This window comes from Haloarcula sp. Atlit-7R, assembly GCF_003666065.1.
Taxonomy (GTDB): Archaea; Halobacteriota; Halobacteria; order Halobacteriales; family Haloarculaceae; genus Haloarcula; species Haloarcula taiwanensis.
Genome location: NZ_QXIK01000005.1, coordinates 163,587 through 278,553, shown reverse-complemented (window position 1 = coordinate 278,553; position 114,967 = coordinate 163,587). Strand labels below are relative to the sequence as shown.

Below are 114,967 nucleotides of genomic sequence, written 5' to 3'. Positions count from 1 at the left end.
CGAGACGAGTGTCAAAGTTCGGCTCCGGGCCGCCCGAGAGAACATCAGAACCAGCGAGACTGAATCGACCGCTGAGTCGTACTCGGTGTACGTCGCGGTCGACGAGGACCGGAACCCGGTTCCCGTACCCGACGTGGCGACCGAAACTGACCGTGGTGAACAACTGCGACAGCGCGCCCTCGACGGGGAAGCGAACCGCTGATACTGTCTGCTGCAATTACCACACTGTCACCTCGGAGCGACGACTACCGTACCGTCACGACGGGACAGCCAACAGTATGAGCTTTATTCGGCTCCGCCACGTACCACGACTATGACACTCGATGTTGAGACGCCGGAGCGGCCGGCGCTGTCTACCGGCGTCGCTGCCGATGAGTACGACGATGCGGACGTACAGGGCGACGAATACCGGCGCGAGGAACTCGCCGAGGCCCTTGACGACGGCGCGTGGGCCGACGCGTTCGAAGAATGGGCCGCGGACGCGTCGCTCGATGCCGACCAGTGGCAAATCGTCACTGACCTGGGACTCATCGAAGAGTTCGATTTCTTCTGGGACTCCTTCGCAGGTCGCGTCGGCTACCACGCACCGGGCTTGCCCGAGGACTGGCGCGAGCGGGAGATCCATCCGGGCATTGACTCCTGGGGGACGGTCTCGGGTATCAACGCCGGCCTGACCGAGTTCGGACAGGTCGTCTGTGAGGTACTGGCCGACGAGTACATTGACTGGGAAGCGGAAGAAGTCAGCGCGGACGACCTCCCGGACTTTTGAGCGCGGTAGCGGTTGCTGTCGTCAGTGCCGGTGTGGCACTCCAACGCTGTCGGCTCTGACTCGTCCCGAAGACCGGTCAGGGACCGGCAGCCTGATAACGACCCACGCGCTTGGACCAGATATGGCTGAAATCGTCACCCCACGCAAACGCGAGTGTGAGCGGTGTGGGCGGGTCGACGAGTGGGATCCGGACCAACACAGCTGGCGTATCGTCACTGACGACGGCACCAAGCAATCTGGCGACCCACACTGTCTCCACGAGTGGGATATCAACGGCACGTTCAATCCGCTGGCCGAGTGAGTTCGCCGCCCGCTGCTCCCGACTTTTCGACCGGCAGGCCTGTCACTGTTAGAACGGAGTCAGCCGACAGAATCCAACAAAAAGTCTCGGGTAGGCCGCACAGGCTCCGCCAGTGACCAACCGCCGGGACGCAGCTATGCCCCCGCTTCAGCCACGCCTTCGGTCACTGGTGCGCGTGATTCACCGCTGGTCTCGTTGCCCTGCTGAATCGTTACCGGTTCCAGCTCGACGGTCGCGGCGGAGTCGTCCTCACCGATAACCTGTCCCTCGGTGACCTCGGTCGTGCCAGTAAAGCCGGTCCTGTTACCGTTGTTAGTACCGACTGCGCTGAACTGGTACTGGGTCTCGGCACGGACACTCACGTTCGTGTAGCCCTCGTCAGTTCCCCAGTCGTCGTAGCCGGTCGTCGAGTAGGGCACGGTCATCTCGAAGTTCCCGTTCTGATCTGTCTGGGTCCGCTGGCGGTAGATGAACGTCTTGTTCGTGGCTGGGTTGCGCATCTGGACGGCGGTCTGGACTGTCGTGTTGGCCGGTCCGGTCCCTTCAATCGTCGCACCGGGGACGCGCTCGAATATTTTCGTCCAGGCGGAGTGCTGGTATTGCGGACTGTTCGGGAACGCCTCAGTCTCACTGGAACCGACCAGACGGTAGTGCTCCATCGCCGGTACACGCTCGCCAGGTGCGTCGCCGTAGCCGCCGAGTTGCGAGGTCGCATCCTGTTCGACGTACTGACGGGCCAGTTCAAGTGACTGGAACTGGCGGATGACCTGGCCCTGCTGTTGGCCCTCCGGCTCCTGTTCGTTCGTCGGTGCACCACGGTACTGCACGCCTTGGCTCGTCTGTTTGTTCTCCCAGTCGATGACAATCGGCTGAGGCTCGGCGGCACTTCCGTGGAAACGGTACAGCCGAGTGACCATCGTCTCGTAGTAGGCCTGGTGCTGGAACGTCACCTGGCGGACCCCACCGGCTTGGGACTGGATGTACAGCCGACTGTAGTAATCACTAGTCTGTACTCCGTCAACGAATGCCGGTGGTGCAAAGAACTTGCCACCGAGGTTTCCGTTGGTCTCAGCCATCTTCCAGTCGACGGCAACGTACCGCGTCTTCGCGTCGTCTTCGTCTGTGCTATTGAGGATACTGTTGGCCCGCGTCTCGTTCTGTGCGATCAGGAACGGTGCGGCCGTATCCGTTCCCTGCTGGAAGGGGTTCGCGTTCGGCACCCGTTCGCCTCGCGTCGTAATCCAGTGCCCGTAGTCCCACCACGACAGGACGCCGTACTGCCCCTGCTGGTAGTCGAAGTCGTCCTGTTTCTGATAGGTGCCGTAGTAATCGAGAGTCGCGTCACCACCGGTGCCGTACGCGCCCTCCGCGGGCGTGTTCCCTTCCATCCACTGTAGGCTCTCGTCCCAGCCCTGAATACTCGGCCCGGGACCGGTCGAACCGGCTTCGACCGGCGCTGTGCCGAACGCGAATAGTGGGACGACGATGACGAGAAGTACCGTGAGAATCGTCATGACCTGATAGTATTCGATCCCGTCGTCGGCGCTGAAATCGAACCAGTGGATGAATTGGCCGACGACCATTCCCGATAGCACTGCAATCGGCGCGGCCAGATAATACGCGAACCGCTGCTGTGTAAACGCGGCAAGTAGAATGAACAGTGCCCAGACGACGACGAGCAGTTCTTCAGCGGGCGCATCGTCGGAGAGGAACTGTTTTGTGAGCAGAAAGATTCCACCGATAGCCGCAACGATGACAGCAAACCCGTGTGCCTCGAACAGGACCCCAGCGCCCCGTAGCGGCGCGGCCTCGCCGACGGTTCCGGCCGTTTCACTGATCGTGAACCCGATGACTCTCGTTACGTTTCGCGTGAAGAAGTCCCACAGGCTGGGAGTCAGCAATGCCATCAGAACAGCCCCGGACGCGAGGATTCCAAACACGACCGCTGGATACACGTACCGGCCGTATTTGCGCTGCTCCATGAAGCGGGCTAGCCACGCCATGAACACACAACCGAAGCAAACGGCCAACGCCAGCCCCGGCTGGAGCAGCGACTGGGCGGTCGCTGTGATCTCTAGGACGTTGATTCTCGATGCACTCACCACGGCGGCAGTCGCCATCGTGATTGCGCCCGCGATAGCTGTGTGTTCTGGGCTGCTGTCGTGAACGTACTCCAGACACAGTCGGAGCAGGAAGAAGACACCGAGTATCCCGAGAAGGAGCACACCCGGGGGCCAGACCCAGAGATACATCGCAATTGCCACACCGGCCAGCATGGACCAGCTGATGGTGTCCCGGAGTGCGTCTATGTCTCGCTCGGTGAACTGCTCGTAAATCGGTTTGTCACGTGCGGCGACGCTGACCGCCACCATGACACCGAGGACACCGAGTACCTGAAAGAGCGCTTCGGCGACGTGGTGGTCAGAGAAACCGACGAGGCTCCGCTGCAAGAGCCACCCGGTCGAGAATGCCATCACAGTAACCGCAGTTACGCCGCCGAGGCGGCCGCCGAGTCGCCGTCCGATAAGATACGTCGGAATGGCAACTAGCGTCCCGAACACGGCCGGCGCGAACAGAACCGTCATCGCGACTGTCTGGTCACTGGGGGAACCCAGGCCGATAATCAGGGCCACTGTCGCGATGATCTGGTCGAAAAGCGTCCCGAACTGCCCGTTACTGGTCCCGTATGGGAACGCTGTCCACGGATCGAACGGCATCGTCGAGGGCCAGTTTTGTACGACGTACTGGGTCGAACGGTAGTGATACCAGGCATCGTTCCCGCTGAAGAGAACTTCGCCGTCAACAATGAAGTTCTCCCAGCTCCGGACGCGATTCCACAGCATGAACCCGAGCAGTACCAGGAGGACCGGAATGTGGTACCAGCGCTCGGCCCACTCTAGGGCGGACTCGAGTTCGGGGTTGTCGTCAAGATAGCCCCGTGATTGACTCATTGCACGGAAAAACTGCCAAGGCGCGCATAAGCCTTTTGACCTCTATGCGGGCGCAGGATGGAAACGCCTAACAGTACCGGTGGCACACCACCGACCATGCGAGTCTCGGTCGTGCTCTGTACGCACACGATGGAGCGATACGACGACTGTCGAGCGGCGGCCGAGAGCGTCTTAGCCCAGACCTACGACGACGTGGAACTCGTACTGGTTTCGGATGGGAACCGGGACGTGTACGAACAGTACGAATCCGACTTCGGCAACCGAGACGATGTCCTGATACACTGTAACGACGAGAACGTCGGACTGCTAGAGAGCCGGAACAATGGGGCCGAAGTCGCCACCGGGGACGTTGTCGCATTCATCGATGACGACGCCATCGCTGACGAGAAGTGGGTCATGGCGCTAGTCGATGCCTACCAACAGGAGAACGCGCTCGCGGTCGGCGGCCGAATGACGCCAGCGTGGGTCGCCGGCAAACCCAGCTTTCTGCCTGCGGAGTTCTACTGGCTTATCGGTGTGACCCACCGCGGATTTGGACCGAACGGCGACCCCGACGAATCCGGCGTCGTCCGCAATACCTTCGGCTCGAACATCTCCTTCAAACGGGACGTGTTCCTTGAACTGGGCGGCTTTGAGGACGACATCGGCGGCCGACAGGGCGAGAAGAACCTCCAGGGCGGCGAGACGGAACTCTGTGCGCGCCTGCGTAGCGAATACGACAAAGGGGTGTACTACACCCCCGACGCGCTGGTCGCACACAAGATATTCGACTACCGGACCGACCCGGGGTGGCTCGTGGACCGCGCGTTCTGGCAGGGCTACTCCAAGCGCGGGATGGAGGTGTTCGTCCCTGAATCGACCGGCGCGGAGTCGGACTTCCTGGGGGACCTCCTGTTCCGGTTCGCCCCGTCGCGTCTCCGCGATATCGTCACGTCCCCGTCGCTCGGGGCCGTCCTGCAGTTCCTCTTCCTCTTTCTGCTCACGGGGAGCGTCGGCGTCGGCTACCTCTATGGGATGTACGTCTGGCGGTAGCCTCAGCCGCGCCCCACTGACTCAGTTCAGCACCGAGTCCAGTACCTCGGTGGCCTCGTCGAACGTCAGGACGCCGGAGACGTGGCTACCGAGCGCGTAGACGCCGAGGCCCACGAGCGGGAGGATGCTCAGGTCGATGAACCACGGCCCGTATGGTTCCAGCGCGAGCAACAACAGCGTCGTGCCGAGGCCGAGAGCGAGCACCCGGACTGCCGGGAACCCGGTGAGTGGCTTGAGACCGACGTTACGCGCCGCTACCACGTGAGTCACCGCCATGAGCCCGTATGCGGTTGAGGTGCCGATAGCCGCGCCGACGATGCCGATTCGCGGTATCAGTGCTAGGTTCAGGACGACGTTCACCACCACCGACGCGCCGGTCGCGAGCAGCAACTGCCGCAGGTGTCCCCCAGCCTGTAGCACCGGCCAGATGACCCGCGCAATGGCGAAGCCGAGCACGCCCGGCAGGAGAACCTGGAGCGGTCGGACGCTCGCCTCATACGGTTCGCCGAAGTACACGGTGAGGAACTGCTCGCCCAGGACGAACACGCCGGCGACGAGCAACACCGTGAGGACGACGACGTACCGGAGGAGCCGCGACAGCAGCGACGTGAGGCGGTCTATCCGCCCGTCGGCCCAGAGGTCCGCCGTCGACTGAATCATCACCATCTCCATCGCCACCGAGACGACCCACATGAACTCAGAGACCTGCAGTGCCGCCCGGTAGTGACCGGTTGTCGTTGCGTCCCAGAAGTGACTGACAAGCAGGATGTCGACCTTGTACATGCTTGTCAGGAGGAGCGTGAGTACCATCGACTGGGCCCCGAACCGAACGAGCGGCCGCGCGTAGGTCCGGAGAGCCAGGCTACGTATCGACGGGGGTACGCCGGCCTCGCGGAACGCAAGTGCCGTCGAGAGCAGGCCGGTGAGCAGGAACCCGGTCGCGAACCCGGCGAAGACACCCGGCACGCCGTACCCGGCCCCGGCCAGCCCGAGCCCCACGACGGCAAGGATGACCGACCGGGCCGGGACGAGCGGTTCGGCGAGTTCCTCCCGCTTGTAGGCGTGGAGCACGCCGCGCCCAAAGTAGTACAGCTGCTCCCCGACGACCGCACCGAGCATCAGGTACAGCGCCGTCCGGAGCGTCCCGTCGGTAAGCCAGGTTATGAGCCCGACCAGCGCCGGAATCCCGACGAGGAGGCTCCCGACGTGGAGTGCGAAGGACGTGGTGACAACGCTTGCTCGCTCCTCGCCGCGCTCCCGCGAGGCGTAGGTCTTGGTCGCCTCGAACAGCCCGAGGTTCAGTATCTTCCGGCTCGGGAGGAAAATCGCCATCACGAGCGCGTAGGTCCCGAACCCGCCTTCGCCGACGGTACGGACCAGCAACGGGATGAAGACGGCGAAGGTCAGGAGTCGGCCGAGGTCGCCGGTAAACACCGAGAGGTAGCCTTTCAGGATGCTGTCGTCATCGGCCATCACTCGACGTAACCGAGGTCGCGCATCTGCTGTTTGAGGTCCTCGTCGACGTCCTCGCGCTCGACGTCGACCGTCTCGCCGTTCCGCACCATCGACACGTCGGCGTCGCGGCTCACGATTTTCGTCTCGAAGTCCTGCCACGCGACGGTCGTCGTGCCGTGCCACGGGGCGATGGTGAGCGTCTGGTCTCGGGGCGTCTCGCGGACGTCTTTCCCGTGCCACTCGGACGGGATCTCGCCGCCGACTTCGGCAAGCAGCGACGGGGCGATGTCGAGGACGCTGAGTGGCTCACACAGCGAGAGGTCGTTCGTCGCCACGGGCACGGTGGTCAGCGCGTCGACCACCCGCCGCCGCTGTGGCTGGTGGAAGTAGTGTCCGTCCTCGCCGAACTCGTCGCCATGGTCCGAACTGAACACCACGAGCGGCTCCGACGAATCCACCGAGTCGACGAGGCGCTCTATCTCGGCGTCCGCCCGAGAGAGGGTCTGGCGGTACTTCCGCGTAATCGTCTCCTTCTCGTCGGCAGTGAGCTTCTCAGGGGCGAACAGCGCCTTCCGGTCTATCTCCTTGGGCACGGCGTCGTCGCCGAGGCCGTACGGGCGGTGGGTGCCCATCATGTGGAGCCACATGAACCGCGGGCCCGACTCGTCGTTGAACGCCGCGATGGCGTTGTCGATGAGTTCGTCGTCCGGGAGCCGGTTCGATAGCTTCGCGTGGGGCGGCCGGAAGCGGTGGTAGACCTTCCGGATGAGGTCGAACTGTGAGGCGAACTGTCGGAGCGGGTTGCCGCGGTTGCCCGCCTCGCAGTAGTTCTCGTAGACGTCAAATCCCGCGTCGAACCCGAACCGCGGGTCAGTGTGGGGAGACGAGGAGAGGCCAATCGTCGTGTATCCGGCCTGGGAGAAGGCTTCGGCGACTGTCGGGGACATCGCGCGGGACTCGATAGCCCCCTGGTACGAGGCGGTCAGAATACTGGCGAGGCTCGGTCGCGTGTAGTGGGCCCCGGTCACGCCCCGGTGGTTCGAGAACGTAGAAACGAACTCCATCGCGTCTAGGAAATCGTGACGGACGGAGTCCGCAGTAACGAAGATGACATCCCTCATTGCTACCAGCACCGATTGAGAAACACTTGAGTCCTACGGTCAGTCCACGTAGCCGAGGTCTTTCAGCATCTCTTGCGTGTCGGCATCGATGTCCTGGTCGCTGACGTCGCTGCCGGCGCTGTCCCACGCCTGGAGCTTCTCGCGGAGGTCGTCGTACGGCGTCCCGTCCGTCGCGCCGGCGGCGACGAGGTCGTTCGTCTCCTCGGGGTCCGCCGAGAGGTCGTACAGTTCGTGCTCGGTCCCCTCGCGAATGAGCTTCCACCCCGGCGTGCGGAGGCCGATGGACTCCGCGAACTCCGGATAGGCGGTCAGGAACGCGTCTCGGTCTCCCGGCGGCGTCCCGTCGTCGTTCACGCGGAGGCTCCGCCCCTCGAACGCGTCCGGGACCTCGACGTCCAGCAGGTCGAGCACCGTCGGCGCGATGTCGATTGTCCGGACCTGGTCGGAGACGGTCTCCGCGTCGATGTCCGGGTGGTGGAACGCGAGCGGGACGTGCAGTTCCTCGTCGTAGAGCTGGCGGCCGTGGCCCGTGTAGCCGTGGTCGTCCAGCGCCTCCCCGTGGTCGGCCGTGAGAATCACGAGCGTCTCCTCGCGGAGGTCCCGCGCTTCGAGTTCGTCGAGTACCTGCTGGACGTACCCGTCGACGAGCTTCATCGCGGCCGTGTACTCGTCGTGCGTGTCGAGGTCGCCGCGGTCGTAGTTCCGCGGTTCGTGCATGTCGAAGTAGTGGACCCAGCCGAAGAAGGGGCCGTCGACGCGGTCTAGCTGCTCGACGGCGTCCTGTGTCACGCTCTTTGCCGTCCGACAGTGCAGTCTGATGAGTCCCGTCTGTCGCAGGAGCGACTTGAGGTTCCACTGCTCGGTCCCGACGTCTTTCACCGCACCGAACACCGTGTTGAACGTCTTCGTGTCGTATATCCGGCTCAGAATCGGGTACAGCGTATCGTAGGAGCCGCCGCCGTCACAGTACTCGTCGAAGCCCCGGCCCAGCCCCGAGTGCTCGTCGCTGAGGTGGTCGACGCTGACGACGCCGAACGTGTCGTGGCCCGCGTCCTGTACCGACTCCGCGAGGACGGGGATAGACTCGTCGAGCCCCCAGCCGTTCTCCTGGACGCCGTGGGTGTGGGGGTACGAGGCGGTCATGAACGACGTGAGGCTCGGGTCGGTGGTGTTTGCCACGGTGAACGCCCGGTCGAAGTACAACCCCTCGGTCGCCAGCCGTTCGAGCGTCGGGACGATGCCCTCCGAGATGCCCCGCTGGAGCCAGTCTTCCCGGAGACAGTCGATGCTAACGAGCAGTACGTTCTCGATAGCGTGTGAATCGAAATTTTGCATTGTCAATCTTCACCGATGATGGCGTTAACGCGATACGGTTGCTCGTCTCGATACTGTTGCTTCACGATCATCTCCGCGAGGAATCCGAACATCACAAGCTGAACCCCAAATATGACTAAGGCGACAGTCAGAATAAGGCGCGGGACGTGCGGTGCCAGCGACTGTCCGAAGGCGTACTTGAGAAACACCATGTGTGACCCGATGAGGCCGCCGGCCGTCATCAGGACGAGCCCGATACCGCCGAAGAAATGCGACGGCCGGGTGGAAAACCGGTTCCAGAAGACGTGAAACAGGAGGTCGACGAACCCCTTGACCAGCCGCTTCATCCCGTACTTCGTCTCCCCGGCGGTTCGCGGCCGGTGGTCGACGGGCAGTTCCGTTATTTTGTACCCTCGCTTGTGGAGCTTCGCCGGGATGTACCGGTGGCCCTCGCCGTAGAGGTCTATCTCCTTCAGCCCCGCAGCTCGGTAGGCGGTCAGCGTGCATCCGAAGTCGTGAATGTCCGGCCCTGTCAGCTTCGCCAACCGTGTCTGTATTGCCGACGGAATAGTTTTCGAGAGCGGGTCGTCGCGGTCGCGCCGCCAACCGCTGACGCAGTCGTACCCCTCTTCGAGTTTCGTGAGGAGCTTCGGGATGTCTGCCGGGTTGTTCTGCCGGTCGGCGTCCATCGTCACGATGTATTCCCCTATCGAGTAGTCGATTCCGGCAGCCAGGGCCGCACTTTGCCCGAAGTTACGTCGAAGTAAGACTCCTGTCACTTCGTCACGGTCCGTCGCGATCTGCTGTATCGTCTCGGCCGTCCCGTCCGTACTCCCATCGTCAACGACAACTATCTCGTATGGGCCGTACGTCGTATTCTCACGGAACGTAGACTGGATCTCGTCGACTAGCGGCTCCAGATTCTCGGACTCGTTATATGCAGGAAGCACAATAGACGTTTGGACGTCACTGTCGGTATCTGTCGCTGATACGGCCGACCCGTCCGGTAGACTCCCTGTTTTTGCCATTCTGAGGGTCTGTATGTGCTACAAGATGCGCATTTATTAACAGTTGCCATTTGCTACCTGCTCAAATTATGCCGATACCGCGAACATCCCGATCATTAGTCCTTTAGAGTGGTTTTCAGGCTGACACTCCCCTGATGAAGAGACGTATACAAAATCAACACGCATGCCTGTAATCGGGGTGCTGTCTCCCGGAACCGTACAGACTATTACAGTCAGTGGTCAATCACGAGGAAATGCCCTCTATCCTGTGGAACAGAATCAGCAAGTCGGTCCGGCGTGAGCCGTTTGTGCCGCTCATCGCGCTCGCTGCGTTCCTGCTGATGGTCTTCGGTACCTGGCGACTGCGGCCGCATCTGACGTTTCCGGACGAAACCGGCGCTATCGAACTCGCTCTCAGGATGGGATACGAGCAGAACCCCTTCATCGATAACTTCCGGAAAGGCGGGAACCTCCACCTCTACCTTCTGGCGCTCTCTTTCGTCCCGGTGACGCTGTACTGGCTCGTGACCGGACAGTTCGGCGACATCATGTCGGGCGCAGCCAGCGTCGGAAGCTCGCCGAGCTGGGGTGTGTCTCCCGACCTTCTCACAGCCTTCTACGACGTGCTGTTCGCCGGTCGGCTTGTATCTGTCTTGTTCGGTGTCGGGACTGTTGTCGTCCTCTATTACCTTGGTAGAGAACTACTGGACCGCCGTGCCGGAATCCTCGCGTCCGTTTTTCTCACGACTTCTGTCGGGTATGTCCTCACCGCCCACTACGCTACTGAGGACGTCCCGATGACGTTCTTCCTCATGCTCGGATTCCTGCTAACGGTTCGTGCGTTTCATTCGAGAGAGACCAGAACGTTGTTGGCTGCCGCACTGGTCGCTGGTTTAGCAGCGTCGACGAAGGCAACCGCCGGGCTCCTCGTCTTGCCTATTGCTATCGTCATCATCGAACGCCACTGGGACGAATCGGGGACCGTCGGTGAGTTCATCAAAGCGGTTTGGAGGTACCCGACGCTAACTATACTCGGTTACGTCGCCACGACCCCGTCAATCTTTTTCCATCCAGTGTCGTGGGCCGATGAGATTTCTCGGTACGTCGTCCGCAGTACGAGCGACTCCGTCTCGTACAACTGGTCTGACCCCGGGTGGCTCATTCAGCTTGCACACCTCGCCGAAGGACAGGGCATCGTACTGTTCCTGTTTTCGATACTGTCCGTACTACTCGTCATCGCTTTCCTCTTGCGAGGCACCCTTGACAGTGCGGTCTGGTTGTTGCTTCTCTATGCTATCCCGTACTTCGCAGTCATCACTCAGGGGAACATGACACAGTTCCCGCGTGTGATGCCGTTATTCCCGGTTCTCGCGGTCCTCGCCGGCGTCGCCGGGTCCGATCTGACCCGATCCGATCGCTCAATGCGCGTGGTCGGCATCGGATTTCTCACGCTCGTCGTCGTCTTTTCGGGCGTACACACTGTCGCCGGTGTCGCCGATGTCAGCCAGTCCCGGCAGGAGGCAACTGAGTGGACACACGCGAATCTGGATAGCGCTGATACTGTCGACGTGTATTCCCAGCGCGTGTACCTCCCGGAGTTCCCCGAAGAAGCGACCGTGAACCGGTACGTCATTCATTCGACGTTCCCTCGCGAGGAGTGGCAGCCGGGGCTTGAACGACTGGACTGTAACGCGCCCGAGTACGTCGTGCTCTCCAGTTACCACTACTTCCGCTTTTTCAAGGATCCGTCCGTGTACCCGGGTGTGACTGAACGCATGTCGGCGCTGTTTGCCGAGGAGGACTACGAAATCGTCCGGACGTTCGGTCCGCCGGTGGACACCGAACTCAGCGCGGAGCGAAAGTTCAGAGACAGCGCCGGACTTTCGTCGTTCCCCGAAGACGGAAACCCGACTATCGTCGTGCTAAAGCGGATAGACGATGAACCGGCTTGCTAATGACAACTATATGTCGAAATCACTCCCCGGGACCTGTTCTCTCCGCCCACAGACACTACAGAGTAGCCAGCGAATCACCCGTGACACCGAACGAAAGTGGATTCTATGACTGACGAATCACTCCCGAGTGTCTGCGTCGTGACCCATCCCCTCGCCGCTGCTGGCGAGAACGCCACACGAAGCCTGCTCGACATCCTGTCGGCTGTGACATCGGTCGCGCTCGTGACGGCTGATCTGCCGGCTGATTCCGAGATTCGCGACCGGCACGAACTCGTCGAGCTCACGCAGAAAGGCGCGGGCGACTCCGTCGTCACCGCCGCCGTCCGGTTCCTGTTGAACCAGCTCCGGATGTGCCGCGTCATCGCCGACCGTGACGAAGACGTAGTCCTGTTTTTCGGCGCAACGTCGTACCTGCTTCCCATTATCGCGGCTCGGTTGCTCGGTAAAACGGTTCTCGTCGAACCCCGCGGTGATGTGCCGCTGACGCTCCGGCTGAACTGGGAACAGCAGTTGCCGGACCCGGTGGCTGCCGGGCTCGCCAGTGCCGTCCGTGCATTTGAACGAGCCGGCTTCGCCGCGGCTCACGGGGTCATCACCTACACGCCCGAGATGGCCCGCCAACTGGACCTGCATCCGGAATCCCCGACCGTGTATCCGACGGGGGCGCGCTACGTCCGGACGGATGAATTTCGCGTCCAGCAGCCCTACGCCGACCGCGACCGCATCGTCGGGTTCCTCGGTCGGCTTGACGAAGAAAAGAACGTCCGCGAACTCGCTGCTGTCGCCACAGAGCTACCCGACGACGTGACCTTCCGGTTCATCGGCGACGGTGACCTCCGGGAGTGGCTGGAAACCGAACTCGCGTCTGAAATCGAGCGCGGCGCAGTCGAACTCACCGGCTGGGTGGATCACGACGATGTGCCCGACCAACTCAACGATCTCTCGCTGCTCGTGTTGCCGTCACAGCCGACGGAGGGACTACCGACGACAATACTGGAAGCGCTGGCCTGCGGAACGCCGGTACTGGCCTCACCGGTTTCGGGCGTTCCAGACGTTGTCCGCGAGGGCGAAACCGGCTTCCTGCTTGATTCACGGGAGCCGCCGGCGCTTCGACAGACTATACTCGATAGTCTGGACCGAGACGATCTTGACAACATCAGCGAGAACGGACGCAACCGAATCGAGACTGAGTACAGCTTTGAGGCGGCCTGTGAGCGGTACAGGTCGATACTCAAGCGGCTGTAGGTGTGCTATCTTGCTGATTGGCCAGCGTTCCGATAGTCGGCACGTCACCTATCGCTTCACAGGCTGATTAGGCGCGTTACCACGGTATACGCTGATTTACACACCCACTCACAGAGATATCAACAAGTTCTAATAACGTCTTGTCCATCTCCTGATGCATACGGATGCGAATCGGACAAACATCGTTCATCTCTTTCGTTTCGAAGGGGCTCTCTTCTGCGGCCGGCTTCATCGCCACGATCCTGTTCGCACGATTACTCGGTGCGGAAGTCCTCGGGAGATACTATCTCTTGCTCTCTATCGTTGCGTGGCTCTCGCTTCTGGGATCTATCGGAATCGGCAGCGCGATTACGAAACGGGTCAGCGAGGGGACGGACATAGGGGAGTACAAGCTTGCGGGGGGGCTCACAATTGCAGCCATCGGTGGCGTAATCATTGTCGGTCTGTTGCTGTTTCAGGACGTCGTCACCAGCAGCTTTGATGTCGACCATATCGGGTTCGTAATTATCCTTCTCGCGGTTGGACTACTCGGGTCGTACGTCGATGCGATGCTCAACGGGGCCCACATGGTCCACGTCGCGGCGGTGCTCAAGGTTGCACGACGAATCGCCAGGACGGTCCTGCAGGTCGGAGGTGTACTTCTCAGCTTCGGATTGACTGCGCTCGTCATGGGGTATGCGCTGGGTGGCCTCGTCCTCGTGGTCGCCGGGCTCTACGTTCTCGGTGGACCGTACAACCTTCCGGAGAAGAAACACTTCGAGCGTCTCGTCGACTACGCGAAGTACGCTTGGATGGGGCGGCTCGAAGGGAAAACGTTCCAGCAAGCCGACGTTATCATTCTCGGGCTGTTCGTGCCGAGTTCGCTCGTCGGCGTCTATGGGATCACCTGGAACATCGCGAACTTCCTCATTATCTTCAGTACGTCGATCAGTGGCGCGCTGTTTCCAGAACTGAGCAAGCTGTCGGTAGACGATCGAGACCAACAGGTCGCATCCCTCGTAGAGGATGCGCTCTCGTACACCGGGTTGGTGACGATACCCGGTCTCGTCGGCGGGCTGTTGTTGTCCAATCGCATCCTTCGAATCTACGGTGACGAGTTCGTACAGGGGGCACAGGTCCTCGGGCTGCTTATTCTCTCTGTGTTGTTCTACGGCTACCAGAAGCAGTTCACGAACGCGCTCGGGGGGATCGACCAACCGAAGGCGGCGTTCAAGGTAAACGGGATACTGATCGCCTCGAACGTGACACTGAACGCGGCGCTTGTCTATACCATCGGTATGACCGGGGCTGCGCTGGCGTCCGCGCTGTCTTCGCTCCTGAGCCTGATCGGTGGCTATCTCATCCTTGGCAGACATCTCGACTTCAGTGTTCCAGTCACCGAAATCTTGCGACAGATTGGTGCGACGGTAGCGATGGGGATACTCGTCACCGTTCTCAACGGTGTGCTAACGCGGGCGAACGAACCGTTCCCCAACGAGGTCGCGACGACCGCACTTATCATCCTTGGGGCGGCCACCTATTTCGCAGTGTTAGTGTCTATCTCGTCTCAGTTCCGGACTGTAGTCCTCGACAACATCCCGCAAGTCGCTTCACTGCGATAACCGGTGAAGCTGATTACCGGAGATAGCCCAGCTCTTCCAGCTGTTTTTCGACATCATCATCAAGCGCCTGTCCGTCCTTCTGATCCTTCCGAACGCCCTTAGTTTCGAAGCTGTCGTAAACGGCTCCCAGAGACGATTCCTCGTCGTCTCGCGGATAGGACACCTGAGCGTTCTCTATCAGTATCGTTCGCGCCGTCGATCCGTGGTCGGCGACCTTTCTGACGCGGTCGCCGTCCTGTCGATAGACCGCTCGCCACGGGCCGCCGTATTTCGACCGGTCCTGACACGCTGCCGGTAACACTCGTTCCGGCTGTTCGAGACGGTGGGTCATTGCAATCGCATGATCGTCGACGGTGAACGATCCACGCTCGCCGTCGATCTCGTTTCTGACTACGTCGGGGAACCGGGTGAGGCTCGCGATCCGGTTCTCGACGACGCCGTCTGACTCGCCCGGCCGGCTAACGACGAGCGGGACGTGCGTCTGTACCTCGCTGATCCCCCAGCTGTGGTCCGCGACCTGAACACTGGGGTCGATACGACTTCGCTCGCCGAATCCCTCGCCATGGTCGCTTGTGATGACCAGCAGTGTTTCGTCTAGATCGCCTCGGTCCCTGAGCGCCGCTGTGAGGGACTCCATCGCGGCATCGAGTTGCCTGATACACCCGTCGTAGAGACTCTCCACCGCCCGGAGCTTCCACCAGTCCCCGTCGGTGGCAATCTCTCGTGACGGTGGGGCCGGCAGGGAATCGTGGAGGGCCTGTAACTCGTCGCCACCCCACTGATCGTACTCCGCGCCCGGCTCGTACGGGTAGTGTGCGTCCATCAGGTTGAGACACGCCGCCCATGGCCCGTTCCGGGACCCTGACCAGTCCAGAAACGAATCGATGTATTCAGTGGCTGACTCGTCTTCCGCCTCGGTTCCGCCGTCGTAATACTGGAAGTACAGCCCGTTGATCACCGACCGCAGCGGCGCATCGCTGTTGAAACACCGAGTGAGGTACTCGCGGTTCGTCTGATGCCCTTCGACATCTGAGGGTGCGATTCCCTCCTCAAAGTAGCGGTGACCCGGGTCCTGTCGCGGCCCGTCGACAGTCTGGAACGGTTCGACGAGGTTCGAGGAGACGCTGACGACGACGTTTGGGGTGAAGACACCCGTCTCATAGCCGTAGTCGTCCGCGAGCTCGCGCCAGATCGTGCTCTCCGGGTCCAGTTCCGATTCGTGCTTGGTCACGCCGTGCTCAGGGACGTGATAACCGGTAAAAATGCTCGCGTGGCTCGCAACGCTGTGAATACTCGGCGCACGCGCCTGTTCGTACACCTCTGCCTCGTCGGCGAACCGTTCGAGAAACGGCGTCGTCCGGGCACCGTACCCGTAGAGACTCATGTTTTTCGCCCGGACGCTATCGAGAATGACGAGGAGAACGTTCGGCGGATCCATTGTGTTGAGTGACCGGAGTGGCAATAATATGTCTTTCGTGAACTGCGGCGCGTAAAATACCGAGCGTGATCAATGCCAAAACGCCAGATATAACGGTTAACTCCACCACTGCTCCACCACCACTCATGCCGCGGGTTCTCGTCGGGCCGACCAAGGCGGATATGTCCAACGACGAATACGGGAAGAGCTACAATCTCTTGAATAATCTCTACGACGACGACTTTACTGTCGACACGTACACGCGGACGGTCTCCGACCGGCTTGACCCCGAAAACGTCACTGTGTACCCGCTCGGTGGCGCTAACCGGATCGCGTACTACGTAAAGTTGTACCGGACGCTTCTGGGAGATTTACGCACTGGTCCTGTAGACATATACCACCATATGAACCTTAGCTATCGGTGGTTCAATCCGCTTCTGGTTTCGGGCCTTCAGGGAGACGTCCCGATCGTCATCGGACCATGTCAGGCGGGACACGCGATTATGGCTGAGGAGTTCAACCGCATGGTCTCCTCGTGGGTGGGGTCGGATCTGCCGCGTCCACTTACGGACCCGCTACACGCGGCTGTCGACGCAACGCGTGACGCGGTTCTGGACCCGCCCCGGATGGAACTATTCGAGCGAACGCTGGAAGCCGCTGACCGGGTCGTCGTCGTCCACGAGGAAGCTCGGGACGTGTACGCCGAGTTGGTCGACGAGTCAAAGCTCCGGACGATCCCGCTCGGCGTGGATCCGGATCTCTTCGAGTACAGCGAGCCTGCCGACTCCAAGGTGCTCGTGGCTATCGGGAGTCTCAGGGAACGGAAGGGCTACGATATCCTGTTCGATGCACTTGACATAATCCGACAGGAGCATCCAGATGTCCATCTCAACATCTTCGGTGATGGGCCGCTGGAAGACGAACTGCACGAGCAGGTTGAGCACCTCGATCTGGAGGAGAACGTCACGTTCCACGGGTACGTCGACCAGTCAATCGTCCGGGAACACCTGTCGCAGGCGCGTGCCTTCATCCACCCGTCCCGGTCGGAGAGCTTCTCCCTCGTCCGTCTGGAAGCGATGTCAACCGGCTGTCCGGTGGTCGTCACCGATATATCCGGGGCGCGCGAGATGGTCCGCGACGGGGAGGAGGGCTTTGTCGTTCCGACAGAGTCACCGGAACCAATCGCAGACGCCGTCACCACCTTGCTCTCCGATTACGAACTCACGAAACATATAGCCAGACAGGCACGAGACCGTGTTGAGGAGAAGTACGACTGGCAGAAAATCGCGGAGGAGTACCTCGACCTGTACCGTTCGCTGTCTGGCTAAGGTCGCACCGACGTCTATCGCGTGCATCGAAAGGTCTTAAGCCGTCGACTGAGACGTTCGAGGTAAATATGGTCCTCGTAGTGCTGGGTATCGATGCACTCGACCCGGAACTAGTAGACTCGACGGCACATCCGAATTTGACGCTCGCTGATCACCACGCTATCGAGACGATCAGGAGCGTCGAGGGCGGCCCCAGCACGCACGAACTCTGGCCGACGATCATTACCGGCCTCAGGCCACCGGAACACGGGATCACGCTCGACAACGGCGTCGCCTGGGAGAACCCTGCCCTCCGATTCGGGAGCGCTGCCGCGGATTACCTCCTCCCGTCGGGGCTGCAGACGCGTCTCGGGGCGTGGCTACTGAATAACACCGAACAGGACGCGTTTCGGATCCCGGCGACGTATTACGAGGAGAACGGCCTGTCGACAGTGTTCGACGGCCGAGAGGCGGCACCAATCGGCATCCCGAACTACGTGATCGACCCGGACACCGAGGACCGCGAGCACAGCCTTCGGCGAAACCTCGGCGACCTCTTCGAGCGCGACCTCGAAGCGAAAGGCGGGCACTCGTCGACGGACCCGGCGCTGTTCTACGAGCAGTGCCTCGAAATGTCGATGGTTCGCCTCGCTCGCGCACGACGGGCGCTCAGAGGCGGCCGACACGAACTGGTGTTTGCATACACGAGCGGGCTCGACCTCGTCGGCCACGTCGCGTACGAACAGCCATCGCTGCAGGACCGCGCCTACGAGGAACTCGACGAGTTCGTCGGCGAGGTCCGTGACGACCTCGGTGACAACGACGAGCTACTGCTCGTCAGCGACCACGGTCTGCAGGACGGGGTCCACACCGACGAGGCGATGATTGCGGGGACCGACGCGGCCATGGTCGACGCGATCGAGAGCGTCGTCGACGTCCGTGCGGCCATCGAAGCAGAACTCGACGGGACCGACCACACGTCGACGCCGCAGGTGACGGCGTCGCACGACGGCGACCGGTCAGGGGAGGAAGTCAAGGAGCATCTCGAAGACCTCGGGTATATGTAGCTATGTCGGACGATCCAAACGTCTTGCTGGTCATCCTCGACAGCGCCCGGGCACAGAACCTCAGCGCCTACGGCCACGTCAACGAGACGACGCCGTTTCTGGACTCCTTTGCCGCGGAGCGGGCGACACTGTACGAGCAGGCCCGGGCCCCCGGTGCGCGGAGCGTCACGAGCCACGCGAGCATCTTCTCCGGTCTACACGTCGAAGAACACGGCGTCGTCTCGGCGGGCCACCGGCTGGACCCCTCGGCGTCGGTATTCTCGCAGTTGCGCGAGGACGGCTACGAAACGGGCGTGTTCACCGAGAACGACTGGCTGACGGCCGTCGATGTCGGACTCCGGGACGGGTTCGACGAGGTCGTCGGTGCACGGAACGTCCCGTTCCCGGGCGCAGTCAATCCCCACGAGTTCGTCTCGAACGAGGGGCGGGGCCAGTACGCGGAGTTCGTCAAACTCGCGCTGACAGACGACGCGCCGCTCCGGTCGCTGGCAAACGGTGTGGCGACGAAACTCCAGTCCGATTACAAGCGGCTCCTCCCGGACAGCGTCAGAGCGTCAACGCCGGCGGACGTCTACGTGGATTCGCTGCTGGACTGGAGCGACCGGCAGGAGGGGCCGTGGGCGGCGTGTCTCAACCTGATGGACGCACACATTCCGTACGAACCGATGCCCGAATACGACCAGTGGGGCGGCTCGGAGGCGTCGTCGCTGCAGGCCTCCTTCGAGGACCAGAAGTGGGACTTCAACGGCGGCCACCGGCCGTGGTGGCAAAAGAAGGCGGTGGAGTCGTTGTACGATGGGGCGATTCGCCAGATGGACGCGGAGCTCGAACGGTTGGTTTCGGCACTGGAACAGCGTGGCGAACTCGAAAACACCCTCCTCGTCATCACGAGCGACCACGGTGAAGGATTCGGCGAACGGAGCGACGTGCGGCCGGGCGTCCGGGTCGCAGAGCACGGCGTCACGATTCACGACAGCGTGCTCCACGTCCCGCTCATCGTGCGCCATCCGGGCCAGACCGAACCCCGACGGGTCGACGGTCCCGCGTCGCTGGTCGAATTTCCGCGGGTCGTGAATCGGCTTCGAGACGGAGACCGGCAGCCGGCCGGCTTCTGTCCTGACGGGCCGGTCCTCGCCACTGCGGTCGGCCTCGACGAACCGCTGCAGGAGCGTGCCGGTGCGTACGTCGACGACCTGTCGCCGTGGACTGCCACGTCGCGAGCGGTGTTCGAAGACGATAGCGAGGGCGTTGTCAAGTACTGTACTAGCCGCGACCACGCCGCCACAGTTGTCAGCCGCGACGCCCAGACGTCCTACAAGGTTTCCGACGACGGTGCGGAACACGTCGACCGTGCGTTCGAGTCGATAAAGGAACGCGACGTCAAGACGGCGGGCGAGGACTTCGACGACCTCGACGACAGGACATACCAGCGACTGGAGGACCTTGGCTACGTCTGACGGGCCGTGTCGACGCTCTCATACTCCCAGATCAGATCGAAGTAGCGCTGCATCCCAGCGACGAACGAGCCGTTGTCCGTGAGTGCGGCCTGCCGCATGTGGTTGGGAACGTCCGGCTCCTCGACCAGTAGAATCGCCTCACCGCTGTCGTAGTCCATGCTCGGATCGACGAGCGTCCCGCGCCAGGGGAGTTTCTCCGTGCTGAATCGCAGGTCGACAGCAGGGTACTCCGAGGCCAGTTGGTCGACGATGTCGGCCTGAACAGCAGCCTTCTCCGCTGGTAGCTCGTCGGGATGCAAGAAGAGAACGCTGACCTCGACTCCACGGTCGAGTGTCTCCGCCAGTGCGCGTTCGACGCTATCGAGGTAGGCGAAGCTATTGGTGATGACACGAAGCGTCGCTTCGGCGTCATCATACAGCCGGCGGGTCTCGCGTTCGCTTGGTTCGCCCACGTCGACGACGTGGAACAGTTCTGCCGTCGGCGAGATGTCTTCGCTTGCCCGTTCAAACCGTGGTTCGTACTCGGCGAGGAAGGCTTCGCGGTAGGAGTCGATGTCTGTGGCAAACGATTCGTATGATTGCCTGCGGTTCTCGACGGCCCGGTCGAGGATTTCGCCAGGCGATTTCGGCTGGTACTCTTTGGGACGGCCGGGAATCACCTTGATGAATCCGCGGTCGGAGAGCGACTCCAGCACGCCGTAGACGCGGGCCTTGGGGATGCTGCTCGCTTCCGCGAGATTCGGGGCCGTCGTTCGGCCGAGCGAGAGCAGCTGTTCCAGCGCTGTCGCCTCGTATTCGGTCAGCCCGACTAGGTCGAACACGTCCGCAGGGTCGCTCATACACGCTCATGTGTGGCAGGGAATGTAAAACGCGTCGCCCGCCGCCCAAATCTATTAGTGGGTGGCGGCGAGTAGTTACTCGCAGAGTGAGTAACATGACTGCGACATCCCAGACAGAGGAAGACGATCACCTGGCAGACATCGAAGACGGCTGTGGCTGTGCGGAGGTCTGGGAGCACATGAGCGAGCAGCGCAACGACTGACACGGCTGTTGTCAGCGCTTCCTGGCAGTCACCGCTTTTTTATCGGCGACTGCGAGAATCTGACCGAAAACCCGCACGCGGGCAGACCCGCATTTATTTGTCTTCGCGTGGATGACGTTGAGTCAATGGCCGACCGAGACGACGTCTGTATACTGTTGCCGACGTTCAACGAGGCAGAGACCATCGAGTCGGTCGTGTCCGGGTTTCGTGAGCAGGGCTTTACCAACGTTCTCGTCATTGACGGCGGCTCGACCGACGGAACACAGGAGGCTGCCGAGTCAGCCGGCGCGCGAGTCGTCGAACAGTCCGGCTCGGGGAAGGGGCAGGCCGTCAGAGAGGCGGTGACGCGTCACATCGAGCAGCCGTACGTCCTGATGGCCGACGGCGACGCGACCTATCGGCCCGACGAGGCGGACAGGCTACTCGAACCGCTGTTGTCAGGCCAGGCCGCCCACGTCATCGGAAACCGGTTTGCGGATATGCGACCCGGCGCGATGACGAAACTGAATCAGATCGGCAACCGCATCATTAACAGTGCCTTCGAAACGATTCACGGACGGGACCTCACCGATATCCTCTCCGGGTATCGAGCCTTTACGCGCCAGTCCTTCCAGCGGAGCTCGCTGACGGCTTCTGGCTTCGGTATCGAGACGGAGATGGCCGTCGAGTGTGTCAAACACAATATCTCGACGACGGTGGTGCCGATCACCTACCAGCCCCGGCCCGACGAGTCCGACACGAACCTCCGTCCGTTCCGGGACGGCGCGACAATCATCCTGACGCTGTACCAGATGGCAAAGACCAACAATCCACTGTTTTATTTTGGGAGCGTTGGCCTCGGGAGCACTGTGGTCGGGTTCCTCCTCGGCGCGTACGTGGCCTATGACTGGGTCGTTAACAGCATCTCACACGAGGTGATCGCAGTTGTCGGCTCGTTCGCCATTCTGCTGGGGATTCAGCTCCTCATGTTCGGCGTCCTGTCTGATATGCTCGTGGCGGTAAACCGCGAACAGACACGCCGCCTAGAGGACATTGCTGTCCAGCTCACACACGAGACCCGCGATCAGCCGGCGGACGTGTTCGACGACCAGCCGGTCGGTGACGCGGAGGGCACCGGAGAGAGTGATACAGAGACAACGCCAGCGGTCTCTCCGCACCAGCCCGACGAGTAGTTTAGAACGGGACCAGCGCGCGGAGCTGGGAGAGCAGACTGTTTCTGGTCGCTTCCCGTTTGCGCTCGAATATCGGATGGAGATCGTTGAGTAGCTCCTGCTCGTTGTCGAATTCCGTGGCGTTCGTCTCGTCAAGCGCCTCGGCGACGGTCATCGAGTGGCCCGACGCGTCGAACGGGACCGTGATGTGGCCGGCGGCGTCCCGGACCTCCCTCGCGGTCGCGGGATACTCGATGTCCACGTCCGACAGGCGGGCGTCGAGTGCCGCGATACCGAACTCGATGACGTCTGGCTCGTCGCTGTTATCGGCTGGTGGCCGTACTCCCATTGGTAAAGCGATGGGGCCGGGGGATAGAAAAGTCTGCGTTGTCCAGTCAGTTCTTGCACCCGGCCAGCCACTCCTCAGCCCAGTCCTCGATTTCGTCGAACACCGGACAGAGGGATTCACCCTTTGACGTGAGTCGGTAGTACGTCGCGACTGGCGCGTCTTCTTCGAGCCGTCGGTCGACAAAGTCCATCTCCTGGAGATCATCGAGGACCCGCGAGAGGGTACGAGAACTGGCATCGGTGGCCCGTTTGAGTTCGTTGAACCGCTGTTCGCCGTTCTGGAGTTCGTGGAGCACGACCAGTCGCCAGCGCGACCCGATCTGTTCCAGTGACTCGATGACGGCACACGGCCCGCTCTCCTCTTCCTCGTCCGCGGCAGTGAATACTTCAGATGACATCAGTGCTACCTGGTATCCCCATTGTCCGGGAACGTACAAATAGGTTCGGATACGAACCAAGTAACGTAATGAAACCACTAATCGCGGTTCGACAGTCTCGTAGCGAAACGACTCCGGCCATGGAGGTGAGCGCCTGATGGCGTTTGAGTCCGCCGGAGCGGGCGAGCTGTTCTTGCTGGGCCGACTCCTGTTCGGTGGGGTGCTTGCCTTCATGGGCCTGAACCACTTCCAGAACGCCGGCCAGATGACGCCCTACGCGGCGGCGAAAGGGCTCCCGGCACCCGCGGCGTCGGTCTACGGGAGCGGCGGATTGCTCCTCGTCAGCGGCGTCCTCGTCATCCTCGGCGCGTACCCCGTCATCGCGGCCGGGGCGCTGGCGACGTTCCTCGTCGCTTCCGCCGTCATGATGCACAACTTCTGGGCGGTCCCGGACGAGCAGGTACAGGACGAGATGACGCAGTTCCTCAAGAACATCGCCCTCGCCGGCGGCGCGCTGTCGCTGCTTGCGGTAGCTGGTACGTCGTGGCCGTACAGCGTCGGCCTGTCTATGTTCTGAGGTCCCGCGTCTACCACAGTCGGTTGCCTTCGCCCAGCACCATCAGTCACTGTTGGCGAGTGACACCTGTCGCCATCCATAAGCCGTCGCGTACCCGAACTGTGCGTGAATGATGCAGTCGCTGCCGACGCCGGCCATGCCCGCGTGGCTCCCATGGCAGGAAGCGGTCGTCCTCGTCGTGGTGCTTGTCATCCTTCTTGCCGTCCGCCGACTCTCGGGTGTACGACTGGGCGATGGTGTACGGGCGCGACTCCTGCTTGGGGTCCCGTGGGGGACGCTGGTGACAATTGCGGGTGTCACGGCGGTGTACCTGTTCCTGCAGGGCGCATGGTGGCACCCGCGGGACCCGCTTGTGACCCCGTTCCGGACGTGGTCGTACTTCTACCCGTTCGGGATGCTCACGGGGGCGTTCACTCACGGCAGTCAGGGCCACATCACGGGCAACCTCATGGGCACACTGGTGTACGGAACGGTCGCGGAGTACGTCTGGGGCCACTACCCTCGCAAGCGGGGTGTCCAGACCTTCACGTCGCTTCGGACGAACCCGTTTGCCAGGATTCTGGTTGTTCCCGTCGCCATGTTCGTCGTGGGTGTGTTCTCCGCGGTGTTCGCTATCGGGCCGATTGTGGGCTTTTCCGGCGTGGTGTTTGCCATTGCCGGGTTCGCGCTCGTGACGCGGCCGACGCTGTTTCTCGGTGCATTTCTCGGAACCCGCGTGCTCGACCTCCTGTATTCGGCACTCCGATATCCGGTGTCGACGGCCGCTGGCCAGACCCGGTTTGTGACGCCGTGGTGGTCGAACATCGCTATCCAGGGGCACGCTATCGGCATACTCGCAGGCGTCGTCGTGGCGCTCGCGTTGCTTCGGAGCCGGGACGAACACCCGGACATGTTGCGGGTGTTCTTTGCGACGCTCGTGTTCGCCGTCGCACAGGGCCTCTGGGCGGTGTACATCCCGCTCGGCAGCGGCCGGTTTCGGTTGTTCCGCTGGGCTGGGACGGCACTGGTGTTTCTCCTCGCGCTCGTCGTCGCCGCCGCGACCGTCGGCTCTGACCGGCGCCTTCGCCCGTCGTTCGACCGCCACCCGGCATCACTCGCAGTGATAGTGCTGCTCGTCGTCCTCGGTGCACTGAGTCTCGCTGCTGTCCCGACGAACGTCGTCGACCTGCAAGCGGACCAGCTCCCCGAAGACGGCATCGAGGTCAGAGACTACGTGGTGGCCTATGACGAGAACGTTCCGAACGCGTACTTCGAGAGTATCTGGGTGCCTACGCAGCAAGCGGAGACAACCGTCAACGCCAGCGGCGTCATCGTCGCTAGTGCAGAGCGGGAGGTCTGGATCGCCGCCGTCCAGCCGGGTCAGCTCGCAGTTAACGGCAAGGAGCGTGTCACGGTCGGTGGCTCGACCTGGCGTGAATCGGTGTACGCGAACCGGACGGACTGGTCGGTGCTTGGCAATGCCAGCGTCTACCGGGTTCAGCTCAGGCGCGAGAGGGGCCAGTCTCGGACCGCGTACACCTCGGAGCCATCGACGGCGGACGTGATACTCGACGGGCGGAACGTGACCGTGGCGGCCCGGCAGAACGGATTCGACGTGGTCGTAACACGGGGGAATGAAACGGTCGGGCAAGCACCGCTTCCGGCGAACATGACGCGGACGCGAATCGGCGGGCTGACCTTCGAGCGGAACCGCTCGCGGCTGTACGCGGGGACAGATGGGACTCGTGTGAAGATTGCGGAGCGCCGCCAGCAAGCGGCCTAGGTCCAGTCGATGCGGTACACTTCTGCGGTAATCGCCTGACGGTCCGATTCGTGGAACTCGAACTGTCGCGGCAGGTCGAACTCCGTCTCGAAGGCATGGGTCACTTCGCCGCCGTTGTCCCCGGCGAAGGATTCGACGAACGACTGGCTTCCGTCGTTGTGAATCGAGTACGACACGGCTGCGATGGACGCAGCAGTTTCGAGGAACCGTCGGTCGGCGTGTTCGTTGTCCGACTGCGCGCCGAAGGGCGGGTTCATCACGACGGTCGTTTCCTCGACAGGCGGGGACAGCGGAGCGGTGGTGGCATCTGCCCGAACCCACGACACTGGGGTCGTCGAACCGACCTTCCGCTCGTTTTTGCGCGCCGTCGACAGCGGCGCGGGGTCGATGTCCAGCCCCACAACCCGCGCCGGCGACCGCAACGCTGCACCCAGCGCCAACATCCCGGTGCCACAGCCCAGATCGACGACCATCCGTCCCTGAATGTCGCCTTGAAGATCCGCAGTATGGACCAGATGGGCCGCCAGATTCGGCGGAGTCCGGTACTGTTCGAGACTGGCCCGCGGATTGTCGAATCCGGCGACAACGGCGAGTTGCTGGGCGAGCGCACTCTTTGTCGGCATTACCTGAAATACGCAGAAATCATTCAAAAACGTTTGGAAATGCCCACTGGTTATGCTACCGGGAGCGTAACGACGAACTCGCTGCCGCCGAGGTCGCTGTCTTCGACCCAGATGTCGCCGCCGTAGTTGTTGACCATCACCGACACGAAGTACAATCCGAACCCTGTCCCCGTCGACTCGGGTCCACGCTCTCCCTTCTCGAAGATTGCCTCACGCTCTGCGGGCGGTATCCCGGGTCCGTCGTCAGCGATGCGAAGATGGACCATCGAGCCGACGCGGTCCGTCGTCACCTCGATTGTGGTGCCTGGACCGCCGTGCTCGACAGCGTTCGTCAAGATATTTCCGACGACATCGTCGAGGAGGTCGTCAGCCACGACCACGGTATCGCCATGGATGTCTGTTCTGAGCGTACAGTCTTCAGCCATTGAAACCGCTTTTTTCGTTGCCCCTTCGACGACCGGCCCTAATTCTATCGTCTCTGCCTCGGTCAGCTCATCGTCTGACATCGTGCTCAGGACGCTCCGGACCTTCTGTGTGAGGTCGACGATGTCCTGACTCCAGTCCAGAATCGTCTCGGCGTAGGCCGCCTGTGTCCCAGTAAGTGCATCTGCCAGCGTTTCTGCGCGCGCCTCGATGACTGTCATCCCGTTGAGGATGTCGTGCCTGAGAATACTGTTGAAAAACTCCATTTGCTCTTCGCGGCGCTTGAGATCCGTGATGTCCGTCCCCTCGACGATTACCTTCTGGACGGTCCCGTCGACCATTACCGGCCGGGCCACGACGGCGGTCGAGATACGCTGGCCGTCTGCACCGACATGCTCGGCCTCGAACCTGACCATCTCGCCCTCACTCGCCCGCTCAACAGCGTTCTGGCAACGGCACGCTACTTCGTCACTGTGGTTCCACCAGGGCGTTTCCCAGAACAGTTCCCCGAGGACGGCGTCGTCATCGGCGTCGATGAATCCGAGGGCTGTTGTGTTCGCCCTGAGAAGGTGTCCGTCAGCGTTGAGAATACCGATGAACGTCTCCGGTGAGTTGAACGTCGCTTCCAGCAGTCGCTGGCTCTGCTCGCGTGTATCAACAGCTAGCTCGCGTTCGATCTCTGCTTCGACCCACTGCGTGAGATGTTCGAACAGCGTCTGCTGCCAGTCCGAGAACTCCGAAATCGACTCGCTGTCGTTGACGAAACACAGCGTTCCGTACTCCGCCCCGTCCGCCCGCAACGTCGCGCCGACGTAGGCCTCTAGTCCGAACCGCTCGTAGGCAGGGTCAGTCGCCATTTCCTCACTTGCGTTGGTGACTATGTACATCCCGGATTCGCTGAGGGTGTGTCTACAGTACGTCTCGGAACGTGGTGTCTCGTCACCCGCCGTAATCGTGGATTGTAGACCGCTACTGGCGACGATTTCGTGGCTGTCGCCAGCGATCACTGCGATGTGTCCGTTCGGAAACCCGAGGTGTTCTCGACCGACGGCCAAAACTGGCTCGACGCGCTCCCGAAACGAGGTTCCGCTGGCCGCCATCGCCGCAGTGAGGTCCTGCATAGCCGCAAGATAGCGATCCTGTTCTTCCGGGTCGCTACCCTCGGCACCGTCCAGCGGATCATTCATAGCCGGAGACTCGACCTCCCCGGAATTGAACATTCGGCCCCGTTTCTCAGAAGCTGAAATGCGGCTGACCGGTAACAGTGTGGCAATCGATTCCCTCTACGGAGTCGCGTGTGGGAGTTCGATATAAAACGCTGCGCCACCAAGGTCGCTGTCCTCGACCCAGACATCGCCACCGTAGCTCCGGACCATCGTGTCCACGAAGTAGAGCCCGAAGCCGGTGCCGCCGGACTCAGAGCCCTTCTCGCCGCGCTCGAAGATGCGCCGGGCCTCGCTGCTCGGAATGCCGTCCCCGTCGTCGGCGAGACAGACTGTGACAACCCCGTCCTCGACCCTCGTCGTCACATCGATGGTCACATCGGCACCACCGTGTTCGACTGCGTTGAGAAAGAGGTTCGCGAACACGTCGTCGAGCAGTTCGTCGGCGACGACGGTAACGGCCTCCGATTCGACGGTGACAGTACAGTCGTCACCGACTGACCGGGCGCGCTCCGCCGCGGCCGTGAGGACGGCCTGTAGCTCCCGGTGTTCGTGGCTTCGCCCGTCCTCGTCGGTGACCGTCTCCAGCACTGACCGGACCTTCTCCGTGAGGTCGATCAGGTCGTCGCTCCACTGGACGATGGTCGACGCGTACTCGCGTTCCTGGCTGTCGAGCGTGTCTTCGAGGAGTTCGCCGCGTGCCCGAATGACGTTCATCCCGTTGAGGATATCGTGTTGCAGGATGCTGTTGAAGAAGTCCATCTGGTCTGTCTGGCGCTGAATCGCACGCTGCTGGCGGCTCCTGACGACTGCGTACCGGAGTGCCCTCACGAGTCGGTCACCGTCCAGATCCGCTTTCGGCAGATAGTCCTGTGCGCCGCGGTTGATCGCTTCGATAGCCATCTCCCGGTCCTGCATGCCCGTGAGAACGATGATCGGCACTCCCCTGACCATCTCGGTTGCCCGGTCGAGTGTCGCGAGCCCTGTTGACTCGGGGAGTCCGAGGTCCAGCAGCACCACGTCGTAGGCTGTGTCCGGCTGTTCACCGACCGGCGCCAAGGACTCGACGTGGGAAATCGTCACGTCATCGACGAAGTGCGCTACGGCTGGCGAGTTCAGGTGATGCTCGACGAGCTGAGCGTCGCCCGGATTGTCTTCGACGAGGAGCACGTTGAGGTGTATCGTCTCAGTCATCGTCATTTCGGTGGCCGCTTGACTACCGTGAGGAAGAACTCCTCGACGCTGCTCACGATGTCGACGAAGCCGTCGAAGTCGACTGGCTTCGTCAGATAGGCGTTCGCGTGGAGGTCGTACGATTCGATGATGTCTTCCTCCGCCTCAGAACTGGTCAACACGACGACCGGAATCCGCCGAAGCGACTCGTCGTCTTTCATCTCTTCGAGGACCTCTTGCCCTCCTTTACGTGGCATATTGAGGTCGAGTAACAACAGATCAGGCCGCGGTGCGTCGTCGTACTCGCCTTCCTGACGGAGGAACGCCAGTGCCTCGACACCGTCGTTGACGACGTGCAGGTTGTTCAGCACCTTGCCCTTCTCCAGCGCTTTCTCGGTCAGCTTGACATCGCCGGGATTGTCCTCCGCCAGTAGAATCTCCACCGGCCGTCCCTCGCTGGATTCAGTCATCGCCGCACACCTCCGTTACCGCGGGCAACGTAAACTTGAACGTCGCGCCGTCGTCCGACGGTTCGACCCAGATGCGTCCGTCGTGGCGCAGGACAATTCGCTGGCAGACGGCTAGCCCGATGCCGGTTCCTTCCGTGTCGTGGGCTCCGGCCCGGTGGAAGATGTCGAACACCTCCTCGCGGTCCGCCGCCGGAATCCCCGGCCCGTTGTCCGAGACGGTGAACACAACATCGTCGTCATCTCTGTCTGCGCTGACCTCGATACGTGGCTCCATGCCGGCTTCCACGGCGTACTCGATAGCGTTTTCCAGTAGATTCTGGAATACCTGCCCGACCTGGTTCGGATCGGCTTCGACGGGTGGCAGTGCCCCCACTGTGATGGTCGCGTCTACCTCTTCTATTCGCATCTGTAAGGCGTCCAGCGTCCGGTCGATCACCGCCTCCGGGTCCGTCTCCTCGAACTCGCTCGAGGTTGTCTCGACCCGCGAGTACCGGAGCAAGGCGTTGACCATCTCCTGCATTCGGCGAGCCCCGTCGATGGCAAAGGCCATGTACTCGGCGGCCTCGTCATCGAGGTCGTCGCCGTATTCGCTGTCCAGCAGGTCGATGTAGCTCGATACCATCCTGAGAGGCTCCTGCAGGTCGTGTGAGGCGATGTAGGCGAACTGCTGGAGCGCCTCGTTCGACCGTTCGAGTTCCGTCTGCTTTGATTTGAGCCGCGTCTCCCGTTCGACCCGGTCAAGCGCTGCGGCCCCAGTACTCGCAAGAATATCGAGCAAGAACCGGTCGTGGCTGTCGAGGGATTCGACAGTCGGCGAGCCGATACACAGCATCCCGTAGTCCTCGAGCGGGAGAAACAGCACCGTCCGCAACGATGCCTGTGGCGATGACGGGTTCGATAGCGCCTGATAGTCCTCGACGACGGTCGGACTACCATCGTGGAACAGGCGGTTCTCGTCGCTTTCGGGACCCATCGGTGGGAGATCCGACGCTGCCTCCACCGCCGCGAAGTCGACCGCTTCGTCCGTCGCACCAATCGGATAGAGGGTGTCGTCGTCACTGTCGTAGGACCACATCGCTGCCAGTGGCTGGTCGATGATGCGCTGTGCGATCTGTGTCACCGTGTCCGCGACCGCCTGCTCCGTGCGGGTGTACAGCAGTTCATTCGTCGCTTCGCTGAGTGTTTCGATGCGCGCCTCACGCTGTTTGAGGTCAGTGATGTCGCGGGCGACGCTGACGACCTGCGTCAGTTCTCCGTCATCGCCGAACACTGGCCGATACCACGTCTCGAAGACGAGGCCGTCGAATTCTTGGGTCACGCGGACCTCTTCGCCGTCCAGCGCTTGCTCGACAGCGGCGACGATGTCCGGATACTGGCCGTACGCCTCGAACACCGAGACGCCTTCGAGTTCGCCGGGTTCTAAACCGAGTTCGGCCAGTCCCTTCCCGGCCGAGTAGGTGAAGACGCCATCGGAGTCGAGAGTGAACACAACGACCGGAAGGTTCTCGATCAGTGTCTGGAGTTGCTGGCTCCGTTCAGTATGTTTGCGTTCCTGTCGCCGGATTTCGGTCACATCGTGAATGAACGCCACAACACGAGTTACGTCGTCGATGACGGCGCGCTCGAGCGACACTTCGACCCGCCGGCTCTCCCCATCCGGTCCCTCTGTCGTCCACTCGACCTGTGTCGACCCCGACGTGGCTGCCTCCGCAATCAGGGCGTTTGCGTCCGCCGTCGAGAACCCCGACGGGCTGAACTCGCCGACGTGCATCCCGACGATGTCCTCTGGCGCACAGCCGAGCAGTGCGCCCGCGGCCTGGTTGGCTCGGACGATTGTCCCGGTGTCGGCGTCGTGGATCATAATCGGGTCCGGATTTGCCTCGAAAACGTCGCGGAAAAGAGTAGTGTCCTCCGTAGAAGCCATACAGAGATTCGGCTGGCGGAATATAAGACTGTATTCCCGCCGTTCTCAGGTCTGAGAACGCTACCAGGTGCCGTGGAAGGTGTCGAACTCCAGGGATTCTAGCGGCTTCTCGCCGATGGCAATCTCGTACTCTCCGGGGGTGAGCATCGGCTTCTTGAACTGCGGGCCGTCGTCGGTCGTGATGCGCGGACAGCCGGTGTTGACGTAGGCGTCCATCCCGAAGTTCGTCAGCCGGTCCGGTGTCACCTCATCCATGGTGATGAGGTATGCGTTCTCGTTGTTCTCGACGATTTCCTGGGCCTTGTCCCAGCGGCCCTGCCCGATTTTGGTACAGAAGATAACCCCCCAAGACTCGGCGTCCATCGCGCGGTGGACCGCGCCGTAGCGCTGCTTCATGAACTTCTCCGTGTCAGCGACGGTAACGACGTTGTTGACCGGGTCCGCGATGACGACGTGCTTCTCGGGGTGTTCCATCGCCAGCCCGAGCGGGTGGAACTTCCCGCCACCGACGTACAGCATCTGGTCGGCGTCCACGTCGGCGCTGGCGTAGTTACAGCCAAGCACCTGCCCCTCGTGGGTCAGCCGCTCGTCGCCGCGGCGCGTGTGGACCGTGTAGCCGCGCTCCTCTAGCCACTCGCGCATCTCCTCGAACTTGTTCATGTGCTGGGCCGTCGTCACCAGCCCCACGTCGGGGTCCTCTTCGGGGTCGGCGAGTTGCTCCTCACGGGCCTGCTCCATGATGGGGAAGACGTCGACGTTGGAGAACAGCGGCACGTAGATAATCTTGTCAGACTCCTTCATCGGCGAGTGACCGAAGTGGACGAACACGTCCGTCCGGCGCATCATGTACGTATCGAGGTCACAGGCACCATAACAGGGCTGGCCCGATAGCAGCACCGTCACGTCGTCAGGCAGTTCCTCGCGGAGGTCGTCAGCCACGGCCGGGCCGCGGCGTTTCAGTCCCTCGGGGAACTGCAGGCCCACCTTCTCTGCGTCGCGCTCCTCGACAGCTTCGATGATTCGGTCGAGCTCGTAATCCCACTCGCGGTCGTGTTTGAGCGACAGTCCGGTGTTCCGGAGGTCGCCGTCAGTCCGCTCTTGACTCATTGAAACCCTGTACCCGTTCGAGCGTCATAACCCCCGTGTTTCGATGAGCGGGCAGTCACCTCATGATCTCGGCGAGTCGGCGCTCGACACGCTCGACGTTCTCCTCTAAGTCCCGGGCCATCTGATGTTGGGTTTCGTTTTCGGCAGCCAGCTCGTCGATGGACTCGGACACCTCGGCGGCACGCTGGGCGATTTCGTCGATCATGCTGGCGATTTCCTCGGCACTTGCGGCCTGGTCGTCAGTCGCCGCCGCAACCTCGCCGATGCCCTGTTCGGTTTCCGACGCGGCGTCGAGAATGGCCTCCTGATTGTCAAGCACCGTCTCGAGGTCAGTGAGTGCCTGCTGGATCGCGTCCGTCGTTTCCTCGACGTTTTCGGCGGTGTCGTCGGCCATTTCGCGGACCTCCCCTACGATACGCTCGACCTCGTCGGCGTGCTGCTTGGACTCGTCGGCCAGTTCCTTGATCTCGTCGGCGACGACCGCGAACCCGTCGCTGTCGCTGTTGCTCCGCGCAGCTTCGATGTTGGCGTTCAGTGCCAGCATGTTCGTCTGGTCCGCGATGTCGTTGATGACCTCGACAAACTCGTCGATTTCTTCGATGTGGCCCCGGAGCTCCGCCGAGTCCGACGCGACCTGTTCGGCGAACTCAGTCGCATCCTCGACGCGTTCGATGGTTTCCTCGGCTGTTTCGACGGATTCCTCGGCGAGTTCCCTGGCCTCACCGCTCTGGCTGCTCACTTCCTCGGCGCTGGAGGCGATTTCCTCGACGGTGGCGCTGAACCCGGATACCTCGGACTGGACCTCGTCGAGGTTGTCGGACTGCTCTCCGGCCATGTCCTTGATCTCGTCGGACTGCTCGGTAACGGCTGCGGCAGAGTCGCTGATTTCGCCGACCGCCGACTCGACATCTGTCGCCATCTGTGACTGGAGGTTCTGGAGCGCTTCGCGCTGTTCGACGATATCGCTGAAATCGATCAGTAACTCCAGTGCTCCGATAGCCTCCCCGCCGGGACCCATGAGTGGGACAGCAACCGCCCGCGCGTGGGCCATCGTCCCGTCGGGCCGCTCGGCGGAGCGGAACTCGTCCTCGCGGACTGGCTCCCCTGTCCTGATGACCTCCTGAGCGAGCGTCTCGTCTTGACCTTCTGTGCCAAACACATCGTAGGCGTTCATCCCGACCGCCTCACTCGCCGGAAGGCCGAGAATGTTTGCCACTGCTTGATTCCAGTGTGTGATATCGCCGTCCGCATCAACCACGAACGCCGGCTCGGGTAAATCCGCGACAAGCGACTCGAACGCATGGAGCCAGAACTCTCCGCTGTTGTCCATTGACTCTGGTAGTAGACCGCTTTCAGGTGCAGTTTCCGCCATTGTGGGTGATATCTCGGAAACGGATATACCGTTTTCGACCGATTATGCGAGTTGATAACTGGATTGGGTCGCCTTTCCCGCGGGTGAAGCTACAGCCCGATCAGTATAGCGACGGTCCTGGCCGGAACAACCCGGTTTCGGCAGGCCTATACCGCCCGAGCCCATACACGACGATGATGAGCATCGAGACCGATACCGCCGCTGATATCGACGGTGACCACGTCGAAGCGCTCGCTACAGAGTTCGGCGAGGCAATCGCCGAGCTGCCGGTGTACCAGCGATTCAAGGAGACGAAAGACGCCGTCGAGAACCACGACGAGGCGCAGGCGGCTATCAAGGAGTTCGAGCAGATCCGAGAGGAATTCATGCTCGCCCGTCAGACCGGGAACGCTTCGCAGGAAGACCTCCGGAAAGTCCAGCAAAAGCAGGAGGAACTCCACGACATCCCGGTAATGAGCGACTATCTGGAGGCCCAGAACGAACTCGAACTGCGCCTGCAGGAACTCAATGAGATTGTCTCTGAGGAACTGGCCGTTGACTTCGGGCAGAAAGCCGGCGGCTGCTGCGAGGACTGAACACCGGGATTTTTGCGGTCGCGGTTCTGCTGACCCTGAGGCAGCTGGTCAGAAGCGGCGATACCGCCGCCAGCTATCGCCAGTCAGCGGTCCACTCGACTGACTGGGCGGTTACTCCTCGACTTCAGTTTTCACTACGACCGCCGGTCGTTCGCTCAGCCTGAGCACTTTGTCTGTGATGCTGCCGAGAAGGCTCCGGTACTCCGCCGGCCGCCGCTTCGTCCCGAGTACGAGCAGATCGACGTCCGCCTCGTCGGCGGTTTCGATGATGGACTCGGCTGGCCGTCCGTGTTTCAGGGTCGTCGTTGCGTCGACGCCGGCCGACTCCGCGTCGGCCTGTATCCGGGCCAGCGTCTCCTGACCCGTCTCTTCGAGGCCGTGTTCCGGTCCTTCCGACTCGTCGACGTACTCGTCGCCGCTGTAGGCCGTGTACACGTCTTCGTCGACGACATACAGCACGTGGAGGTCCGCATCGTGTTCCGCTGCGAGGGCAATTGCGTGGGATTCGGCATTGGTTGACGCTGCTGTCCCATCCGATGCGAGGAGGATATGATCGTACATACAGGTCACATTTCTCTCAGGTGGGAAATAAACTGAGGGCTCCGTTCTCAGACAGCGGGAGACACTACGACCATCGTGGAACTGGGTCCGGATGTCAGGCCGAACCATCCGTACAGCATCCAGCGGCCCCGGCACGGCGTCTTCGAAACACCTTAGCGACCGGGCGTGGCATCTCCCGGCATGACAGTCGAATCTGATTGGGACGACTGGCTCCCGCGTGCGGTGGAGTCGGCGACACCTGACGGGCTGGCGATCTGGTATCTTGGCTGCAACGGCTTCATCGTGAAATCGAGCGGCGGGACGACCGTCTTCATTGACCCGTACCTCGGTACGGGCGACCCGCCGCGAACCGTCCGGATGGTTCCAGTGCCGTTCAACCCTGAGGACATCACTGAGTGTGACGCCGTTCTGGGCACCCACGAACACACCGACCACGTTCACGGGCCGTCTCAGGCCCCGATTCTCGCCGGGACGGGCGCGGACTACTACACCACTGACAGCGGTCACGACGTCATCCGCGAGGAGGCGTGGCTGGAGAACTACAGCGTTACTGACGATCAACTCCACGAGGTCACGGAGGGCGACACGCTCGATATCGGTGACGTGACCGTCCACGTCGAACCGGCCAACGACCCCGACGCCGAGCATCCGGTGTCGTACGTGTTCGAACATGACTCCGGGACGTTCTTCCACGGCGGCGACGCCCGTCCCGGCGAATTCGAAGCTATCGGCGAGCGCTACGACATCGATGTCGGCGTCCTCGCGTTCGGAACGGTCGGGATGATCGACGACAAGGAAACCGGCGAACCCACGCGAACACAGTGGTATAACGATGAGAACATGATCATCGAAGCCGCGAACGAACTCCAGCTTGACACCCTTGTCCCGACCCACTGGGATATGTGGAAGGGGATGACCACGGAGCCGACCGTCTTGCACAACCACGCCAACAGCTTCGCATATCCATCGGCGCTTTCAATAGTTGAAATCGGCGACCGGTACGATCTCGACTGAGAGCGGCCTGCCAGTGGCACACGGACGGCCTGCCCTGACTTCCAGGATCACGCCCTGTTCATGTTCCTGAACGTATGTATATAGATTATATTAACTGATAGGTTGTAGAAAAAAGGCGTAAATGTTGGTCAGGTACGTACCTTTAATACTATTGCTGAGACCATACAGACCATGAGCAATTCGCAAGCCTACGATGAAGTCACTGTCGCCGCAGATGGCGTGACAGTGACCAAGCGGTTCGAGGCGGACGAGTTTCCCGTGCCCGCCATAGCATTTAATCTCACGTCGCGACGGTCTGTTCCGGTGACAGTCAGGCTGGTCGACACCGTGCCGGCGGATGTCGCCGTCGAAGACCTGGGCTTTCACCCCGAGTACGGCAGTGAGTACTGGGACATCAACGAAGACCGGATCGCCTTCGAAAAGGAACTCGAACCGGAAGCCGACTACACGACCGTCTACGGTATTCGTGCGACGGGAACTGACGACGTCGAGAAGTTCCTGACAGAACCCGACATCGAGCGTGTGAATCCGCCTCTAGACGAGGACGAGGAAGACCTCGTCGGTGGCGGCGACGAGGCTGTTCGGGACGTCATCGCCGGTGACGCCGACAGCGTTCCCGGCCTCGAAGACGATGACGACGAAGACATCGAGACCCTCGACCTCTCGGACCCGAACAACCCGGATTCAGGCGTCGAAGCCCCCGAAGCGAGCAACGCTGCACCGGCAGACTCCGAGGTCCAATCCGGCGCTGTTGTCGCGACGATGGCACAGGAAATCCGGGATCAGAACGTCTCCCCGGAAGACGTGAAGCTACTCAAGCGTGCGCTTGACGCCGTCTCCGAAGATGAAGACGACGGTAACACCGGCGGCGTCAACGACGCCCGGATCCAGCGCATCCAGAGCGACGTCGCGGACCTCCGTGCGTACACCGACGCGCTCGAAGAGTTCCTCGAAGAGAACGGTACCGGCGAGGACATGATCCAGGAGTTCGGCGAGCGTCTCGACTCCTTCGAAGCGGCTCTTGAGGATTTCCAGGACGAAGTCCAGTCGGCGACGAAGACAGCCACGTCTGCCTCCGATCAGGTCGACGACCTCTCCGAGGAAGTCGAGAGTGTCGAAGGGCAGCTCGACGACCTCGAAGACGACATCGAAGCCGTCCGCGCGGAAATCGACGACGGTGACCTCGCCGACCGGATCGACGAAACCGAATCGGAAATCGAGGAACTCAAACAGTGGCGCGAACAGCTGTCGTCGGTTATCGGCGGCGGCGATTAACCGAACTCGTTTTACCGGTCCCCCGTCTGTGCCTGCATAATGACGACGACGAGAGTGGCTGTGCCGCGCAAAGGCCGGCCCCTCGAAGCAGTGCTGGAGCGACTCGCCGGGCGCACAGGGACGACCGAGCTGGTCGACGATATCATCTCGACGCTTCGCTACGAGAAGGCTGTCACCAAGGGCAACCAAGACGCGGTCGCCGACGTGTACCATCGCATCAGCGACTACTCCTCGCTTGATGAGCCATACAGGCCGGAGTACACGCTGCTCCGTGACGACCGCGACGGGATGCCTCGACGGATCGTCTTCGACAGCGTCACAATTCCGACAGCGTACGGTGATGTCCAACTGGTCGGCCGCGAGGAGCCGTTCCGGGCGCTCCGGACTCATGAGTTCGCGCTCGGATTCGACAGCGCCGACCTCGTACTCGAAGAAGTCGTCCAGCTTCGGGACGACCCGCTGACCGCCATCCACGAAATCAACGACCGTATCGACCCGCTTGATACGGACGTACGGGTCGTGACCGGGCTGGGCGATACGGTGTACCACACGCTGCTTGCGACGCCGGATGTCATCGATGCACAGGACGGTCCTCTCGACCGGGCCTTCGTCACCAACTACGAGGGCGACCTGTGTATCTCACCGCGGTACGAGCGGCTCGTCGAAGCCGTTCTCGGGACGAGCGCACTCGATGGCGTCTCCTTTACGTATCCCACCGAAGGCGGCGAGGAAGAAGAAGATATTGCGGCGACTGGTATCGGTGTCTACCTTACTGTCACGGGGTCGACTGCACGCGATCACGGCCTCGAACTCGGCGAGCGGCTGTTCCCCAGTGAGACCGTGCTGCTGGAGAACGCCCACGAGCGTACCGAGACGACGGAACAGGTCGCCAGTCTGTTCGAAGACCCCGAAGAGACGGCGCTGCAATCGGTCTGAGACGCCGTCGTCTCAGAGACGCCGCCGCTCGATGAGTTTTGCCGCGACGCCGACGGGCACGACGACCCACGCCAGGAGCCCCGCGGCGACCATCGGCGTAGTCAGCCCGGCCTGTGCCAGCACGCTGCCGAAGCCGCCGGCGACCACGTCCACCTGCGAGAGCGCGAGCACGCGGAAGCAGTCCACCGGGTTGAGCAGTATCGCCGCGGCGATAGCGCCGGACCCGAGGTCGAACCCAGCGACGGCCCCCAGCGCGACCAGGTCGTGCAACAGCGCGACCCACAGCCAGATGGCCAGCGCGGCACCGAGTGCGTGTGTTTTCGTCCGTGCGACCGTCGAGACCAGTACCGCGACGCCGAGCATCGCGCAGGCGGTCAGGACCGCGGCGAGGGCGACGGCCGCGTACTGGCCGACGCTGGCGAGACCGAGATAGCGAACGGTCAACAGTGCGCCGGGAACGAAGCCGAGCAACATCGCGCCGGACAGCACCGCCGCCCGGCCGATGGCAGTGCCGACGACGACACGGCCTTTCGTCACCGGGAGCGCGAGCAGGAGTTCGAGCGAGCCGCGCTCGTCGGCCCCGACGATGGCGTCGTAGCCGACCGCCAGCGCGGCCAGGGGGACGAGGTAGACGCCGAGTTCCGCGATGGTCGCAATGACCGCGTCGAAGCGACCCGGGCCGACTGAACTCGCCCCGAACTGGACGACGGCGGTGGTAAAGAGGCCGAACAGTAGCGCCACGCCGAGCGCCCATCGGCTCCGGACGGCCAGCCGGTACTCACGGCGCGCGATGGTGAACAGGCTGCTGTCGGCAAGTCGGGCGAACGCCGATTCGTCGGCAGCGTCTGTGGTCGTGCTTCCCTCGGTGCCGCCATCGTGCAGCCGGGTACCCGGAGCGTCGGCTGCGACGACGCCGCCGTCGGGTGTCGGATCTGTCGAGGAGTCGTCTCCCATCATGCCGGCTCGCCTCCCGAGTCCTCGGCGGCCGAAGCCGCCGTGCTGTCGGAACCGGTGCGCTCGTCGCCGTCGGCCGCCCCGACGGCCTCGTGGAATGCGGCTTCGAGACCCGGTTCGCGGACCTCGAAACGGTCGATATCGTACTTGTCGCCGACGGCCGTCAGGAGGTCGTAGGCGTCGGTGGGGGCGGTGGTGACAGTCAGGTCGACGCCGCCGCGGCTGACACTCGACGCACCCTCGTAGTCTCGAAGCATGCCTGCCACGTCGCTCGCAGCCGCCTCAGACGTGAGCGACAGCGACACTGTCACCTCGTCGGCGGCGGCGCGGCGAAGCTCTTCGACCGGCCCCGCAGTCGCCACCTGTCCGTCCGCGATGATGACCGCCTCCGAGCAGAGCCGCTGAATCTCCCCGAGCGCGTGCGAGGAGAAGACGATGGTCACGTCGGTCTCCGCTGCCAGCGACTCCACAACCTCGTGGAACGCCCGGATACCGTCGGGGTCGAGTCCCGCGGTCGGTTCGTCGAGGATCAGCACGGCCGGCTCGCCGACGAGCGCAGTGCCGAGGCCGAGCCGTCGGTTCATCCCGTTGGAGTAGCCGCCGACGCGGCGGTCCGCGGCGTCTGCGAGTCCCACGGTGTGCAGGATGCGCTCGACGTGGTGGCTCCGGTCTTCCCGTGGTACCGAGCGCATCCGGGCGTGGAAGCGGAGTATCTCGCGTCCGGTCAGGCTCGGCGGGAAGCCGGCGTGTTCCGGCAGGTAGCGCACCCGCTCGCGGACGGTGGTACCGTCGGTCGGGTCCGCGCCGGCGACGGAGACGCTGCCATCGTCAGGCCGGTTCAGCCCGACGAGTAGCTTGAACAGCGTCGTCTTGCCGGCACCGTTCGTGCCGAACACGCCGAGGGTCGTCCCCTGTTCGACCGAGAGATTCAGTCCGTCGAGCGCCTGCACGTCGCCGTAGGCTTTCGATACGTCGTCGACTTCAATCACGTTCATAGTATTTCCTCCAGTCCTCGTGGGGCGGTTCGGTGAGCGGACGGGCGTCGACCACGCCGGGCGACTGGACGACCGGCACGGACGACTCGGCCAGCCGAACGGCGTCAAAGGCTGGACTGCTTGCGAACACTCGCGCGGCGGGCTTCTCGGCGGTGACCTGCTGGACGGTCCCGGCTGGCTGGTAGCGCGTGTCGCCGACGCCGTCGTCGTCGATGTCGGTCGGGTTCGCCCGGGACCAGTAGTTCCCGACGCTCTCGTTCCAGTGGACCTGGTCGCTCATGACCGCAAGGACCGGCCTGTCGTTGCGGATAAAACTGTTCTCGGTCACGGTGCCGTCGGTACTCCCTGCGGCGATGTGGACGCCAATATCGTTACCGACGACGAGGTTATCGACGATGCGGTTGCTGACGGAGTTGTAGACAAACAGCCCGTTCTCGTTGTTGACGAGGTGGTTGCCGCGGATGTCCGTGTCGTCGATGCTCTTGACGAGGATCCCGTGGCCGGACTGCCCGCTGTTGTTCACCGCCACGTTGTCCTTGATGACGAGGTGTTTCGACACCATCAGCGCGTACCCGACATCGTTGTCGAAGGCGGTGTTGTTCCGCAGGTTCGAGTCGTCCGAGTACATGTAGTGGACCCCGTACCGGAGGTCCCACATCGTGTTCTCGCTGGCGTTGACGTCTTTCGCCCAGTTGAAGTACAGCCCGTCCCGGACGGTGGTGATGTCGTTGTTCCGGATGACGCTGTCTTCGGTCTTCCAGATCTGGATGCCGTTGCCCCGCTTGGTCAGCTGCGTGATTTCCTCGCGGCCGACGATGGTGTTGTTGCGGACCTCGGCGTCGTCGACGCCGTTCAGCCAGACGCCGAACGTCATGTCGGTCACGCGGCTGTCGCGGACGGTGGTTTCGCTCCCGTTGACGAACACCGCGGCGTCGTTCGTCGCGGTGCTGTACCCGCTGTTGCGGACCCAGAGGTCCGTCACGGTGACGCCCGGCGCGTCGACGGTGAGCACGTCGCCCTCGCCGTCGCCGTGTAGCAACGTCGACCCGGGACCGCTCCCGGCCAGCGTGACGTTCGGCGTTGTCACGACGAGCGTCTCGTCAAAGCGACCGTCGAGCGTGACGGTATCGCCGGGGCTCGCGGCATCGACCGCCGCCTGCGCGCTGTCGTAGGTCTCGCCGTCGACCGTCGCGGTCCCCTCGGCCGATGGGGCGGTGAACGAGTCGGTGTCAGGCACGTCGGGGTCGAAGTTGAGGCTGTCGCGGGCGCTGTCGGCTTCGCCGGCGCTGGCCATCCCGACAGCGACGACCGACAGCACGAGCAGGGCCGCGGTGCCGACGGCGAACGCCCGCTCGGAATCGTGGGACAGTGGGATCATGAGTGTGTTTCCGGGTGATCTGGTTCAGCCGCAGTGGTCGTCGGGCGGTGCGGGGCGTCTCCCTCGTCGTCAGTATCCCCCTCACGACCCAGTCGGTCCTGAACGGCGTCGGGAAGTCCGGTGAGCCCGTCGCGAAGTCGGGCTGGGAGTTCGCTGAACGTCGCGGCCTGATCGCGGTAGTAGTACGAAACCGCGAGCAGTCCAACAGCTGTGGCGGCCATGTATGCGCCGAGGCCGAACCGGGAGACGCTGGTGATATTGGCGACCTGGTACTGCCCCCACAGTGGCGGCGTGAAGCCGTCGACGCCCATCACCGGCGCTCCGGGGTCGAGCGTGTGACCAGCCTGCCAGAGGCGGTACTGGATATCGGCCAGCATCACGGTGAACACCAACACGGTGCCGCCGAACTGGTATTTCAGGCCGCGTTTGAGTTTCTCGGTAGTCGGTGCGACGGCGACGAACACCGACAGCAGCGACACGCCAATGAACGCCACCGGACCCAGGGCCCACTCGGGCACGTCGATGGCGTTCTCCTCAACGGGGAAGTTGGGCTCGACTAACACCGGGTCGGGGAAGTAGAACCCGACGTAGTGGTTCAGTCGCGCCATCTCGGTGAAATCCCCGGCCAGGTGCGGGTAGGCGTACAGAGAGACGCGGAGCGTCGTGCTCGGGTACTGCACCGCATCAACGCTGATGCGCCACATCGGGAACGCGAGCGCCGCGACGAACAGCAGCGCCGCTACCACGGGGAGGCCCCGCCTGATCTCGCGGAAGTCGTCAAGGGTGGGTCGTTGCATGGCTGGACACCTCCGAGGTGAATCGTGACTTACCCCTCCGCCGGTTCGACGATCATCCGGCTGCGCATCTCTAAGTGCAGGGCGCTACAGAAGTACGTGCAGTAGATCCAGTACACGCCAGGGTCGTCAGCCGTGAACGTGACCTCGCGGGTGTCCTGTGGGGCCACGGCGTAGTTGATGTCGTGTTCGGGGATGGCGACGCCGTGGATGATGTCCTGCACGCCCTCGATGTTGGTCGTGGACAGTTTCACCTCGTCGCCCTCCTGGACCGTGAAGTCCGGCAGGCCGAACTCCGAGCGCTTGGTCGTCATCTTGACGTGGACGCTGTTCTCGCCCGTGCGCTCGACGCCGGAGTCCTCCTCGGTGATGTAGGTCTCTTCGTAGTCGGCCTTGTCGTAGACCTTCTTTGCGTCTATCTTGTCCTTGTGGGCGAAGACGCAGTCGTGTGGCTCGGGGTAGGCCGGGTGGTCCGCGACCAGTTCCATCTCCGCCTCGCCCTGCCCGATGTGGATGAGCTGGTCGTTGTCGGGCATAATCGGGCCGACCGGAAGGAACCGGTCTTTCGAGAGCTTGTTGAGGCTGACGAGCCACTCGCCGTCGGGATCGGTCGTCATCGCCTCCAGCGCCTGGATGTGGCCCGGGTTGTAGTGGACATCCTGTTTCTCGATGATGGGGTCTTCTGACCCCTCCTCGGCCTCGACGGCGGCCTGAATATCCCACTTGACGGCCTGCGAGTCGATGAACAGCGACGTGTAGGCGTGGCCGTTGCCGTCGAAAGTAGTGTGCAGCGGGCCGAGTCCGACGCGCGGTCGCCCGGCGACGACGTCCTCCGGGTCGGAGGAATCGGCCAGTGCCTCCAAGTCGATCATCGTCACCGTCGGCGAGAGCTTCCCCGCGACGAAGGCGTAGTCGCCGTTCGGTCCGACCTCGACGCAGTGGGGGCTTTTCGGCGTCGGGATGTACTTCACGATTGGGCGGTCGCCCTGATTGAGCGAACTGCTCTGGGTTCCGTCGACGACCGGGATGCCGTTTACCTCCTCGTAGTTGCCGTTCTCGACGGCCTGCTCGATGGCCGGGATGTCGAAGGCCTTGACGTTGTCCCGGTCGTCCTTCGTCATGCCCTGAATGTCGGTGGCCTCCTCGCTGTTGTACGCCGAGGAGATGGCCCACCGACCCTCTTTGCCGGTGTCGACGATGTCGAGGTTGCCGTCGACCTTGACCTGCCACTGGGTCTCCATCGACTCGGGGTCGACGGCGACGAACAGCGACGTGTAGTTGTCCGGGTTCTTGGCGTCGGTCCCGTCGTTGGGCAGCGGCGCGCGGAACTCGCCGTTGCCGAGCACGTACTTCGTGTCCGGCGAGAGGACACAGCAGCCGTGGATGGCCTGCATGTTCGGCACGTCCGTGATGGCGTCCGTCTCGAAGTACGTGAGGTTCACGCGGGCGATGCGACCGTTCGCCTTGTCGTTGACGTACAGGTACTCGCCGTCGTAGTCCCCGTCTGTCTCCGAGAGGTTCGGGTGGTGGTTGTCACCCCAGGAGTAGCCGCCGCTCTCTTCGAGCAGTTCCTTGGTATCATCGGTGAAACCATAGCCCGACGCACAGTCGGTGTTAAACACCGGAATGCGGGTGAGTTCGCGCATCGACGGGATGCCGATGACCCGCAGTTCGCCGGAGTGGCCGCCGGACCAGAAGCCGTAGTATTCGTCGTGTTCGCCCGGTTCGACCGTGTGGCTCGCGCCGCTGCCAGAGGGCGTCGACTGGCTGCCGGCGCTGCCGCCGCCGCCAGTCAGCGCCGAACAGCCGGCGACGGAGCCCATCGCACCGGCAGCGACACCAGCCTTCATGAAGTCCCGGCGGCCGAGTGAGAGGCCGGGTAGTCCCAGTGAGATGTCGTCGTCCGCAGTCGTTTCATCCGGGGACTCGACATCAGCCAGTACCGAGTCGAGCGTTTCTTCGTATTCTTCGAGGACTTCGTTCGGGTCGCGGGGAGTCTCGTTTTCACTCATATCAGACCACCTTGATTGTGCCGACCATCCCGTTCATCTCGTGGGGGATGCAGTAGTACTCGTACGTTCCGGTCGTCTCCAGCGTGACCTCGTAGCTCTCGCCTTTCGGGATATTTCCTTTCTGCCCGTTGCTGTAGCCGTCCTTCGCGGCCTGCAGGGAGTCGAACCCACCGGAGGCGAAGTAATCCGCGCCATCGGGAATCTTGTCCTCATAGGCCGTCACCGTGTGGCCGATGCTACCGACGTTCTCGAACGTGACTGTCGTCCCTGCCTCGACCTTGATTTTCTTTGGCTCGTATGCCAGTCCGTCCGTCATTTCGACAGTACTTGTCTCGGCCCACTCGGAGCCGCTCCCGCCGTCGCCGGACTCGGTCTCACCGCCGTCTGCGCCGTCACCGCCGCTACCCGAGTCGCCGTCACTGCCACTGTCGGACCCGCCGCCCGATGAACAGCCAGCTAGTGTGACTCCAGCCGCGAGAGCCAGACCGCGAACGAATGTTCTACGTGTTTCCATGGTAGCTCACGGCTGCAACTCGAAGACCTACCTGTATATATAGGGACCCGCACTCTCATTTCGCAGGAAGTGGGGCGAATATGTTCGTCGGTAAATAGTGAATGGTGACTACTCGCGAACATCGCCGCAGAGTACAACAACTGTGCAATCGTCTCCGTACTCTCCGGGGTGGGTGGTGGGTGCCGGCGTCGGATGCACCGCGCTTCGGTGACACGGTCTGCTGTAGGCACCGCCTTCGTTCAACTGTCCACAGACTCTTGTAGCCGTGCGAGACTGGTCAACACCGGATACGTCCAGAGTTGGTCTTCGTACATATACGTGCAGAACTCGTGTGTTTCGAACCGGTGAACGCTAGAGTGGAGTTGATCCTGTCGCTCCTGTAAAATCGCAGCAATGTCGCTCTGGAACGTTTCACGATACCACTCGGGCACGACCGTACTGTCGAGTGTCTCGATGATTTCCTGCAGACTGCCGTGGTACTCCTGTATCGATTCTTGTTCGATTTTGACAGCGCGGTCCAGCGACGTCCGCTCGTCGATTGCTTGCTCAGCCGCAGCTACGAGTGACCGTTTGAGCGGCGGGGAAAATCCGACGTTCGTCTCAGGGTGAAATAGTGCTGCGTAGTCCTGTCCAAACTCGATCGCGACGTTTTCGACCAGCGATTCATCGTACACTGACTCGTAGTGGTCGACAGCTAGCACCGTGTCGGTGTAAGCGTCTCGTAGCGCTTTGACGGGGTCGGGTGCGGGTTGTCGGCTTCGCGGACCGACGGGGGAGGAGGGCTGTTCAACGGGGTCGAGGGCGCGGAGGCGCTGCAGGAATTCTTCGAGACCAGCCTGCTCGGCGGCAAGTTCAGTATGCTCCTCGTCAAGCACAGTGAGAGCCGTCTCTACCGGCTCGAGGATGTGGTCTCGCCATGTGTGCAGGAACCACTGCGCGCCGTCCTGCGCAGGCGTCGTTGCCATGCTAGTGTATCGTCTGGTAACAACAATAAGTGTTTTAGTTACCGGACAACACCGCTCTGTTCCGGACGGCTATTTATATAGTCCCGGCGTCGTTGCCGGGGCCATCGTGCGGTTTCGATATATTGGTATTTTCAATCCTCATAGAATACCAGGCGCCTCGGTGAACTGGCATGATTTATCTAGTTTTCCGGCAGGTATATCTGAGTATGTCCATATACGACCAAATATGCACCAGTAAATCCGCAACACGGATTTTTGAAATAGTAATGCTGTATTCGTTAGTGGTATTGAATTATATCTATATAAACTCGGCATAATGAGATAGAAAAATCTCATTTGGATCCATATTCCCAGAGATACACATTTCGATACATTCCGGTCCTGTCGTCCAGTCAATTGGTTGCGGGCAATTTTGCGGTGCTAAGTATTGCTACCAGTCAGTGGTAGCGGCTGAGCGATTGCTCTGGCCGCACATCGCTCACATCCGGGTTTTTAAATAATGACGGCAACTCTACTCGGGTAATGACCGACGACGCCGACACACAAAACACGGGCCGACGGATACAGTCCGTGGAGAACGCCTGTGAGATTATTGAAGCTGTTCAGGAGTCACATAGCGCGACGTTGCAGGAGTTGAGCGAGCGAATCGAACTCTCCCAGGGAACGCTTCACACGTATCTTGCGACGCTGACCGACTGCGGCTTTCTCTCGAAGGACGACGACACGTACCAGCTTGGCTTTCGGTTCGTCACGATGGGTGAACACGTCCGAAACGAGACAGAACTCTATACCGCCGGCCAAGAGGAAGTGGACAAGCTGGCGGACAAATCCGGCGAGTACGTCCATCTGGTCGTTGAGAACGACGGGCGCGAAGTCGCCATCTACGAGCGGCGAGGGGAGCATGCCGTCGGGATGGACTATCACCTCCAGTTGCGGGAAGCACCACAGCATCTCCACGACAGCGCGTCTGGGAAGGCGATCCTCTCGTGTCTCCCAGACGAGCGTGTCAAGAGAATTATCGACCGAGAAGGGCTCTCACGACAGACACAGCACACGATTACGGACCGAGAGACGCTCTGCGACGAGCTAGAGACCATCCGGGAGCGGGGATACGCGACGAACGACGAGGAAGAAATCCGCGGCCTCCGGGCAGTCGGTGCGCCGATACTGGACAACGATGGGACCGTCGTCGGCGCGGTCAGTGTGACTGCACCGACCAGCCGTTTGAAAGGAGCCCGCTTCGACACTGAGATCCCCGAGATGGTGATGGAAGCTGCGAACCTCATCGAAGTCAATCTCGAAATGACGTCGTTCGACCGCGGCACATAATCGCGGTGTCTGACACCTGTCGCTCTGTGTCGGCGACGACCGCTACCCAACAACGGCGTTCAGTCTCCGGGATTTGGATACCTCAAATCTCTCCTGTCCGACTGTGACTGCGGAACGGAGCGATTCTCTCGGTGACTGAACCACAATAACAGTCGTACCACCGTTAGGAAGACCCTTGGATGGACGTCTCCAGCCCGACAGCAGGCCTACAGGCTGTCTCCGGCGTCTCACAGGGGAACCTAGGTGGTATGCTCATGGACGGGAGTCTGCCACCGCCGTGCTCTGTTTATTTTTGATTTGGTCAAAAGGTCTATCGACCCTCTCTTCGGTACGTAGATTAGATCACAGCACACACGCGTCGATATCTTCGCGGTCATGTCCACTTTTATCGGCTCAGTGTCGCTTTGCCTATTGAATATACCAAGTTCGATTTTGCGAAATCTTCCGCATAGACAGCGAGAGTTTGGCTCATAATCCCCCAAGGACTTCTCACGAGAGTTTTTGATCGGTTTTGCTATTCTCAAATAGTTTGCTCCGGAGGCACTCCCAAATATTTATTAACAATACCGGTATTGATGCCGATACACTGTCTCACTCCAGCCATTGAATGCTGACAGTCAGGACGGAACCGGCAGCTGGACAACGCAGCGTACTCGCCCCGTTGGTCCCGAATCGAGTGGGCGTACGCACCGCCGAACCCACAAACACTCATGAGCACACAGACGGAGCCACCAGAGCAAGCGCCAGATGAGGACGAATCGCCAATCGCGACTGCCCGTCGCCAACTGGAGCGGGCGGCCGAACACCTCGACCTTTCCGAGGGGCTGCTTGAGCAGCTCCGCCATCCATCGAAAACCGTCGAGGTATCTGTCCCGATCCGCCGAGCCGACGGGAGTGTCGAGGTGTTTAACGGGTATCGCGTCCAGCATTTCGAGGTTAGAGGCCCGTACAAGGGCGGTATGCGATACCACCCGAGCGTCTCCGCAGAGGAGTGTACGGCGCTGGCGATGTTGATGACGTGGAAGTGTGCGGTGATGGACCTTCCCTTCGGCGGTGCGAAGGGCGGAATCGTCGTCGACCCGTCGACGCTCACTGCACAGGAAACCGAGCAACTGACCCGCCGGTTCGCTGAGGAACTACGCGAAGTCGTCGGGCCGACGAAAGACATCCCCGCACCTGACATGGGGACCGACGAGCAGACCGTCGCCTGGTTCATGGACGCGTATTCGATGCAGGAAGGCGAGACAGTCCCCGGCATTGTGACCGGCAAACCAACAGCGGTCGGCGGCACACACGGCCGTGAAGAGGCACCCGGCCGAAGCGTCGCCATCGTCGCCCGCGAAGCGCTCGACTACTATGACGGAAATGTCGACGGTGCCACCGTCGCTGTACAGGGCTTCGGTGCTGTCGGCGCGAACGCCGCACGTCTGCTCGATTCCTGGGGCGCATCCGTCGTCGCTGTCAGCGACGTCGACGGCGGTATCTACGACGAATCCGGCCTCGATGTCGAATCAATCTCCGCTGACGGCGACGAACACGGCCAGCTGGGGGACGTTGACGCACCGCGTCAGCTATCCAACGCCGAGTTGCTGGAACTCGATGTCGATGTCTTGATTCCCGCGGCGGTCGGAAACGTATTGACCAAACAAAACGCTGCGGACGTGCAGGCAAGCATTATCGTCGAAGGTGCGAACGGGCCGACAACGACAGCAGCCGACGCTGTGTTCAAAGAGCGCGACATCCCAGTTATCCCAGACATCCTCGCCAACGCCGGGGGCGTCACTGCGAGCTACTTCGAATGGCTCCAGCACATTAACCGGCGGAGCTGGTCCCGCGAGGAGGTCAACGAAGAACTCGAAGCCGAAATGCTCGATGCATGGGAGGCGCTCCAGACCGAAGTCGAGGACCGCGATGTCACGTGGCGAACGGCGGCCTACATCGTTGCGCTCTCGCGAATCGGTGACGCTATGAACGCCCGCGGGCTATGGCCGTAGCAACGGATGTCGCTTCAGTCTACCCACTCACGAGACCACAGTCGTTCCGTGTCACCTGTCGCGGTGCTCGGTGTCCCCTTCGCGCTCGGCGCTGACCGGCGTGGCGTCGACATGGGACCGTCGGCGATTCGCTATGGCGGCCTCAGTACCGCGCTCGATACGGCCGGCATCGAATACACTGACGCCGGGGATCTAGCACTGCCGACGCTACAGTCGCAGTCAGCGACTCCCGACGACAGTGCGAAGTACCTCGATGCGATTGCCGAAATGACCGACACCCTTGCCGACCGGGTGGCGACCGAGATAGCCGACGGGAGCGTGCCGCTGGTGTTAGGTGGCGACCACTCTATCGCCATGGGCACTATGCGCGGTGCAGCCCAGACGTCTGAACTCGGCGTCATCTGGTTCGACGCGCACGGCGATTACAACACCCCGACTACGTCGCCCAGCGGCAACGTCCACGGCATGCCGCTCGCGGCCGCCCACGGCTACGGCGACTTCGCAGAGATGCCGTGGGCCACCGCCCCGAGCGTCGCCGAGGAGAACACCGTCATCGTCGGCGCGCGGAGCCTCGACGCTGACGAACGAGCGGTCCTCCGTGAGAGCGATATCTCCGTCTTTACGATGGCAGATATCGATAAACGGGGTATCGGGCCAGTCACCGACGAGGCACTCGACATCGCGACTGACGGCGTCGACGACATCCACGTCAGCCTCGACCTCGACTGGCTTGACCCGGAGGACGCACCGGGAGTCGGGACACCGGTACCCGGTGGCGTCACCTACCGGGAGGCGCATACGGCGATGGAACGGGTCGCCGACCGCGACGCCGCCGAGTCGGTGCTGCGCTCGCTCGATGTCGTCGAAGTCAATCCCATCCTCGACCAGCGCAACACGACGGGCGAACGAGCGGCCGAATTCGCCGCCAGCGCGTTCGGCAAGCGGATTCTGTAGCTCTTTTCGAACCGCGGCAGGTACCCGGTCGTGTGGCCGCACGCTGGCCCGGAACACAGTGATTTATTACCAATGATTGCTACTGTGATAACATGGACCGCAATACTGCAGAGCCGCGTGTCGATAGCCTTCCTGGCCCACAGAGCAGCGAGTGGGTCGAGTACCACCACGAGACCGCCGCGCCGAGCACGTACGTGTACGATTTCGTCTGGGACATCACCGAAGACGCAATCGGTCCGTTCTGCACAGACGCGGACGGCAACGTCCTGCTCGATTTCACCTGCCACGTCGCCGCGTCGCCGCTCGGCTACAATAACCCGAAAGTGCTCAACCGGGCCGACGAGTTTGACATGGTCGACCCGCTGAAAATCGCCGGTCAGGACTTCTACGTCAGTACCGGTGGGTCGCCCGACGAAACGTCGCTGCCGGGCCCTGCCCACCTGATGGATAAACTGACAGACGTCACTAGCCAGTACGACTTTGACACTGTCTTCCTCTCGAACTCCGGCGCTGAGGCTGTCGAAAACGCGATGAAGATCTGTTACGATAACTGCGAGACGCCGAAGTACGGCATTACCTTCGACGGCGCGTTCCACGGACGGACCCTCGGGGCGCTTTCACTGAACCGTTCGAAGTCCGTCTACCGCCGGAAGTTCCCCGAACTCAGCGGGATTCACGACGTGGAGTACTCAGAGGCCGGCGTCGAGCGCCTCCGTTCGAAACTCGACGCAGATACCGGCCATATCCCGCCCGAAGAAGTCGCGTTCCTCATTCTGGAGCCGATACAGGGCGAAGGCGGCTACCGCGTCCCGAGCCCCGAGTTCCTCTCGGCCGTCGACGACCTCTGCCGGGAACACGACATCCCGATCATCGCCGACGAAATCCAGTCGGGAGCCGGCCGCACTGGGGAGATGTGGGCCGTCGACCACTACGACATCGAACCGGATGTCATCACGAGCGCCAAAGCGCTCCGGGTCGGCTCGACCATCTCCCGGTCGGACATCTTCCCGTCCGAAACGTCGCGGCTCTCCTCAACGTGGGGGGCTGGCGACATCCTCGGCTCGATGCGTGGCGCGCTGACCCTCGCCGCTATCGAGGACCACGACCTGCTGGACAACGCCGCCGAGAAAGGGACGTACTTCATGGACCGACTCCGCGATATCTCGGCAGACCGTCCGCTGGTCGAAGACGTTCGCGGCCTCGGCCTGATGACCGCGGTGGAGTTCGATACGGCTGACCGCCGCGACGCCGTGATGGAAACCGCACTCCAGCACGGCCTCCTCACGCTCGGCTGTGGCCAGAAATCCCTCCGACTGCTCCCGCCGCTTGATGTCAGCGAGCGCGAACTGGAACTCTGTGTCGACATCCTCGATTCGGTCTTTACCGAGGTTGCAGACGCTGTCGCGTCGGCCTGACCCTCGCTACTTCTGCGGTAACCGAAATGTTAAAATATGATTGATTCGACTGTGGCACTATGCCACGAGAGGCACGCGTAGACAGACGGAGGTATCTGCAGGCAATCGGTGGCACTGTCGCGACCCTGTCAGTCGCCGGCTGTCAATCGGGCAGCGGTGACTCACAGACGCTCACTGCGGGAACGGCGCCGGGCTTTCCGCCGTTTGAGATGAAACAGGACGGCGAACTCGTCGGCTTCGACGTCGAGCTACTGGAAGCCGTTGTCGCGGCGACGGAGTACGAGCTGAGCGGCTGGGAGGAACTGGAGTTCAAATCACTTATTCCCGCGTTGAACAACGGCAACGTCGACGTCGTCGCGGCTGGCATGACGATAAACGATGACCGCGACGAGGCAATCGACTTCTCTGACCCATACTACAACTCGAATCAGGCCATCATCGTCCGGGAGAGCGGGTCGTTCTCGCCGTCGTCGCTGGCTGACCTCTCCGGGGCGACGGTCGGGGCACAGAAAGGGACGACCGGTGAATCCGTGATCAAAGACCAGCTCATCGAAGCCGGGACGATTCAGGCGTCTCAGTACAACGCGTACGGCAACTACGTGCTCGCCGTCGAGGACCTGCTGAACGAAAACGTCGATGTCATCATCATCGACGTCCCCGTGGCGAACTCGTTCGTGGCAGATCGCCCCATCAAGTCTGCGTTCGTCCACGAGACTGGCGAGCAGTTCGGCTTCGGGATTCAGTCCGGTGACGACGAACTCGCGGGCGCGCTCAACAGCGGGCTGACCACAGTTGAGGACGACGGGACGTACCGGGACCTGACCGAGAAGTGGTTCGGACAGAAGTGAGGCCATGGCAGCAATCCTACTCCAGACCGTTGACTGGCTGTTCGTCATCGACAATCTGGGCCTGTTGCTCGGCGGGACAGCTGTCACCATCGCGCTCACTGTCGCCAGTATTCTCCTTGGATTCGCCATCGGGTTCCCGGCCGGTGCGATAGAGGTGTACGGCTCGGAAAGGGCCAGTCGGCTGGTCGAACAGGTCGGGGTTGTCCTTCGCGGCACCCCGCTGTTGGTCATCATTATGATCCTGTACTTCGGCCTGTCCGTTTCAAGCAGCGCATTTGTCACGGCGACTATCGCGCTCGGACTCCGGAGTGCCGCTTACCAGTCACAGATTTTCCGCGGTGCGCTCCAGAGCGTCGACGACGGGCAACTGGAAGCGGCCCGCGCCGTCGCGATGTCCCGGTTCGAAGCGATCCGGTACGTCGTCGTCCCGCAGGCGCTCCGCCGGAGTGTGCCGGGATTCCAGAACGAGTTCACTATCGTCCTCAAGGACACGAGCATCGCCATCGTCATCGGCATCGGCGAACTGCTGACGACGGGCCAGAACCTCTACGAAGGCGGACAGTCGACCGCGGCGCTGGAGATATTCCTCGCCGTCAGCCTCGTTTATTTCGTGCTGACGTTCGCGACGAACCGGTCGCTCGATAGACTCAGTGACTACTACGCAGTACCGGAGGGAACGACATGACACAGCCATTACTCTCAATCGACGACCTGCACAAGTCCTACGGGAGCGAAGAAGTACTGGAAGGCGTTGGCCTCGATATGGATCAGGGCGACGTGACGGTTCTCATCGGCCCGAGCGGCTCAGGGAAGTCAACGCTGCTCCGGTGTGTGAACCGCCTGACCGAGATCAACAGTGGTCAAATTGTTCTCGATGGGCGGGACGTGACCGGGGCCGACACCGATGTCAACGAACTGCGAAAGCAAGTCGGCATGGTGTTTCAGGATTTCAACCTCTTTGCGCACCTGACGGCGCTCGAAAACGTCACGCTCGGCCCGAAAAAAGTGCTCGGCATGGACGCTGTTGACGCCGAGGCGGCCGGACGGGACCACCTCGAACAGGTCGGATTGCTGGAACAGGCGGACTCGTACCCCGCTGAACTCTCCGGCGGACAGAAACAGCGCGTCGGCATCGCACGCGCACTCGCAATGGACCCAGAGCTGCTGCTGTTCGACGAGCCGACCAGCGCACTCGACCCCGAACTCGTCGGCGAAGTCGTCGAGGTAATGCGTGACCTCGCCGCCGAGGGCGTCACCATGCTCGTCGTCAGCCACGAGATGGACTTCGCCCGGTCGGCCGCATCTGACATCGTGTTCCTCGACGACGGTGAAATCGTCGAACACGGCCCGCCGGAGCAACTGTTCCGGAACCCCACAGCGGACCGAACCGAACAGTTCCTGAGCAGATTGCACGCACACGAGGCGACGCCATGAGCACGGCCGAATCGACGACATCACCGAACCCGGGACTCCGTGACCGCGTCGGCACAGTGTTCACTATCCGCCCACTTACCGTGGGTCTAGCGCTGTTCTGGGTCTGGGTTCTCGCTCGCTGGACCACCGATTTCGTCCTCGCAGGGCTACTCGGGCTCGACCGCGGCACACCGTTCATCCCGGCAGCTCCGTTTCTGACAACAGCGGACACTATCAGCTCGCTCGCCGCGTCACTCGGTGCGGCCGGAGCGCCACTCGCGTGGGTCGCTGACACGCTCCGGTTCGCCGCCGACGCGACGGCGTACCTGCCGGCGCTGGCCCAGGGCATCTGGACGACGGTTCTACTCACGGCCTTCAGCGTCTGTCTCGGATTCACGCTGGCGCTTCCGCTTAGCGTCGTTCGCGTGTACGGTGGACGGTGGGCTCGCTGGCTCGCGCTGTCGTACACTGAACTCATCCGCGGGACGCCGCTGCTCGCCCAGTTGTTCGTGCTTTACTTCGCGACCTCACTCACGCAGGTTCTCAGAGGTGTCCCGGGGGTTGGTGTCGGCTTCGTTCCGGCGCAGGCGTTCTGGGTGGCCGTGATCAGTTTCACGCTGAACAGCGCTGCCTACCAGTCCGAATACCTGCGTGCGTCGCTGGAATCAGTCGACGGCGGTCAGTTGACTGCCGCACGCGCCATCGGACTCTCAAAGCTCGAGGGAATCCGGTACGTCGTTGTTCCCCAGGGCCTTCGGCTCGCGCTGCCCAGTTGGACGAACGAACTCGTGTATCTCATTAAGTACTCCTCACTGGCGAGTTTCATCACTGTACAGGAGCTGTACGGCAGAACAAGTACTATCGCGAACGAAACGTACCAGTATACGGAACTCTTCGTGCTGGTGGCGATACTGTACCTGGCCCTTGTCGTGTCGGCATCAGCATTGATCGACCGTGTCGAATCGCACACTGCAACCGCCGGCGTCGGACACACGAGACAATGATTACCCTCTTGAGGCCTCCGATCAACTATTATAACACATCCTATGAGTCACGCTGATAGCGCCGGAGCACGGCTCACACTCGACCTGTGGCACCCGAACTGCTGGGCTATCGAGGCGACCGACTGTACGGACGGCGGCATCCTGGCGCACACGGTCCAACAGACCGTTCAGTCGTCGGCAGTATCAGTCAACGGTGTGTTTACAGTGTATGGAGCTACGAAGTCGGCTGTCGAAGACTGCCTCGACGCAGTCCGTGCCTCACCCCACGCCGGAGAGATACAGGAACTCCAGGCACGGATCGGACACAAGCGCGATGCACCCGGCACCGTCGTCAGACAGTTTCTGCTAGAGTACGATCCAGACGAACTAGTCTGCCCGACGCTCCTTGAACACGGGTTCGTCCACAGCGCGCCCGTTCGTATCGAAGACGGTCGCGAACGCTGGCAAGTGAGTTTCACCGGCGAGCGGCCCGAAATTCAGTCAGCACTCGATGCCGTCGAAGCTGACGCCGACGCTGACGTGTCGGTCGAATCCATTGTCACGCCTGACAGCGATTCTGAACGGTCGGTGGGTAGGCTACGAACTGACTCGCTGACGCCGGCGCAGCGACGAGCCTTCGAAGCGGCCCGCGAAGCGGGCTACTATCAGTGGCCGCGCGGGGTCTCGGTTCGCGAACTCGCCGCACAGATGGATATCTCGAAGACGACGCTCCTCGAGCACCTCCGAACTGCCGAGTCGAAACTCTTGGATCCCGAGTAGCCCTATCAGTGGCGCTTTCTTCGGATGGATTTTCCTGAGACGGCTGTAGTCATGGCACCTGCAGTTTCTTGCGGGGCAGCTCGTACGAGCCCGTGATAGCCTGGCTCGCTTGAGACAACTGAAATCGTCCGCTGAGCCAGTGCAGTTGCCAGGCAGTATCTGCTTAATTCGATATAGCGATATGTAATTTACAAGTCCAGCACCCACCATCTCGGCTACGGCTAAAGCATGATATAAATAACAAATCAGTCACAGCAGCGAGTAGATTTCAGCCTCGTACACATCCCTGACCCGAGTCCCCCATTCGTGGGTGTACGTGTCGATGACATCCTGTGCCACGTCGCCTCTGAGGTACTTGACGACACCGCGGTCGCCAGTCCGATCCCGGAGATGTGTCGTGAAGAAGTGTCGAAAGTAGTGCGGTGTCACGTTTTCTTCGGCCCCCCCACCGTCCGTGTACCACCCGAACTCGCGAGCGTGGGATTCGACGATGTGGTGTACCATGTTCGGCGTGAGTCGCTCTCCCCAGCTGTCGCTTGTGGACACAAACAGCGGCGCTGCGGGGGACTGCGTGTCCGGTCGAATCGCGAGCCAGCGTCGCAACACTGCGCCTAGCTCTGCGTCGACTGGAATCGTTGTCTCGCGCTTGCGCTTGTTGGATGCGGTCCGCTCTTCGCCGTTACTAGCCTCACCACGAGTCGGGTCTGCCGCGATGAACAACGAGTCCGGACGCCCATCAAGCCCCGGTCGGACCGGAATATCTGGTCTGGGGCCGGGGGTGTCGAGGTTGAGGTCCCGGATGTCGAGGTTACACAGTTCGCCGGCCCGCATTCCCGTTTTCAACAGTGTCACTGTGATAGCTCGCTCAAGTGGGTGTGAAATGCTATCAACGAACGCACGCATCGATTGGAGGTCTACCTCCCGACGGGTCGGGTCGGTGTTGATCGATTCGTCCATCTCCTCCATGACTAACGTCATCGGGTTCGAATCGAAGACGCCGACCTGAGTCATGTATGCAAAAAACCGGTGCAGATAGGATGCATACGTTGCGACAGTGCTTTCCTCGGCATCTCCACGGATACTGTGGACGTATGCCATACAGTCGCGGTGGGAAGCCTCCTGAACAGGAAGGGGCTGGCTGCTATCCGACAGATAGGACTCGAAGTCTCGCAGGACGCGCTCATAGGAGGCACGAGTCCGGTCGCTCTTTCCGTGGTACCTGATGTCATCGAGGAAATAGCCGATCGGGTCCGATTCGGCGTCTGGTGTGGCTGTATCCGTGCTCATTCGTCTCGAACGTACCCTCCATGTCGCCCGCTGTACTGCACTTCGTTGTTGGACTGCAGTTCCTGCAGCGTGTCTTCGAGTCGTTCCTCGATATCGTCGGTCAACTCGGCGAGCAGGTCATCCCACTCGTAATACTCCCCGTCAGCCAGGATGTCTCGCACCCGGTCTTTCAGCCCGTCACCCCGGGGGGTAGCGCCCGGAGAACGGGGCTTCTCGCTATCGCTCTCTGTGGCGTCCGATTCAGCCGTCTCGGACACTGCTGGCTCGAAACCGCTTCGGCCTGCCTGTACCATCGTCCGGACGAACTCGCTTTGACTCATATCCAACTCCTCGGCGTGGGCCTGCCACTGTTCCTTCTGATAGGCCGGAATGTACGTTCGAACCGTCGTTCGCTCACTGTCACTGGACACAGTTTCCCCTCGGACGCCGGGAACTTCAATGTAGTCCCATATTCAGAGATAAAAGCCTTTATTTGGGTATATGATACCCTATTTCGCCGCATATGTGGCAGATATTCTATAACTTTACGGAAATATAAGCACACACTCACAAATATAATATATGCCAGAAAGCTGGCCCCACTTGTTGGTTCGCCCAGACAGGGGTGGATCCGGCACGCCGTGAAGTGTCGATACGGTACTCCGAATGACTTGGCTGCCCTGCGCGGTTGCTTCCTTGGCCGTCTCACGCACAAACATCTGCAGCCCAATGACACATGTGCTGCCGCTGTTGGCATCCTACGGTGAAACAGTTCGGTCCTCTCCGTAGACACCCCAACCGGTCACTGAGCTCTTGGCAGACTATTATAGTATGCTGGGCGACACCACATCTGTGCGCTGATTTCTGAGATGCTGAGACGCTGCGATTCCAACAGTCGTGGTCGTCCTATCCAAAGCTATGCATCTATTTGCATGTTTTACTGGCGTTTCAGACTCGTTTCCGACACTGTGAGGCTGGCGAAATCGCACTGCAGACGGTCCTGCTACGGTGTTGTCCGGCCTGTCCCGCCACACGCAGAGGGTCTTAGTCGGCCACGCTCCGACTTGCCATCAACATCCACTGTCCACACCATCTCCGTATAGCAATTCCAGCAGGCACGACGTACTGCTTTTCCTCGTGACTGCGCGGTTCCCGGGCTCGCTTCCAGCACAGTCGCTAGAAACGTTTACGACTGTCTCGATCCTCCCGGAAATCGTCCTGGAAAACTCCGCCTTCAGCGGTTCCGGAAGGCTTCGTTTCTCAGATAGTCGCTGTATTTTCGCGTCATTTCATTGCGTCACTGACCATCTCATGACTTTTGTACAGACACTGTTTGCCTGTCGTGATGGTGTAGCTGCCTTGCCACTCCCTGAGCGGTCGTGTCGTCGGGCAGTTGCGTGTCCTCCGCCAGAAATAGTCATCAGTAAGCTCGGAAGAGGCACCCGGTATTTCGTACCACAACCCAACGACTCTATCCCGTGTTGTCGAGCTACTTCGGGTTAGCAGCGATGTAGAACTGGAAACATCCTGTGGTTGTCTGCTCACAGTGAACTTCCGATCAGCATCTCAGGCCCTCGGGACTGCCAATCTCTTTTATCGCTCTACGATATGCTGCGAATACTGCCCTTGTGTACACGCCCGCTGCCCTCGTTGCAACGGAAATCCGGTAGGTGTTCTGCAACCGATGTCCTCGGTCCGAAAGACTTTCTTCGTCTTCAAGTATTCGTGCCACGTGTCGCTGTTCCGTGTCACCTATTGAGTAGCAGGCCATCGAAAAAACATCGCACTGTCTTGGGGCGGTCTGTACGACTCTGTCCGCTCCTGTATAGTACACCAAGCGTCCGATCGCTGGGACGCAACATCGGGCTATAGAGTACCGAACCGAAACCCTCCTGCATTAGCGTGTCGAGACTGAAACTAGCGATATGCGTTCCCGACGACACGCGTCCGCTCAGGTGGGTGAGTCCGGTGGCTAACGACGCACTTGTTCTTTTGTTCATGATTGCGATCGTTCTGGTAGTCATGATTGTGACCCTTATCGGTGGGTTCTATCTGGTTAAGTATCTCGTCGAGCGCACGTTCAATTCGTAAGCGTGGCTCACCAAAGCGTTCTTACTACCTGACACTTTAATCACTATCAGTAATCCCGATGGACGCCCCCAGTGATGTACTCGGAACAAATAAACTGTATATGACTATATAAATTAAGGGACAATCAGTCCTGCACAGGTTCGAAACGTGGAACCTACAAACCGAGATATTCCTAATATTTATTATATGGAGTTAGTATCTCATGAGTTATTGAAGATCCCAAGGCTGTAGATCAGCAAACAAACAGCGTCAACTAATGCCAGTTTCTTAAATAATATGCCCTGTGAAATCCTCGTTGGGTAACACACTCCTATCCCGTTCCAGTCAATACAATGATTGTAACTCAAAGGCCACAAATGTCACAGGTTGGCCGAGACCCACTTCGGGGTCAAAACTAAAGGCGTCAAAAGGATACACTACCGATTGTCAGCCGTTGGGTCGGCTTCCTCATTCACCAAGTGATACACTCCGAGCACTAATAGCACTATCCCAGCGAGCCCAGCCCCGTAGCCGAGTGCATCCACGAGGCCACAGAGCTTGCATCTTGAGGCGGTGATTATACTGTATACCGTCCCGTTTTTTTCCACAAGGGCAGTGGCCGATGTGTCTCCAGTTGGATACTCGAAATCTGGCGGTGACTGATACACCCGAATAAATTCATCAGCACGAAGTCCTTGGTCAAACAACTCTTGGCCCCCCTCTGAAAGGTCACTGTACCTGAGCACCTCGTCATCGGGAGAGACAACCGATTCATCCACCTCCGTGACAAGAACTTGGGTTCCCGTATCGGGGGCAACAAAAAGGAGTAGGCCAGATATGACGAGTGCTGCTACTCCAATTATAATGAGAGCCCGGCCGCTGAATCGAAATCCTGCTGGTGTACCCATTTTGCAGCCTGTCTGTAATGAATGAAGTATGTTTTCTAGATTCCTAATACGTCAGCTGAGGTAGCAAGCGCATCTTCCGTGCAAGAACTTATATCGGTTATGGCACCGTTGGCCTCCTGTTCGGGACTACCCGAGCAGTTGTCACAAGGTGGTGGGTTCCCCGATGCGATAGCGGTGCATACCAGATTTGTGCTGGTGATGCGTTATTGTGTGAAGTGATTTCACCAAGAGAGTGGTCTTTGGAATGAGCTTGGGAACAAGCGTCTGACGGTGTATCAATATTATCCACCAGAGGCGAGTGGAGGGCATTGTGGATGACAGTGAGCTCAAATTTATCATTTCGACCCAATAGACACGACCGCGTAAGTTCCGGGTTCATCCGAAATCGGTAGTAACACGTCCGGTATTTCGACCTGTTTTTACGGTCATTTTTCTGTAAATCGTAGTCTCTCTGTATCGACCGTGCTGGCGAGCCATTGTTTCTGCAGCTAGTAGCTCGAATCCCGGCTTCTCTCCCTGTTTCGTCTGTTATTACCCCTACCCTCAGAATCTGTGAGTCCGTATTCAGATTGGAGATCCGCCCCCCAGTAGAAGGCATCTGGTGTAGCATGTCGGCAGGGATCTGAACGGACCGAGCCGGGATAGTTCATCCTCGTGGCGAGGATATCTCTTCTCACGAGCCACTCGAATTCAGCGTTGGGCTCCCGTGAAAACGATGGCTGTCAACCGAAACCAGCGATGTATGGTCGACTGACCCGGACTTCCGCTAGAACACCTGTCAGTCTCGGTTTCTTCCGGTCGCTACGCCCAGAACCGTCGTCTCAGCGTCGAAATACGCCGGCGCGTCGGTTTCGATTTCGAATTCAAGAACGGTTTCGAGATCGCCAGAGTCTTCGGCGAATTGCTCTGCAAGATCTGTATATCCCTCAGCGAGTGTCCGGTATTCCTCTATTGTTGCCTGTTTCGATTGCGCTCGCTCCTGCTTAGCCTCGATTTCGCCGATAGTAGCTTCCGTATCACTGTCGAGGCGCTCGGAACTCTCGGTCAATGTCGCGCGAGCGTTGGCAGTGTCCTGTTCGATTTCTTCGAGCAAATCGGAGAGCACCGCGCTCTGTCGATCTATGTGACCCGCAAGAATCGCAGCCTGCGTTCGACAGTACTCGGCGAGTTCAGCCCGTGAAATATCGCCTACGTCGTCGCTCATTGAATGCGGTACGTCGCCAGCGCGAAAATCGGTTTCGGTGAAAGCGGCGACGCAGGTTACTCTTCTTCCTCTTCACCGAGACTCTGTGACGGACCACCCGAGAAGACGAACTCGTGTTCGGCCTCGGTTTCGAAGCGGTTCAGGATGTCACCGAGTGGCTTCGCGTAGCGTTTGAGCTGTTCGGCCCGCGAAGACACCTCGTTGAGCTCTGCGGCCTGCTCTTCGGCTGCGCCAGCGACAGTCTGAGTCTCGGCCATCATCTGGTCACTCGTTTCAGCGGCCGACTGCAGTGTCGTTGCAACCGTTCGGAACCGGTCAAGTGAGTCACCCAGATCGATGTCCGGATTGTCCGCGTCCAGTTCTTCGAGCGTGTCCACGAGGGTGTCGAGGTCCTCCGAGATGGTAGCGAGACGGTCCTTCTGATCGTAGGCGTCGTCGGAGATTTTCTGCGTCGATTCGGCGACCTGCTCGGACGCGTCACGGACTGACTCCGCACTGGACAGAACGACATCCCCGGATTCCGCGACTTCATCAGCGAAGCTGTTGAGCTGGCCGATTGTCTTTTCGAGTTCGTCGACCATACCGTTGAACTCGCTGGCGATACGATCCATCGATTCGTTCTCGCCGTCGGTGGCCATCCGCTCGGTGAGGTTTCCAGCGGCCGTCTCCTCCATCACGTCGGAGAACTCCTCGGCCTTCTTCTGGAGATACTTGTTGACCTCGAGGGCCTCGGCCCGGGAAACCTCTGCCTCTTTCTGTGCACGCTCGGCCTCGTTGATCTGCTGTTTGAGCGCGTCACGCATATCAGCGAACCCGCTGTACAGGCGGCCCACGTTGTCGATGCGGCTGGTAGCGATATCGACGTCGAGGTTCCCCTGTCGCATCTGGTCCGTTTTTCGGGTCAGGCGGTCAATCGACGTCGCCGTGTTGTATCCGAGTATCGCACCGACACCCGCAATGAGCAACACCATCAGTGCCGTCCCGATGAGCCCGTACTGCTGGACGTTCTGGACGAACCCAAATACCGCAGAGTTGGGCGCGTGCACGAGGACGACCCAGTCCGTTCCCTGTATCGGTGCGTAGCCGACGGTGTAGCGTTCGCTGAGGACGTCGGCCGCCGGCATGTCAGCGATGACGCCGGATTGCTGTTCCGAGGACCGGAGGTCGTTTGCCTCGCTGATCGGCGCGGTAGCGCGGCTGTTCTCGCTGTACGACTGCAGCATATTCTCCCCGAGGCCACGGCTCCCGTCTCTGGGCTCGTCGATCATGACGACCGCCGACCCGTCGACGACTTGCGTAAATCCACCTTCGGCCCTGTTGTTCCCCTGTAGCGAGTTCGCAATCTCGTCGAGTGAGTATTCGATGAGTATATACCGGTTTTGCGAGGCATCGACAGGGCTGACAAAGCCAACGACTGGGCCGGAGTTTGTCTGATACACGTCGGAGACGACGACATCGCTTGCCGTCTCGAAGTCGGTACCGGCAAGCCACCCCCTGCTCGTCGATTCGAGGGGTGAGTTGGTCAGTACCTGTGAGTTAGATGTGCTGGCGACAACTTGAGACTGGGCGGCGTTTCGTTCGATCAGATGGATATCAGCAGCGTCTGCCGACAAGGCGGCTTTCCGATTGTTGAGTTCGATATTGATATCGTCGGCATCGCTACTGGCCCAGATGTCATCTGAGGAGACGAATTGAGTCGATAGACGGTTTCGGTCTACCCACTGTGACAGGATGTCCGCTTCCTGTGCGGCGGCGTTCTGGTAGTCACTCAGAACCTGTTGTTCAGTGTAATCCCTGACTTGTTCTGTCGCGGCAAGGCCGATGAGCCCAACCGACAGCGCCATGATGAAGAGAACGATGCCGAATTTGAGTGCGAAGTTCCGCCGGATGAAATCCGGGACAACTGTCGCCAAAATCCCACCGGAGGCGTTCGAATCGGTCTCTGAACTGTCTGGTATCTGTGTGTTTCCTGAACTCATAGTTAGTTTCCTCCAAGCGAACAGCTCGCCGCTGGGTCGCTATCGCACGCGTACTGTACGTCCGCTGGTTCCCCGACCAGCTCGTAGTAGGTACCATAGGATTGCTGTATCTCCGACTTTCCTCTCACAACCGGCACCTGACGCATCGCCTGATGATCACAAGCTCGAAGCGTCTGCGGTCCGAGGCCGGCGTCGTACTCGTACCCTTCGAGCGCTCTGATGACATCGATCGGGTTGAACGTTCCCGCGCGCTCGACTGCGCTGGCGTATTGCAACGTTTGCGTATATGCGATATGTGCTGGCCCTGATGGAGTGGCTGATTTCGAGGAACCAGTCGAACTGCCGTACTCCTTACGGAACGCCTCTCGGAAGGTATTGGACAGCGGCGAGTTGATTGCCGGACTCCAGGCGACAGTTCCGATAACGCCCTCTATCGCATCGCCTGCGGTCTGGGCAATATCCTTCGAAGCCATCGGAAGAACGATATTCGACTCCGGGAACTCATCTCGGAACGCCCGGAGTGCGTTTACTGCGTCAAGGCCCCCGAGTCCAAGCACAATCACGTCGAAATCGACCGATTTGATGTCTGCTGCGTACTGGGAGTAGTCGCTTGTCCCGACCTGTGCGGTCGTGTCCCAGACAGGTGCCCAGCCGATATCTCCGAGGGCTGCATCCATATCATCCCGGAGCGTCTGTCCCCAGTCGCTGTCCTGAAAGATTTTGACGTAATTGACGTCGTCTCCGAACTCGGTACTGAGTGCCGGGGCCAGCGCCTTTGCCGCCATGCGGTTGTTGAATATCTCGCGGAAGGAGTACCGGTTACAGTCGGCCCCCGTCAGCGAGTTTGTGTTGGCCATCGTCGCCATGTACACGACTTGGTTCTTCGCGGCTACCTTCTGATTAGCCAGGCCGGAACTGCTGGACGTACCGCCAGCAAGCATAATCACTTCCTCGCTATCAACAAGCCGCTGTGCGTTACGCCGAGCGGTATCTGAATTGCCACCCGTGTCTTCGACAGCGAATTCGACATCCTTATCGAGAAGACCGTCACCGTCAAGAGGCGACTCGTACTTCTCGCTCGTTACCCACCCACCGCCGTTGTTAATGTGCTTGACAGCGAGTTTGAATCCCCGGAGTTCCTGCTTGCCGGCAGTTGAGTACGCCCCAGAGGAAGCGATGTTGAAACCAAATGTCACCGAATCCCCGGACACCGGAAAGTTTCCAACCGGTGTTGTGGTCGGTGTCCCATCTCCATCTGTTCCGGCCTCGCTGCCACCACAGCCTGCAAGTCCGGCCAACCCGGCCGCACCAATCGAACGGAGTAGGTTCCGCCTAGAGACCGACGGTCCACCTCCATCTCTCCCTGAATCCATACTGCCGTGTCTTAATTAGTATAGCACATAAACTTTTGGAGAAAACTTATACTGCCTATAAGTTGTGGCGAAAAATACGAGCTGACGCGCTCCACTGCAGTAAGGAGAGACTAACAAAGCCGTCTGGCGGCTGGTTCTCCGGGATTTATACCCAGTCAGTGAGCAACGTCGGATATGACGGAGTTAGTTACGTTCGGTGAGACAATGTTGCGGTTGTCGCCACCCGACGACGAGCGACTGGAGACCGCAGACCAGTACACTGTCAGAGCAGCCGGCGCAGAGTCAAACGTTGCGGTCGCTGCGCAGCGGCTTGGACTCGATGCACTGTGGGCCTCAAAACTCCCCGATTCGCCGGTCGGTCGACGAGTCACAGGAGAGCTCAAGCACCACGGCGTGTCGGTCGATATCGCTTGGGACGACGCGGACAGCGCCCGACAGGGAACCTACTATCTAGAACAGGGTAGTCCACCGCGTGGGAACGATGTCATCTACGACCGTCAAAACGCCAGTGTCACAACCGCCACACCGGCGGAGCTTCCAACCGAGACTATCGCAGACGCCGCGGGGTTCCATACCTCGGGTATCACACCGGCGCTGTCGGAGACGCTCAAATCGACTACTGCTGACCTCCTCTCGCTCGCACAGGACGCGGGTACGACCACGAGCTTCGACCTGAACTACCGCTCGAAGCTCTGGACGCCAGCCGAAGCCCGTTCAGTCCTGACCGAGCTATTCCCGTCTGTCGACGTGCTCGTCGTCGCAGAACGGGACGCGAACGTCGTGCTGGACCGGACTGGCGACCCGGAAACGATTGCTCGGGACCTTGCTGCCGAGTACGGGTTCGAAGCGACAGTGGTCACTCGCGGCAGCGACGGGGCGCTCGCGCTCGCTGACGGGACCGTAACGGAGCAGCCGACCTTCGAGTCGACCGATGCACATCCGGTCGGCACTGGCGATTCCTTTGTCGGCGGCTTCCTCTCGCAGTACCTCTCCGGTGGCTCCGTTGCAGACGGGCTTGCCTGGGGGGCCGCGACGGCCGCACTCAAACGGACGATTCCGGGCGACATTGCCGTTGTGTCCCCCGACGAAATCCGCTCGATTCTCAGCGGCGACACGGAAGCGATTTCGCGGTAGCTACGCCGTCCAGCAAGCTTCTTATCCCTTCGCGGGGAACGGCAGGATATGATTAACTATGAACGCTGTAAACTGTGGCTCCCCGGAGACGGAGGTCACAATGCGTAACGCGAAGATCGTCTGTACTCTCGGTCCCGCGTCGGATTCAGTCGACGACATCGCGTCACTTGCAAAAGCCGGGATGTCCGTTGCCAGACTGAACGCGAGCCACGGTTCGCCGGAACACCGCCGTGAGATGATTGATCGAATCCGTGAGGTAGACGAAGCGGTCGAGGAGCCGGTCGCGGCCATGCTTGATATGCCAGGACCGGAGGTCCGCACCGCAGAGATCGACGAACCGATTCAGCTCACGGAAGGGTCTACCATCCGGTACGTCGTCGGTGACGACGCGACGCCGGAGGAGGTCGGTCTCTCGCAGTCGATTACCGCAGTCGAGCCGGGTGATCGCGTGCTGCTTGATGACGGACGCATCGAAACGACTGTCGAGCGCGTCGATGATGATACAGTGTTTGCGACCGTTGAGAACGGCGGCAAGCTGTCCGCCCGCAAAGGCGTCAACGTTCCCGGTGTCGAACTCGACCTGCCGACCATCACGGAGAACGACAGACAGGAACTCGACGTGGCCGCCGAGAAAGAACCCGACTTCGTGGCCGCGTCGTTCGTCCGCGACGGCGAGGACATCTACGAGATCAGCCAGGCCCTCGAAGAGCGCGGCGTCGACATCCCCATCATCGCCAAGATCGAACGAGCCGGGGCCGTCGAGAACCTCGATTCGATCATCGACGAGGCCTATGGCGTGATGGTCGCCCGCGGCGACCTCGGCGTGGAGTGTCCGCTCGAGGATGTCCCGATCATTCAAAAGCGCATCATCCGCCGGTGTCACGAGGCTGGTGTTCCCGTCATCACGGCCACCGAGATGCTCGACTCGATGGTTCACTCCCGGCGGCCGACCCGCGCAGAGGCCTCAGACGTGGCAAACGCAGTTCTGGACGGCACCGATGCAGTGATGCTCTCTGGTGAGACGGCGATCGGTGACCACCCGGCTCGTGTCGTCGAGACGATGGACCGGATCATCCGCGATGTCGAGGGCAGCGAGGAGTACGCCGAGTCCCGCGAACAGCGCGTGCCAAACGCCGGTGATACCCGGACGGACGCGCTCGCGCGCTCCGGTCGGTTCCTCGCCCGCGACATCGGCGCGTCGGCGATTGTCGCGGCGTCCGAGTCCGGCTACACCGCGCTGAAATCGGCGAAGTACCGGCCGTCGATCCCCATCGTCGCGTCGACGCCGAGCGAGCGCGTCCGCCGGAAGCTCGCGCTTTCGTGGGGTATCACGCCCGTAACGACCGAGTACACTACCGAGGGCGCTGACGCCGTCATCCAGACGGCAGTTCAGGCGGCCCTCGACACCGAGGCCGCGGACAGCGGTGACACGGTCGTCGTCCTCTCTGGAATGATGACCGAACTGGAGGGGATGAACACGGCGAATATGCTGAAAGTCCACGTCGCGGCCGAAACGGTCACCAGCGGTCGCTCCATCGTCGACGGGTTAGTGACCGGTCCTGTCCATCGGATTTCGACAGCACCGCCCCGGGAGTCGCCGGGCGATCTCTCAAACGTCCCCGACGGGGCGATCTTGGCTGTTCCGGAGGGATTCGACGGCGAATTCGTCGGCGACACCAGCCACATCGGCGGCATCATCGACGGCCACGAGGGTGTCACGAGCTACGCGGCCATCGTTGCCCGTGAGCTTTCGATTCCGATGATATCGAACGCGGACCTGCCTGATACGGTCTCCGACGGGGCGACTGTCACACTGGATTCCGAACGCGGCGTCGTCTACGAAGAGGCCGTTGGACGAGAGGACATCTCGGGCAGAGAGCGAGACTACTAATCGCAGTAGAATCTGTGTAGTTAAGTATCGGTGGGGCAACCCTTCGACCAGCATGGGCGCTTACGCAGGGGTCGACCTCGGAGCGACACATATTCGGGCTGTTATCGGTGACGAGACGGGCTCGATAGTCGAGTCACACAAAACTGAGACACCGCGTGGACCGGCAGGTATCGCGGTCACGGAAGCGGTCCTCGACGCGATTCGGCAGGCCTGCGACGCTGCTGATATCGCCCCGACAGACGTGATTGCCGCCGGTATCGGGTCCTTCGGTCCGATGGATCTGGCTGAAGGCGTCGTGGAAAACCCAGCAAACCTTCCAGACACCATCGACCGGATTCCGCTGACCGGGCCGGTCGAGAACCTCATCGGCAGCGAGCGGGTCTCGTTGCACAACGACGCCAACGCCGGCGTCATTGGCGAACGGTTTTATTCGGACCGAAGCCCCGATGACATGGTGTATCTCACTATCTCCTCCGGAGTCGGCGCTGGAGTCGCTGTCGACGGGAACATCCTCTCAGGCTGGGACGGCAACGCCGGGGAAGTCGGCCACTTGACGATTGACCCGCACGGGTTCATGACCTGTGGCTGCGGACACGACGGCCACTGGGAAGCGTACTGCTCGGGCGAGAACATCCCGCGGTATGCCACACAGCTCCACCGAGAGGACCCTGTCGAGACGGCACTCCCAATCGAGACAGAGGAGTTTTCTGCAGCGGATATCTTCGAGTACGCCGGCGAAGACGAGTTCGCCTCACACGTTCTCGATCAGATCTGTCACTGGAACGCAATCGGCGTTGCTAACATTGTCCACGCGTACGCGCCCCTCGTGGTTTACGTTGGCGGGGCCGTTGCGCTCAATAACCCTGAACAGGTGCTAGACCCCATCCGGGACCGACTTGATGACATGGTGATGTCGAACATTCCGGATATCCAGTTGACGCAGTTTGGCGACGATGTCGTGGTTCGCGGCGCACTGGCGTCCGCGCTGACTGGCGGCACAGGCGACCCGTCACAGCGCGTCTGAAAAGCGTCGACAAAACCGCACCGTCGCGTTACTGTTGCAGGTCGTACAGCCGCCGGAAGGCCGTCGGAGGGAACCGCGGCTCGACACGGCTCGGCGGACGTCCCTGCCCGTTGGTGACTGTCGCCTCGACACGGTCGACGACGCCGGATTCCGCCATTTCATAGAGGAACCGCTTGACGGTCCCGGCGGAGAGCTCGACTGATTCTGCCGACGCAATCGCCTCAGTCGTCGCCGTTACCGAAGAGCGTTCGCCCTCCTCTAAGTCGATGAGTTCTCTGAGGACCGCCTGCCGGTTCGTCGGCAGAGAGAGGACGACGCCCAGCGACACACAGGGGTCGGGAACTTCCCCGATAGCCGCGTCGACGTTGGCCTGTGTGATGCGGTCCTGACCCCGCTCCTCGGCTAACTCTGCAGCAATAAACAGCGCGGCAAGGGCATCGTGGGCGTTTCCGTCTGCCCAGTCGGCGATATGCCTCGCCAGACTGTGGTCGAGCCCCTGCTGAGCCAGCCCGTTCGAAGCTCTGGTCATCAACACGTCGACGAGCATCTGCCGTTGATAGCGGTCGATACTGATCGACTCCGCGGTGTACCGTGTCAGTTCAGTCGCCGACGGGTCGTCGCGACCGATAGCCAGCCAGCTGACGTTGCTCGGTAAGCCAGCAAACAGGTCAACGAGGTCCGGTGCCTGGATACTCTCCGGTTCGCTGATGTGGTCGACTGCAATGACGATCCCCGTGCGTTGCTCTCGGACGAGGTCGTGGAGCCGTGATTTGAGCGTCTCCGTCCCAATTCCGTGTTCCGGCACCGATTCGTCAACGAGTGCGTCCAAGATTGCGTGGTAGAACGCAAACTCGCTTGCGGTCTCTCTGGCGTTCACATAGACGAACGACGGAGAGGTCGGTGGCTGTGCACGGGTCGTCGTGTGGATGATCGCCTGTTGCTCCGTCGGGAGCTGTTCTAAGTTGGCGAACAGCGCCGTGATAACCGCGGACTTCCCTGAACCGTGGGGGCCGTACACGTACGCGTTGGGCGGAAGCTGGCCATCAAACACCGGATCGAGGTGGTCGAGCAGCCGTTCGAGGACCGGACCTCGGTCGGCCGGCTCCTCTATGTGGACGACCGGTGAGATGGACTCGTAATCCTGAATGAGCCGTGGCTCACCGTTCCGGCGTTGTCGACGCTTGATTCTCGCTTCAATGTCCATCGTTCAGAGAGATATGTGTTATAGCGTTTGGGACGGGAATATAGAGGTACCGCTTTAGAGCATACCCAGGGCCGGGACCCAGGAGGTGCCGCCAAAGACGCCCACGACAGCGAGGATAAAGACGGTCAACGTCGCGACAACGATTGCCGCTGCGGGCGGGTCAAAGTGGGTGTCCGAGTGTGCGTAGAACACGCGCTGGACGACCTCACCGATGAGTGCGCCGTAGGCACCGAACACGCCGGCAACGAGGATGGCGATGACGGCGGCCATCGTACCCAGCTCTGGCGCACCGCCGAAGACGGCCAGCGCGGCCGTGCTTGCGGGCAAGGTCATGTGGTGGGTCACCGGAATCTTCTCAACGCCGAGGTTGAGGAATGTTAGGCTCGCTGCGGAGATACCGAAGCCGAGGAACGCACTGCCGGTCTGGATAGCGATCCAGCCACCGAGCAGGCCGGCGACGAGGCCGATCATCGCGACGTTCGCCCACCGGTACTGGTGGGGCAGCCACGGCTCGACGGCAAGGCGGTACGATTCCGCCACGCCGCCGTCAGTCGCTTCGGCACCGCCACCGTCCGTTGCCATCCGCTTCTCGCCGTTCTCGAACGGCGACATATCGAGAATGTTCCGACTGCCAGCGCCGATCAGCGGGTAGCCAAACGCGATGCGGTGGGCGACAGCCGACAGGACGACACCCAGCGCAATCGGGTCCCACGGAAGCGCGAGTCCGCCGGACATTTGCCGGACGAACATCCCGAAGATACCGAACAAGCCACCGACTGCGAGGATGTCCGGTCGCGTTCCGAGCGCGTAGGCGATGTCCTTTGCGGGGTGGTAGTCGCCGTCGTCCGGCTCGTACATCCCATCGCTCTTTGCGGCGTACGCGGCCGCTGCGGCACCGCCCGCGAAGGAGATGTGTGGGCCGAAGACGGGACCGAACGCGATAGCGCCGGTCACGCCGGTCGCCAGCCCACCAGCGCCGAGTTCTCCGAGTTGGCCGACGAGGCTGCCTCGGAGAATTGCGACTGCCTGCCCGGCGATGACCATGAAGCCGGTGAAACAGAACGCCGGGAGCGCGCCGACTGCTGCGCCGAAGGCACCGCCCGCGAAGGCGGCGATTATCAGCAGTAGGAGATCCGGAACTCCCATACCGAAAACGGGAATTTGGAGCGGAAGGGTCTCTATCATGGATTACTCCTCCTGTGCCCAGTCGCGGGAACGGTCGACGGCGTCGTCCCAGCGAGCGTACATCTTGTCTGCATCCTCGGCGTCCATCTCCGGCGAGAACTCCTCGTCGACCTGCCAGTTGTCCCGGAGCTCGTCGACGGTGTCCCAGTACCCAACAGCGAGGCCAGCCGCGTATGCTGACCCGAGGGCAGTGGTCTCGTCGACCTGCGGTCGAGCGATGTCCGTCTGGATGATGTCGGACTGGAGCTGACAGAGGAAGTTGTTCTTGACGGCACCACCGTCGACTCGCAGCGTCGTCATCTCGACGCCGGAGTCTTCTTCCATCGCTTCCGCGAGGTCGCGGGTCTGGTACGCGATAGACTCTAGAGTCGCACGCACGATGTGCTCTTTTCGCGTGCCGCGAGTCATCCCGACAATGGTCCCGCGAGCGCGCCCGTCCCAGTGCGGAGCGCCGAGACCAGTGAAGGCCGGAACCATGTAGACACCGTCGGTTGAGTCAACCGAGCGGGCCAGTTCTGCGGTCTGGGCGGCGTTGTTGATGAGGTCGACGTCTTCGAGCCACTCGATGGCCGCGCCAGCGATGAAGATGGAGCCTTCCAGCGCGTACTGAACGGGTTCACCGGACATCTGGAAGCCGACGGTCGTCAGCAGGCCGTTGTCCGAGGCGACTGCTTCGGAGCCGGTGTTCATCAGGTAGAACGCGCCGGTCCCGTACGTGTTCTTCGCATCACCCTTATCGAAGCACGTCTGGCCGAACAGTGCGGCCTGCTGGTCACCAAGCGCGCCCGCAACGGGGACTTCCTCTTCGAGGAAGCCGTCCGCGTCGGTGTGCCCGTACAGACTCTCGTCGGAAGACGGGCGGACTTCCGGAACCATGGACTTCGGAACGCCGAACTCTTCGAGGAGTTCGTCGTCCCACTCCATGTCGTGGATGTTGTACAGCATCGTCCGCGATGCGTTCGAGACGTCCGTGATGTGGTTGCCGGTGAGCTTGTAGATGAGCCACGCGTCGATGGTCCCCATCAGGAGCTCGCCGTCTTCGGCCCGTTCGCGGAGGTCAGCGCCGCGCGAGCTCTGCATCTTGAGCGGTTCCGCGTTGTCGAGGATCCACTCAGTCTTTGTCGCCGAGAAGTAGGCGTCACATTCCAGCCCGGTCTTCCCCCGGATCCACTCGACCTTGTCCTCTTCCTGGATTTCTTCGACCCGGTCGGTGGTTCGGCGGTCCTGCCAGACCAGCGCGTTGTGGACCGGTTTGCCGGTCTCCTTGTCCCAGACGATCGTCGTCTCGCGCTGGTTCGTGATGCCGAGCGCCTCGAGCTGTTCGGCACCGACACCTGCGTCCGCCAGCCCTTTCGTCACGACTTCCTGCGTGTTTTCCCAGATTTCGACGGGGTCGTGCTCAACCCAGCCGGGCTCCGGATAAATCTGTTCGTGCTTCTCGTAGGCGTTCGCAACGACCTGGCCGCTGTGGTCGAATACCATGAAGCGGGTACCGGTCGTTCCCTGGTCGATCGCGCCAACGTATGTGTCTGCCATTGTTGTGTTCTCCGTGGTGGAGGTAGCTTATTTATGAAAGCTACCACCTTGCCAGTAAACAACATAGTGAACCATTATAAAGATTACTAATGGTGGTGTTTGGGGAGTAAAGAAAGGCCGGGACGGCGCTACCGTCCGGAATTGTACCGCTCAAGCTGCTTTGTGACCTGTGTGTCGAGGCGGTCAAGTGCAGACGGAACCGAATCAGGCCCATCCATACTGTCGACGGCATCTTCGATGATTGTTCGAACCGTATCGAACGGTCCGATCTGCGCGCCCCGCGTTGCAGTGGTATCGCGCGTCTCCATGAGCTGGTCGAACGCCGTTCTGTAGTGGGGGTTCCGGTCAAACCAGTTGTCGGCCCGGAACCGTGGAATCGTCTCCTCGTGGACCGGGAAGTACCCGGTTTCCTGGTGCCACCGTCGCTGCTGGGCTGGTTCGGTAAGCCAGGTGAGGAACTCCCCGACAGCGTCGTGTACGGCCCCGGAAACTGCATCGCCGACCCAGAGGGATGCGCCGCCGACGAGTACACCGGTCCGGTCGTCGAGCACTGGGAGCTGGCTGGTTCCGACATCGAAGTCGGCGCTACGTTCGATACTGTTCAGCGACGACGTCGAGCCGATGAGCATCGCGGCGTTCTCCTCGGCAAAGTGGGTCCGAGCCGCCCCTCTGGCTTCGATTCCGGGGTCGTGGTACAGTCCGTCCGCTTCGAGGGTCTGCCACCATTCGAATAAGTCGTGGGCGAACTCCCCGTCAAGATAGCTCTCTGTCGGCGACCCGGACCGTCCGTTGTTCTCGTCTACGAGGAGCTGGTCAGCTTCGGCAAACCACTGTTCGACGAACCACGAGTAGTTCGCGAACGTGATACCAGTGTCCACGCCACCCCGGTCGACGAGCGTCTCAGCTGCGCTCCGAACGTCAGCGAGGGTTTCCGGCGGCGAACTGGGATCGAGCCCAGCCTGTCTGAACGCGTCCCGGTTGTACGCCATCACCGGGTTCGACGCATTGAACGGCAGCGAGTGGAGCGTCCCGTCGAAACGGTAGTAGTTCGTCACTGGATCGAGCAGCGCGTCGATGTGAGCGCTCGGGAGCAGTTCTTCGACCGGGATGAAATGACCGCTATCGCGCGCACGCGTGGTGCCAATCTCGAATATCTGTGCGATCGCCGGTGGGTCACCGTTTTCAGCGGCGTTCAGCGTCGCATCGAGAGTCCCGCGATAGCTCCCTTTCGACCGCAGCGCGAGACTGATCCCGTCGGTCTGTGATTCGAACTCGCGGACGAGGTCTTCCAGCAGTAACGCCTTCTCGCCGCCCATCGCGTGCCAGAATTCGACGACAGTTCCGTCCGTGGTCGCCGCCGCCGAACCGGTCGCCAGTTCGAAGGACTCCAGCGACGCTTCAAGCGATTCAGCCCGCTCGGTAAGCGTGGAAACTCGCGTCGAGACCTCTGCAAGTTCCGTTGTCTGGTCCGCTGCGGCGTCGGCGGCGACAGCTGCCTCTTCGGCTGTCCTGGCGCTGATATCCTCGACATCGTCGACCATCGACACGACTTCTTGTGTGGAGTCGGCCTGCGTATCCGTCGCATCGTCAATCTCCTGGACGCTCGAATCGACCTCCTCGACCATCGAGACGACGGAATCCAGTTCATCAAGCGCACTGGCGACTGACGAGCGGGTGTCTTCGACACTCTTCCGGGTATCGTACATCTCCGAAACCGTCGCGTCAGCCTGTTCGTGAACCTCCTGGATAGACGCTGCAATCTCGTCAGTCGCTTCCTTCGTCTCTGTTGCGAGCGATTTGACCTCCTCAGCCACGACGGCGAACCCGTCGCCGGATTCCCCTGCTCGGGCCGCTTCGATGTTGGCGTTCAGTGCCAACATATTGGTCTGGTCCGCGACGTCCGTGATGAAGCCCACAATCTCCTCGATGTCAGACAGCAGGTCGTTCAGTTGTTCGACCTTGTCGACGGTCGCTTCGGCGTTGTCAGTCAATCGGTCGAGCGTCGTCATCGCCGAGGACGCCGACTCTAGTGCGGATTCGCCCCGAGCGCTGGCTTCGCTTGACGTGTCCGCAACCTCGTTTGCGGCGCTCGCTATCTCCTCAATCGTCGCCGAGAGGTTCCGCATCTCGTCGGAAATCGACTGTATCTCGTCGCGCTGCTCGTCCGAACCAGCCGAAATCTCGCCGACAGCACCGCTCACATCCCGGCTGGCGGACTTGACCGATCCGAGACGGGTGTCGACCTGTTCCGTTGCGGCGGTCACCTGTTCGCTGAACGACGCCATCCGATCGACAGTGTCAGTCCATTCCCGGAGCAGTTCCTCGTATGCGTCGTACAGCGGCTCAGCCGCCTCAGCTGGTGGCTGTCCGGGTTTTGCGGTCAGGTCGCCGTTAGCGTTCGCCTTGGCAACAGACGTGAGACGGTCGACAGTGGTTTCGAGCGCCTGGCGGTCTGCCCGCTCCTGTTCGAGTTCCGCCGCCAGTTGCTCACATCGTGCTTCCAGTTCCGCCCGTTCAGCGTCGTTTTCGGTCTCTGTGTTCTTCTGGAGGGCTTCTGCTGACGGCGGTTCAGTCTCAGACTCGTTTCCATCCCGCCCCTCTGTGACGCCGCTGTCGGTGCGTTCCCCGTCAGGCGGGCCGTCTTCTGAATCAAGTGGGTTCCATTTACTCATTGTCGCTCCCGTTGACCGAACGGCCAACACGTTCTCGGGAATAGTCCACTATCAAAATATATAATAGTTACTGTCGAAACGGTAGGAGTGATAATTAATACGCGAGCGCGGTTTCCATTCTACAACGTCGTCTCTAGTACGCCAGTATTTGAAAATATGGAGTTATCTCTCGAATTTGAGAGAATGTGGTCAACCACTACCTGGCCAATCAGCGAAAAATAATATGCTGTGCGTTCACAATTAACAGTAGGTGTCACGGTATTCCTCATGATTACATAGAAAATTTACTGTCCAAGCACCAGCAACGGTAAAGTGAAGTGTGTGCGCTCCAAAATCACGGAAAGATAGATGGGACCGACACCACACATCGCCGTCATCGGTGGCGGCTCGACTGGGGCGGGCATCGCGCGGGACCTCGCGATGCGCGGGCTCGACGTGACCCTCGTAGAACAGGGGAATCTAACCCACGGGACCACCGGTCGAATGCACGGGCTGCTCCATAGCGGCGGGCGATACGCCGTCTCGGACCAGGCCAGCGCGACCGAGTGTATCGAGGAAAACCGGGTACTGCGTGACATCGCAAGCCACTGTGTCGAAATGACCGGTGGCCTGTTCGTCAAGCGACCTGAGGACTCCGAGGAGTATTTCCAGAAGAAGCTCAGCGGCTGTGAGGAGTGCGGCATTCCCGCCGAAGTCGTCTCGGGCGAAGAAGCCCGCGCGATGGAGCCACACCTGGCGAAGGACATCGACAAGGCAATCAGCGTTCCTGACGGGGCTATCGACCCGTTCCGGCTGGTGGTCGCGAATGCTGCGAGCGCACAGGAACACGGCGCACGCATCGAGACACACAGTAAAGTCACCGACCTCATCGTCGAGAGCGGCGAAGTTGTCGGTATCGAGGTCGAACACGACTCCGGTCCCGGAAAACGCGTCCACGGCACGGAGGGCGGAACCGAACAGATCCGCGCTGATTACGTCGTGAATGCAACTGGTGCCTGGGCCGGCCGCATCGGTGACATGGCTGGGCTGGATATCGAAGTTCGCCCCTCCAAGGGTGTCATGACCATCATGAACATCCGTCAGGTCGACACCGTCATCAACCGCTGTCGACCGAAGGGCGACGCGGACATCGTCGTCCCCCACGAGACGACTGCGATTCTGGGGACGACTGACGAGGAGGTCGAGGACCCCGAAGACTACCCCGAGGAGCAGTGGGAGGTCGACATGATGATCGACACCCTCTCGGAGTTGGTTCCGATGCTCGACGAGGCGCGGACCATTCGCTCGTTCTGGGGCGTTCGCCCGCTGTACGAACCGCCGGACGTCGGCAGTGACGACCCGACCGACATCACGCGGGACTTCTTCCTGCTCGACCACGACGAGCGCGACGACCTCCCCGGCATGACCAGCATTGTCGGCGGGAAGTTCACGACCTACCGGATGATGGGCGAGCAGATAAGCGACCACGTCTGCGGGAAGTTCGGCATCGACGCCGACTGCCGGACCGCCGACGAGCCACTTCCGGGCAGCGAGGACTTCTCGGTGCTCCGAGACTACATGGACGAGTTCGGGCTGCGCTCGCCCATCGGTCGGCGGAGCGTCGAGCGACTCGGCTCCCGGGCCGACGAGGTACTCAAAACGGACGGCCCGAACCCGACCGTCTGCGAATGTGAAGGCGTCACCCGCGCCGAGATTCAGGACGCTATCGAAGGGTCCGGCTCGGACCTCAACGCCGTCCGCATCCGCACCCGCGCGTCGATGGGCAACTGCCAGGGCGGCTTCTGTTCCCACCGGATGGCGAGCGAACTCCACTCGGAGTACGACGAGAGCATCGTCCGCGAGGCCTGGGATGAACTGCTCCAGGAGCGCTGGAAGGGCCAGCGCCACGCCCTCTGGGGCGAACAGCTCTCGCAGGCGGCGTTGAACTACGCGTTGCACGCAACGACACAGAACCGCGATCAGGACCCGGCGGACGGCGATCCGGTCGACTTCTCGGCGTTCGACACCGGCCAAAGTCAGGCGGGCGGCGTCGACAGCGCGGACGTGGCCGCCGACGGAGGGACAGATGGCTATTGAGTCAGAGGTACTCGTCATCGGCGGCGGCCTCGGCGGACTGACCAGTGCGCTGGCGGCCGCCCGAGAAGGAGCCGACGTGCGACTGGTTTCCTACAAGCAGAGCACGCTTCGCCAGGCGTCTGGCCTGGTTGACGTGCTCGGCTACACGCCAGACGGCGACGGCCCACTGACCAACCCGTACGAGGCGATTCCGTCGCTCCCGGAGAGCCACCCGTACCGGAAAGTCGGCGTCCAGACGGTCCGTGACGCGCTGTCGCTGTTTGACGACGCGGTCCCGACCTACGAAGGCGAACACACGGAGACGAACGCGCTCTTGCCGACCCACGGCGGGAGTATCAAGCCGACCGCCCGCTACCCGGCTGGAGCCAGCGCCGGCCTCGCCAGCGACACCCGCGACACGCTGCTTGTCGGCATCGAGGAGATGGTCGACTTCGACGCCCCCCACGTCGCTGCCCATCTCGACGCGACGGGCGTCCCGTTCGATGTCCGCGGCGAGACGATCCGATTCCCGGGCGACCTGCGCGCGGACGCGAAGGTCACCCGATACGCCAAACTGCTCGATACCAACAGCGAGGTGGCGGTCCGCGGGCGCATGGTCCCGGCCCGCGAGGCGCTGGCACAGCGCGTGAACCCGCTGCTGGAGGACGAAGAGCGGGTCGGATTCCCGGCGATTCTCGGCGACGACAACCCCGGCGCGATCCGCGACGCACTGGGCGACCGCCTTGGCGTTGACGTGTTCGAAGTCCCGATGGGGCCGCCGTCGCTGCCCGGTCTCCGACTGGAGGACGCGCTATTCTCGGCGCTGGACGAGGCCGGAGCCAGCATCGAGACCGGAAACCCCGTCGTCGACTTCGAGGGCGAGGCCCGCATTGAGAAGGTATTCATCGAGAAGAACGGTGCGAAGATTCCCAACAGCGCCGACCAGTACGTCCTCGCGACCGGCGGCTTCGTCGGCAAGGGCGTCGAGTCCGACCGTGACGGGGTGTACGAACCCATCTTCGATTGCCATGTCCCCCACGCGGAGGACCGTTACGACTGGTTCGAGGGCGAACTGTTCGGCGACCACGAGTTCGCCCGCTACGGCGTGGCGACCGACGACGACCTGCGCCCCCTCGACGCGAGTGAGCACAGCGAGTTCGAGAACCTGCGGGCCGCCGGCTCCGTGCTTGGCGGGTACGATTTCGCCGCCGAGAAGTCCGGTAGCGGGGTCTCGATTGCAACAGGCTACGCGGCGGGCCAGCGCGCCGCACAGGAGGCACGATGAGTGACGCTGAAACCCCACCAGAGACAGATTTTGACCCGGTAGCACCGAATACAGGCGAGGAGTTCGAACCAGTTGATGTCTTCCCCGACAGCGACGACTTCGACCTCCGACCCGGCGCGGACTCCTGTTATAAATGCTCGACCTGCGATACGAACTGCCCCGTCGCGGAGGTCGACGACGACTTCCCCGGCCCGAAGTTCCAGGGTCCCGAACAGTGGCGGCTCAAGCAGTCCGACGACGACTACACCGTCGACGACTCGGTGATGGACTGCTCGAACTGCATGCGCTGTGACAACGCCTGTCCGTCTGGCGTCCCGCTCAGCCAGATGCACAACACCGCTCGCGGGGAGTATGTCAGCGAGCAGATGGACAAACTCTCCGTCGAGTACATCCGCAACCGCATTCTGGCGAACTACCGCACCTCCGCGTTCTTTGCGAGCAAGGTCCCGCGGTTGGCCAACTTCGCCATGAACTTCGGCCCGGCCCGCTGGGTCATGGAGAAGACACTTGGCGTCACCAGCGAGCGCGACTTCCCCGAGTTCGCACGGCAGACCTTCCGCGAGTGGTGGGCCGACCGCGGCGGTCAGGCGGCCTCGCGTGAGAACGCGAGGGAAGCGCGCGAGCGCCGCGGACTCCCCGAAGACGCCGACAAGAAGGTCGCGTATTTCCACGGCTGTTACTCCAATTACAACACGCCGGAGGTCGGCAAGGCCATGGTCCGGGTGTACGAGGAGTTCGGCTACGAGGTCGTCGCGCCAGAACAGAAGTGCTCTGGGACGCCGATGTTCGCCAACGGGATGCTCGACGACGCCCGCCGCCACGCCGAGACCAACGTCTCGTCGATGTCAGAACTCATCGACGAGGGCTACCACGCCATCGCCTCCTGTACCTCCTGTTCGATGGCGCTCCGACAGGAGTACCCCGAACTGTTCGACATCGACGGCATCGACAAAGTGGCGGAGAACACGTTCGAAGCCGTCGAGTACCTCCGCATCCACGAGGACCTCAAGGGCGAAGTACAGGCGGCTGACGTGGACGGTGAGCTGGCCGAAGAGTTCGCCTACCACGCCCCGTGTCACTCACGCAACCAGGGGCTTGATCGCCAGGCCGTCGAACTGTTCCGCGACCTCGACGGCGCTGAAGTTGAGGACGTGGGCGACTCCTGTTCCGGCATCTCGGGAACCTACGGCTGGAAAGAGGAAAAATACGAGAAGTCGATGGAAATCGGCGAGGCGATGTTCGAGCACATGGAACACGCCGAAGGCGATACCGGTATGACCGAGTGCCCGACCTGTGCGATGCAGATGGAACACGGCAGCGGCTACGAGATCCGGCATCCGCTCGAACTGCTGGATGCTGCGCTGGTGGAGTAACGTCTGGCCGACAGTTCACGGGCTGCCGCCGTGATTGAGACAGTCAGTCGGTCCCGGACGTCTCTCCCCAGGTCCACTCGTCGAGTTCCGTCTCCGGTGCCGCTTCCCGTTCTGGCTCTCCGTCGTCCCGCTCTGTTGGTGCGTCTGCAGCTTGTGACTCCGCTGTCGAGTCGCTCGACTCTCGCTCGGTTCTGAGTCCACCCTGTTGCCGGGCGTAATCGACGAGCTCCCGTACGGCTGCCCGGTCGGCTGCGAGGTTTGTGACCGCGTACTCACACCGGTCCGTCTCGAAGACCACAGTGTATGTTCCCTCGCGGACGATGTGGACTGACTCCAGGCGGTCATACGGAACCGTCAGTTGCTCGCTCGAGACTGTACCGGTCCGCGTGTCGATGGTAATCGTATCAGAGTCGAGGCTGAGTGACAGCGCCACGATGTCCGCTTCGGTCTCCCCAGAGATTCTCACACGGTTCGGTTCGAACGCGTCTTCGTCGGGCTTGTCTGTCATTGACTTTCGTGACTCTCGCGGCCAGTTGCCGCCGGCAAATCTGCTGGTAACAGTTCAACGATGAGACCACCTTACCGGGAATCGATCTCTGCGTCCCGTTTACGCTGGTCCAGAATCTCGTTGAATCGCATCGCTAACTCCGCCAGCTGTGGGTCGTCTACGTTTTCCTCCAGCCGGCTGTCGTCGTCACCGTTCGAAATTTCGGCAGCCGTTTCACAGTACTGTGCGACGACTTCCGCAGAGACCTCCCGCTGCCGGTCTAGCTGTTCTGAATCGCGTAACACGGCGAGGGCCCGGTATATGTCCCCCACGTCGTCTGTCCGGTTCGTCGCAAGATCGATATCGAGCTCTCCCTGCTCAATCTGGCGCGCCTGCGCAGCGAGTGTCTCTACGGCTGCGGTCCGTTCCCGTCCGATAATCGTGGCCACGAACAGCAGTGCGACTGTGACGACCAGCAGTATAGCCACCAGTCCAGAGAGCAGCATCGACTGCTGTGAACCGCTGATTTCGGGAGCCAGATTGGTGTACACGTTCACCACCGCCAGCGTGACCAGCACGAGAACCAACACCGCCCCTACCCCGAAGGTCCGACCGTACGAGCCACTCCGCTCGGTTACTGCCGACATGTGGCCGTGCTAGGGATTTCCCTCGGATAAAACCAAGTGTATCTGGTATATACATGAAGCCACCAGTGTCGATCACTCGGCGGGAGCTACTGACCAGCTGTCGACGAACGTCTCAACCGAGTTGTATCTGACAAGCAGAATCGACATAAATCCGACTTTGGCAACGGTATCGAGGATCGCGACGAGGAAGTTCAGGTCGGGTGTCTGAATGATTCCCGCCCCGATAGGACCCAGGAAGTAGACGACCGGGTAGAGCGACCACGTCACGACGGTCAGGTCCCGGAGGCTCAGGAACAGGCTGCGAACGGTCGCTGTTGCAGTGTTAATCGTCCGAGCAAACGTTTTGACATACAAGTAGAGTAACCCGAGGAACACGACCGAAGACACGGCGAAGGCAACCCACCGGAGCGACCCCGAGATACTGACGAAGCCGTATCCCACGCCGATCATCACCACGTTTGCGGCCACCGCAAGCCACCGCGTCTGTGTATCGACGCCAGCCAGCCGCGCGAGATAGTACGTGATGATCGGCGTCGAGATGATCCAATCGGCAAACCTGAGCGTCGTGATGCTAACCGAGCCACCGAGCTGCCCGCCCGCTGTGAGTGCCATCGCCACGTATGCCGCTCCCGCGACGGAGGCGTGTATCGGTGGCAGGTAGTAGAACGAAGACCCGAGACTCCCCCTCGTCGCGGCGAACCAGACGAAGACTACGGCCGACACGAAGAACGTTCCAGCCCCAGCCCCGTACCAGACGATTTCTTGAGCCATATCCGTTCCGCAGGACTGGCTTGACTTCAATATTTGTGTATCTGGTACGTACTATGATAGTATTCGGGATACGAGATGCGCGGCTGGCGAACGATATCACGGTATAGACGCCTGAAAAGGGACCCTGAAATGGAGTTGTACACTTCGCCGGGGACGCCTTCGCTACTCTCCGCCGCGGACGAACGTAACCGGACACGGCGCGTTCAGCATGACTTCCTGCGCGGTGGAGCCGAAGACGGCCTTTCCGGTCGGCGAGCGCTTGCGGCCGCCGACGACGACGAGGTCCGAGTCTGTGCCCTCAGCGAGGTCGACGATCTGCTCACCGTGGTTGCCCACGGCACCGCGGACCTGTGTCGACAGGCCGGCGTTGTTAAACCGGGAGACGAGGTCCCGGACGGTTGTGTGGCGGTCGGCCACTTCGTCGGGGTCGGCTTCGCCGGTCGATTCGAATTCGAGCCTGTCGACAACGCCGTCGTACTGGTCGTCGGTGAATACGTGTGCAACGATGACCGTCGCGCCGGCCGGACTCGCGATATCAAGCACGGCGTCAGCGAGTTCGTCGATTCGGTCGGCGTCGTTCGGTCCAACTGCGAGAAGAACGGTTTCGAGTGCCATACCGGCTACTCCGGGGGCAGACGCCTAAATCCTTCGATGGGTACTACTTTCGTAGTAAGTTATTCCAGCTATGCCGCAGCCGGTGACGCTCAGTGGCTCACCCAGTGTTTTTCATTCCGGCCGCGATGCCCTGGACGGTCAGCCGCAGGGTCCGGCGCTCGGTTTCGGTCCGGTGGGACTGCTTGAGCAGGCGGACCTGCAACAGGTTCAGCGGGTCGACGTACGGGTTCCGGCGCTCAAGGTTCTCCTTGAGCCAGTCCCGCGAGAGGAGCCCGTCCTGCCCAGTGATTTCGAGCACCTTCTCGACAGTGTCCTCGTACTCCTCGACGATTCGCGGGTAGATACGCTCGCGGAGTTCGGGGTCGGCGAGGTCGGCGTACTCCTCGGCGATTCCGAGGTCGGTACGGGCGAGTGCCAGCGACGCGTTGTCGAGTTTCGTCCGGAAGAACGGCCAGTTCTCGTACATCTCCTGTAGCGTTTCCATATCGCCGCCGTTTTCTAGGTATGCGTCCAGCCCGGTCGAGATGGAGTACCAGCCGGGGATGATACAGCGGGCCTGCGTCCAGGAGAACACCCACGGGATGGCACGGAGGTCCTCGACGCTGCGGTCCTCGCTGCGGGAGGCCGGTCGCGAGCCCATGTTGAGGTTCTCGATGACGGTGATGGGCGTCGCCTGCTCGAAGAACTCGACGAAGCCGTCGGTCTCAAGCAGGTCCTGATACTCGTCGCGGGCAGCATCGGCCGCCGTCTCCATTGCGTCCTCCCACTCGTCGGGGATCTCCTCGACCGGCTCCTCGATGGCGTTTTTCCGCGCCCGAATCTGGGCGTTGAGCATCTGTTCGAGGTTGCGCTCGGCGATGTCGTGGTTGGCGTACTTCTCGGCGATGGCCTCGCCCTGCTCGGTGAACTTGATCTGGCCGGTCACCGTCTCGTTTGGCAGGGCCAGCATGGCGTCGTTCATCGGACCGCCACCGCGAGAGATAGAGCCGCCGCGGCCGTGGAACAGACGCATCTCCACGTCGTAGTCGTCCGTGATGTCCGCCAGACGCTTCTGGTTGTTGTACAGCGACCAGTTGGCGGCGAGGAAGCCGTTCTCCTTGTTCGAGTCGGAGTAGCCCAGCATGATTTCCTGAATGTTGTCCCGGGCCTCCAGTGCCTGAGAGTAGGCTTCGTTCTCGAACAGCGTGCCCATGATGCGGCGCGCGCCCGAGAGGGCGTACTCCGATTCCAGCAGCGGCACCACGTCGAACCCGCAGTAACCGGGCAAGTCGACGATGTCGACCTGGTCAGCGAGGAACAGAACTTCAAGCGCGTGGCTGGGCTCCTCACACCACGAAATGGCGTAGGTGTCGATAGCGTCGATGCCGAACTCGTTTTGCCAGTCGGCGGTGGCGCGGAAGCGGTCGAGGACGCGGGTAGCATCCTCCGAGAGCCCCTCGGTGTCTTCCATGTCGATGACGGGGTTGTCCTGCAGAATCGCTTCGGTCAGGAACTCGACGCGCTCGTCCTCGTCCATCGCCGCGTAATCGATGCCTTGCCGGTCGACAGCCTCGGCGATGGCGTCGGTGTGCATCTTCCGGTGGTCGCGCAGATCGAGGCTAGCGAGGGTGAAGCCGAATGTCTCGACTTTGCGGATCAGCGGGTCGACGTGAGCCTCTGCGATGACTTCGGCGTCGTTCTCCCGAAGACTGTCGGCGATGACGCGGAGGTCGGTCAGCAGTTCCTCCTCGTTCTCGTAGCCGCCCTGACGAACGTCGCTGACCCGGATGACGGATTCGCGCATCAGCCGGAGCTTCTGGCGGTAGGGCTCGTCCGGATAGCGTTCCTCAGCCTCCGCGGCGATGCCGGGGAGCCTGGACTTGTGCCGGTCCAGTCGCTCGTTGAACAGCGCGTCGGTCGCGATGTTCGAGGCGTCCTGACTGAGCACGCCGGAGAGTTCCTTGAGCTTGTTGCGGTACAGCGGCAGGACGGTATCGCGCTGGCGCTCTAGGGTCTCCTCGGTCACCTCGGTGGTGACAAACGGGTTGCCGTCACGGTCCGAGCCGGCCCACGAGCGGAACTCGTAGAGGGTGTCGATATCGATGTCCTCGTCGTACACGTCTTCGAGCGTGTGTTCGAGTTCGTCGTACACCTCGTCGATGACATCGAACAGGACGTTTTCGAGGTACCACTGCACGTTCAGTGCCTCGTCGGTGACCTCCGGCCGGCGGTCCCGTACCTGCGGGGTCTGCCAGAGGCTTGTCACTTCGGCGTCGAGATCCCGCTCGATACGATTCTGTTCGCGTTCGGTGAGTCGCCGCTCGTCGAGTCGTTCGATGTCACGGGCCACTGACCGGAGCTTCGCCTTCACTGTCTTCCGGCGGGCTTCGGTCGGGTGGGCCGTGAACGTCGGCTGGATGAGCACGTCTTCGAGGACCTGCTCGAACTCCTCCGGGTCCGCGCCGCGTTCGGCCAGGTCCCGGACGGCTTCCTCGACGCTGTCTGCCAGCACGCCTTCCTGACTGCCTTCTCGGATTTCCCGGACCCGTTCGCGTTCCTCGGCGAGATTGATAAGTTCGAAGTAGGTCGTAAACGCGCGTGCGACAATGTCCTGCGTCTCCGGATTCAGCCGGTTCAGTGCCCGGTGGACCTCGTCCCGCGTCTCGGCGTCCCCGCGCCGGTAGTCGATACATGAGTTCCGAATCGTTTCTACCGTTTCGAACGCTTCGGTCGAGGTCTGTGCCTCCAGCACTTCGCCCAGGAGCGCACCCAGCTCCCGTACGTCCTGGTTTATTTCTCTGGCGTGCAAAGTCATACCACTTCCTCCAGAACCGAGCCCTAAAACACTATTGAAACGGTGTATCAGGGATAGACGTTCGTGAAGAATCCGGTTGCGGGAAATAGCTATCATTAATCGTGGGATTCTTTACCGTATCACACGAACTACATACGAGACAGTGGACTGCCAATGATAGACATCGCTCTGGACATGGAGCAGTACGACTGCCCCTTCATCGACACGACGGCAGACCACAGTGTCGCCTTTGCAGCAGTACACTGGGACTTCGATCAGCGTGCGCGGGAGTTGGAAACGCGGATGGTCGTTGAAGCCGAGGACGCGGGGATACTCGATACGGGGCTGGACAGCTTGCAGGCTCACGAGAACATGAACGACTGTGTGCTGTTACGCCGCGCACATCCGGACGACGATCGAAGAAACGGCGGCGATGCAGACCATCCGGGACAACGGCGGGTACATCACGGGCCCGTTCCACATCGAGGCGGGCAGCGAAACCTGGCACGTTGGATTCGACCGCGGCCGCGACGCCGACACGACGCTCTCAGAGCTTGACCGTGACAACGAGTACGACGTGGTCGAGCGCACGTCGACGACGCTCCCACAGCTCCAGGACCTCGTGCAGAACGCCGGCGCGGCGATGACGCTCGTCGACGGCTGTCGGGACCTCTCGGACACCGAACGCGAGACGCTAGAAACCGCCGTCTCCGAGGGCTACTTCGAGTCGCCCCGGGACGCGACGCTGGGGTCGCTTGCCGAGGACTTCGGTGTGTCCAAACCCGCCGTCTCGAAGAATCTCCGACGCGGCGAGCGGAAGATGATCGAGCGCGTCGTCGAAGCACTGGACGACATCGAGGACTGAGTTCGACGTGGATAGCGGCCCGGTCGTGTCTCCGTTTGGAGTGGTAACTGGGCGGAGCAGGTGGCTGTCACCTCCTCCTCCTCGGCTGGCCACTGTGTAGGCTCTGAACACTTTCAGCGCGTGAGCAACGGTGTCGATGATAGGCTTACATCCCCACGAGATAGCACCGACAGCATCGGCCGAGATACGAACCGGTCAACTCAGGCGAAAGACCGTCCGCACTGCGCTAGCGAGGGCCCGCTCACGGTGTATCAGAGGGCCGTCAAATATCTGGCTGCTCGACATTCGATTCCCAGAACTGGTCTCGTAAGTACCGCTCGTCCATCGCCCTACGACCAGTCAGGCGTGCGACTCGGCCGATAGAAGCCCAGAGTAACTGCTGAACGATCTGTGGCGCAATGGTAATTCGTGTCTCGTCCTTGACATACTCGGCCAGCAATAGTCCCTGAGCGAAATCGGGTTCTCCGTATTCGTCATCGGCTCCGAGATATCCCTCGTGATCGAGCCCTGCAACCATGTACTGCGTGTCGATTGTCTTCTTCCATGGGACTTCCACCTGGAACGCAACAAAATCGTCAGTGTCGTTTCTAAAGTAGTGCGAATCCCCCGGGTCGACCGTGAGTTCGTCGCCAGCAGCGAGGCGATTGGGACAATCATCAACGACAACAGTCAGTTCACCTTCGACCGACTGAAACGTCTCTGTACTGCTCGTATGTACGTGCGCCGGCAGTGTCGTGGCCTCTGGACCGAGCCAGACAAGCATGGTGGGAGTGCGGCTCGTGCCTGATTCCGGGTACCGCAGTATTGCCGACCACATTCCCATGCCCGGACTTGATGCGAGTGCATGGGGGGACTCCGAAAACAGTTCCATAGCACGCCCTTCCGGGTCAATTTCGAGTGCCGGCCCCGCAGTCGGGTTCCCGGCGTCGTCAAGTGGTCGGCCTGTAATCTGAGAGGGCATATCCTTATTTTTAATTTAACACACATATGGCTGGTGAAAAGAGCCGCTGTTCTGCTTACTCCACACGCGAGCAGACGCGAGTATTACTATCACCGCTTATTCCTACCGTGTTAACATGTTAACTCGACGCATTATGTGGGTGGCGAGTCTACAATTATTTGTTATGCAGAATACGGCTACACGGAGGCGCGTTCTCGGCGCGCTCGGTGCCGGTGTCGTCGGGCTCGGCGGCTGTGTCGGAGACGACTCATCCATGACTGAACAAGACGATTCGGACAGCGGTACGACGGACAGCGGCACGAACGGTGAATCGGGCGGCAGTGGCTCGGCACAGACAGTTACCATCGGGGTGCTCCAGCCCCGAGCCGGCGACCTGAAGTACTACGGCGACCAGGCGTTGTGGGGGTTCCTCTCCGGGCTGGCGTATAAGGGCGGGACGGAGCCGCCAACAGACGCCGGGAGCGGCGAAATAACGGTCACTGCTGATGACACGGAGTACCGGCTGCTGATACGGGACACGGAGTTCTCGGCGGACACGGCCCAGACGGCGGCGACGAACCTCGTCGAGAACGAGAGCGTGGACCTGCTCGCGGGCTGTACGTCCTCGGCGGCGGCCAGCCGGGTCGTCACGACGGTCGTCAATCAGGCACAGGTCCCGATCATGCTTGGCCCCGCGGCGTCGGCCGACATCACGTCTAACTCGGCTACCTGTAGCGACCTCGTCTATCGGGCCAGCGAGAACACCGCGATGGACGCGCGATCGGGCGGGAAGTACGTCGCCAGAGAGACGGACGTATCGAGCGTCTACCTGTTCGGCGCGGACTACAGCTTCGGCCGCGCAGTCGTCAACAACTACCGAGACGTGCTCGAAGCCGAGGGCGTCGACATCGTCGGTGAGCGCTTTGTCGAACAGGGCTACGCCGAGTGGGACGGTTTGCTGGACAACGCCGAGGAGGCCGGAGCTGAGGGGGTCGTCGGCGGCTTCACAGTCGCGACGCTCCCGGCGATGTTCAATGCGTTCCTCTCGGGCGAGTATTCCTACCGCGTGTTCGGCGGGTTCGCAACCCGAATCACCAACAGCGTTGTCGGCGGGACGATGCAGAGCGTACTCGGCGAACCCCTGACCGAGGAGAAGATACGGAACTCACAGCTGGGGCCATTCACGACTCGCTACCACTGGAATCAGTACGACAATCCCATCAACGACGCGTTCGTCGAGAGCTACACCGACGCTTACGGCGTCGTCCCGGACCTGTTCTCGGCGGGGACGTTCACGGGCGCGTCGGCGATTCATCAGGCCATTCAGGAGAGCGGGTCGACCGACGGTGCAGACATCGCCACTGCCCTGAAGGGGCTGACTGTCACCGACACGCCGAAAGGCGAGAACGGCTACACTTTCCAGTCGTACAACAATCAGGCGCGGTCGGCGATGACCGTCGCCAACCCGATCCCGACGACCGACGAGTGGGCCGACAACTGGGGCGCTGCCATCATGCCCGGCAAACCGCTCGCTCGCATCAGCGCCGACGAGACGACCATCCCGCAGGACAGCGATCAGATGGGCTGTTCACTGTAGGTATGCTCAGAACACAGGGACTGACCAGAGAGTTCGGGGGACTCACTGCCGTCGACAGCGTCGACTTCGAACTCGACACCGAACTCTGCTCGCTCATCGGTCCGAACGGGGCCGGGAAGACGACGTTCTTCAATCTGCTGACCGGGACCCTCTCGCCCACTGAGGGGACGGTCGAACTCCAGCGTGACGGACGGTGGGAAAACATCACCGACGCGTCACCCCACGAGACAGCCAGCAAGGGCCTCCACCGCTCCTATCAGGTGACGAATGTCTTCCCCAACAGCACGGTCTTGGAGAACGTCCGGGTCGCCGAACAGGCCCACAGCGACGACGCCACGACGTTCTGGCGTAACGTCGACCACTACGACGAGTTCACCGAGCGCGCCCACGAGCTTCTCGACCGGGTGGGGCTCGCCCACCGGGCGCAAGATATCGCGAGCACGCTGAGCCACGGCGCGAAGCGCAAGCTCGAAGTCGCCATCGCGCTGGCCGGCGACCCCGCGGTCCTCCTGCTGGACGAGCCAAACGCCGGCGTCTCCTCGGAGAGCGTCGAGGAAATCCGGGACCTCATCGAAGCGGTAGCGGAGGACTACCCGGTGTTGCTGGTCGAGCACAATATGGACATCGTGATGGGGGTCTCCGACCGCGTTGTCGTCCTGCATCAGGGCGCGGTCATCGCAGACGGGCCACCAGCAGAGGTGCGGGCCAACCCCGACGTACAGTCGGCATATCTCGGCGGCTACGAGCCGGGGAGTCTGAATGATGAGTCGACAGCGGCCGAGTCAGACCCGGACTCGGGGGAGGGGACGGCGTGAGCCTGCTCGAACTCGCCGGCGTCCAGACCTACTACGGCGACAGCCACATCCTCGAAGGCGTCGACCTCTCGGTTGAGGAGGGAGAGGTGGTCGCGCTCGCCGGCCGTAACGGCGTCGGCAAGACCACCACGCTCCGGACGATTCTGCAGTTGACGCCGCCCCGTGAGGGGTCGATTACCTTCCGGGACGAGTCCCTGGTTGGCCTGGAGACCCACGAAGTCGCCGGTCGCGGCCTCGGCTGGATTCCGGAGGACCGCCGGATATTCGGTCAGCTCACGGTCGAGGAAAACCTCCGTGCAGCGATACCGGACCCGGACGACGTGGGCGACGGCCTCCGGCTGGCCTTCGACTCGTTCCCCATCCTCGAAGAGCGACGCGGTCAGGACGCCGGCACGCTGTCGGGCGGGCAACAGCAGATGCTCGCCATCGCCCGCGGGCTGGTCGGCGACAACGACCTCCTGCTGGTCGACGAGCCGAGCGAGGGGCTGGCCCCTCAAATCGTCGCGGACGTGGCCGAGGCGCTGTCGACGGCGAGCGAGGACGTGACGATGTTGCTGGTCGAGCAGAACCTCCCGCTGGCGCTGGACCTGGCCGACCGGTTCTACATCCTCGACAAAGGACGGGTCGTCGACGACGGCGAGACAGCGGCGGTCACGGCCGACGACGAACGGTTCAGGAGGTACCTGTCGGCATGATAGTCGAAGCGCTCGCGGAGTTTCTGACGCTGGGCGAACTCGGCGGCGTCATCGTCAACGGTCTCGCCAAGTCGGCGCTGTACGTCATGATCGCAAGCGGCCTCACACTCATCTTCGGCCTGATGGGCGTGTTGAACTTCGCCCACGGCTCGCTGACGATGGTCGGGGCGTACCTCGGCGGCCTCCTGATGGTGGTGACAGTCACCGGCGGGACAGCGCCGCTGATTCGCCTCGGCCTGTTCTTCGTCGCCATCGTCGTCGCCTTCGCCCTGCTGACGGCGCTCGGCGGGGCCATCGAGACGACCATCATCCGGCCGCTGTACGACCGCCCGCCGATATACCAGATTCTGCTGACGTTCGGCCTGACGCTTGTCATCGAGGAGCTGACCCGCATCGTGCTGGGGGTCTACGGCCTCCAGCCGCTGTCTGACTGGCAGGCCGCGCTGGCGACCAAGCCGCAGTTCCTCCGGGAACCGGTCGCTCTCGGTCCCGTCAGCGCCGGGTGGATGTCGCTGTTCCAGATACTCCTCGGCACGATTACGGTGGTCGGCATCTGGGCGTTCCTTACGAAGACCCGGTACGGCCTGTACATCCGGGCCGGGAGCGAGGACGCGGAGATGGCGGCGGCGCTGGGCATCGACGTGCGCCAGGTGTTCACTGTCGTGTTCGCGCTGGGTATCGGCCTGGCCGGCGCGGCCGGAACGCTGCTGATGTGGGACCCGACGTGGGGCGCGAGTGTGCCGCTTGCGGCCGAGACGCTGCTGCCCGCGTTCATCGTCGTCATCGTCGGCGGCCTCGGCACGTTTCGGGGCACCGTCGTGGCCGCCCTCGTAGTGGGGATGGCCGACGCGGTGACGACCTGGTGGTTCCAGAACGTCATCGAGTTCACCGGCCTGCCGGAACTGGTGCTGTTCCTCGTACTCGTGGTGACGCTCATCGTCCGCCCGCAGGGCCTGTTCGGCGTCGAGGAGGTGGGGGGCCATTAGCGCCGAGACCGAGGCCGACGCCGAGGCGGCGTCCGAGCCACCGGAGACGACCGTCGAGACGGGGTGGCCCCGAGAGTACCTGCGGGACCACACCGCCCACATCCTCGTCATCGCCCTGCTGGCGCTGTATCCGCCGGTGTACCACACCCTGTTGAGCTCGCCGGTCAGCGCCGAGACGCAGATGCTCCTGCCGACGGTGGAGACGATGGTCGGCGTCCTCTATTTCGGCCTCTTTGCCATCTCGTTTGACTTCATCAGCGGCTACACCGGCTACCTCTCCTTCGGCCACGCGGTGTTCTACGGCACCGGCGCGTACACGGTCATCCTCATCGCCAACGGAAAGGTGCCGCTGCTTGGTCCCGGGACGCCGTTCATGCTGTCGTTGCTGGTCGGCGGTCTCATCGCCATCGTGCTGGCGATACTCGTCGGGCTGGTGTCGTTCCGCCTCTCGGGCGTGTACTTCGCGATGATCACGCTCGGCTTCGCGCAGGTGTTCTACGTGTTCGTCCGCGGCTGGGACTACGTGGCGACCAACCCCCGGGATGGCCCCGCCGTCGGACCAAGCCACGCCGAGGGCTTCCAGATCGGAGTCCCCGGAATCGACCAATTATCGCTGTCTATCGGCGTCCTCACTGGCGACGAGGTGGCCCTGCTCGGGGCCACGCTGTCCGGGACGGAAGTGTCCTACTACATGGTCGGGCTGGTCGTCCTCGCGTGTTACTTCGCCATGCAGCGGGTCATCCACTCCCCCTTCGGCCGGGTGTTACTCGCCATCCGGGAAAACGAGGAGCGGGCCGTCGCCGTCGGCTACAACACCTACCTGTACAAGCTCGGAGCCTTCGCTATCAGCGGGTTCTTCGCCGCCGTCGCAGGCGGGCTGTTCGCCGGGTTCAAGCGCTCGGCCAGCCCGGAGAACTCGTTTTACTTCCTGGTGACCGGCGACGCGCTGCTGGCGAGCATCATCGGTGGCTTCGGCACGCTCGCCGGCTCGCTGTACGGCCATCTGTTCGACGAAACGGTGCGAGAGTTCCTCTCGAAGGCCGGGCAGGGCGGCGGCCTGTTGCCCTACCTCCGCGCGCTGCTGGGCCAGGGGACGCTGGACACGACGCTGGTCGGCGGGACGACCATCGGCGGCCTCATCGACCTGCTGTTGAACGGGCATGCCAGCCTCTACGTCGGCCTCGTGTTCGTGCTGTTCGTCCTCTACGTCCCCGACGGCCTGCTGGGCACGCTTCGCGCCCGGCTCGGCGGCACGTTCGCCGAGGCACTGCCCGCAAAGCTATGGGGTGACTCGGAATGACCGACGCCGGACACCCGACCGCCGGACCGACCGCCCGACAGCCCGACCGACCGAAACCGGAGGCAGAACCACGATGAGCCAGGAACCGGACCACTTGAAGGATTTCCAACCAGAACCGACCACTATGCAATACGCGACCAACGACGGCGTCGACATCGCCTACGAACGTGAGGGGCCGCCGGACGCCGAGACCGTCGTCTTTGTCGAGGGTATCGGCTACGGCCGCTGGATGTGGCTGTGGCAACAGGAGGCGCTCGTCGACGAGTACCAGACCATCGTGTGGGATAACCGCGGCACCGGGGACTCGGACGAACCAGAGGGGCCGTACACGATGGGCCAGATGGCCGGGGACTTGGAGGCCGTCCTCGACGACGCCGGCATCGAACAGGCCCACGTCGTCGGGGCCAGCATGGGCGGGATGATAGCCCAGCAGTACGCCCTAGAGTACGACCGGGCGCAGTCGCTGACGCTCATGTGTACCTCACCGGGCGGGCCGGAGGCCAGGCCGGTGCCCGAGGAGACACAGCAGCGGATGTTCGCCGTCCCCGACGACCTCGACGAGCGGGAACTCCGGCGGTACAAGATGCAACCGGCGCTCTCGGAGTCGTTCATGACGGCCCACGAGGACCTCATCGAACGCATCGTCGACTGGCGCATCGACAGCGACGCGAGCGACCGGGCACTGGAGTGGCAAGGCGCGGCGGTCCAGGCGTTCGACGCGTCGGACCGCCTCAGGGAAATCACCGAGCCGTGCCTGGTCATCCACGGGACCGCCGACGAGGTGGTGCCCTACGAGAACGGGGAACTGCTGGCCCGCGGACTGCCAAACGCCGACTTCGTCACCGTCCACGGCGGCCCGCACCTGCTGTTCATCGAGGAGTACGAGCGCGTCAACACACAGATTCGGGAGTTCATCGACGATGTCTGAAATCGGTCCCGGCACCCCACAGGAGTGGGTCAGTGCCTGGAGCGAGCGCCGGGCCGCGCTCACGCCGGACCGCGAGGGACTGGTGGACGCGACGACCGGCGAGCGGTTCACGTACGCCGAACTGGACCGGCGCGCGAACCGGACCGCTCGCCTGCTCCGGCAGTACGACGTCGGCGATGAATCGAGTGTTGCGGTCGTCTCGCGGAACCGCCCCGCCGTCGTGGACCTCTTCTTCGCGACCGGCAAGACCGGGAGCCGACTGGCCCCGCTGTCTCACCGGCTCGCACCTCCTGAACTCGCCGAACTGCTCGACCGCGTAGACCCCGACCTCCTCGTCGTCGAAGTCCCCTTCGCCGAGACTGTCTCGACCGCCCTGGAGAAAGCAAACGCGACGGTCCCCGAACTCATCCATCTCGAAACCGCCGACGGCGCGTCCTCGGATTCCACGCTCGACAGCACGCCCTACGCTTCGGCCCTCCCCGAGGACGACGGGCCCGTCGAAACCGCCACTCCGGCCCCCGGCGACACGCACCTCCTCCTCCACACCGGCGGGTCGACGGGGACGCCGAAAGAGACGAAAATCACCCACCGCGGTATCGTCTGGAACTCCCTGAACACGATCACGGCCTGGGGGCTGCGCGAGGACGACGTAACGCCGATGGTGTTCCCGATGTTCCACACCGGCGGCTGGAACGTCCTCACCGTCCCGCTGTGGCACATGGGCGGAACAGTCGTCATCGCCCGCGAGTTCGACCCCGGCGACGTACTGGAGACCATCGACGCGGAGGGCGGGACCGTCCTCGTCGCCGTCCCGGCTGTACTGCGGATGATGACGGACCACGACCGCTGGGCAGAGACGGACCTCTCGACGCTCCGCTTCGCCAAGTCCGGCGGCGGCCCCTGCCGCAAGAGCGTGATGGAGACGTGGTGGGACCGCGGCGTCGACCTCTCACAGGGGTACGGCCTCACCGAGTGCGGTCCCAACAACTTCGCGATGCCCGAGGGCTGGCCCCGTGAGAAGGCCGATTCGGTCGGCAAGCCGGCGATGCACGTCGACGCCAGAGTCGTCGCGCCTGACGATGCGGGCGATGGTGACAAGCAACCCGACCAGCGAGAGCCAGTCGACCCCGGCACCGTCGGCGAACTCCAGTTGCGCTCGCCCCACGCCGCGACGGGCTACCTTGCCAACCCCGACGCCACCGCCGAGACGTTCGGCGACGGCTGGGTGTCGACCGGCGACCTCGCCCGTGTCGACGCGGACGGCTACTACTATATCGAAGGTCGTACCAAGCATATGTTCGTCAGCGGCGGCGAGAACGTCTATCCAGCGGAGGTCGAGGACGCTATCGCCGACCATCCCTCGGTCAGTGAAGTCGTCGTGATTCCGGTCCCAGACGACAGGTGGGGACAGGTCGGGAAGGCCGTCATCGAACCTGCGACCGATAGCACGACGGGCGGGGCCGACGACCGGCCGCTGACACTTGACGGCCTCCGGACGTTCCTTGACGACCGACTAGCCCGGTACAAACACCCCCGCGAGGTTGCGTTCCTCGAGGCGATGCCGACCAGCGGCCCGGACAAGATTGACCGGGGTGCAATCTCGGACCGGTTTGGGTCGTAATCCGTCAATCCAGGCGTAGCTTCAAGAGGGGTGATGCAGTTCTATTTACACAATATGTCTGACACATATGCGACCGCAGATTCGATGCACGTGTTGCAGGTAGACGACACGCCGCTACTCGACGAGCCTGTCGATTTCCCGGATAGTCGAAACCAGGACTCGCTTACGCTGACCACAACCGACCGGGCAGACAGAGCGCTCGAACGCCTCGAAGGTACCGCTATCGATGGCATCGTCGTCGCGGATGACCTCCCAGACCGGTCCGGCTGTGCGTTCGCTGACGCGGTCCGCGAGCGGGACAACACTGTCCCGGTGCTATTGCTGACTGAGTCGGACTCCGTCGCCAGCGACGTACTCTCGAACGGCGTCACCGACGTTTTCAGCAGAGACACAGCTGCTGGCCGTAGTGACCTCCTCGCCAATCGGATTCGGCTGCTCGCCGAACACCACCAGTCGGCGGAACTCGCCAGCCGGACCAGACAGCAACTTACAGAGCTGGCAGAGCAGTCGGCCGAACTGCTGTGGGTGTTTTCCGGGGACTGGTCCGAGATACAGTTCGTCAATTCGGCATACGAAACCATCTACGGCCGCTCCGTCGAGTCCTTGCAGGCCAATCCCGCGGAGTTCATGACGGCGATTCATCCCACAGACCAGGACAGTGTCATGCAGGCGATGCAGCGCGTTTCAGCCGGCGACTCTGCCGATATCGAATTCCGAATCACTAGACCGGAGGGCGAACAGCGCTGGGTACGGGCTACGGCCCAACCCATTATCGAGGATGGCACTGTCGCCAGAATCGTCGGCGCCTCGCGTGACATCACCGAGCGGAAGCGACGCGAGTCCGAACGCGCCGCGGAACTGGATAGCCTCGACGCGCCGGTCGATGCAGTCCCGGATCTGTTCTATGCACTCGACGAAAGCGGTGATCTCGTTCGCTGGAATGATGCACTGGCGGCAGCCACTGGATACGGGGACGCTGATCTCGCATCGATGGCGCTACCAGCCCTCTTCGCCCCATCTGATCGTGAACGCGTTCGCCGAGGTATCGAGACGGCTCTTGCGACCGGTGAGTCGTCGTTCGAAGCTGAGCTGTTGACTGCCGACGGAACGGCAGTCCCGTACGAATTCACCGGTGGCCGAATAACAGCTGCTGACGGCTCGACGCTCGGCGTGGCCGGTATCGGACGGCAGACCGCTCCCCGCGGCAGCCGTCAACAGGCTCTTGAACGGCAAAACGAGCGCCTCGACGAGTTTGCCAGCGTCGTCAGTCACGACCTCCGGAACCCGCTTGACGTTGCCCGGGGCCAGCTAGAGCTCGCACAGCTGGAACACGACAGCGAGCACCTCGACGCAGTCGAGCGAGCCCACGACCGTATCGGACAGCTCATCGAGGACCTCCTGACACTGGCCCGGAACGGCGAGGCCGCACTCGACAGCGAGCCGGTGCCGCTCCAGACAATCGTCGAGCAGTGCTGGCAAACCGTCGAGACTGGCGATGCAACGCTGGAGCTACGGACCTCGGCCGTGGTCCGGGCGGACCCAAGCCGCCTCCGGCAACTGTTCGAGAACCTGCTCCGTAACAGCGTGGAGCATGGACAGACGCCGCCTACCCAGAGACAGAATGACGCCGCCGGGCAGTTGGGGACGGCCTCGGTATCACAGTCGGAGGGAGCAACCGCCGGCCTGACGATAACTATCGGCGAACTGGACGGCGGGTTCTACGTCGCGGACGACGGCGTCGGGATTCCGGTTGACGAGCGTGAAGACGTGTTCGAGGGCGGCTACTCGCTGGCTTCGGGTCCCGGGTTCGGCCTCCGAATCGTCAGTGAGATCGTCGGTACCCACGGCTGGTCGATAACGGTCACGGAAAGCGACGCCGGCGGTGCTCGCTTCGAGGTCACCGGCGTCGAGTTCGAGACGGCGTAACTGTACCGCCGTGAGTACTCTCGGGTGACCACCACGTCACCCGGTGCCGTCCCAGTCAACACCAACAGATGGGGGCTGAACCTTACGCTTCGTCGAAGACGGTGTCGCCCTCGACGACGTGCGCTTCGACGGCGTCGAGATCGAGTGTGACTCCGAGCCCCGGCTCTTCCGGAATCTCGATATAGCCGTCCTCGATGACGGTCTCCTCGACCAGATCCTCCCACCAGCCGAGTTCGTAGGAGTGGTACTCGACAGCCAGCGAGTTCGGGACCGCGGCCCCGACGTGGGCGCTCGCCATCGTCGCAATCGGTGAGGAAACGTTGTGCATCGCGACCGGGATGTAGTACTGGTTCGCCACGTCGGCGACCTTCCGCGTCTCGCGCATGCCACCGACCTTCGGCATGTCCGGCGCAATCATGTCGACAGCCTGGTTTTCGATAAGCCGCCGCTCCTCAGTGACACGATAGCGGTTCTCGCCGACGGTGATCGGCGTGGTCGTGGACTTGGTGACTTCCTCCTGTACCTCGAGGTTCTCCGGCGGAACGGGGTCTTCCAGCCACCAGACATCGTACTCTTCGATAGCCTCTGCGAGGCGCTTCCCGGAGCTACCCGAGAACGTCCAGTGACAGTCGAAGGCCACGTCAGCCTCGTCTTTGACCTCTTCGGTGACTTTCTCGACGATCTCGGCCTTGTGTCGAATTTCGCCCGGACGGAGGTGGCGGTTCGCGCGGTCCTTCTCCAGGCCGCTTGGCACGTCGAGGTCGAACTTCAGGGCGTCGTAGCCCAGTTCGTCGACGACGCGGCGCGCCTCCTCGGCGCAGGCCTCGGGGTCGGCCTCTTCCTCGGTGTGACAGTCGCAATACACGCGCATCTCGTCGCGGTATTTGCCACCCAAGAGCTGGTAGGCTGGCACTTCGAGAATCTTGCCCGCGAGGTCATGTAGCGCCACTTCGATACCGGCGATGGCCGTGACGGTCACGCCCTCGACGGACCCCTCGCCGCTCATCTTCTGGATGAGGTGTTCGTACAGGCGGTCGATGTCCAGTGGGTTCTCGCCGACGACGAACGGCTTCATCCGCTCGATGAGTTCTGGGACGCCAGCGCCCCAGTAGGCCTCGCCCGTGCCGACGATGCCTGCGTCAGTGTAGATTCGGACGAGCGTCCACGGGAAGTTCCCGTCGACCATCGTCGTCTGTACGTCGGTGATCTCCACGTCGCGGCCACCACCGCGCTTTGCGGTGACGCCCATCGTCTCCGCAGAGAGCTCCCGCATTGTGTACTCTGCGTTCGGGTCGTGCAGGTCAGCGTAGTCTACGTCGTTTGCCTTTCCCATACCCCCGCTTGCTAGTGGCGTCACAAAAGTGTAGAGGAAATCGGTTTCACACTGCCACGGCTACACGACACTCACTTTGCCTCACAGCCCTGCGCTCAGCTCACCGCCCTTGCTACGCTGATGCCTGTTACTCCCTGATTATAGGTTAGAAGTCGACTTAGTCGAGTGTCGCTGTTGCTATCTGAGATGGCTTTAGAGAAGTTGAAGTGGGACCGCCGAGATTCGAACTCAGGTCCGACGCACCCCATGCGCCGAGGATACCGCTACCCCACGGTCCCGCACTCTGGGAGAGGTGGGTGTTTTAATTAAGAGCTTCGCTTTGATGACGAGAGTGCCAGCCCGTGACGGGGAAGAGCAGTGGCGGAGCGGCCGGTCACTCGGCGACTTCGATACCGGGGCTTTCGATGGTGACGTCGGTAAGCGACCAGCCGTCGGTCGCAGACCGGGCATCGACACCGATGGCATTTTGCCCTGCGGTCACGGAGATTGTCGAGTCAGAGACAGTCCATGAGGCGTTCGTCTTGACGGCGTGGATTCCCTGCAGTCGGCTCTCGATAGTCGTGTTCTGGATGGTCCACGCACCGGTCGTGCGAGCAGTGAAGACCCCAATATCTCGGGTTTCGAGCGTGGTATCTTCGAGTGCCCACGCGCCAGTCGAAAAGGCAGTCACAAGGCCGGTGTCGCTCTGAGTGACCGTCAGGTCGGTCACCGTCCAGTCGCCGTCGCTGTCAATAGCTTTGACGCCAGTATCGCTACGACGGACCTCCGTGTTCTGGACCGTCCAGTCGCCAGTCGTTCCGGATGCGTCGACGCCGTCTGCGCCGGACCGGTCAACGACGACCGCGGCGACCGTCCAGTCACCGGCGGACTTGCGGACGTCGACGCCGTCACCGCCGACTTCGACGAAGCGGGTATCGCGAATCGTCCAGTCGCCGCTGGTGCCGCGGGCGAACACGCCGCTGTAGGTCGTGCTGGCGACGGCGGCGTCCTCGATAGTCCAGTTTCCAGTCGTGTTGGGCGCGTAGACGCCGACATCGGTAGCGATAACTGTCGTATCAGTGACCGTCCAGTCGCCGCTGGTTCCGTTGGCCGCGAGACCGAAGCGGTAGTTCCGTACGGTGAATCCGGTGACGTTCGCTTCAGCTGTGCCGGCCACCGTGATGCCGGTCCCGTTGACGAAGCGCGACCCGTCCAGTATCGCCCGGTCAGGTGCGACGAGAGTGATACTTTGATTGATCCGGATCTCCTCACGATAGGTGCCCGGCCTGACCTCGACAGTGTCGCCGCTATCGGCGGCATCCACGGCGGCCTGTATCGACCGGTAATCGGCACTCCCGGATTTGTCGACGGTCAATGTCTCCGCTGCTGTCTGGGACCCGGCCACGCTGGCTGGCATGGCAGCCAGTGTCAGCAGTATCGACAACAGGAGGGCAAGTAGCCTCGTACGCGTACTTCTCATAGTTGGGGTGATAGGGAGCGAATAGATGTAAACCGTAGTGTTCGTTCACTCGTCGCCGGCAGTACGCTGCAGTAAAGCTGGACGTACCGGCGACGCACGCGGCGGCGCGGCCCGCGAAAGCGTTATCGGCCGGACTGGCGAATCACCGGATATGCTGGAGCTGAGGTACGAGTCGGGAACAATCCGCGTGTCGGGAGACCCGCCGTTGGACCTGCCCGCTGTCGAGTACAACCGGCGTTCACAGACAGGGCGAGCGCCGGCCTACCGGTACGCCGAACTTGCAGCCGACCTCGATGAGCGTGGGCTGGCATACGAGGACTGCGTCTACTCTCTCTCGTCACTGTCGCTCTCGACGGCGTACGACCTCAGAGACTACCAGCAGGCGGCTCTAGACGCTTGGCGAGAGGCTGATGACAGGGGCTGTCTCGAATTACCGACGGGGAGTGGCAAGACCGTTATCGGCATCGCGGCGATGGTCGCGCTGGGGACGCCGACGCTGGTCGTAGTCCCGACTATCGACCTGATGGAGCAGTGGCAACGCGAGCTACAGCGGGAGTTCGACCAGCCGGTCGGCCGCATGGGCGGGGGCGAGCAGCGAATCGAGGATATCACGGTTTCGACGTATGATTCCGCGTACCTGCGGGCCGATGAACTTGGCGACCGGTTCGGGCTCGTGGTCTTCGACGAGGTCCACCACCTCGGTGGGAAGGGCTATCGGGATATCGCTCGACTGCTCGCTGCCCCGGCTCGACTCGGGCTAACGGCGACGTTCGAGCGGCCGGATGGAGCCCACGAGGCCATCGAAGACCTCGTCGGGCCGCTCGTCAGGCGGGTCAGCGTCGACGACCTGGCGGGTGAGCATCTCGCGGACTACGATATCAAGCGGATCGAAGTTTCACTCACGCCGGACGAGCGCGAGCGCTACGAGGCCCACCAGGGGACGTTCACCGACTATCTCGAACAGTCGAGCATCCGACTGCGATCCGGCAGCGACTATCAGGAACTCGTGAAGCGGTCGGGGTCAGACCCGGCGGCCCGCGAGGCGCTGCTGGCGAAACAGCGCGCCCGCGAGGTGATGATGAACGCCGAGCGGAAGGTCGACCGGCTGGCGGCGATTCTGGACCGGCACCGCGGGGACCGAATCATCGTCTTCACCGCTCACACCGACCTCGTGTACCGCCTCTCCAAGCGGTTCCTGATTCCGGCGATAACGCATGAAACTGGCGCAAGCGAGCGCCGGGAGATTCTGGAGCGGTTCCGTGACGGAGTGTACTCCCGGGTCGTGACGGCGAACGTCCTCGATGAGGGTGTTGACGTACCCGACGCGAACGTCGCCGTCGTCCTCTCGGGGAGCGGTTCAGAGCGGGAGTTTACCCAGCGACTCGGCCGGATTCTTCGGCCGAAGGCCGACAGCGGGCGGGCACTGCTGTACGAACTCGTGACAGAGGAGACCGCTGAGGAGCGGGTTGCTAGACGGCGGCGGTAGCGCGCCGTCGTTCCGCACCGCGGCGGCTGTCGACAGCGTTTTTGTCGCTCCACGGCGGAGACACGCGTGTGCTGACGAAAGACCTCCTGCGCGTCTCGCGCGCCGGCGGCTATCACTTGCAGTTCGCCGACGCCGACGCGGAGCGGTTGGCGGCCCGCGTGCTCGGAATCTACCAGGGCCACGTCGGCCAGTCCCGCGAGACACTGGAGGCGGCACTTGCGGACGTAGAGCGTGAAGCCGACGATTTCAAGCTGGTCCGCGGGCTGGCGAAACTCGTCGAGCGGGAGGCCACCTTCGAGACGCAGGCCCCTGTCGACCCCGTTCGCGCCCGTCGTCGGGTGTTCGAAGCCGCTGCGGATATCGGGGTTGTGAACGAGGCCGAGCTGGAACAGGCACTCGCAGAGGCCGCTGACCACTTCGGCACGGACGCCGCGACGCTGGCCGACGCGCTGTACGCCGACCGGGACTCGCGACAGATCATCACTGCGGTGGATTCTCGCTGGGGGCCTACAGAACTGCGGACCCAGTACAACCTCTCGCTGGCGCAGACGGCACTGTTCGACGCAACGGAACTTCGGGTCCGCTCTTCGGACCCGAAATCGCTCGTCTCTGCGGTCAAGCGCCTCCGGCTGCTGTACGAGATCCGCCGGACCGCGAACGGGCGGGAGGTGGTCGTCACAGGTCCTGACGCGCTGTTCTCGAACACGCGCCGGTACGGGACCCGCTTCGCTCGTCTCCTGCGAACGGTCGCGACTGCGAGCGAGTGGGAGCTGACGGCGACCATCGACGACCGGGGCACCGAGCGGGAACTCACCCTCTCGGACGGGGACATCTCCGTGCCCGGTGTCGAGCCCGTAACGGAGGTCAGCTACGATAGCGGCGTCGAAGCCGACTTCGCCGGCCGGTTCGCCGCGCTGAACCTCGACTGGGATCTGATACGCGAGCCGGAGCCGCTGTCGGCCGGCGAACACGTCGTCATCCCGGACTTCGCCTTCGAGTGGCGACCCGGCGCTGATACTGGGGTTCGGGACACCGGCCGTAGTGGCGGGGGCGTGGGCGGGGCTGGCGGGACTGGCGGTGACGATACCCCCTTCCGCGTCTTCTTCGAGATTATGGGCTTCTGGACGCCGGAGTACGTCGAGAAGAAGCTCGCTCGCCTCGACGCCTTGGAGGACGTGGAGATGCTAGTCGCTGTCGACGACTCGCTCGGCGTCGGGGAGGAAATCGAATCGACGGACAATCGGGCAATTCCCTACGCCGGAACGGTCAGCGTGAAAGCCGTGCGGGACGCGCTACGGCCCTACGAGGACCGACTGGTGCGGGAAAGCGCCGCGGCCATCCCCGACCAACTCCGCCCGGAAGACTCGGTTATTTCGCTCGCTGACCTCGCCGCGGAGTACGGCGTCAGCGAAGATGCGCTTGAGGGCGTGACCTTTCCCGACCACGAGCGCGTCGGCCGGACCCTCGTCGCTCCGGCTGTGCTGGAGGAACTGACCGAGGAAATCCGGCCCGGGATGGACTACGAGGCGGCGAGCGACCGGCTGGCCGAGTACGGCATCGCGGACGACAGCGCCGCTCTTGCGCGACTGGGCTATCGGGTCGCCTGGGAGGGGCTCGGTGGCGGGACTATCGAGCCGCGGGAGTGAGACGCGCCCAATACCGGGGGCCGGAGGGAGAGAGCGGACCTATCTCAGAGGTCCCGGCGGCGGCCCTTCGGAACCTGTGACCGGAGTTCGCCGTAGACGTACAGGCCGACGCCGACCGGTTCGGCCTCGCCGGCGAGGTCGTGGGTGACGACGAGATACCCCCAGTCGCCGTCCCAGTTGAGTTCCCGGTCCTCGCCGGCGACGAACGCTCGGGCGGCGTCCTCATCGAGGTGGATGACGTTCTTCGTGGCGTGGTCGCCGAGCCGCTGGACGGCCTCCAGCGTCGGCTTCCAGTGTTCCTGGCGCGTCCGCAGGAACGTCATTCCAAGGCCCTCGATGTCGACCGGCGACGGGGGGGTGCCCTGATACAGCCATAGTTTGCCAGCGCCGCGTTCCCAGAACGTGTACCCCTCGAAAGTCTCCGGCGGGACGCCGAACCGTTCGGTCCAGAAGTCGAGCACTTCTTCGCGGGTCGCCCGCTCGGGGTCTTCTCGCTCTTCGTCTGTCTCTGGGAGCCGCGTGAACTCCGTGCTCCCGTCGCTCATTCCGCTCGCACCTCCAGTTTCGCACAGAAGAACCCGCCCGTGTCGTTGTGGTGGGGGTAGATGCGATTGGCGTCGGCGACGCTCGGGTCGTAGGTCTCGTCCTGCCACTCGGTGATGCCCGGAGCGTGGTCCAGTGGGAGGTCGTACTCGACGATTTCACAGGCCACCTCGTCGAGCACGTAGTCCAGCACGGCCTCGTTTTCTTCCGGGGCGAACGTGCAGGTGGAGTAGACGACGGTGCCGCCCGGCTTGGTCACCTCGACGGCCCGCCTGAGGATGCCTTTCTGAACACCGGAGATGCCTTCGACGTGCGAGAGCGACCAGTCCTCCAGCGTGTCGGGGTTCTTTCGGATAGTCCCCTCACAGGAGCAGGGGACATCGACGAGCGCCCGGTCGTATCCCTCGCCGCCGAAGGGCTTGAGTGAGTGGTTGCGGCCATCCTCGTGGGTGACGGCCACCGTTGTCGCACCCAACCGCTCGGTGTTGGTCCGTAGCGCTGAAATCCGTCCGAGGTTGTTGTCGGTTGCGACGACCTCGCCGGTGTCGTCCATCAGCGCGGCGAGCTGGGTCGTCTTGCTGCCCGGCGCGGCACAGGCGTCCCAGACCCGGTCGCCGGGCTGCGGGTCCAGTACGGTCGCCGGAATCGCCGACACCTCTTCCTGGCCGTGAATCCAGCCGTGGAAGTACGGCCAGTTCGCGCCGGGGGAGTCCTCGGGCAGGACGAACAGGCCGTCGTGCCAGTCGACTGGGTCGTAGGCGATGTCAGCCTCCGAAAGCGCCGCCCGGACCCGCTCGACGGTGGCTTTGATACTGTTGACCCTGACAGCCGACGGCAGCGGGCGTTCACACGCGTCGATGAACGCCTCGAAGTCGTCGATGATGGGTCGGTAGCGGTCGAGTGGTTCCATTGTCCGGCGTTCGCTGGCGGTCGGTTTGTGGGTTTCGAACGGCACCGGCCCATGGCTTTCAAGCCGTCGGCGGACGATACCACAGACATGGCACACATACAGGTCCACCGCGACGACATTTCTCTCGACTCACCGACATTGATCGAGGGACTCCCGGGCGTCGGACTCGTCGGCAAGATAGCCGCTGACCATCTCGTCGACGTCTACGATATGGAGTACTACGCGTCGGCCCACTGTGAGGGGTTGCCAGAAATCGCCGTGTACGAAACGGACGACCCGGACGTTCGCCCGCCGGTCCGGCTGTACGCGGACGAGGACCGTGACCTGCTCGTTCTTCAGAGCGACGCCCCGGTGTCCCCGTCCGGCGCGAAGGAGTTCGCCGGCTGTATGGTCAGCTGGTTCGAGGCTAACGACGCGACGCCGGTCTATCTCAGCGGCCGTCCGGCCGAGAAAGACGGGGTTCCGGGCGTGTACGGCATCTCGACGGGCGACGGGGCGAGGCTGCTCGCCGAGGCGGAGGTAACTCCGCCCTCTGAGAACGGCGCGATCACTGGGCCGACCGGCGCGCTGGTCCACGAGTCACAGCGAATCGGCCTGACGAGTGTCGGACTCATCGTCGAAGCCGACCAGCAGTTCCCCGACCCGGAAGCGGCGCGGGCGCTGCTCCAGACGGGCCTCAGTCCGCTAGCTGACTTCGAAATCGACACCGAGGCGCTGGTCGAGCAGGCTGAAGAAATCGGGCGCGCCAAGGCACAGCTGGCACAGCAACTACAGGAGAATCAAGAGGAGAGTACGAGCGCGCGACCGCTCGGGATGTATCAGTAATGGCGGGCGCAGATGACATCGTTCGTGGGCTACTGGTCGTAATCGTCGTCGCTATCGGCACGGTTCTGGGATGGGTGCTGTTTGTCAGAACACCTGACAACCTCGCCCAGTTGCTCGGCGTCCTGCTGGTCGTCGCTGTCGCCGTCGCCACAGCCCGTATCGGCAGCAACATCGCCAGCTCCCTCCTCCCGGTACACAACGTCGCGGAGGTCGCTGTCGAAGGGCCGATCAGCCGTGACGGTGGTGGCGGCATCACCAGCCCGCCGGTCGGTGCGTCGGCTGACGACATCGTCGAACAGATCGAACGGGCCGACGAGGACCGCGGCTCGAAGGCACTGCTTCTGAAGCTCAACACGCCGGGAGGCGAAATCGTCCCCAGCGAGGACATCCGCATCGCCGCCGAGGAGTTCGACGGCCCGACCATCGCTTACGCGACGGACGTGTGTGCAAGCGGCGGCTACGACATCGCCGCCGGCTGTGACGAGCTGTGGGCGCGAGAGGGCTCTATCGTCGGGTCAATCGGCGTCGTCGGATCGCGGGTCAACGCCAAGGAACTGGCCGACCGGTTGGGCCTCTCTTACGAGCAGTTCACCGCCGGTGAGTACAAGGACGCCGGCGTGCCGCTGAAGGAGATGTCCGAGGACGAGCGCGAGTACCTGCAGGGTATCGTTGACGATTATTACGACCAGTTCATCGACACCGTGGCCGAGGGCCGCGAGATGGACACCGAGACGCTCAAAGCCACCGAGGCGCGTATCTTCCTCGGCGAGGAAGCGGACGAGCGTGGACTCGTCGACCGACTCGGCACGCGAGACGATGTCGAGGCGAGTCTGGAACAACGGCTGGGCGAGGCTGTGACGCTCAAGGAGTACGAGCCTGAACGCGGACTTGCAGGGAAACTCCGCGGGGGCGCACAGCAGGTCGCCTTCGCCCTCGGTGCGGGTATCGCCGGCGTCGCCGACGGCGATATCGAAGGCCTCTCCTTCCGGCGATAGCTCGGGAGGTTTTTTATTCGGGGACCGCCTTCGCCGTAGTGTGACTACGCTGGTGGTGTGTATCGACAGAGACAGTCCGGCTGCAGCGGCGTGTCCCGTCGTCGGCCGCGACGCCGTCGAGTCACTCATCACCCAGACGGGCGTCGTTGACCCGGAAGACAGCCGGGTCAACTGCCTCCTCGAAGGGCTCGCAGTCACCGATGAACTCGAAGCCGAGGGGTCCTCGCCGGTCCTCGCCGTCGTCGGTGGCGGGAGCGACAGCGTCGGCTCGGACCGGGAGATAGCTAGCCAGATAGAGAGTCTGGTCGCCGAGCACGACCCCGACTCCGCGGTCGTCGTCGTCGACAGCGCCGACGACGAGCGGCTGGTTCCAATCATCGAGAGCCGCGTTCAGGTCGACGCCGTCGACCGCGTCGTCGTCCGTCAGGCCCGCGACATCGAGTCGACGTACTACCTGCTCAAGCAGTTCCTGGCCGACGAGGAACTGCGAAAGACAGTGCTGGTCCCCGTGGGAATCATCATGCTCGCGTTCCCGCTGTTGCTCGTCGTCACCAGCCCGACCATCGCCGTCGGCGCTATCGCGGCCGCCGTCGGCGTGTTCCTCATCTACAAGGGACTGGGTATCGACGCGTACCTGTCGCGGCTTCCCGGCCAGACCCGGGAAGCGCTGTATTCGGGACAGGTATCGCTCGTGACCTACGTCGTCGCCGCCGGGCTCTCGCTCGTCGGGGTCTTCGCCGGCGTGCTGGGCGTCTCCGCGGTCGGTGACATCAGTCCGTTCTTGCTTGCGAACCGTTTCGCCTTCGCGTCCGTCCCGTGGCTGACCGGCGCGGCGCTGGCCGCCTCGCTCGGTCGCCTGCTGGACGAACTCATCCAGCAAGAGGGGGTTCGGAGCGCGTACGTGAATCTCCCGTTCGGTGCGGTCGCAGTCGGCCTCGTCGTTCGTGGTTTTTCTGCGTACTTCCTCGAACGCGGTGGCGTGTTCGAGCCGTTTCAGGTGCCGGAGACGAACCTCGGCATCGTACAGATTCAGGGGTTCTTGCTGGAGGCTGGCACCCGTCTCGCGCTATTCATCCTCGCGGGTATCCTCATCAGTCTCGTTGGCGTCCGAGTGGCGACCTACGTCAGCCACACCGATATCGAAGACGAACTGGTGGAATAGACAGCGATTTACGCCGCCGACGGCTACCGGCGGCCATGACAGACGGCGCGTGGGTTTCGCTGTTCTCCGGCGGCAAAGACTCCTCGTGGGCGCTGTACCGGGCACTGGAACGAGGCCATCCCCTCGAACGCCTGGTGACGGTCCACCCGGACGGCGACTCGTACATGTACCACGTCCCGGCGACCCGGTTAGCCCGCCTGGCTGCCGAGAGTATCGGCATCCCACTGGTCGAGGTCGAGCCTGCCGATTTCGAGGCCGAGGACGTGTCCGACTCGGGCGAGCAGGGCAACGCCGAACTCGAACCGCTGGAAGCAGCACTGCGCGAACTCGACGATGAACTGGACGGCGGCATCACCGGTGTCACCGCCGGGGCTGTCGAGAGCGAGTACCAGACGACCCGCATCGAATCGATGGCCGAACGACTCGAAGCCAACGTGTTCGCGCCGCTGTGGCAAGAGAACCCACGCGACCTCGCCGACGCGATGCTGGATGCCGGCTTCGAAATACAGATTATCCGCGTGGCCGCCTACGGCCTCGACGAGTCCTGGCTGGGTCGCACGCTCGACGCCGACGCGCTCGACGAACTGGAATCGCTCAACGACGAGTACGGTGTCCACATCCTCGGGGAGGGCGGCGAGTTCGAGACGCTGGTCACCGACGGCCCGCACATGGACCGGCGAATCGAACTGGCGTACGAGACGGAGTGGGACGGCAGTCGGGGGACGCTCAAAATCGAAGACGCGTGGCTGGCGTAACTCACAGCGCCTGCAACATCGGTGGCTGTTAGCTCCCGTCCGTCAGCTGCGTGTGTGCACCGATGAGTGCGCCGGCGAGGTCTAAACTCTCGACCTGTGTCTCTCGGTCGATAATCGACTGGCGGATATCCGAATCGAGGATCATCGTGTCCGGGAACACGATGGTGTTGTCGAGGCTTGAGTTGACGACCTCGGCTCCCGAGAGGACGTGGACGTTCGCTCCGAGCGTAGTGTTCTCGATGGTCGCGTCCTCCGCGACAACGCTGTCCCCGTCGAGTTCCCACGCGACGGCCTCCAGATAGCTTTCGGGCGTCCCGATGTCGTACCAGGCGTCGTCGAAGGTGAACGCACGGACTGGCCCGTCCTCGACGAGCCACTGGATGAACCAGCCGGGTTCGTCAGGGTTGTTCCCGTCGTCGAGGTACTCGTCGAAACGAATCGCACCGGGCGGAAAGGCGTAGCAGGCAATCGAGACGAGGGTACTGGTGGGGTCGTCGGGCTTCTCCTGGAACTCCGTAACTTCCTCGCCGTCGAGTTCGATGAGACCGTAAGAGCTGGCCTTTTCTAGGGATCCGACATCGTAGGCGGCGAGCGTGGGGTCGTCGTACTGCTCGAAGTAATCGACGAACTCCGCGATGTCGAAGCTAATGAGGTTATCGCCGGCAATGACCAGCAGGGCTTCATCGCCGAGTCCTTCCCGGTCGACCAGTTGGGCGAGTGCGCCGACGACGCCGAACTTCTCGTCCTCCTCGGCGGTTTCCTCGACGGTCAGGGACGGCTTCTCGAAGTTGCTCGCGGCGATGTGGTCCCGGAAGTCGTCGGCAAACCGCTGGTTCGTGCTGACAAACACGTCGGTAATGCGATCGTCCGCCTCTAACTCGCCGAGAATCCGGTCGATGACAGTCGTCTCACCGACAGGAAGCAGCATCTTGGGCCGGTGCTTGGTGACAGGCCAGAGTCGGGTGGCATACCCGCCTGCAAGGACAATCGCTTTCATGTTCGAAAAGAGACAAGCAGAATACAAGTTCTTTTTCATCGGCTGGACCGCGGCACTTATCGGTGCCCCGGAGTACAACCCCGTATGACTGACGACGCCGACGGGCAGGGGACTGCGGATGCGAACCTCACGGAAAAGATCAACCAGACGAACGTCGACGAGCGCATTTCCAGTCTGGAGGCGGCCTACGACGAGGTTCCGGTCACCGAGAAGACCTTCGAGCTATCACCTGACGAATATGCCGACGTGTTTACTGCGACACGTGGCACTGGGTACTCCGGGAACAGCGTCGTGTTCGTCACCCGAGACGGCTCCAATTTTCCGGACCTAAGCCAGCAGATACCCGAGCAGGCTGCCGGCGACACCCGCGACCGGGTGCTGCTGGTGCTGGGGCGCGGCGCTGACATGTGGGCACTCCCGGGCGGCGGCAAGGGCGACGAGTACGAGTCAGTGCAAGGGACAGCCATGCGCCGTGTCAACGAACAGACAGGCATCCGCTGTACGGTCACTGGAGTCGCGGAGGTCGTCCACTCCAAGTACTATCCGAACACCGATGCACAGGGGTCGGTACATACGCTCGATATCTACCTCGAAGCGGAGTACAAGAAGGGGAGCCTCGACGTGGACGAGTCGGAACTCGTCGGCGCGGCGTGGTTCGCGGAGCCACCCGAGCGCCTGACGCCGGGAGCCGAGGAACGGTTTGCGGCCCTCCTCGACGACAAGTGAGTATCGCAGGCGGTCAGTGCTCGACCAGTTCCACGAGCACGCCGCCGGTCGACTTCGGATGGAGGAACGCCACGTCGTGGCCCCACGCGCCAGGTCGCGGTTCCTCGTCGATTCGGTCGATACCACAGTCACTGACAGTCTCCAGCGCGGCAGCAATGTCGTCTGTCGCTAGCGCCACGTGGTGGATGCCTGGACCGTTGCTGTCGAGGTATCTGGGAATCGCGCCGTCGGCGTCCGGCAGCGGCTCTAGCAGTTCGAAGTAGCCGTTGTCCATTTCCAGAAACGTCACGTGGAGGCCATCAAACGTCTCCTCGTGGACGACCGGTGTCCCGAAGGCGTCAGCGAACAGTTCTGCGAGCGGGTCGGCGTCATCCGTCGCGATGCCGGCGTGGTCGAATTGCATGGACGGCCGTACACCGGGATAGCTTATAATTCTGGGAGCATTGAGGGCTGGAAAGCAGGCTGAATCTACGTTTCGACCGATCTCACATCGACGAGCCGGGCTGGTATTCGCCGAACACGTCGCGGAACACGTCACACACCTCGCCGGTCGTGGCGTACGCCTTTACCGCGTCGATGATATAGGGCATGACGTTCTCGTTGCCCTCGGCGGCGGCTCGGAGCGCGTCGAGTTTCGCCTCGACGGCCTCCTCGTCACGCTCCTCTCGAACTGCGGCGACGTTGTCCTGCTGGGCCTGCTCGACGGCCTCGTCGACCTCCTCGATGTCTTGCTCGCCCTCTTCCTCGACCTGATACTCGTTGACGCCGACGATGATGCGCTCGCCCTCCTCCTGTTCGCGCTGGCGCTCGAAGGCCACGTCCTGAATCTGGCGCTGGACCCACTGCTCCTCGATGGAGCGGCGCATGCCGCCGCGCTCGTCGACCTCTTCGATGAGTTCGCGGGCCTCGGCTTCGAGTTCGTCGGTCAGCGACTCGACGTAGTAGCTCCCGGCGAGCGGGTCGATGGTGTCCGCCGCGCCGGACTCGTGGGCGAGAATCTGCTGGGTCCGCAACGCCGTTCGGACGGACTCCTCGGTCGGCAGGCCGATAGCCTCGTCTTTGCCGTTGGTGTGGAGGCTCTGGGTCCCCCCGAGGACGGCCGCGAGCGCCTGGTAGGAGACCCGAACGACGTTATTCTCGATCTGCTGGGCGGTCAGCGTTGATCCGGCGGTCTGGGTGTGGAACTTCAACTGTTTGGACTTCGGGTTCTGGGCGTCGAAGCGCTCGTCCATGATTCTCGCCCAGAGGCGACGCGCCGCCCGGAACTTCGCCACCTCCTCGAAGATGTTGTTGTAGGAGGCAAAGAAGAACGATAGCTGGGGCGCGAACTCGTCCACATCGAGGCCGGCGTCGATGGCGGCTTCGACGTACTCGATGCCGTCGCCGAGGGTGAACGCGATCTCCTGCGCGGCCGTGGAGCCGGCCTCGCGGATGTGATAGCCCGAGATGGAGATTGTGTTGAACTTCGGCGTCTCGGCGGCGCAGAACTCGAAGATGTCGGTGATGAGCCGCATCGACGGCTCCGGCGGGTAAATGAACGTGTTCCGGGCGATGTATTCTTTGAGGACGTCGTTCTGGATGGTCCCGCGAAGTTCCTCGCGGTCGACGCCCTGCTTGTCGCCGACAGCGATGTACATCGCCAAAAGCACCGATGCGGGAGCGTTGATGGTCATGCTCGTCGACACCTCGTCCAGCGGGATGCCGTCGAACACGGTCTCCATGTCGTCGAGTGAGTCGATAGCGACGCCGGTCTTGCCCACCTCGCCGGCGGCCATCGCGTGGTCGGAGTCGTAGCCCATCTGCGTCGGGAGGTCAAATGCCATCGACAGCCCGGTCTGGCCCTGGTCGAGCAGGTAGTTGAACCGCTCGTTGGTCTCCGTCGCGGTCCCCATCCCGGCGTACTGGCGCATTGTCCAGAGTCGGCCCCGATAGCCGGTCGGATACACGCCGCGAGTGTATGGCTCTTGGCCGGGGAAGCCGATGTCCTCCTCGTAGTCGACATCGGAGATGTCTTCGGGGGTGTACAGGCGGTCTACTTCGTGTCCCTCAGTATCCGTGGTGAACGTCTCCTTACGTTCGCCAAAACGGTCGACGGTGGGCTGGACGTCGTCTTCTTCCCACTGAGCCTTCGACTCCCGTATCTCCGCCAGCTCGTCGGGGTCAAACATGGGCGGACTGTCGGACGGCGGAGGCTTAAGGGTTCTTAAATCCTTCACGGTTTGTAATACACTTCCCGCGGCGGTCCACGGCGGACTGTTCCGAGGTGGGTTTATATCGTCGTCATCTACCGAGGACGTATGCCAATCGAACCGGGTGACGGCGTCACCATCGAATACGTCGGCCGCTTCGAGGACGGGGCCGTCTTCGATACGTCACGTCCCGAAGTCGCCAGAGAGCACGGACTCATCGAGGCACAGGGCGTCGACGCGAGCGAGTACGCACCGCTTTCATTCACTGTCGGTGCAGGAGAGATCATCGAGGGGATCGACGAGGTGCTCGTCGGCATGGCTGCGGGCGAGGAAGCAACTGTCACAGTGCCCCCGGAGAAGGCCTACGGTGAGTTTCAGCCCGACCGCATCCGCGAGTACGACCCCGACACGTTTGAGGGCATGGTGGGAAAAGAGCCCGACGTCGGAATCCATGTCGAGGCCGAAAACGGGCTTCACGGAGACGTGACTGCTGTCCGAGACGACGCCGTCGAGGTGGATTTTAACCACGAGTTGGCCGGCAAGACGCTCGTGTTCGACATCGAAATCGTCGACGTCAGATAATCCGTTCGTCGTTGGTAGCCGATCAATCGCCCGTGTCGTACTTATAGGTCGCTTCGTCGGGGTCGATGCCGAAGTCTTCGGGACCCTCCTCCGGCTCGGCCTCCTCGGATTCCCCGGCACTAGCCTGCTTGAACCGCGTGCGGAGGTGGCCGGGTACCTCGAATCGGTCGACGGCCACCCGGAGCGGTACCGCGTCTGGCTGGATGTTCTCCTGTTTGGTCGCGAGCCGGTCCCGAAGCGAGTCAGGGAGTTGCGCCGGCTCGAGGCGCTCGAAGCCGAACTGCGCGAGGAACTCCGAGGCGTTCGTCAGCGAGTAGACGGTGTCGAACCCTTCATCGCCCGCGTACTCGACTAGCCGCTCGATGACGTGGGCACCGACGCCCTGATTGCGCCATTCGGGCAGGACACCGATGCTGGTCAGTTCACAAACCGGTTCGTCGCCGCCCTTATGGATACGGATGCGGCCAAAGCCCGCCTTCTCGTGGCTCTCCTCGTCGATAGCGACAACGTAGTCCCGGGATCTGAAAGCCGTCTCGTCCAGCCCCATCTCCTCGATACGGTCGAGCAACCAGACTTCCTCGCGGTTTTTCGCATCCCGGACGTACATACCTGAAAGTTAACTGCCGCAGTCAAAAGGGTTTGCGGCGTGGCTGACATGGGCTAACGAGGTGGCGGAGAGGCAATCACTAAGGCAGTCCAACATGATTGATTGCCCATGATATCGCTCGAGATGGACATGGTCCAGTACGACTGTCCGTACATCGACACGACACGGGACTACGAGGTGTCGTTTCTGGCCAAACAGTGGGATTTTCACCCTGTCGAGCGAGAGCTTGAGACCCGGATCATGGTCAACGGGGCGGACCGGGAAGAGCTGGACCGGGGGCTGAACGCGCTCGAAGCACACGACCACATGGAGTCCTATCAGCTGCTCCGCCGGAAGGGCGATCTGGCGCTCATCCGCTCGCGCATCGATGAGACGAACGCGATGAGCGTCATCCGCGACCACAGCGGCTACATCACCGGGCCGTTCCGCATCCGGGATGGGTCGGAGATCTGGCACGTCGGCTTCGATACCGAGCGCGTCGCCGAGGGGACCCTGTCGGAACTGGACCGGGACAACGACTACACGATCCGGTCCCGCGAGTCAGTCGACCTCGAAGATTACTACGACTTGCTACAGAACATCGATTCAGCGAAGCGGCTGGTCGATGGCTGTCGGGAACTATCGGACGTAGAACGAGATACGCTGGAGAAAGCCGTCGAAGGCGGCTACTTCGACACGCCCCGAGACGCCACCCTGTCGTCGCTCGCCGAGGAGTTCGGCGTCTCAAAGATGGCCATCTCAAAGAACCTCCGGCGGAGTCAGCGGAAGATACTCGACCGCGTCACGACGGCGATGAACGACGTGACGGAGTGAAGGTAGTTGAGATTTGCCGCTACTCCGCCCCGCTCCCCTGCATCAGTTTCTGGATGTCTTCGTCGGCCGCTAGCTCTTCGGGGTCGCCGCTGGCGATGATATCTCCGCGCTCGATGACGTACAGGCGGTCCACGACTTCTGGGACGTGCGTGACGTTGGACTCCGCGATGAGAACCGCGATGCCTCGGTCGTTGATAGCCCGGATGTAGCGCTTGAGGCTCTCGACGACGACCGGAGCTAATCCCTCCAGTGGTTCGTCGAGGATGAGCAAATCAGGCTGGAGCGCCAGCGCCCGGCCGATAGCGACCATTTTCGCCTGGCCGCCACTGAGGTTCTGGACCTTTGCGTTCCGGCGGTCATCGAGTTCGGTGAGCACGTCGTAGACGCTCTCGATAACTGCGTCCTCGTCGTCGATGGCGCGGGCCTCCCCGCTGGTCCATATCGGGAGCCGGAAGTTCTCGTCGACGGTCATCCCGGTAAACAGCTTCCGGTCTTCGGGCTGATAGCCGATGCCTCGCTTGGGAATCAGCTCCGAGCGGATGCTGGTCAGCTCCTCGCCGCGAAATTTGACTGAGCCGCTCCAGACCGGTGTCAGGCCCATGATACCGCGGAAGGTACTCGTCTTACCGGCTCCGTTGCGGCCAACCAGCCCGACCGCCTCGCCGGCGTTCACGTCAAGGTCGATGTCCTCGGTCACCTGGAACCCCTGGACGGCGGCGTTGAGGCCGCGAACCGAGAGCAGCGGTTCACTACTCATCGTCACCCACCCCCAAGAGAAGCCGCCGAAGTTCGTCGTCGGTTTCGAGCATTGTCGGCGGGCCGACCCCGTGGACTGCGCCCTGATGGAGCGCGACGACGCGGTCGGCGTACTCCGTGACGATGTCCATGTCGTGTTCGATTGTGACCGTCGTGACGCCCTCGGCCCGGCCGACCTCGACAATGGTCTCGATGACGTACTCCTTCTCACGGGTCGACACCCCGGAGGTCGGCTCGTCGAGCAGGAGGTAATCCGGGTCGAGGCCGAACGACATCGCCACGTCGAGCAGTTTTCGGTCGCCGTGGGGGAGCTCTTCAGCGACGGTGTCGGCCGCGTCTTCTAGGCGGAACTTCTCGAGCAGTTCCTCGACCTGTGCCTCGACCTCCTCGTGACCGTCGGCCATCGAGAACAGGCTCCAGGTCTTGTCCCGTTCGGTCAGCACGACTGTTCGGAGGTTCTCCCGGACCGTCATCTCCTCAAACACCTTGACGACCTGAAAGCTCCGGGCGATACCGGCGTCGACGCGCCCGTTCGCCGACATCCCGGTGATGTCGTCGCCGTCGAGGACGATGGAGCCCTCATCCGGTGAGAGGAAGCCGGTGAGGAGGTTGATGAACGTCGTCTTCCCGGCCCCGTTCGGGCCGACGATGAAGACGAGTTCGCCTTCCTCCTTGCCGAATTCGAGCGTGATATCGTCCGTTGCGACCAGTTCACCGAAGGACTTCCGCAGATTGCGTGCTTCGAGCATCTCAATCGACTCCAAAGAGGATTATCCGCAGGCTGGTCAGTGCCGCTGTCACCTTCCGTTCTATCGACTGCGCGGCGCTCCGGCCCCACGTCGACAGGACGGCCGGTTC

The 114,967-nt window shown here is 62.1% G+C and carries 100 protein-coding genes, 1 tRNA gene and 1 pseudogene (2 of these 102 only partly in view); 50 read left to right on the top strand and 52 right to left on the bottom strand.

Annotated features, from left to right (window positions below):
- From D3D01_RS13150 to D3D01_RS13140, 3 genes are all read left to right on the top strand, one after another.
- A protein-coding gene (locus D3D01_RS13150; protein WP_121512483.1) for an acyl-CoA thioesterase crosses the window boundary here: on the top strand, window positions 1-202 show its end. Its footprint begins 242 nt before the window's first position; 202 of the gene's 444 nt are visible here — the last part of the coding sequence; the start codon falls outside the window, past its left edge; its stop codon occupies window positions 200-202.
- A 111-nt stretch (window positions 203-313) separates the two neighbouring features.
- Entirely contained in the window at window positions 314-769 is a 456-nt protein-coding gene (locus tag D3D01_RS13145; protein ID WP_121512482.1) for a hypothetical protein, read from the top strand.
- A gap of 121 nt (window positions 770-890) precedes the next feature.
- A complete protein-coding gene (locus D3D01_RS13140) occupies window positions 891-1,070 on the top strand; it encodes an HEWD family protein (protein ID WP_004593110.1) in 180 nt (59 codons plus the stop codon).
- A 134-nt stretch (window positions 1,071-1,204) separates the two neighbouring features.
- On the opposite strand, the gene D3D01_RS13135 is transcribed toward D3D01_RS13140, so the two are convergent.
- Window positions 1,205-4,021 (bottom strand): oligosaccharyl transferase, archaeosortase A system-associated, encoded by a 2,817-nt coding sequence (locus tag D3D01_RS13135; RefSeq protein WP_121512481.1) that lies wholly within the window; start codon window positions 4,019-4,021, stop codon window positions 1,205-1,207.
- A gap of 96 nt (window positions 4,022-4,117) precedes the next feature.
- Between D3D01_RS13135 and aglG the strand changes: the two genes are divergently transcribed.
- A complete protein-coding gene (gene aglG, locus D3D01_RS13130; protein WP_101351417.1) occupies window positions 4,118-5,053 on the top strand; it encodes a glucosyl-dolichyl phosphate glucuronosyltransferase in 936 nt (311 codons plus the stop codon).
- A 21-nt stretch (window positions 5,054-5,074) separates the two neighbouring features.
- Here aglG and D3D01_RS13125 read toward each other — a convergent pair whose 3' ends face one another.
- From D3D01_RS13125 to D3D01_RS13110, 4 genes are read right to left on the bottom strand one after another with little or no spacing between them, the layout of a single operon-like run.
- Window positions 5,075-6,526: a lipopolysaccharide biosynthesis protein gene (locus D3D01_RS13125; RefSeq protein ID WP_121512480.1), complete on the bottom strand. Its 1,452-nt coding sequence runs from the start codon at window positions 6,524-6,526 to the stop codon at window positions 5,075-5,077.
- On the bottom strand, window positions 6,526-7,629 hold the full coding sequence (locus tag D3D01_RS13120; protein ID WP_101349809.1) for a sulfatase-like hydrolase/transferase: 1,104 nt from the start codon (window positions 7,627-7,629) through the stop codon (window positions 6,526-6,528). Before D3D01_RS13120 ends, D3D01_RS13125 begins: the two co-directional genes overlap by 1 nt.
- 39 nt (window positions 7,630-7,668) lie before the next feature.
- Entirely contained in the window at window positions 7,669-8,964 is a 1,296-nt protein-coding gene (locus D3D01_RS13115; protein WP_121512479.1) for a sulfatase, read from the bottom strand.
- A gap of 2 nt (window positions 8,965-8,966) precedes the next feature.
- On the bottom strand, window positions 8,967-9,971 hold the full coding sequence (locus tag D3D01_RS13110; RefSeq protein WP_121512478.1) for a glycosyltransferase family 2 protein: 1,005 nt from the start codon (window positions 9,969-9,971) through the stop codon (window positions 8,967-8,969).
- A 233-nt stretch (window positions 9,972-10,204) separates the two neighbouring features.
- Here D3D01_RS13110 and D3D01_RS13105 point away from each other — a divergent pair, with 233 nt between their 5' ends.
- From D3D01_RS13105 to D3D01_RS13095, 3 genes are all read left to right on the top strand, one after another.
- Window positions 10,205-11,905 carry a glycosyltransferase family 39 protein gene (locus tag D3D01_RS13105; protein ID WP_121512477.1) on the top strand — a complete coding sequence of 567 codons (1,701 nt, stop codon included), beginning with the start codon at window positions 10,205-10,207 and terminating at the stop codon, window positions 11,903-11,905.
- Between the two features lie 105 nt (window positions 11,906-12,010).
- Window positions 12,011-13,150 carry a glycosyltransferase family 4 protein gene (locus D3D01_RS13100; protein WP_121512476.1) on the top strand — a complete coding sequence of 380 codons (1,140 nt, stop codon included), beginning with the start codon at window positions 12,011-12,013 and terminating at the stop codon, window positions 13,148-13,150.
- Between the two features lie 164 nt (window positions 13,151-13,314).
- On the top strand, window positions 13,315-14,751 hold the full coding sequence (locus D3D01_RS13095) for an oligosaccharide flippase family protein (protein WP_101349814.1): 1,437 nt from the start codon (window positions 13,315-13,317) through the stop codon (window positions 14,749-14,751).
- 13 nt (window positions 14,752-14,764) lie between these two features.
- Here the strand turns inward: D3D01_RS13095 and D3D01_RS13090 are convergent, their stop codons facing one another.
- Window positions 14,765-16,189, bottom strand: a complete 1,425-nt coding sequence (locus D3D01_RS13090; protein ID WP_121512475.1) for a sulfatase-like hydrolase/transferase — start codon at window positions 16,187-16,189, stop codon at window positions 14,765-14,767.
- Between the two features lie 125 nt (window positions 16,190-16,314).
- On the opposite strand from D3D01_RS13090, the gene D3D01_RS13085 reads away from it, so the two are divergent.
- From D3D01_RS13085 to D3D01_RS13075, 3 genes are all read left to right on the top strand, one after another.
- Entirely contained in the window at window positions 16,315-17,496 is a 1,182-nt protein-coding gene (locus tag D3D01_RS13085; protein WP_101349816.1) for a glycosyltransferase, read from the top strand.
- A gap of 68 nt (window positions 17,497-17,564) precedes the next feature.
- Complete coding sequence (locus tag D3D01_RS13080) at window positions 17,565-18,542, top strand: alkaline phosphatase family protein (RefSeq protein WP_101349817.1); 978 nt, start codon at window positions 17,565-17,567, stop codon at window positions 18,540-18,542.
- Window positions 18,543-18,544: 2 nt separating this feature from the next.
- Window positions 18,545-19,999, top strand: a complete 1,455-nt coding sequence (locus D3D01_RS13075; protein ID WP_121512474.1) for a sulfatase — start codon at window positions 18,545-18,547, stop codon at window positions 19,997-19,999.
- Here the strand turns inward: D3D01_RS13075 and D3D01_RS13070 are convergent.
- Complete coding sequence (locus D3D01_RS13070) at window positions 19,990-20,838, bottom strand: TrmB family transcriptional regulator (RefSeq protein WP_101349819.1); 849 nt, start codon at window positions 20,836-20,838, stop codon at window positions 19,990-19,992. The two genes, D3D01_RS13075 and D3D01_RS13070, sit on opposite strands and share 10 nt — an antisense overlap.
- A 328-nt stretch (window positions 20,839-21,166) precedes the next feature.
- Between D3D01_RS13070 and aglJ the strand changes: the two genes are divergently transcribed.
- Window positions 21,167-22,213, top strand: coding sequence for an S-layer glycoprotein N-glycosyltransferase AglJ (gene aglJ, locus D3D01_RS13065; protein WP_101349820.1), 1,047 nt, complete (start codon window positions 21,167-21,169; stop codon window positions 22,211-22,213).
- Window position 22,214: 1 nt separating this feature from the next.
- Here the strand turns inward: aglJ and D3D01_RS13060 are convergent, their stop codons facing one another.
- Both D3D01_RS13060 and D3D01_RS13055 read right to left on the bottom strand, forming a co-directional pair.
- Window positions 22,215-22,541, bottom strand: coding sequence for a hypothetical protein (locus D3D01_RS13060; protein ID WP_101349821.1), 327 nt, complete (start codon window positions 22,539-22,541; stop codon window positions 22,215-22,217).
- Between the two features lie 46 nt (window positions 22,542-22,587).
- Window positions 22,588-22,938: a helix-turn-helix domain-containing protein gene (locus D3D01_RS13055; protein ID WP_101349822.1), complete on the bottom strand. Its 351-nt coding sequence runs from the start codon at window positions 22,936-22,938 to the stop codon at window positions 22,588-22,590.
- 136 nt (window positions 22,939-23,074) lie between these two features.
- Here D3D01_RS13055 and D3D01_RS13050 point away from each other — a divergent pair, with 136 nt between their 5' ends.
- Together D3D01_RS13050 and D3D01_RS13045 are read left to right on the top strand one after the other, a co-directional pair.
- Window positions 23,075-23,494: a DoxX family protein gene (locus D3D01_RS13050; protein WP_101349823.1), complete on the top strand. Its 420-nt coding sequence runs from the start codon at window positions 23,075-23,077 to the stop codon at window positions 23,492-23,494.
- 109 nt (window positions 23,495-23,603) lie between these two features.
- Window positions 23,604-25,256, top strand: coding sequence for a rhomboid family intramembrane serine protease (locus D3D01_RS13045; RefSeq protein WP_101349824.1), 1,653 nt, complete (start codon window positions 23,604-23,606; stop codon window positions 25,254-25,256).
- Here D3D01_RS13045 and D3D01_RS13040 read toward each other — a convergent pair.
- The 7 genes from D3D01_RS13040 to D3D01_RS13010 form a co-directional block, all read right to left on the bottom strand.
- Window positions 25,253-25,879 carry an METTL5 family protein gene (locus D3D01_RS13040; protein ID WP_101349825.1) on the bottom strand — a complete coding sequence of 209 codons (627 nt, stop codon included), beginning with the start codon at window positions 25,877-25,879 and terminating at the stop codon, window positions 25,253-25,255. The genes D3D01_RS13045 and D3D01_RS13040 overlap by 4 nt on opposite strands.
- 50 nt (window positions 25,880-25,929) lie before the next feature.
- Window positions 25,930-27,489 carry an ATP-binding protein gene (locus D3D01_RS13035; protein ID WP_121512498.1) on the bottom strand — a complete coding sequence of 520 codons (1,560 nt, stop codon included), beginning with the start codon at window positions 27,487-27,489 and terminating at the stop codon, window positions 25,930-25,932.
- Window positions 27,490-27,585: 96 nt separating this feature from the next.
- Entirely contained in the window at window positions 27,586-28,659 is a 1,074-nt protein-coding gene (locus tag D3D01_RS13030) for an ATP-binding protein (protein ID WP_101351418.1), read from the bottom strand.
- Between the two features lie 2 nt (window positions 28,660-28,661).
- Window positions 28,662-29,108, bottom strand: coding sequence for a response regulator (locus tag D3D01_RS13025; protein ID WP_121512473.1), 447 nt, complete (start codon window positions 29,106-29,108; stop codon window positions 28,662-28,664).
- Window positions 29,101-31,032, bottom strand: coding sequence for an ATP-binding protein (locus D3D01_RS13020; protein ID WP_121512472.1), 1,932 nt, complete (start codon window positions 31,030-31,032; stop codon window positions 29,101-29,103). Before D3D01_RS13020 ends, D3D01_RS13025 begins: the two co-directional genes overlap by 8 nt.
- Before the next feature lie 60 nt (window positions 31,033-31,092).
- Complete coding sequence (gene dph2 / locus D3D01_RS13015; protein ID WP_101349829.1) at window positions 31,093-32,139, bottom strand: diphthamide biosynthesis enzyme Dph2; 1,047 nt, start codon at window positions 32,137-32,139, stop codon at window positions 31,093-31,095.
- Between the two features lie 55 nt (window positions 32,140-32,194).
- Window positions 32,195-33,469 (bottom strand): methyl-accepting chemotaxis protein, encoded by a 1,275-nt coding sequence (locus D3D01_RS13010; protein ID WP_121512471.1) that lies wholly within the window; start codon window positions 33,467-33,469, stop codon window positions 32,195-32,197.
- Between the two features lie 218 nt (window positions 33,470-33,687).
- Between D3D01_RS13010 and D3D01_RS13005 the strand changes: the two genes are divergently transcribed.
- Window positions 33,688-34,086, top strand: coding sequence for a YlbF family regulator (locus D3D01_RS13005; RefSeq protein ID WP_008309674.1), 399 nt, complete (start codon window positions 33,688-33,690; stop codon window positions 34,084-34,086).
- A 111-nt stretch (window positions 34,087-34,197) separates the two neighbouring features.
- Here the strand turns inward: D3D01_RS13005 and D3D01_RS13000 are convergent, their stop codons facing one another.
- Complete coding sequence (locus tag D3D01_RS13000) at window positions 34,198-34,647, bottom strand: universal stress protein (RefSeq protein WP_101349831.1); 450 nt, start codon at window positions 34,645-34,647, stop codon at window positions 34,198-34,200.
- A gap of 180 nt (window positions 34,648-34,827) precedes the next feature.
- Here D3D01_RS13000 and D3D01_RS12995 point away from each other — a divergent pair, with 180 nt between their 5' ends.
- From D3D01_RS12995 to D3D01_RS12985, 3 genes are all read left to right on the top strand, one after another.
- A complete protein-coding gene (locus tag D3D01_RS12995; RefSeq protein WP_101349832.1) occupies window positions 34,828-35,661 on the top strand; it encodes an MBL fold metallo-hydrolase in 834 nt (277 codons plus the stop codon).
- A gap of 171 nt (window positions 35,662-35,832) precedes the next feature.
- Complete coding sequence (locus tag D3D01_RS12990) at window positions 35,833-36,936, top strand: hypothetical protein (RefSeq protein ID WP_101349833.1); 1,104 nt, start codon at window positions 35,833-35,835, stop codon at window positions 36,934-36,936.
- Window positions 36,937-36,975: 39 nt separating this feature from the next.
- The gene (locus D3D01_RS12985) at window positions 36,976-37,872 is read left to right on the top strand and encodes a hypothetical protein (protein WP_101349834.1); all 897 of its coding nucleotides are present in this window, start codon (window positions 36,976-36,978) and stop codon (window positions 37,870-37,872) included.
- Window positions 37,873-37,884: 12 nt separating this feature from the next.
- Here D3D01_RS12985 and D3D01_RS12980 read toward each other — a convergent pair whose 3' ends face one another.
- The 7 genes from D3D01_RS12980 to D3D01_RS12950 all read right to left on the bottom strand — a co-directional run bounded on the left by D3D01_RS12980 (window position 37,885) and on the right by D3D01_RS12950 (window position 45,484).
- Window positions 37,885-38,829 (bottom strand): ABC transporter permease, encoded by a 945-nt coding sequence (locus tag D3D01_RS12980; RefSeq protein ID WP_101349835.1) that lies wholly within the window; start codon window positions 38,827-38,829, stop codon window positions 37,885-37,887.
- A complete protein-coding gene (locus D3D01_RS12975) occupies window positions 38,826-39,821 on the bottom strand; it encodes an ABC transporter ATP-binding protein (RefSeq protein WP_121512470.1) in 996 nt (331 codons plus the stop codon). The genes D3D01_RS12980 and D3D01_RS12975 overlap by 4 nt, the downstream gene beginning before the upstream one ends.
- Window positions 39,808-41,199, bottom strand: a complete 1,392-nt coding sequence (gene nosD, locus D3D01_RS12970) for a nitrous oxide reductase family maturation protein NosD (RefSeq protein WP_121512469.1) — start codon at window positions 41,197-41,199, stop codon at window positions 39,808-39,810. Before nosD ends, D3D01_RS12975 begins: the two co-directional genes overlap by 14 nt.
- Entirely contained in the window at window positions 41,196-41,996 is an 801-nt protein-coding gene (locus D3D01_RS12965; RefSeq protein WP_121512468.1) for a hypothetical protein, read from the bottom strand. Before D3D01_RS12965 ends, nosD begins: the two co-directional genes overlap by 4 nt.
- A 29-nt stretch (window positions 41,997-42,025) precedes the next feature.
- Window positions 42,026-44,005, bottom strand: a complete 1,980-nt coding sequence (nosZ, locus tag D3D01_RS12960) for a TAT-dependent nitrous-oxide reductase (RefSeq protein ID WP_121512467.1) — start codon at window positions 44,003-44,005, stop codon at window positions 42,026-42,028.
- 1 nt (window position 44,006) lies between these two features.
- Window positions 44,007-44,519 (bottom strand): plastocyanin/azurin family copper-binding protein, encoded by a 513-nt coding sequence (locus D3D01_RS12955; RefSeq protein WP_101349840.1) that lies wholly within the window; start codon window positions 44,517-44,519, stop codon window positions 44,007-44,009.
- A gap of 239 nt (window positions 44,520-44,758) precedes the next feature.
- Window positions 44,759-45,484 carry a hypothetical protein gene (locus D3D01_RS12950; RefSeq protein ID WP_121512466.1) on the bottom strand — a complete coding sequence of 242 codons (726 nt, stop codon included), beginning with the start codon at window positions 45,482-45,484 and terminating at the stop codon, window positions 44,759-44,761.
- A 522-nt stretch (window positions 45,485-46,006) separates the two neighbouring features.
- On the opposite strand from D3D01_RS12950, the gene D3D01_RS12945 reads away from it, so the two are divergent.
- From D3D01_RS12945 to D3D01_RS12905, 9 genes are all read left to right on the top strand, one after another.
- Window positions 46,007-46,813, top strand: a complete 807-nt coding sequence (locus D3D01_RS12945) for an IclR family transcriptional regulator (protein WP_101349842.1) — start codon at window positions 46,007-46,009, stop codon at window positions 46,811-46,813.
- 710 nt (window positions 46,814-47,523) lie between these two features.
- Window positions 47,524-48,807: a glutamate dehydrogenase GdhB gene (gdhB, locus tag D3D01_RS12940; RefSeq protein WP_101349843.1), complete on the top strand. Its 1,284-nt coding sequence runs from the start codon at window positions 47,524-47,526 to the stop codon at window positions 48,805-48,807.
- 6 nt (window positions 48,808-48,813) lie between these two features.
- Entirely contained in the window at window positions 48,814-49,761 is a 948-nt protein-coding gene (gene rocF, locus D3D01_RS12935; RefSeq protein WP_394343397.1) for an arginase, read from the top strand.
- Between the two features lie 92 nt (window positions 49,762-49,853).
- Window positions 49,854-51,176, top strand: coding sequence for an aspartate aminotransferase family protein (locus tag D3D01_RS12930; RefSeq protein WP_121512465.1), 1,323 nt, complete (start codon window positions 49,854-49,856; stop codon window positions 51,174-51,176).
- 59 nt (window positions 51,177-51,235) lie between these two features.
- Window positions 51,236-52,024: a basic amino acid ABC transporter substrate-binding protein gene (locus tag D3D01_RS12925; RefSeq protein WP_121512464.1), complete on the top strand. Its 789-nt coding sequence runs from the start codon at window positions 51,236-51,238 to the stop codon at window positions 52,022-52,024.
- Between the two features lie 4 nt (window positions 52,025-52,028).
- Window positions 52,029-52,709: an amino acid ABC transporter permease gene (locus tag D3D01_RS12920; protein WP_121512463.1), complete on the top strand. Its 681-nt coding sequence runs from the start codon at window positions 52,029-52,031 to the stop codon at window positions 52,707-52,709.
- Window positions 52,706-53,458 (top strand): amino acid ABC transporter ATP-binding protein, encoded by a 753-nt coding sequence (locus D3D01_RS12915; RefSeq protein ID WP_121512462.1) that lies wholly within the window; start codon window positions 52,706-52,708, stop codon window positions 53,456-53,458. The genes D3D01_RS12920 and D3D01_RS12915 overlap by 4 nt, the downstream gene beginning before the upstream one ends.
- Window positions 53,455-54,441 carry an amino acid ABC transporter permease gene (locus D3D01_RS12910; RefSeq protein WP_121512461.1) on the top strand — a complete coding sequence of 329 codons (987 nt, stop codon included), beginning with the start codon at window positions 53,455-53,457 and terminating at the stop codon, window positions 54,439-54,441. The genes D3D01_RS12915 and D3D01_RS12910 overlap by 4 nt, the downstream gene beginning before the upstream one ends.
- A gap of 42 nt (window positions 54,442-54,483) precedes the next feature.
- A complete protein-coding gene (locus D3D01_RS12905) occupies window positions 54,484-55,200 on the top strand; it encodes a helix-turn-helix domain-containing protein (RefSeq protein WP_121512460.1) in 717 nt (238 codons plus the stop codon).
- A 249-nt stretch (window positions 55,201-55,449) separates the two neighbouring features.
- On the opposite strand, the gene D3D01_RS12900 is transcribed toward D3D01_RS12905, so the two are convergent.
- From D3D01_RS12900 to D3D01_RS12875, 6 genes are all read right to left on the bottom strand, one after another.
- Window positions 55,450-56,487, bottom strand: coding sequence for a tyrosine-type recombinase/integrase (locus D3D01_RS12900; RefSeq protein ID WP_101349850.1), 1,038 nt, complete (start codon window positions 56,485-56,487; stop codon window positions 55,450-55,452).
- Complete coding sequence (locus D3D01_RS12895) at window positions 56,484-56,897, bottom strand: DUF5805 domain-containing protein (RefSeq protein WP_121512459.1); 414 nt, start codon at window positions 56,895-56,897, stop codon at window positions 56,484-56,486. The genes D3D01_RS12900 and D3D01_RS12895 overlap by 4 nt, the downstream gene beginning before the upstream one ends.
- Window positions 56,898-58,973: 2,076 nt before the next feature.
- Window positions 58,974-59,444: a hypothetical protein gene (locus D3D01_RS12890; protein WP_121512458.1), complete on the bottom strand. Its 471-nt coding sequence runs from the start codon at window positions 59,442-59,444 to the stop codon at window positions 58,974-58,976.
- A 778-nt stretch (window positions 59,445-60,222) separates the two neighbouring features.
- On the bottom strand, window positions 60,223-60,648 hold the full coding sequence (locus tag D3D01_RS12885) for a hypothetical protein (RefSeq protein ID WP_121512457.1): 426 nt from the start codon (window positions 60,646-60,648) through the stop codon (window positions 60,223-60,225).
- A 56-nt stretch (window positions 60,649-60,704) separates the two neighbouring features.
- A complete protein-coding gene (locus tag D3D01_RS12880; RefSeq protein ID WP_121512456.1) occupies window positions 60,705-62,627 on the bottom strand; it encodes a HAMP domain-containing protein in 1,923 nt (640 codons plus the stop codon).
- A gap of 2 nt (window positions 62,628-62,629) precedes the next feature.
- On the bottom strand, window positions 62,630-63,838 hold the full coding sequence (locus tag D3D01_RS12875) for an ABC transporter substrate-binding protein (protein ID WP_121512455.1): 1,209 nt from the start codon (window positions 63,836-63,838) through the stop codon (window positions 62,630-62,632).
- A gap of 336 nt (window positions 63,839-64,174) precedes the next feature.
- Between D3D01_RS12875 and kdgK1 the strand changes: the two genes are divergently transcribed.
- The 3 genes from kdgK1 (at window position 64,175) to D3D01_RS12860 (ending at window position 68,049) form a co-directional block, all read left to right on the top strand.
- Window positions 64,175-65,134 (top strand): bifunctional 2-dehydro-3-deoxygluconokinase/2-dehydro-3-deoxygalactonokinase, encoded by a 960-nt coding sequence (gene kdgK1 / locus D3D01_RS12870; RefSeq protein ID WP_121512454.1) that lies wholly within the window; start codon window positions 64,175-64,177, stop codon window positions 65,132-65,134.
- 100 nt (window positions 65,135-65,234) lie between these two features.
- Complete coding sequence (gene pyk / locus D3D01_RS12865) at window positions 65,235-67,025, top strand: pyruvate kinase (RefSeq protein ID WP_121512496.1); 1,791 nt, start codon at window positions 65,235-65,237, stop codon at window positions 67,023-67,025.
- Between the two features lie 52 nt (window positions 67,026-67,077).
- Complete coding sequence (locus tag D3D01_RS12860; RefSeq protein ID WP_101349856.1) at window positions 67,078-68,049, top strand: ROK family protein; 972 nt, start codon at window positions 67,078-67,080, stop codon at window positions 68,047-68,049.
- Between the two features lie 28 nt (window positions 68,050-68,077).
- Here D3D01_RS12860 and D3D01_RS12855 read toward each other — a convergent pair whose 3' ends face one another.
- From D3D01_RS12855 to D3D01_RS12840, 4 genes are all read right to left on the bottom strand, one after another.
- Window positions 68,078-69,253: a Cdc6/Cdc18 family protein gene (locus tag D3D01_RS12855; RefSeq protein ID WP_121512453.1), complete on the bottom strand. Its 1,176-nt coding sequence runs from the start codon at window positions 69,251-69,253 to the stop codon at window positions 68,078-68,080.
- 54 nt (window positions 69,254-69,307) lie between these two features.
- The gene (locus D3D01_RS12850) at window positions 69,308-70,399 is read right to left on the bottom strand and encodes a hypothetical protein (protein ID WP_199725393.1); all 1,092 of its coding nucleotides are present in this window, start codon (window positions 70,397-70,399) and stop codon (window positions 69,308-69,310) included.
- Window positions 70,400-70,441: 42 nt separating this feature from the next.
- On the bottom strand, window positions 70,442-71,974 hold the full coding sequence (gene glpK / locus D3D01_RS12845) for a glycerol kinase GlpK (protein WP_101349859.1): 1,533 nt from the start codon (window positions 71,972-71,974) through the stop codon (window positions 70,442-70,444).
- A 128-nt stretch (window positions 71,975-72,102) separates the two neighbouring features.
- Window positions 72,103-74,646 carry an extracellular solute-binding protein gene (locus D3D01_RS12840; RefSeq protein WP_121512451.1) on the bottom strand — a complete coding sequence of 848 codons (2,544 nt, stop codon included), beginning with the start codon at window positions 74,644-74,646 and terminating at the stop codon, window positions 72,103-72,105.
- 348 nt (window positions 74,647-74,994) lie between these two features.
- On the opposite strand from D3D01_RS12840, the gene glpA reads away from it, so the two are divergent.
- The 3 genes from glpA to D3D01_RS12825 are packed head-to-tail and all read left to right on the top strand — an operon-like array spanning window position 74,995 to window position 79,359.
- Window positions 74,995-76,722: an anaerobic glycerol-3-phosphate dehydrogenase subunit GlpA gene (gene glpA / locus D3D01_RS12835; RefSeq protein WP_121512450.1), complete on the top strand. Its 1,728-nt coding sequence runs from the start codon at window positions 74,995-74,997 to the stop codon at window positions 76,720-76,722.
- Window positions 76,712-77,986, top strand: coding sequence for a glycerol-3-phosphate dehydrogenase subunit GlpB (gene glpB / locus D3D01_RS12830; protein WP_121512449.1), 1,275 nt, complete (start codon window positions 76,712-76,714; stop codon window positions 77,984-77,986). Before glpA ends, glpB begins: the two co-directional genes overlap by 11 nt.
- Window positions 77,983-79,359 carry an anaerobic glycerol-3-phosphate dehydrogenase subunit C gene (locus D3D01_RS12825; RefSeq protein WP_121512448.1) on the top strand — a complete coding sequence of 459 codons (1,377 nt, stop codon included), beginning with the start codon at window positions 77,983-77,985 and terminating at the stop codon, window positions 79,357-79,359. Before glpB ends, D3D01_RS12825 begins: the two co-directional genes overlap by 4 nt.
- 43 nt (window positions 79,360-79,402) lie before the next feature.
- On the opposite strand, the gene D3D01_RS12820 is transcribed toward D3D01_RS12825, so the two are convergent.
- From D3D01_RS12820 to ppc, 5 genes are all read right to left on the bottom strand, one after another.
- Window positions 79,403-79,867 carry a hypothetical protein gene (locus D3D01_RS12820; protein ID WP_121512447.1) on the bottom strand — a complete coding sequence of 155 codons (465 nt, stop codon included), beginning with the start codon at window positions 79,865-79,867 and terminating at the stop codon, window positions 79,403-79,405.
- 71 nt (window positions 79,868-79,938) lie between these two features.
- Window positions 79,939-80,493: a HAMP domain-containing protein gene (locus D3D01_RS12815; RefSeq protein WP_233563349.1), complete on the bottom strand. Its 555-nt coding sequence runs from the start codon at window positions 80,491-80,493 to the stop codon at window positions 79,939-79,941.
- A 72-nt stretch (window positions 80,494-80,565) separates the two neighbouring features.
- Window positions 80,566-81,264 carry a sensory rhodopsin III gene (gene xop2, locus D3D01_RS12810; RefSeq protein ID WP_121512446.1) on the bottom strand — a complete coding sequence of 233 codons (699 nt, stop codon included), beginning with the start codon at window positions 81,262-81,264 and terminating at the stop codon, window positions 80,566-80,568.
- A gap of 162 nt (window positions 81,265-81,426) precedes the next feature.
- Window positions 81,427-81,879, bottom strand: a complete 453-nt coding sequence (locus D3D01_RS12805) for a universal stress protein (RefSeq protein WP_121512445.1) — start codon at window positions 81,877-81,879, stop codon at window positions 81,427-81,429.
- A 97-nt stretch (window positions 81,880-81,976) separates the two neighbouring features.
- On the bottom strand, window positions 81,977-84,673 hold the full coding sequence (gene ppc / locus D3D01_RS12800) for a phosphoenolpyruvate carboxylase (protein ID WP_101349865.1): 2,697 nt from the start codon (window positions 84,671-84,673) through the stop codon (window positions 81,977-81,979).
- A 153-nt stretch (window positions 84,674-84,826) separates the two neighbouring features.
- Here ppc and D3D01_RS12795 point away from each other — a divergent pair.
- Window positions 84,827-85,517 (top strand): annotated as a pseudogene (locus D3D01_RS12795) (helix-turn-helix domain-containing protein).
- Between the two features lie 262 nt (window positions 85,518-85,779).
- On the opposite strand, the gene D3D01_RS12790 reads toward D3D01_RS12795, so the two are convergent.
- A complete protein-coding gene (locus tag D3D01_RS12790; RefSeq protein ID WP_121512444.1) occupies window positions 85,780-86,478 on the bottom strand; it encodes a cupin domain-containing protein in 699 nt (232 codons plus the stop codon).
- A gap of 163 nt (window positions 86,479-86,641) precedes the next feature.
- Here D3D01_RS12790 and D3D01_RS12785 point away from each other — a divergent pair, with 163 nt between their 5' ends.
- The 8 genes from D3D01_RS12785 to D3D01_RS12750 all read left to right on the top strand — a co-directional run bounded on the left by D3D01_RS12785 (window position 86,642) and on the right by D3D01_RS12750 (window position 96,325).
- The gene (locus tag D3D01_RS12785; protein ID WP_121512443.1) at window positions 86,642-88,054 is read left to right on the top strand and encodes an ABC transporter substrate-binding protein; all 1,413 of its coding nucleotides are present in this window, start codon (window positions 86,642-86,644) and stop codon (window positions 88,052-88,054) included.
- 2 nt (window positions 88,055-88,056) lie between these two features.
- The gene (locus D3D01_RS12780; RefSeq protein WP_121512442.1) at window positions 88,057-88,869 is read left to right on the top strand and encodes an ABC transporter ATP-binding protein; all 813 of its coding nucleotides are present in this window, start codon (window positions 88,057-88,059) and stop codon (window positions 88,867-88,869) included.
- Window positions 88,866-89,564 carry an ABC transporter ATP-binding protein gene (locus tag D3D01_RS12775; RefSeq protein WP_121512441.1) on the top strand — a complete coding sequence of 233 codons (699 nt, stop codon included), beginning with the start codon at window positions 88,866-88,868 and terminating at the stop codon, window positions 89,562-89,564. The genes D3D01_RS12780 and D3D01_RS12775 overlap by 4 nt, the downstream gene beginning before the upstream one ends.
- Window positions 89,561-90,550 carry a branched-chain amino acid ABC transporter permease gene (locus tag D3D01_RS12770; RefSeq protein ID WP_121512440.1) on the top strand — a complete coding sequence of 330 codons (990 nt, stop codon included), beginning with the start codon at window positions 89,561-89,563 and terminating at the stop codon, window positions 90,548-90,550. Before D3D01_RS12775 ends, D3D01_RS12770 begins: the two co-directional genes overlap by 4 nt.
- Before the next feature lie 136 nt (window positions 90,551-90,686).
- Window positions 90,687-91,850: a branched-chain amino acid ABC transporter permease gene (locus D3D01_RS12765; RefSeq protein ID WP_121512439.1), complete on the top strand. Its 1,164-nt coding sequence runs from the start codon at window positions 90,687-90,689 to the stop codon at window positions 91,848-91,850.
- A 73-nt stretch (window positions 91,851-91,923) separates the two neighbouring features.
- Window positions 91,924-92,778: an alpha/beta fold hydrolase gene (locus D3D01_RS12760; protein WP_121512494.1), complete on the top strand. Its 855-nt coding sequence runs from the start codon at window positions 91,924-91,926 to the stop codon at window positions 92,776-92,778.
- The gene (locus tag D3D01_RS12755; RefSeq protein WP_121512438.1) at window positions 92,771-94,399 is read left to right on the top strand and encodes an AMP-binding protein; all 1,629 of its coding nucleotides are present in this window, start codon (window positions 92,771-92,773) and stop codon (window positions 94,397-94,399) included. The genes D3D01_RS12760 and D3D01_RS12755 overlap by 8 nt, the downstream gene beginning before the upstream one ends.
- A 54-nt stretch (window positions 94,400-94,453) precedes the next feature.
- Window positions 94,454-96,325 (top strand): PAS domain S-box protein, encoded by a 1,872-nt coding sequence (locus D3D01_RS12750; RefSeq protein WP_121512437.1) that lies wholly within the window; start codon window positions 94,454-94,456, stop codon window positions 96,323-96,325.
- A gap of 82 nt (window positions 96,326-96,407) precedes the next feature.
- Here the strand turns inward: D3D01_RS12750 and D3D01_RS12745 are convergent, their stop codons facing one another.
- The 3 genes from D3D01_RS12745 to D3D01_RS12735 form a co-directional block, all read right to left on the bottom strand.
- Window positions 96,408-97,658, bottom strand: a complete 1,251-nt coding sequence (locus D3D01_RS12745; RefSeq protein ID WP_121512436.1) for a mandelate racemase/muconate lactonizing enzyme family protein — start codon at window positions 97,656-97,658, stop codon at window positions 96,408-96,410.
- A 207-nt stretch (window positions 97,659-97,865) separates the two neighbouring features.
- Window positions 97,866-97,936, bottom strand: a tRNA-Pro gene (locus D3D01_RS12740).
- Between the two features lie 95 nt (window positions 97,937-98,031).
- Complete coding sequence (locus tag D3D01_RS12735; protein WP_121512435.1) at window positions 98,032-99,117, bottom strand: nitrous oxide reductase family maturation protein NosD; 1,086 nt, start codon at window positions 99,115-99,117, stop codon at window positions 98,032-98,034.
- A 151-nt stretch (window positions 99,118-99,268) separates the two neighbouring features.
- Between D3D01_RS12735 and D3D01_RS12730 the strand changes: the two genes are divergently transcribed.
- Window positions 99,269-100,603, top strand: a complete 1,335-nt coding sequence (locus D3D01_RS12730) for a DEAD/DEAH box helicase (RefSeq protein ID WP_121512434.1) — start codon at window positions 99,269-99,271, stop codon at window positions 100,601-100,603.
- A 68-nt stretch (window positions 100,604-100,671) separates the two neighbouring features.
- Window positions 100,672-102,249 (top strand): DUF790 family protein, encoded by a 1,578-nt coding sequence (locus tag D3D01_RS12725; RefSeq protein WP_121512433.1) that lies wholly within the window; start codon window positions 100,672-100,674, stop codon window positions 102,247-102,249.
- Window positions 102,250-102,293: 44 nt separating this feature from the next.
- Here the strand turns inward: D3D01_RS12725 and D3D01_RS12720 are convergent, their stop codons facing one another.
- Both D3D01_RS12720 and D3D01_RS12715 read right to left on the bottom strand, forming a co-directional pair.
- The gene (locus tag D3D01_RS12720) at window positions 102,294-102,794 is read right to left on the bottom strand and encodes a hypothetical protein (RefSeq protein ID WP_121512432.1); all 501 of its coding nucleotides are present in this window, start codon (window positions 102,792-102,794) and stop codon (window positions 102,294-102,296) included.
- A complete protein-coding gene (locus D3D01_RS12715) occupies window positions 102,791-103,702 on the bottom strand; it encodes an RsmB/NOP family class I SAM-dependent RNA methyltransferase (protein ID WP_121512493.1) in 912 nt (303 codons plus the stop codon). The genes D3D01_RS12720 and D3D01_RS12715 overlap by 4 nt, the downstream gene beginning before the upstream one ends.
- Before the next feature lie 51 nt (window positions 103,703-103,753).
- Between D3D01_RS12715 and D3D01_RS12710 the strand changes: the two genes are divergently transcribed.
- From D3D01_RS12710 to D3D01_RS12695, 4 genes are read left to right on the top strand one after another with little or no spacing between them, the layout of a single operon-like run.
- Window positions 103,754-104,527, top strand: coding sequence for a proteasome assembly chaperone family protein (locus D3D01_RS12710; protein WP_121512431.1), 774 nt, complete (start codon window positions 103,754-103,756; stop codon window positions 104,525-104,527).
- Window positions 104,527-105,522, top strand: a complete 996-nt coding sequence (gene sppA, locus D3D01_RS12705; protein ID WP_121512430.1) for a signal peptide peptidase SppA — start codon at window positions 104,527-104,529, stop codon at window positions 105,520-105,522. Before D3D01_RS12710 ends, sppA begins: the two co-directional genes overlap by 1 nt.
- A gap of 40 nt (window positions 105,523-105,562) precedes the next feature.
- Window positions 105,563-106,684 carry a DUF373 family protein gene (locus D3D01_RS12700; protein WP_101349885.1) on the top strand — a complete coding sequence of 374 codons (1,122 nt, stop codon included), beginning with the start codon at window positions 105,563-105,565 and terminating at the stop codon, window positions 106,682-106,684.
- A 35-nt stretch (window positions 106,685-106,719) separates the two neighbouring features.
- Window positions 106,720-107,439 carry a diphthine--ammonia ligase gene (locus D3D01_RS12695; RefSeq protein ID WP_121512429.1) on the top strand — a complete coding sequence of 240 codons (720 nt, stop codon included), beginning with the start codon at window positions 106,720-106,722 and terminating at the stop codon, window positions 107,437-107,439.
- 28 nt (window positions 107,440-107,467) lie between these two features.
- On the opposite strand, the gene D3D01_RS12690 is transcribed toward D3D01_RS12695, so the two are convergent.
- Window positions 107,468-108,436 (bottom strand): sugar phosphate nucleotidyltransferase, encoded by a 969-nt coding sequence (locus D3D01_RS12690; RefSeq protein WP_121512428.1) that lies wholly within the window; start codon window positions 108,434-108,436, stop codon window positions 107,468-107,470.
- Between the two features lie 84 nt (window positions 108,437-108,520).
- On the opposite strand from D3D01_RS12690, the gene D3D01_RS12685 reads away from it, so the two are divergent.
- A complete protein-coding gene (locus D3D01_RS12685) occupies window positions 108,521-109,162 on the top strand; it encodes an NUDIX hydrolase (RefSeq protein WP_101349888.1) in 642 nt (213 codons plus the stop codon).
- A gap of 13 nt (window positions 109,163-109,175) precedes the next feature.
- Here the strand turns inward: D3D01_RS12685 and mce are convergent, their stop codons facing one another.
- Window positions 109,176-109,565: a methylmalonyl-CoA epimerase gene (gene mce, locus D3D01_RS12680; RefSeq protein ID WP_101349889.1), complete on the bottom strand. Its 390-nt coding sequence runs from the start codon at window positions 109,563-109,565 to the stop codon at window positions 109,176-109,178.
- Window positions 109,566-109,647: 82 nt separating this feature from the next.
- The gene (locus D3D01_RS12675; protein ID WP_121512427.1) at window positions 109,648-111,330 is read right to left on the bottom strand and encodes a methylmalonyl-CoA mutase; all 1,683 of its coding nucleotides are present in this window, start codon (window positions 111,328-111,330) and stop codon (window positions 109,648-109,650) included.
- Window positions 111,331-111,459: 129 nt separating this feature from the next.
- Between D3D01_RS12675 and D3D01_RS12670 the strand changes: the two genes are divergently transcribed.
- Complete coding sequence (locus D3D01_RS12670) at window positions 111,460-111,933, top strand: peptidylprolyl isomerase (protein ID WP_121512426.1); 474 nt, start codon at window positions 111,460-111,462, stop codon at window positions 111,931-111,933.
- 22 nt (window positions 111,934-111,955) lie between these two features.
- On the opposite strand, the gene D3D01_RS12665 is transcribed toward D3D01_RS12670, so the two are convergent.
- Window positions 111,956-112,540, bottom strand: coding sequence for a GNAT family N-acetyltransferase (locus D3D01_RS12665; RefSeq protein ID WP_121512425.1), 585 nt, complete (start codon window positions 112,538-112,540; stop codon window positions 111,956-111,958).
- A gap of 108 nt (window positions 112,541-112,648) precedes the next feature.
- On the opposite strand from D3D01_RS12665, the gene D3D01_RS12660 reads away from it, so the two are divergent.
- Window positions 112,649-113,353 (top strand): helix-turn-helix domain-containing protein, encoded by a 705-nt coding sequence (locus D3D01_RS12660; RefSeq protein ID WP_101349893.1) that lies wholly within the window; start codon window positions 112,649-112,651, stop codon window positions 113,351-113,353.
- A gap of 19 nt (window positions 113,354-113,372) precedes the next feature.
- Here D3D01_RS12660 and D3D01_RS12655 read toward each other — a convergent pair whose 3' ends face one another.
- The 3 genes in view from D3D01_RS12655 to D3D01_RS12645 are tightly spaced (at most 1 nt apart) and all read right to left on the bottom strand, a layout consistent with a single transcriptional unit that may run on beyond the window.
- Entirely contained in the window at window positions 113,373-114,110 is a 738-nt protein-coding gene (locus D3D01_RS12655; protein WP_121512424.1) for an ABC transporter ATP-binding protein, read from the bottom strand.
- The gene (locus D3D01_RS12650; protein WP_121512423.1) at window positions 114,103-114,858 is read right to left on the bottom strand and encodes an ABC transporter ATP-binding protein; all 756 of its coding nucleotides are present in this window, start codon (window positions 114,856-114,858) and stop codon (window positions 114,103-114,105) included. The genes D3D01_RS12655 and D3D01_RS12650 overlap by 8 nt, the downstream gene beginning before the upstream one ends.
- 1 nt (window position 114,859) lies before the next feature.
- Window positions 114,860-114,967, bottom strand: partial view of a branched-chain amino acid ABC transporter permease gene (locus tag D3D01_RS12645; protein ID WP_121512422.1) — the final stretch only. 1,041 nt of this gene lie beyond the right edge of the window; only the last 108 of its 1,149 coding nucleotides appear in the window; its start codon lies off the right edge, out of view; the stop codon is at window positions 114,860-114,862.

Bases quoted from the DNA above. Each gene is read 5' to 3' on its own strand.
- D3D01_RS13145 (WP_121512482.1), top strand. From the start codon at position 314: ATGACACTCGATGTTGAGACGCCGGAGCGGCCGGCGCTGTCTACCGGC.
- D3D01_RS13140 (WP_004593110.1), top strand. From the start codon at position 891: ATGGCTGAAATCGTCACCCCACGCAAACGCGAGTGTGAGCGGTGTGGG.
- D3D01_RS13135 (WP_121512481.1), bottom strand. From the start codon at position 4,021: ATGAGTCAATCACGGGGCTATCTTGACGACAACCCCGAACTCGAGTCC.
- aglG (WP_101351417.1), top strand. From the start codon at position 4,118: ATGCGAGTCTCGGTCGTGCTCTGTACGCACACGATGGAGCGATACGAC.
- D3D01_RS13125 (WP_121512480.1), bottom strand. From the start codon at position 6,526: ATGGCCGATGACGACAGCATCCTGAAAGGCTACCTCTCGGTGTTTACC.
- D3D01_RS13120 (WP_101349809.1), bottom strand. From the start codon at position 7,629: ATGAGGGATGTCATCTTCGTTACTGCGGACTCCGTCCGTCACGATTTC.
- D3D01_RS13115 (WP_121512479.1), bottom strand. From the start codon at position 8,964: ATGCAAAATTTCGATTCACACGCTATCGAGAACGTACTGCTCGTTAGC.
- D3D01_RS13110 (WP_121512478.1), bottom strand. From the start codon at position 9,971: ATGGCAAAAACAGGGAGTCTACCGGACGGGTCGGCCGTATCAGCGACA.
- D3D01_RS13105 (WP_121512477.1), top strand. From the start codon at position 10,205: ATGCCCTCTATCCTGTGGAACAGAATCAGCAAGTCGGTCCGGCGTGAG.
- D3D01_RS13100 (WP_121512476.1), top strand. From the start codon at position 12,011: ATGACTGACGAATCACTCCCGAGTGTCTGCGTCGTGACCCATCCCCTC.
- D3D01_RS13095 (WP_101349814.1), top strand. From the start codon at position 13,315: ATGCGAATCGGACAAACATCGTTCATCTCTTTCGTTTCGAAGGGGCTC.
- D3D01_RS13090 (WP_121512475.1), bottom strand. From the start codon at position 16,189: ATGGATCCGCCGAACGTTCTCCTCGTCATTCTCGATAGCGTCCGGGCG.
- D3D01_RS13085 (WP_101349816.1), top strand. From the start codon at position 16,315: ATGCCGCGGGTTCTCGTCGGGCCGACCAAGGCGGATATGTCCAACGAC.
- D3D01_RS13080 (WP_101349817.1), top strand. From the start codon at position 17,565: ATGGTCCTCGTAGTGCTGGGTATCGATGCACTCGACCCGGAACTAGTA.
- D3D01_RS13075 (WP_121512474.1), top strand. From the start codon at position 18,545: ATGTCGGACGATCCAAACGTCTTGCTGGTCATCCTCGACAGCGCCCGG.
- D3D01_RS13070 (WP_101349819.1), bottom strand. From the start codon at position 20,838: ATGAGCGACCCTGCGGACGTGTTCGACCTAGTCGGGCTGACCGAATAC.
- aglJ (WP_101349820.1), top strand. From the start codon at position 21,167: ATGGCCGACCGAGACGACGTCTGTATACTGTTGCCGACGTTCAACGAG.
- D3D01_RS13060 (WP_101349821.1), bottom strand. From the start codon at position 22,541: ATGGGAGTACGGCCACCAGCCGATAACAGCGACGAGCCAGACGTCATC.
- D3D01_RS13055 (WP_101349822.1), bottom strand. From the start codon at position 22,938: ATGTCATCTGAAGTATTCACTGCCGCGGACGAGGAAGAGGAGAGCGGG.
- D3D01_RS13050 (WP_101349823.1), top strand. From the start codon at position 23,075: ATGGCGTTTGAGTCCGCCGGAGCGGGCGAGCTGTTCTTGCTGGGCCGA.
- D3D01_RS13045 (WP_101349824.1), top strand. From the start codon at position 23,604: ATGATGCAGTCGCTGCCGACGCCGGCCATGCCCGCGTGGCTCCCATGG.
- D3D01_RS13040 (WP_101349825.1), bottom strand. From the start codon at position 25,879: ATGCCGACAAAGAGTGCGCTCGCCCAGCAACTCGCCGTTGTCGCCGGA.
- D3D01_RS13035 (WP_121512498.1), bottom strand. From the start codon at position 27,489: ATGAATGATCCGCTGGACGGTGCCGAGGGTAGCGACCCGGAAGAACAG.
- D3D01_RS13030 (WP_101351418.1), bottom strand. From the start codon at position 28,659: ATGACTGAGACGATACACCTCAACGTGCTCCTCGTCGAAGACAATCCG.
- D3D01_RS13025 (WP_121512473.1), bottom strand. From the start codon at position 29,108: ATGACTGAATCCAGCGAGGGACGGCCGGTGGAGATTCTACTGGCGGAG.
- D3D01_RS13020 (WP_121512472.1), bottom strand. From the start codon at position 31,032: ATGGCTTCTACGGAGGACACTACTCTTTTCCGCGACGTTTTCGAGGCA.
- dph2 (WP_101349829.1), bottom strand. From the start codon at position 32,139: ATGAGTCAAGAGCGGACTGACGGCGACCTCCGGAACACCGGACTGTCG.
- D3D01_RS13010 (WP_121512471.1), bottom strand. From the start codon at position 33,469: ATGGACAACAGCGGAGAGTTCTGGCTCCATGCGTTCGAGTCGCTTGTC.
- D3D01_RS13005 (WP_008309674.1), top strand. From the start codon at position 33,688: ATGAGCATCGAGACCGATACCGCCGCTGATATCGACGGTGACCACGTC.
- D3D01_RS13000 (WP_101349831.1), bottom strand. From the start codon at position 34,647: ATGTACGATCATATCCTCCTCGCATCGGATGGGACAGCAGCGTCAACC.
- D3D01_RS12995 (WP_101349832.1), top strand. From the start codon at position 34,828: ATGACAGTCGAATCTGATTGGGACGACTGGCTCCCGCGTGCGGTGGAG.
- D3D01_RS12990 (WP_101349833.1), top strand. From the start codon at position 35,833: ATGAGCAATTCGCAAGCCTACGATGAAGTCACTGTCGCCGCAGATGGC.
- D3D01_RS12985 (WP_101349834.1), top strand. From the start codon at position 36,976: ATGACGACGACGAGAGTGGCTGTGCCGCGCAAAGGCCGGCCCCTCGAA.
- D3D01_RS12980 (WP_101349835.1), bottom strand. From the start codon at position 38,829: ATGATGGGAGACGACTCCTCGACAGATCCGACACCCGACGGCGGCGTC.
- D3D01_RS12975 (WP_121512470.1), bottom strand. From the start codon at position 39,821: ATGAACGTGATTGAAGTCGACGACGTATCGAAAGCCTACGGCGACGTG.
- nosD (WP_121512469.1), bottom strand. From the start codon at position 41,199: ATGATCCCACTGTCCCACGATTCCGAGCGGGCGTTCGCCGTCGGCACC.
- D3D01_RS12965 (WP_121512468.1), bottom strand. From the start codon at position 41,996: ATGCAACGACCCACCCTTGACGACTTCCGCGAGATCAGGCGGGGCCTC.
- nosZ (WP_121512467.1), bottom strand. From the start codon at position 44,005: ATGAGTGAAAACGAGACTCCCCGCGACCCGAACGAAGTCCTCGAAGAA.
- D3D01_RS12955 (WP_101349840.1), bottom strand. From the start codon at position 44,519: ATGGAAACACGTAGAACATTCGTTCGCGGTCTGGCTCTCGCGGCTGGA.
- D3D01_RS12950 (WP_121512466.1), bottom strand. From the start codon at position 45,484: ATGGCAACGACGCCTGCGCAGGACGGCGCGCAGTGGTTCCTGCACACA.
- D3D01_RS12945 (WP_101349842.1), top strand. From the start codon at position 46,007: ATGACCGACGACGCCGACACACAAAACACGGGCCGACGGATACAGTCC.
- gdhB (WP_101349843.1), top strand. From the start codon at position 47,524: ATGAGCACACAGACGGAGCCACCAGAGCAAGCGCCAGATGAGGACGAA.
- rocF (WP_394343397.1), top strand. From the start codon at position 48,814: ATGTCGCTTCAGTCTACCCACTCACGAGACCACAGTCGTTCCGTGTCA.
- D3D01_RS12930 (WP_121512465.1), top strand. From the start codon at position 49,854: ATGGACCGCAATACTGCAGAGCCGCGTGTCGATAGCCTTCCTGGCCCA.
- D3D01_RS12925 (WP_121512464.1), top strand. From the start codon at position 51,236: ATGCCACGAGAGGCACGCGTAGACAGACGGAGGTATCTGCAGGCAATC.
- D3D01_RS12920 (WP_121512463.1), top strand. From the start codon at position 52,029: ATGGCAGCAATCCTACTCCAGACCGTTGACTGGCTGTTCGTCATCGAC.
- D3D01_RS12915 (WP_121512462.1), top strand. From the start codon at position 52,706: ATGACACAGCCATTACTCTCAATCGACGACCTGCACAAGTCCTACGGG.
- D3D01_RS12910 (WP_121512461.1), top strand. From the start codon at position 53,455: ATGAGCACGGCCGAATCGACGACATCACCGAACCCGGGACTCCGTGAC.
- D3D01_RS12905 (WP_121512460.1), top strand. From the start codon at position 54,484: ATGAGTCACGCTGATAGCGCCGGAGCACGGCTCACACTCGACCTGTGG.
- D3D01_RS12900 (WP_101349850.1), bottom strand. From the start codon at position 56,487: ATGAGCACGGATACAGCCACACCAGACGCCGAATCGGACCCGATCGGC.
- D3D01_RS12890 (WP_121512458.1), bottom strand. From the start codon at position 59,444: ATGGGTACACCAGCAGGATTTCGATTCAGCGGCCGGGCTCTCATTATA.
- D3D01_RS12885 (WP_121512457.1), bottom strand. From the start codon at position 60,648: ATGAGCGACGACGTAGGCGATATTTCACGGGCTGAACTCGCCGAGTAC.
- D3D01_RS12880 (WP_121512456.1), bottom strand. From the start codon at position 62,627: ATGAGTTCAGGAAACACACAGATACCAGACAGTTCAGAGACCGATTCG.
- kdgK1 (WP_121512454.1), top strand. From the start codon at position 64,175: ATGACGGAGTTAGTTACGTTCGGTGAGACAATGTTGCGGTTGTCGCCA.
- pyk (WP_121512496.1), top strand. From the start codon at position 65,235: ATGCGTAACGCGAAGATCGTCTGTACTCTCGGTCCCGCGTCGGATTCA.
- D3D01_RS12860 (WP_101349856.1), top strand. From the start codon at position 67,078: ATGGGCGCTTACGCAGGGGTCGACCTCGGAGCGACACATATTCGGGCT.
- D3D01_RS12855 (WP_121512453.1), bottom strand. From the start codon at position 69,253: ATGGACATTGAAGCGAGAATCAAGCGTCGACAACGCCGGAACGGTGAG.
- D3D01_RS12850 (WP_199725393.1), bottom strand. From the start codon at position 70,399: ATGGGAGTTCCGGATCTCCTACTGCTGATAATCGCCGCCTTCGCGGGC.
- glpK (WP_101349859.1), bottom strand. From the start codon at position 71,974: ATGGCAGACACATACGTTGGCGCGATCGACCAGGGAACGACCGGTACC.
- D3D01_RS12840 (WP_121512451.1), bottom strand. From the start codon at position 74,646: ATGAGTAAATGGAACCCACTTGATTCAGAAGACGGCCCGCCTGACGGG.
- glpA (WP_121512450.1), top strand. From the start codon at position 74,995: ATGGGACCGACACCACACATCGCCGTCATCGGTGGCGGCTCGACTGGG.
- glpB (WP_121512449.1), top strand. From the start codon at position 76,712: ATGGCTATTGAGTCAGAGGTACTCGTCATCGGCGGCGGCCTCGGCGGA.
- D3D01_RS12825 (WP_121512448.1), top strand. From the start codon at position 77,983: ATGAGTGACGCTGAAACCCCACCAGAGACAGATTTTGACCCGGTAGCA.
- D3D01_RS12820 (WP_121512447.1), bottom strand. From the start codon at position 79,867: ATGACAGACAAGCCCGACGAAGACGCGTTCGAACCGAACCGTGTGAGA.
- D3D01_RS12815 (WP_233563349.1), bottom strand. From the start codon at position 80,493: ATGTCGGCAGTAACCGAGCGGAGTGGCTCGTACGGTCGGACCTTCGGG.
- xop2 (WP_121512446.1), bottom strand. From the start codon at position 81,264: ATGGCTCAAGAAATCGTCTGGTACGGGGCTGGGGCTGGAACGTTCTTC.
- D3D01_RS12805 (WP_121512445.1), bottom strand. From the start codon at position 81,879: ATGGCACTCGAAACCGTTCTTCTCGCAGTTGGACCGAACGACGCCGAC.
- ppc (WP_101349865.1), bottom strand. From the start codon at position 84,673: ATGACTTTGCACGCCAGAGAAATAAACCAGGACGTACGGGAGCTGGGT.
- D3D01_RS12790 (WP_121512444.1), bottom strand. From the start codon at position 86,478: ATGCCCTCTCAGATTACAGGCCGACCACTTGACGACGCCGGGAACCCG.
- D3D01_RS12785 (WP_121512443.1), top strand. From the start codon at position 86,642: ATGCAGAATACGGCTACACGGAGGCGCGTTCTCGGCGCGCTCGGTGCC.
- D3D01_RS12780 (WP_121512442.1), top strand. From the start codon at position 88,057: ATGCTCAGAACACAGGGACTGACCAGAGAGTTCGGGGGACTCACTGCC.
- D3D01_RS12770 (WP_121512440.1), top strand. From the start codon at position 89,561: ATGATAGTCGAAGCGCTCGCGGAGTTTCTGACGCTGGGCGAACTCGGC.
- D3D01_RS12760 (WP_121512494.1), top strand. From the start codon at position 91,924: ATGAGCCAGGAACCGGACCACTTGAAGGATTTCCAACCAGAACCGACC.
- D3D01_RS12755 (WP_121512438.1), top strand. From the start codon at position 92,771: ATGTCTGAAATCGGTCCCGGCACCCCACAGGAGTGGGTCAGTGCCTGG.
- D3D01_RS12750 (WP_121512437.1), top strand. From the start codon at position 94,454: ATGTCTGACACATATGCGACCGCAGATTCGATGCACGTGTTGCAGGTA.
- D3D01_RS12745 (WP_121512436.1), bottom strand. From the start codon at position 97,658: ATGGGAAAGGCAAACGACGTAGACTACGCTGACCTGCACGACCCGAAC.
- D3D01_RS12735 (WP_121512435.1), bottom strand. From the start codon at position 99,117: ATGAGAAGTACGCGTACGAGGCTACTTGCCCTCCTGTTGTCGATACTG.
- D3D01_RS12730 (WP_121512434.1), top strand. From the start codon at position 99,269: ATGCTGGAGCTGAGGTACGAGTCGGGAACAATCCGCGTGTCGGGAGAC.
- D3D01_RS12720 (WP_121512432.1), bottom strand. From the start codon at position 102,794: ATGAGCGACGGGAGCACGGAGTTCACGCGGCTCCCAGAGACAGACGAA.
- D3D01_RS12715 (WP_121512493.1), bottom strand. From the start codon at position 103,702: ATGGAACCACTCGACCGCTACCGACCCATCATCGACGACTTCGAGGCG.
- D3D01_RS12710 (WP_121512431.1), top strand. From the start codon at position 103,754: ATGGCTTTCAAGCCGTCGGCGGACGATACCACAGACATGGCACACATA.
- sppA (WP_121512430.1), top strand. From the start codon at position 104,527: ATGGCGGGCGCAGATGACATCGTTCGTGGGCTACTGGTCGTAATCGTC.
- D3D01_RS12695 (WP_121512429.1), top strand. From the start codon at position 106,720: ATGACAGACGGCGCGTGGGTTTCGCTGTTCTCCGGCGGCAAAGACTCC.
- D3D01_RS12690 (WP_121512428.1), bottom strand. From the start codon at position 108,436: ATGAAAGCGATTGTCCTTGCAGGCGGGTATGCCACCCGACTCTGGCCT.
- D3D01_RS12685 (WP_101349888.1), top strand. From the start codon at position 108,521: ATGACTGACGACGCCGACGGGCAGGGGACTGCGGATGCGAACCTCACG.
- mce (WP_101349889.1), bottom strand. From the start codon at position 109,565: ATGCAATTCGACCACGCCGGCATCGCGACGGATGACGCCGACCCGCTC.
- D3D01_RS12675 (WP_121512427.1), bottom strand. From the start codon at position 111,330: ATGTTTGACCCCGACGAGCTGGCGGAGATACGGGAGTCGAAGGCTCAG.
- D3D01_RS12670 (WP_121512426.1), top strand. From the start codon at position 111,460: ATGCCAATCGAACCGGGTGACGGCGTCACCATCGAATACGTCGGCCGC.
- D3D01_RS12665 (WP_121512425.1), bottom strand. From the start codon at position 112,540: ATGTACGTCCGGGATGCGAAAAACCGCGAGGAAGTCTGGTTGCTCGAC.
- D3D01_RS12660 (WP_101349893.1), top strand. From the start codon at position 112,649: ATGATATCGCTCGAGATGGACATGGTCCAGTACGACTGTCCGTACATC.
- D3D01_RS12655 (WP_121512424.1), bottom strand. From the start codon at position 114,110: ATGAGTAGTGAACCGCTGCTCTCGGTTCGCGGCCTCAACGCCGCCGTC.
- D3D01_RS12650 (WP_121512423.1), bottom strand. From the start codon at position 114,858: ATGCTCGAAGCACGCAATCTGCGGAAGTCCTTCGGTGAACTGGTCGCA.